Raw genomic sequence first — 113740 nt, forward strand, 5'->3', positions numbered from 1 at the left:
ATATTGGCTGTATGCCGCCGTCGATCCTGAGACAAACGAATTGCTCCATACAAAGCTTGAACCGACCACCACAAAGGTCCTCGCTCATTCGTTTCTGACGGAACTCTCCGAGAAACACGACGTCTCCGACGCCGTGTTTCTCGTCGATGGATCGCACTCGTTACAAGACGCGTGTCAACGCCACGGCTTCGATTTCAGATACGAGAAACATGGAAATCGGAACGCTGTTGAACGTGTCTTCAGAGAGATAAAACGTCGAACTATCTGTTTCTCAAACTGTTTCAGCAACGCCGAAGCAGAAACCGCCGACGACTGGCTCAGATCGTTCAGCTTCGCATGGAATCAGCTTATCTGAACACTACCGTCCTTGACGCCGTAGAAGTGCTGCTTGATAACGTGAAAGGGAAAGTCGCCGTTACAGCGGATCATGGCAACGCAGTTGGTGAGTGGGGCGTCTACGGCCATCCCGCGTATGTGCCAGTACCAGCTGTCAAAAGGGTGCCTTGGGCTGTAACATCAGCAGATGGTCACGGATCGTATACTGTTGATCAGGAGTACAGGAACGAAACTGCAGATGCTGATAGAGATGAGTTCTTAGAAGCATTAGGATATAAGTAGAATTGCTAGTCCAGAACCGGCGTGCGAGACATTGACGGGTTCTGCTAATGGATCGAACAGAATTGGCAACGAGTGATTGAGGGGCTTGCCCAAGCGTAATTACAGCGAACTGAGCACAACATCGACGGTATCGGTGGTGGTATCGGCGCAATTACTGATGCTGCCGAACGACACCACCTCGCCAATGTCGACTTCTGGTCGTCGAAGATACTGAAAGTCGACCGACATGATCGCGCGGTCCCCGATGTTGTCCGGATCGTGCTTCAGCGCCTTCGCGATTTCCAGGGGGCCATCCGTATTACCCGGGAGGGGCTCTTTGATCACGATAGGCGTCTCGACGATCTCGAACATATCCTCGGCAGGCCAATCCTTCAGCTCGCAACACGTATCGAGTTTCATGCCGCTGATCGCGCCCGTCTCTGAATTGAATCGCTTCCAGTAGCCTGATCGTCAACCGTCTTGCTCGGCGGGCGGATCGACGGCTCCGTGAGTTCGACGTCCTTGTTCTCATACGAGAGCTGGAGCGATGCCCCGTATCTCTTGGACTCCGGATTGTCGTCGAGCAAGAGCGCGATCGCCTCTGCCAACTTGCACCCCTACCAGCACGGGATATGGTACTGCTCGCCGCACAGCATTGTCCGCTCTTTCGGAGCAGCCCGAACACGATAATCGCGTCCGATCCTGCTTGCTTTTGAATGAATGGTGGTTCCCCCAATTGCGGTCGCACTCATAGGGCGTCGCACCGTCTGTAGAGTCTCGATTCAAACGACGACCGCGATCCGAATCAGATTCGCGGTCGACGAGGCAGTGATCCGGAGCAATAATGAACGCCATCGACTGTACGCCGCCGTTGATCCGGAGACCAACGAATTCCTCCATTTCAGCTTTTCAGACTAGAACCATGCAGCTCGCCGTGCTGTTTCTCCGTGAACTCCGCGAGAAACAGCAGGTCAAGCAAGAGACCTTCCTCGTCGATGAAGCACACTATCTCAAAGCCGCGCTAGAGCGACATGGGCTCCGATTTCAGATTACTCGCCACAGAAATCGAAACGCTGTCGAGCGTGTCTATTGTGTGGTAAAACGCAGAAATTCTCCCTTTCCAAATACGATTAGTATAGTGGAGCCACCGACGGCAGAATCGTGACTCCAAGCCTTCGCCGTCTGGCGGAATCGATACTAAAGATAATACGACCGCTGACGGCGGTTGGTTACCCGTGGACTTCCGCGTTCCAATCGTAAGGGATCCGGTCGTCGTCGTACGGGATTCGCTCCTCATCGGGTTCCTCATAGTCGTAGAGCTTTGTCGGATAGTTGATGAGGAACGCGGGCTCGTCGCCGATGACCTTGAACCCGTGCCAGCAGTCCCCAGGAATGCGGATTAATTGCTGGTTGTGCTCACCGATGACAAACGTGTTGAGTTCTCCTTCTGTAGGGGAGTCATCTCGTTCGTCGTAGATGCCGACCGTGATCCGACCCTTTGGGCAGACGAAGTGGTCGATCTGCCCTTCGAGATGTCGGTGCCAGGCTCTGACGACGCCAGGATAAGTCATCGAATAATAGGACATCTCCGGGTCGATTTCATACTCCCCCCAGTCTTCGCGGAAGACCTCGACGAGATGACCTCGTTCGTCAGCGTTCACTTGGAGGTCTCTGATTGCGACTCCATCTATCATGTGTGTCGGCTCGCAGTAACGATGTATAAGTGTTGATTCTGCAAGCGAGGTCGATTCATCGACGAGGCAGTTTGGGTACTGGAAGAAGTGGGGATGGGTCACTGTCGTCCGTTTATGATTCGGGTGATCCTGTGAAGTCTTTAAGTACGGATATCGGATGGGGGCGGATATATCGATATAGTAACGTACTGAAGAGGAAATAGCAAAGAACTCCGGTCAAAATTCCTGCTAGTAATCCAACGATGTCCTCAGAGAGTGTGGCTTGAACAGCGATCGCCATTAGGCCAGAACTGATACATGGAATCACGGCTCTAGTAGCGTACTGGCTGTAACGAGCTGAGATGATACGCCGGCTCACGACGAGCCAGACGGGGATGGTTATTCCGATACCGAGTGTGATACTGATTGCCGCACCCGTTATCCCCATGTAGTTCGTGAGAGGCCAGATCGTCAAGAGGATCGTTATCGCTCGAAGCAAGTTCATTCTGAAGTCCCACTCAGGAGCCCCCGTGCCCCTAAAGATCGCTCCACCGGTAGTCGCAATTCCGCGGACGAAACCAGCCACGGCCATCACCTGTAGTGCCGGAACGATCGGTATCCATTCCTCGCCTAGTACAACGACGGTGAATTCGGGGGCGACAACCAGTATGCCGACAGCCATCGGTACGGTAAGATAAAATGTGATCTCGAGCGTATTAAGGTACGTTCTCCTGAGTCGTTGTTTCTGGTTCTGGAGGGCGGAATAGGTCGGAAACGCGACTTTCGAAATAACTTTCGAGACCTCTGTAGCGGGCGCGTTTGAGAGGCGGAACGCCATCTGGTAGAAACCGAGGGCGTCCGCACCGAGCAGCCAGACGACGAATCCGTCGTCGCCCTGTGTCGAGACAAACGTTGTTATTCCGGACGCCCAGATCCACTTTCCGAATCCGAATAGCTCCTTTGCTTTCTCAGTATCCAATTCGAGAGATGGCCGAAACGGATCGATGCGGTACGATACGATGAGCTGTGTGAGATGTCTGGCGAGTATTCCAGCCACTAACGCCCAGACGTTCTGAAAAACGAAGCCGAATGCGATGGCGACGATCACATCGACGAAAACCGAAGAGAACCTGAGCGAGAAGAACTTATGGAAATCCAAGTTTTTCTCGAAGTAAACTGTGGCTGGATTCATGAACGCTCGAAACAGATACGTGATCCCGATTACCTGGAGAATGGGTCCTGCCTGCGGTTCTCCTAAGATGTTCGAAATAGCGGATGATGCCACATACAGGACGGAAATGATCAGAACAGCACGAACTATCTTCAGGCTCCAAGCAGTCGAGAGGTATTGGTCGATGTCGTCCTTCTCCTCTTGGATCAGTGCTTGGTCAACGCCGAGTTGAGAGAGTTGTTCCAGTGCCGCCAACGCGAGAAGTGCGATACCCATCAGACCGAAATCCGAGGGTGAAAGAAGCCGGGCGAGGACGATCAGCTTGAACGTCTCTAGAAGTCGGTTGAGGACGTTTAGAGAGCTAACCCAAGCCCCCCCGCTGAGGACTTTACTGGTGAGCCCGTCCCCGTCTTCATGTGCTGGAACCAGCGATCGTAGAAGATCCATACGGTAAGCGAATCACCGATCCGTCTTTTTAAAGACCATTATGTTCTTTGGAACGTGGTACAGGGAGTCGACAACGATCTCTTCTTTCAGTTCGTCCGTAGTTTGACGGTCGTACTCCATTCCGTGATCATTGAAGAGTCGTGTCCAGTATTCCGGCGGTTTCTCGTTAACGTGATGTGTACCGCCCTGTCCGGGAGGAGCAGCAGTTAATACGACGACATCACCGGATTTGGCCAGCGTGTTCACGAAGGTTCGGGCGTATCTCTCAGGGATGTGCTCCGCGACCTCGACGCTCAATACAAGATCGTAGTAGTCGTCCGGTTCGTACGGTTGACGAAGGTCGTGTTGTTCTAGACGATCGTTCGGGACCACGGCGTGACGGAAGGCCGCGGAATTTCCTTCGACGCCATGGATCGCCACACCGAGTTCCTCGAACCGTTCGAGGTACGTGCCGATCGCACATCCGAAGTCGATGACGCTACCGGGTTGGAACTGTTCCACCAGCGCATCTGCAATCTCATGTGATTCACTTCGAAATGGATCTTGTCTTCGCTTCGCATAGTATTCATCGGAGTAGATCTGGTCGGGTCCGAGGATTCCCAGCTGATCTCCTATTTCTTTCACACGAGTAGCGAGAGTTCTCACGAGCAACGAGGCTGATTTCGATAGCAACGCCAGGAATCCCTCCCTTTTCAAAACAGAGAGAGCCCTCCCGAAATGAAATACAGCTTTCTTCAAGAGCCCAGGATCGGGATCTGTTCTTACCGACATCCAGTACGGCCAGATTAATCCGAGTTTCCCGTCGGGACGATGCGGGTGGATGGCGAACTGAGGGGAGTCTCGCACCGAATGAGGGATCTGATTGTGTTCGAGGTCATGCTTCCACAACACGAACATTAGACTCAGTTGGTCCCGACTCGCACGCTCTGAAACTTCACGCCACCAGGACCACATTAACTCCTTGATCTCGGGTTCTTGATGGTGACGGAAGAGAATGCGATTCTCGGAGAGATCGCGATCATCGGGGAATCCGGCGTCGCGATAGTATTTCAACTGTTCGCGGACGGGACCTTCTTCCGCTTTGTTTTTTTCTATACATGCTTTCGCCTCCTCGAAGACACTGGTTCGCTTCGGATGCTTGTACAGCGCGAAGTCCGCGGTCGATAGATAATCCTCGACGAGGGGTTCGACTCGCTCCAATATCTGGATGTTTCCGTCGATGTAGACGCTGATATCGTATTCCTCCAGGTATTCGTGAGCGAGGATCTTGATGCGGCGATTGGAGAGCGCCGAATCAGTCATCGGTGTCACGTTTCTGATTTCCCAGACATCGGATGTGAGCGTTTCATCGTCGGTAAAACAAACGTAATCGACGCTGGACTCGGCCACTACCGGATCGATGAGTACGTCGTAATCTGCGAAGATGGCGGTATATACGACGATATTAGGGTCAGCGGAGTCCAAGGACATACCCGCATGTGTACACCTGCAGGTAAAAATCACGCGAGATGCGCTCAATCGCTCACACCGTCGAAAGCCTAGTTTTCGTTCGGATGAGATTCCGGTTTCCAAGCAACTCTGTTGAAATCTTCTATTGTTGATATATAGATGAGTCGGTTATCAACCCGATATTAGTCGATCCAGTGAGAAACTGGCTTCACAGCAAATCGAAAGACTACAAGAGAGTTTCAACAAAGCCAGATCTCCCAAAAGTACTGAACTTTGTCTTGTTTAGACACAGTGTAGATTATCCTCTCCGGCCGTTGTCAAAAATACCAATATCGCAGAGAGACACTCACATACCGATTTCGCTCTCCCAAAATAGACCCTACGCGACGTACTCAGGAGCGTCTAAACAAGGCCTTGACTTTTGAATCACATCTTATATTCGGAGATAGAAAGTTATCAAATCGAGAACCTGTCTATATAAATAATTCCTGACGATTCAGATATCATCTGCCGCCTGAATTACCGCTGGTAATATCACCTACACCATCTCTGCTCAGTGGATGCCACTACGATCCCGTTACTCAAATCAATAGACACTAGAGAGGACATCGTTCATGATGGGGGCGAGAGCATCGTAACTGTATTTTTCAACACATCGCTGCCTAGCCTTCTTCCCTAGTTCTTCACGGAGTTTTGGATCACGGTACAGGTCGATAATGGACTCTCGTAACTCTTCGACGTTCCCTGACTCGGTGATCCGACCACAGTCTTCTAAGATTACAGGCAAATCATTCACATCGCTCGCGATCACAGGTTTGGCCATCGCCATCGCGTCGAATACCTTCGACGGAAGCTGACCCCATGTCGCGGGGCTATCCTTCTGTGGGATCGAGATCACGTCCGCTGCGGCCACCCATCTGGGGATTTCATCGAAGGGTTGCATCCCCCTGATAATGAGCGATTCACCACCGATCCGGCGAATCTCGTCGACGTATTCCGATTCGTGGGCCCCGACGACAACAGCTCGAACGTCTTGGCGATCGATCATGGCGACTGCTCGTGCGAGGTCGTCGACTCCTTTGTGGGGTCGTGGTGTCCCCGAGAACATGACGAGAAAGTCATCAGCAGGCAAGTCCAACTCTTTCCGAACCTGACTCTGATCGAATCGGGATGGATCGAGTTTATCGGTATCTTTGGCGTGTGGAATAAGCGTTCCTCCAAATCGGTCCTGAAGAAACCGGTTCGACACAGTACGAGCATCCGCGAATCCAGAGATCGCTTCGAAGGTCCGTGTATAATAATATGAATTTGAATTAATCAATAGGGGGGCTCCTTTCAGATACGTTTTTATTTTGTTATTCTTGTGATGGAATCCAGATTCCCAGTCGTCTATATCAAGAATAAGTGGCCGATCACGGCCGATCGTTGCGAGTAATCCAAGACCGTAGCTCGTGGTTCGAGGTTTGGATGCGTAAACGACATCGCCCGAGATCTGGTCGAGGAGATCGGGTATCGAAAAAGGAAATCGATACATCCGTGTTTTCGTTGTAACACCACGATAATCATACTCGTCTTTGATCGGTTCCCAGATCTCGTCTTTGAATTGAGGACCGACGATCTCAACATCATGATTTCGCTCGATGAGTTGTGCGAGTACGTAGGCCCGTCCGAGGCAGTTATTCGATAGGTCAGGCGAAACGACCGAGACAAGCATTTCCTGTTCATCATAATGTGATAGACAAATATATGACTATCTCAAGCCTCCGTAGCTGTATTGTAATAGAAAATACATAATATTAATTCAGGCAGAATACCTTCTATTCACATATCTAAAATGATGATCCTCAAGAGAAAATTCTTTCCGCTCTTCGGGGAGTCGAGCGCACAGTTCGGGGGCGGATCGACCGCACTCTACGGGGGGGTTTGTTTCGATCTGGTGCCTCTGGAACCGTCGTATCAGTCCTAGCTCGGGCTATGCGTTCTGCGAACCGCGCGAGTTTTGTGTCGGCCGCCGGAAGAAGAGGCATGCGAATTCTTGTGACGGGAGGGGCAGGGTTTATCGGCGGTCACCTCGCCGAGTCGTTTCTCGCCGACGGCCACGAAGTGACGGTCCTCGACAACTTCGAACCCTTCTACGCGGAAGGGATCAAACGTCACACTCTCTCGGTCCACCGCGAGGTGGCTGAGGAGGCCGACGCCGAGTACCGGTTCATCGAGGGAGATGTGCGGGACGTCGAGACCGTCCAGAAGATCGTCGCCGACGCGGACGTAGTTGTCCACCAGGCAGCGCAGGCTGGCGTGCGCGAGAGCGTGAAAAATCCTCGAAAGGTAACCGACATCAACGTTGATGGGACTGTGAACCTTCTGGAGGCGGCGAAAGAAGCGAACGTGAAGCGGGTGATCCTCGCGAGTTCCTCGTCGGTGTACGGCAAGCCGCACTCGTTGCCCTACGAGGAGGACCACCCGACTGAGCCCGTGAGCCCCTACGGGGTGACGAAACTCACTCAAGAGCACATGGCGCGGGTATACACGGAGTTACATGGCCTACCGACGGTCTGCCTGCGATACTTCACTGTGTACGGCCCGCGGATGCGCCCCAACATGGCGATCTCCAACTTCGTCTCGCGGTGTGTAAACGGGGAGCAGCCAGTGATCTACGGGGACGGCCAACAGACGCGCGATTTCACCTATGTGGATGATGTGGTGGACGCCAATCGGACGCTGTTGGAGTCGGACGCGGTTGATGGCGAAGTGTTGAACATCGGGAGCTCGGACAATATCTCGATCCAAATGTTGGCCGAGACGGTGCGTGACCAGCTCGCGCCAGGGCTTGAGATCGTGTATGAATCTGCGCGGGAGGCTGACGCCGAGCACACCCACGCATCCGTGCAGAAGGCCGGAGAGTTGATCGGGTACGAGCCCTCTCGAACAATCGCGGAGGGCGTGGGCGAGTTCATCGAGTGGTACCAGGCGAACCGGGAGTGGTACGAGCCGTTGGTGCGAGCGTCATAGAAGCAAGGGCGCCGGTGAAACATAGCTGTGATCCTTCGAAATATTTTGGACATTTCGACAGAGTACTGTACATGTTGGAGGTCAATCTGGCCGCAGGGACGTTCCAAACGAAATACCTACGCTCTTTGATGAATATTTTTGAAAAGTATCTCAGGTACGAACCGTATTTGCAGGTCGGATAGCTGGAACAATAAAGACGTTTCTCGATCAGCGAATGAGATCGTAGACCGCCAGAAAAACAGCCTATCAACCACCACCAGACGAAATCACTAGACAAGAAACTGGATAACTGGGGTGCAATATTGATGGACACGGCTTTAACTTCCGGATGATCGAGACTCAGGCTGTCATGGGACGGAGTGATGATGATCACCGTTAGAGTTTGAGCTGGGAGTTTTCACCGACGACGAGCCGGTTCGCGTTGAGAAAATAATATAAAATTTCACAGGAAAATGGGCCGGTTATCATACCGATATTCCTGGTTTCGGTGAGAAGAATAGATCTTGATTATGGCAAACTTTATGTATCATAAACTAAATTATATTTTTGTGTTGTCTGATTTTGCCATCTGGGTGCCGAATATCGCCGTCGCTTAGATCTCGGCTTCCGAGTCTACCTCTGTTTCGTCGCTCAGTCGCTGCTCAGCCTCATCACGATCCTCGGGATAGCCGATATCCATTCGCCACCCATCTAGTGGGATCGCGTCGATGGTGCGCCCGCTTTCAAGTAATAGGCCGATCGCGTCGCTGATCTCGTACTCCCCGCGGCCGCTCGGCTGCACTAGGTGGCACGCGTGGAAGATAGCAGGCGTAAATGTGTAGAAGCCGGTCATCACGAGGTTCGACGGCGGGTCATCAGGCTTCTCGATCACATCGACGATCTCGCCGTATTTGTTCGTGTCACAGACGCCGTAGCGAGAGGCTTCCTCCATGGGGACCTCTTCAACAAGGAACGCGGCGTCTGCACGGTCCTCGGCCTGCCGGCGGACAACATCTTGCAGGTTCGCCTCGAAGACGTTGTCGCCGAGGATGAGCATGAAGTCGTCATCGATGTGATCTTCAACAGTCAGTAGCGCGTGCGCAAGCCCATTCTGCTCGCGCTGGTGAGCGTATGTGATGGGGATACCGTCGTACTCGTCGCCGTAGTGCTGGATGATCCGCTCTTTCATGTATCCGACTACGACGATGAGTTCGCTCGCCCCCAGTTCGACGAGGTTGTCGAAACAGTGCGTAAGGATCGGTGCTCCGTCCACCTCGACCATCCCTTTCGGTTTATCTTCAGTCAGCGGTCGGAGGCGCGTTCCCTCGCCAGCGGCGAGAACGACGGCTTGCATGTGGCGTCATTTTAACCACGAGTGTAAATACCTTCAGTGTCGACGCGTCGACGGGAACGCTGATATGAGTGCCACCGCTTCTCACCGACAATGCGAATAAACGTCGTCGGCTCCGGCTATGTCGGTACGACGCTCGCCGCCTCACTCGCCGACCTCGGTCACGAAGTAACCGCGATTGACATTGACGAAGAGATCGTTGCGACTCTCAACAACGGCAGCGCACCGATTCACGAGCCCGGACTCGATGAGCTGGTCGCTCAGCACGCGGGCGACCGGCTGCGAGCGACGACATCTTACGACGACGTATCGACAGCTGACGTGACGTTTCTGGCTATTCAAACACCCTCCCGCGAGGACGGGAGCATCGATACCGGAGCCCTCAGCGCAGCCGCCGAGATGACCGGCGAGGCCTTGGCAGGTAGCACTGACAGGCACTTGGTCGTAATCAAGAGCACGGTCGCGCCTCCGTCGCTCCCCTGCGTCGCCGACGCGCTTGCGACAGGACTCGACGAATCGCTTGTTGGTGACGGTGGGGACCGTGTCGCCTTCGGGGCGAACCCAGAGTTCCTGCGTGAGGGAACGGCTGTGTCAGATTTCCGTGAGCCCGATAAGCTCGTGTTCGGAACTGACGTTGAGTGGGCCGACGAGTTGCTCGACGACGTGTACGCGCCGCTGTTGGCCGAACACGATGCTTCCGTCGTCCGTACCGATCCCGCGACTGCGATGATGATCAAATACGCTAACAACGCGTTCCTCGCCGCGAAGGTGAGTCTGATCAACGACCTCGGGAACGTCTGCAAAGAGTTCGGCCTCGACACCTACGAGGTCGCTGAAGCCATCGGGCTTGACGATCGGATCGGCGAGCGCTTCCTTCGGAGTGGACTCGGGTGGGGTGGATCGTGTTTTCCCAAGGACACGAAGGCGCTCATCGCCGCTGCTGAGGGCGAGGGGTACTCCCCGGTGCTGTTGCGTGCGGCTGTTGAGGTGAATGACCACCAACCCGAGCGGCTCGTGGCACTGTTGGAAGAGGAGGTGGACCTTGAGGGGGCGCGGATCGCAGTGCTGGGCTTGGCGTTCAAGCCGGGAACTGACGACGTCCGCAACTCTAGGGCGATCCCAGTGATCGAGGCACTCCGCGAGCGCGGCGCGACCGTCGTCGCCTACGACCCTGTGGCAGGCGAGAACATGTCTGAGCGGTTTACAGAGTTGGAGTACGCCGACTCCGCTGCGGACGCGCTTGCTGGCGCCGAAGGCGCCGCCGTCGTCACCGGCTGGGACGAGTTTGCCGCGCTTGACTCGGAGTTCGACGCGATGGCCGACCCGGTCGTCGTTGATGGGCGTCGTGTGATTGAACGTCGGGAGGGGCTGGTCTACGAAGGGCTGACGTGGTGAGCGCGACTGATCCCTTGTGATCTACTTTCGGAATATTGTTCTCTATCTCAAGGAGTAGCTGGCGATGCACGCCGCCATCGAGCACCGAATCCACTCCGAGAATCTCTCCCGGCTCGTCCACGGCGACGAGATGTATTCGAAGGAACTCCAGGACGTGATTTGAAACGATGACAGCACGTTCCAAATCTCTCAATCGTGCCCCCCACTGCTGCTCGGTATTGAGTTCACCGTGACGTCCAACGATGCCGTCGTGCACCGGCCGCCGATTGTTCCTGCTAAGTTCCTCCTGACCAGGCCGCCGAGGTGTGGGTTTCCGTTGGTATCATCGTCGCGGCGCTTGTGGCATCAGTCGTCCTCACGTAGGCCAACGGGGCGGCGCTGTCGCAGTTCTCCAACTGGTTTCAACACCACAATTTGCGTCGACAGCTACGAGGCGATGCAGCGCCTCAACATGGCGTTCTTCGACGACAAATAGATCGGGCAGGTACTTGTTATCCTCAACGACGGTACGCAACCTCCGGATGTTCCTCGGGACAACCGTCTCGTCGGCGCTCCAGTTGGTCGGGACCGTGGGCGAGATCGCGATTGTGTTTTTCAGCCCGAACTAACCGCTGGCGCTCGTTATGGTGGTGTTCCTCCCGAGACTCGGCGTGTTCACTCTCTCCCTGGGACATGTGGACGATGCACCCCGTATTGGCGCTGCCTGAGCGATGTGTGTGACGAGAGTGTTCACTGGAGGTATGGTGCCTCAAGTCGGAACTGTTCACAGTCTCATCGGTATCTGACCACCGTGAATCCCGACGTTCGTACACACAGTGGTGTCGCTGTCCTCTGTTCTACAACTCAAGAACGCGAGTGACGCAGGACTCGACCCCGAGGTGGCTCACCGATAGTACTCGATGGTCGTTTCGAGTCCCTCTACAAAGTCTACGTCTGCGTCATATCCTAACAGATCCTGTGCCTTCGAGATGTCTGCGTGCGAGTGGCGAACGTCTCCCGGACGCGGGTCGTCGTGTATTGGGTCAATGTCGGTCCCGAGCTGCTCGTTGAGCACATTAACCAGTTCGTTGATCGTAACGCGGCCGCCACACCCGACGTTGAACGCCTCGCCGGTTACGTCGCCTTCCGCTGCGAGGATGTTCGCCTCGACCGCGTTGTCGATGTACGTGAAGTCGCGAGACTGTTCGCCGTCGCCGTAGATGACGGGTTGCTCGCCGGATATCAGTAGATCAATGAACTTCGGAATGACTGCCGCGTACTCGCCGTTGGGATCCTGGCGCGGACCGAAGATGTTGAAATACCGGAGTGCGGCGGTGTCGATGTCGTAGAGGTCGCTGGCTTGGAGGGTGAGTTTCTCCGTGTAGTACTTCGAGAGTGCGTACGGCGATTCGGGTTGTTCGGTCATCGACTCGACTTTTGGGAGTTGTTCTGTGGAGCCGTAGACCGACGAGGACGATGCGACGACGACGGTATCGACGCCGGCTTTGCGGGCGGCGTCGATGACGGTAGCCGTGCCGCTGCAGTTCGCATCCGTCGTTGTAACGGGGTCGTCAACGCTCCGCGGGACTGAGGGAACTGCGGCCTGGTGGAAAACGTGATCAGCACCATCGGTGACATCAGTCATCGCGTCTGTATCGCGGATGTCCGCCTCGTGGAACACGAAGTCGTCTTTCGGGTAGAGGTCCTCGAGGTTCTGTTTGCGCCCCGTGGTGAAATTGTCGACGCCGCGAACGTCGTAGCCGCGGTCGAGCAGGGAATCAGCGAGGTTTGACCCGATGAACCCAGCGACACCAGTGACGAGTGCAGTCGGCATACGTCGTAATTCCCACGAGGTGGGGTTAGTATATCGGAACGCGACAGCTATAGTCGAACAATATGGTCGTCGTCGCGGTGGCCCGTCGCGTTTCGAGTGTCGAACAGGAGCGTTGCCTCGTTAGCGAGCCGGTCAACGTCCAGTGAGGAGTGATCAGTGACGAGGATGACACAGTCTGCGGCGGTGAGGCTCTCGTCTGTCAGCGGGGCCGACTCGTACGTGGTTGTGCCGATATCGAGCTCGGGAACGTATGGATCGTGGTAGCTGACGTTCGCGTTCCACTCCTCGAGTTGCGTGAGAATGTCGATTGCAGGAGATTCGCGCGTATCCGAGACGTCCGGCTTGTATGCGGTGCCAATGACGAGCACGTCGGCGTTCGAGAGTGCCGTGCCGTGGTCGTTGAGTTGTTCGACGACGCGCTGGACGACGTGGGTGGGCATCTCGCGATTGACCGTGTCCGCGAGGTCGATGAAGCGCGTATCGACCCCCTGTTCATTGGCTTTCCAAGAGAGATAGAACGGGTCGATGGGTATACAGTGGCCGCCAAGGCCGGGACCCGGGTAGAAGGGCATGAAGCCGAACGGCTTCGTCTCTGCAGCTTTGATGGCGTTCCAGATATCGACATCGAGCTCGTGGGCAATCTGGGCGAGTTCATTGATGAGCCCGATATTAACCGCACGGAACGTGTTCTCGAGGAGCTTGACCAGCTCTGCTTCCGTTGCGGAGTCGACGCGAACGACCTCATCGAAGACGGGTTCGTACAACGCTTCCGCACGGTCGCCGCACTCCTCGGTGACGCCACCGAGAACCTTCGGGATATCTGTCGGTCCGTACTCCTCGTTGCCGGGATCGATGCGCTCCGGAGAGAATGCGAGATACATGTCTTCTCCCACCGTTGTGCCGTTCTCTGCCAGGATGTCGCTGACGGCGTCTTCGGTTGCGCCAGGATAGACGGTGCTCTCAAGGACGACCGTACAACCATCATTGACAACCGGGGCAAGACGTTCGGCGGCGTCTAAGACGTAGGAGAGATCCGGTGTGTCGGTCTTTCGGAGTGGTGTCGGCACACAGATCGAGACCCCATCCGCGTTCGCGAGCTGGTCGTAGTCGGTCGTGAACGTGAGTCCCTCCTGAACGGCGGTAGTGACTTCCTCGTTGGTGACGTCGTTGACCGTGGAGTCGCCGCCGCGGAGGCGTTCGACCTTTCGGTCGTCGATGTCGACGCCGACGACGTCGTAACCCGCGTCGTGCATCGCAAGCGCCAGTGGCAGGCCGACGTATCCGAGGCCGACGACGCCGACGCGTGTTCCGTCGGTATCCATGTAGATTGAGGGATACGTCTCAGCCGTTTTAGGGTGTCGCTACCAGTGTGGCGAATCCTGGACCGACGTGGAAAACGAGCCTTAAGTCACCGAGACGTGTCGCCGAACGTGTGACAGTCGATGACCGGTGAACGCCCGCGCGTCTTCCATCTGATCACGCGATTGCTCAAGGGCGGTGCCGAAGCCAAGACGCTGGCGACCGTCCGCGGCCTCGACGACGAGTACGAGTTCACCCTCGGCTACGGTGCCGAGTACGACCAAGAACAGGTCGACCTGCTGGAACACGAGGGCATCGCGACCCAACACTTCCCGCTGATCCGCCACTACAATCCTGTGACGACGGTCCCAGCAGTGCTTTCGCTGGCGTGGTACCTCCGCCGAGAGGACTTCGACATCGTACACACGCACAGCACGGAAGCGGGTATCATCGGCCGTTTTGCGGCGGCGCTGGCGGGTGTGCCACACGTGGTCCACACGGTTCATGGAGTGCCATTCGCCGACGACCGGAACGACGTACTGAATCGATTCGTGCTCGCGTGTGAGCGGCAGGCGGCCCGGTACACAGACCGTATCGTCGCGAACGCCGACGTGATCGCCGAGGAGTACCTGGAGCTGGGGATTGGACAGCCGGAACAGTACACGACCGTCTACAGCGGCGTGGACCTGGACGCGTTCGCGGATGCCGAGCCCGCGATGGACCTCCCGGGGGAGCGTCCGCGCCTGGTGATGGTCGGGCGGCTCGCCGACGGGAAGGGTCACGGCGTGTTGTTGGATGCGGTGACGTCGATGGACGACTGGGAGGGGTCAGTCTGTATCGTCGGCGACGGCCCGCTGTACGACTCGCTCGAGGCGTCGATCGAGGCGCGCGGGCTGTCCGAGCAGGTGTTCTTGACAGGCTTCCGGGACGACGTACCGCGGATCCTTGCGGCGAGTGACGTGCTCGTGTTGCCGTCGTTCCGCGAGGGGACGCCGCGAGTGATCACGGAGGCGATGGCGAGTGGGCTGCCCGTGGTGGCGACCGATATTGCGGGGATTCCGGAGCAAGTGGAGGATGAGGAGAACGGGTATCTGGTTTCGACTGGGGATGCGGCGGCGTTGGCAGCGCGGATGGGGGAGTTGGTGGGGGATTCGGAGCTTCGGGAGCGTATGGGGGAGTGTGGGTTGGAGTATGTAGAGCGGTTTTCGGTGGAGTCGATGGTGGAGGAATTGGACGGAGTGTATCGGAAACTACTAGAGCAGTAGTAACCGTCATTCACAGTACTGGTGGCTTGAACGGGAAAACCACTCATCCGAACGAGGAACACAGACGCTTTGTCTGTTGGATGGTGAGAAGGAGGAAATGACGACGGTTGTACTCGGGCTGGACGGGGGTTGTTTTGAGCTGATTCAGCCCTGGATCGACGATGGAGCGCTCCCCACATTCTCGAATCTGGCTGAGGACGGCGTAACCTCTGATATGCAGAGCTGTCTGCCGCCAGTCACGTGCCCGAACTGGCAATCTTACGCGACAGGAACGAATCCGGGGAAACTGGGTGTGTTCTGGTGGGAAGCCGTCGATAGAGAAGAGCGAACCATCGAAAACCGGAGTACTGCGGGAGACTTCGACGGTACGCACTACTGGCGGTTTCTGGATGGAGAAACAGCTGTCGTGAACCTTCCAACGTCGTACCCACCTTCGGAGGTAGACGGAGTCCACATTGCCGGTGGCCCTGGCGCAGAACAGGCGGGGTACACCTACCCCGAGTCGCTAGAACCGGAGCTCGAAGAGCGGTACGACTATGCGGTCCATCCCGAGAAGATGTCGCTGCTGTCCGGTGACGATCCCGACAACGAGTGTGTTCCGGAGATCTACGACCTAATCGACATACGGTTCGACGTACTGGAAGACGAACTCAAACAGGGGGAGTACGAGCTAGTCCACCTGACGGTGTTCTACCTGAACGTGCTCCAGCACTTCTACTGGGACATGGATGTCGTGAAGCGTGCGTGGGAGCGCATCGACGAGCGCGTCGACCAGGTGCTGGAGATGGAAGAGTTGGAGAACTTCTTCGTGATGTCCGATCACGGATCGAACGGGATCGAGACCACGTTCCGCGTCAACACCTGGCTCGAACAGCACGGCTACCTTCAGACTGAATCGAGCATCAGCGATTACCTCCACAGGGCAGGCATTACGCAGGAGCGTGTTCGCCCGATTCTGGCAAAACTGGGTGTGGAGTGGTGGGCACGACGGCTCCTTCCGGAGCGCGTACAGATGCTCCTCCCCGACGAAGAGGGGTCTGTCGACAAGAGCGGGAAAGCCGACGTAATAGATTGGGAGAACTCGCGGGCGGTCGCCAGCGGACAAGGCCCTGTGTACGTACTCACCGACGATCCCGCCGAGCGCGAGCGCATCGTCGACGAACTGATTGCCGATCTCGAAGGACTCACCGACGAGGCCGGAAACCCAGTGTTCGATCAGGTGTTGCGCGGCAAGGACGTGTACAGCGGCCCGCACGTAGATCGCGGTCCGGATGTGGTTCTCGATCAGGCTGCTGGCGTCCACATCGAGGGGAAGATCGGGAACGCCGAGGTGTTCGGCGCGCCGAGCAAGTGGCACGGCGAGAACAAGGACACGGGGATGTTCATCGGATACGGACCGACTGTCGACGAGACGGCGCCGTTACCGGACATGCACATCCTCGACATCGCGCCGACGCTGCTCCACCTGCACGGCGAGGACGTCCCGGAGCGGATGGACGGCGAGGTTCGCCGTGACCTCTTCGAGGCGGGGTCCGAGCCCGCGAACCGCGACGTCTCCCGCGTCGACGTTGGGGACGTGGGCAGCACGGATTCACGAACGGCCGAGCGCGACGTGACCGATCGGCTGGAGGATCTCGGGTACATGGAGTAGTATGAGTGGCGACAAGGGCGTGTTCACGATCTCGCTGGACACCGAACTCGCGTGGGGGACCTTCGACCAGGGGAACGTGGAGCGCTACGAGGAGGCGTACCGAAACACCCCCGAAGTGATCGACCGGCTCTGCGACCTCTTCGACGAGTACGAGATTCCGGCGACCTGGGCGGTCGTCTCCCACTTGCTCGAAGATTGTGGTGGGGACCATTCTGATCGCACGTCGCCAGACTTCGATTGGGCCGACGACTGGTTCGGCGAACTGCCGTGCGCGAGTGGCATGGACGAGGACCTGTGGTACGCACCGTGGTTGCTCGACCGGTTACAGGACTGCGAGACGGACCAGGAGATCGGGCTGCACGGCTCCACACACATGCAGCTCGGTGCAGACGGTTGTTCGCGGCGGCACGCCGAGGAAGAAATCGGTGCTGGCGTCGACACGCTACGCGCGCACGGCGTGGAACCGAAGACCTTCGTATTCCCGCGGAACGACATCGGGCACGTGGACGTGCTCCGCGAGCACGGAATCGAAGCCTATCGCGGCGTCGATGCACGCTGGTACGAGGGAAGTAGCCTTCCAAGTAAGGTGAAGCCACTGCTTCGATTCGTAGACGAATCGTTACGTCGAGCGCCGGGGGTCGCCGAGCTAATAGACCGTGACGGTATCATCGAAATCCCTGGGTCGCAGGCGTTCCGTCCGTCGCGTGGTGGGTGGCAGTACACGCCCGGGGACAGTAGTGTTGCTCGCGCGAAGAAGGGGCTAGAGCGTGCAGCGCGAACTGGTGGAGCGTTCCACATATGGCTCCACCCGTTCAACCTCGGGCACGCAGTAGATCGGGATCTGGGGAGACTGGAACGCGTACTGGAGGCCGCGAGAGAGTTAGCCGATGACGGAGAGCTGGAGTGTCGTTCGATGAGGGACGTGTCGTCCTGAGAGCGTCAACGGCGGTAGCGACGGCTCACTTGTACCCGAGTGCCCGAAGACGCTCCTCAACGCCTTCGTCGTCGTCGACATCCGGGACTTCGACATCCTCGGAAGTTTCCTCGATCTTCTCGAATCGGTCGTTCAGTCGCTTCCGGAAGCGCTCGATAGTTCCCGGATGCTGGTCCGCGACGTCGTCCGTTTCTCCAGGGTCCTCAGCGAGGTCGAAGAGGGACTGTTCGTCGGTTTTTCCGTCGTAGAGGTACTTCCAGCGGTCGGTACGGAACCCGATTCGCAGGTAGTCCTCGCCTCGAACCTCTTTCTCAGTGACGATGGCGTCGTAATCCGGGCTCGCTCCGTCGATGACGGGGAGAAGTGATTCGCCTTCGAGGCGTTCGGTCATCTCGTAGGAGTAGTCGGCGTCGGCGAGATCGAGAAGTGTCGGGAGGATATCCAGGGTTCGAACCATGGTGTCGAGGGTCGTCGGCTGGTCGACAGGAGCCGAATCCGGGAATCGAATCAGCAGCGGAACCCTCGTGAGTTCGTCGTACGGGAGGTTCTTGTGTCCGTAGAGACCGTGTTCGTCGAACTCGTCGCCGTGGTCGCCGACGACGACGACGGTAGTGTCTTCCAGCTCGCCGCGTTCATCCAGTTGATCGAGAAAATCCCCGATCTCCTGATCAAGATACTCGACTTCCTTCCGGTAGTTCGTCCAGAGTTCCTCGTGTTCCGCGGGCGTGATTTCGTCGGGCGCGTTCACGGCCGCTTTTCGCCAGAGTCGCTCGGCGCGGAACTTGTTCCGATAGCCGAAATCGCCGCCGGGGAGATACGGACCGTGGACGTCCATGTACTGCGTCCAGAGGAACCACGGGTCGTCGGTCGACGTGATCCACTCTGCGAGGTTTCGGTTCACCTTCTCAGCTGGTAGGTACGGAGTGCGTCGGAGGATTCGCGCGGCTTTGTTCGCGAACGTGAGGAGTTTGTCGGGTGCGTTTTCGACGACCCCGTCCGGATCGTAGGGAAAGATGTTCTCCTCGAACGTGTCGAACCCGCGATCGAAGTTCCGGAGTCGGGAGACGTTCGGGTTCGAGTGAATCGCGCCCGTGGTGTAGCCGTTCCGTTGGAACTGTTCGGCCATCGTCGGCTGTTCTTTTTCGAGGTACCAGTGTCCGCCGTAGTCGAGTGGGTAGCGGCCGGTGAGCATCGCAGTCATCGACGGCGCGGTGCTGATACCCTGGGCAAAACACCGCGTGAACGAGATTCCGTCCTCGGCGAGCTCGTCGAGGGTCGGCGTGTCGAACTCGTCGTCGGCGACGGCGTCGTAGCGTAAGGAATCGACGACGAGAAAGAGGACGTTGGTCATGTGGAGTCGTCTAGCTAGACTGCAGTAAAATGGCTTGTGTCATCGTGTCGGCCACCGAACGTCGAATTCGACGTTCGAGAGTCCGACGACGGTGAGGAGGAGAAGGATCGGGATGAACTGGATCCGTCGGCGCACGGCAGCACCGTAATTCATCTCGATGATCGAGTACGTGACGACGCCAGTCAGGAAGTAGGAGAGAAGAAGTCCGAGGTAGTAGGGCCTGTCTTGGAGTATCGCGATTCCCCGTCGGACGAACAGGGTCGCAACGAGAAGTGCAAGAGCACTCATGCCGACGAACAGCTCTGTGACGCTCTGGATATGCCACGGGAAGGGCGTGTACAGGAAGTACAGAACCTTCATCGGTGCGTAAAGGATTACGTCCAGCCAAGTGTCGTAGTGGAGTCCCATCAGGTACACGGCGTCACCATGAGCACGGCCGTACGCGAACGATTCGAGCGCCGCAGGGGAGAGCGTGGATCCGTGGCCGGTGAACGTCTCGAAATTGAGGGCGAAGAACGCGAGGAACGGGGCGGACAGGAGTGTGAGCCCCGCGAGGTAGTAGGGCTTATCGCGAGTCTTGACGAGACTGACGAACCCGACCATCGCCGCGATCAAGAACAGGTTCTCCTTGCGGAGTGCGAACGTAAATGCGGTGGCGAGAAGCGCGATTGCGAGGGTCGGTAGTGTGACAGAGTCGAGCCACTGGGCGGCGGCCCAGAGGAACGTCAGCATCGCGACGACGAGGACGACCTCTCGCTGAATGACGACCGACCGGTAGACGATAGTCGGCCAGAAGAGCACGACGGTGGCCGCGAGTACTGACGTTCGGTAATCGACGACGTGGCGCGCGAGTTTGAAGACGAGGTAGCCGACGAAGAGGCTGAAAAATGCGATGCCGATACGGCCAGCGACTGACGAGTGACCGAGGACGACGTAGAACGGCGCGAGCAAGTGCGCCATCACGACGCGCATCGTCGTAACGTCGCCGAGGACGCCGACGAGGTGGCCGTTCGACCACGCGGTTGCGAGATCGATTGCACGCCGATTGTGGCCTGTGGAGATCGGTACAGTCGGGAGGAATCCGACGACTGAATCGACCACGACGAACGCAATCCGGAACAAGAACGCTCCGGAGAGCGCGGTCAGGAGGTAGTTACGAAATTGGTACGCGGCGACGCCGACGGTGATAGTAAGGGCGGCGACAAACAGAACCGCGATTTCAACTGGGAGTAGTACGAGGAGGGCGAGTGTACAGACTACTGGGACGGCGAGCGGGGCGAACTGGCGGAATTCTCGGGTTCGATGTACACTACTCATCTACGAGTTCCCGGTAGAGGTCTACGTACTCTTCGACCGTACGCTCAATTGAGAAGTTTTCGGTGACACGCTTATAGCCTCGTGAACCAAGCTCACGTCTCCGTACCGGATCATCAAGTAGTTGGATAATTGCGTCTGCAAGTGCAGCCTCATCCTTCGGTTCCACAAGAATTCCAGCATCGTTAACAACTTCTCTAAACGGTGGGATGTCAGTGCCAATTATCGGACAACGAGCCGCCATCGCTTCAGCAGGTGCGAGTGGCAGCCCTTCCCAGAGTGAAGGAAATACAGCAACATCGAACGCTGGGAGATACGGGAATACGTTCGATAGCAGCCCAGTAAAAACAATATCATCTTGATAATCTGTAGATTTCGCCTCGCTCTTTAATTCAGTCATCAAATCCCCTCCGCCAATTAACAGAAGTTGTGCATCAGGCCGATGCTGTTTGATTTCGGGAAACGCACGGATCAGGTATTTGTACCCTTTGGCTTCGGTGAACCGTCCAACAGTCCCGATTACAGGTTGTTCCCTCGAAATCTGTAGATTGGAGAGGACGTCGTCTGTTTTCGAGAATTCCTGCTCGATAGCCTTCACATCAACTCCATTCTGGATTGTCCGAATTTTCGTCTCGTCCGTGAGAAGTCGTCGTTCCCAGGGCCGGAGAGAATTAACAACCGCATCACTCACGCCGACGATAGCAGTTGAAAGGGGGAGTGTGATGCCATTAGCAATGCGGTTTGATAGCGGGTAGCTGGTATGCACGCTATGCTCGATGCTTACTACGCGGGACATACCACTGAGACGGCCAGCTATTCGCCCCCATACTCCAGATATCGGAGAATTTGTCTGTAGTACGTCGTGGTCGGAGGTACGTAAATGACGAACGAGTCTCACGAAAGCGGCTAAGTCATAATTCGATGATGCCCCAATGTTGACCACGGACGCATCGTGTCGCTCAAATTCGTCCGTATAAGTCCCCTCACCGAACATATAGTAGATCGTCGTATCGAATTCTGAAGACGGCAGATGACGGCAGATGTCGAAGAGAAGTTGTTGTGCGCCCCCATGCTCTTTGTTCAAATTACCTATTAGATAAGATATATTGATTTTCTGATTTCTCATGTTGTGTCCCTGCATTTAGTTTGCAAAACACTATTTAAGAGCCCTGATTAAGGATTCGTCTTCCGCATCAACTCCTAATAGTATAGTTAGTAGTATAAACGTAGCAAGTCCAATCGCCCCGGCGATTAGAGCAGTTCGTAAGGAGTTCCCCAGAATATCTCTGAGTAGGAACATAGCAATTATTGCACTGACCGAAGAGGCAGCTCCTTTCCAATAAGAACGTGAAAATGGATGGATTCCAATGAAATACTTTACTTGAATAATTCGGAGAGTATTCACAACGACGATTGTGGATGCAGTAGCTACGGCAGCTCCAATCACCCCATAACGAGCTATAAGGATAAAATTCAAGATTATATTAAGTAGTGCAGAAATTGTGGAGTTTATAAACTCTGACCGCTCGTACCCAGCCATTATCAAAAAGGGGCCACCCAGACCAAATCCTACAGCAAATAACTGTCCAATTACCAGTACCCGTAACCCGCGTTCCAATCCAGTAAAACCGCTTCCAAAGATCGAAAGAACTGGGCCAGAGTACAAATATAGAAACCCCCCACCAGCGACACCCAACCAAATTAAATATTTTGTCATTCCGGTGTAAATATTTGATAGTGGAGATTTATTGGAATTATGATAATAGTCAGATGCGTAGCTAGGGAATATCGCGTTTGCAGATTGTTGTAAGAGCATCAATGTAGCAGAAGTTTGGAAAATAGCCTGATACTGGCCAACAGCATAGTTATTTTCCAGAATATTTAGCATTAAAATATCTGTCCAAGAAAGGGCTTGATTCACCACCGCAACAAAGAGAACCGGAACAGAATACCCCACCAGCTCTTTGATATCGACATTCAATTCAAATGAGGGTTTGTATTCTACCAACCTAACTAGGAATATTATTGAAAGTGCGGCCCCGAGAGCAGTGGATATCACGTAAACAACAGCCAGGAGCTTGATCGAGTGTAGCGTAATTGTAACGAGTATTACACCAGCCAAGGCAGTAATTGACTGGCCAAAATCACGAATATACACTGCGTATTTTGTTTCTTTAAATCCGCGGGTAGCTGCCATTCCAACGGTCATCACACTGTACGGCGCGATGCCTAGAAGAAATATCTTCAAGACATCCCCAGTATCCGACTGGAGAATGGAAAACTGTTTCAGACTAAGATACCCGATCCCGCTAATCAACAGACTCAAACTAAAGGATGAAATCAAACAAATAGAAATAATACTGAACGTTTTTTCTTTATTTTCATCACTATTATAGATAGGTATGTACTTTTGTGCAGTGTTGTCCAAACCGAATCTTCCAACAACACTACCAATACTCAACAAAACGACGCCTGTGGTGAATACCCCCAATGCTTCAGGGCCGAAAAAACGCCCAATAAGAACATTAGTTAGATATCTGATAGATTTGCCGATTAAGGCTCCGACCAAAGCAATCGAAAATAGCCGTAGAATGTTACTCATCTACCTATAGGCCTCTAACAACACCAATTAGTACACCTGTTTCTTCACTACAATCCCCACTGTCCTTGCGATAAAATCCATACGGAGTCTGTGCTCTGGAGTCTTCTATTCGTTGGGGATTTTGCACTACCTTCTGTTGTATGTATGTATCAATTGCGCTGTCTTCAAAGACGTCATTAAGTAATCTCTCAAAGGAACGGGCATCATAGCTATTGACATGAGGATAGTCCTTGAGTTGTTCTTTGGTATCCATTCTCGATAGATCTTGGTTATTAGGGACAGAGACTATGATACACCCATCATCACTAACAACTCTGCGCAATTCGTTTAGGAGTTTTTTATCGTCATTAACATGTTCCAGGGTTTCAAAACAACTAACGCTGTCCCTGGAATTCTCCTTCAACGGCAAATGGGCTGCATTACCCCTAACATAGTTTGCTTCATTGCCATAATGTGCATTTGCGTAATTAATTGCGGCAGAGTCAATCTCTACGCCGAGGTAATTGGTGCCTGGCCGAAGAGTCCTGAAAATTTTGTTTGCATAGCCAACACCACATGCTACATCTAAATGCTCCGGTCCAACATCATATTTATCAAATAGATCTATTGCAAATAGATATCTAGAAATGTGGTTTGCTTTTACGGTATCTTTCACCATAGGAGGGGTTGGGTTAAATGGCGGATCAAGTAACGCATCGACTCGATCCAACGGTTTTCCAAGAGGCAACACAAGCATTGCCTCAGAAAAACTGCGACCAGTGGCAAACAACGAGATCAGAGCGACGGGAGCGTACAAGTAACTTTTCAAAAATTTGAGAAATTTAGAAAGGAAGGGTGTTAACCCCTCTTCCCTCAATATTCTAATCCCATATCGAACTAACCTTCGCATAGAATCCACCAAGATTCTGAGTTACCTTAATCTATCGAATATCCCTACTGTGGCATCGATATTACTTTCGCCCGATGCCCTACAATTTAATCCTGTAAAAATATGTAAAAGGCGTCCGCACCCACTTTCCACACCTGCCTCACGATCAACTTCAGGTCGTACCAGAACGACTGCTTCTTCACGTACTGAAGGTCGTAGCGGATTTTCGTTTGCGGGTCAGCGCCCGTGACCCCCCTCACTTGCGCGACGCCGGTCAATCCCGGCTTGACGAACCAGCGTTTCCGCCAGTCGATGACGCCGGACTGGATGTCGAAGTCGAATGCTGGACGCTCCGGACGCGGGCCAACGACACTCATGTCGCCCCACAGCACCGCCCAGAGCTGCGGAATTTCGTCGAGGTGCGTCTGTCGGAGTACGCGTCCGACTCGCGTTACCCTGGGATCAACGCCACCTTCATCTTCGGCACTGATCTTCACGCCTGTGGTCGCCTCGGCGTTCTCGACCATCGACCGGAACTTGTACACGTCGAACCTCTCTCCAAACACCGCCGTCCGCTCCTGCTTGTAGAGCACCGACCCACCGTCATCTACCTTAATCGCCACACAGATGCCCAGGATCACCGGTAACAACACCACCAACCCTACTCCGGAGAACGCCACGTCGAACGCCCGCTTCAGCATGTAGTCCTGGATATCCCACGGCTCAATTTGAACGTCCACCAACCGCCCCACATCTTCCCCAGACGTCAACACCGTATCCGAATGATCGCGATGCACCTTCGCGTCGACGCCGTGCTCGTAACAGGCATCTAACGCCCCGAAGAACTCCGCCCTGTCCGCGTGCTCGAACGCCAGCACGACCGTGTCGACGTCGTACTCCACGAGCACGTCCTCGATGCGCGAGAGCCCGCCCAGTCGGGCCAACCCCTCCACGTGCACGCCGCCGTCGGCGATCGCCTGCGCGCCGAGTTCCGCCTGCACGCCGACGGCGTTCGTCGGGCACAGATACCCCAGCGGCTCCTCGTCGACCTGTCCGATCACGTCTGCGATCACGTCGGGGTCGTCGCCGACGACGATTGTCCGGTCCCCGTCGCCGTTCGGCCGCTGGCGGATCCACACGAACCACGCGGGCAGGGCGACGAACAGCACCGGCGCGACCAACAGCACCGTGAGCCGCGGAAGCGCGTACGTGTAGTCGAAGTAGCCGATCGTCGCGACGGCGAAGACGGCGACGATCACCCGCTTGTGCGTGAGCGCAACTGTGTCGAGGACGCGGCGCGGCCGCGGCCGGTACAAGGGGAAGAACGCCCCCGTGAACACCACGACGGTCAGCAGGACCTCGATCGCGAACTCCGGGCCGTCGGGCGAGCCCGCGGGAAGCCGCCGTAACAGCGGTAGCGTCGCCACGGCTGACTGGACCACGCCGTGGTTCGCAATGGCGACCGCTAGCGTCGATAGGAGGATCACGCCCCCGACGCTGGCCAGTCGATATCGCCACCCTCGCTCCATTTAAGTCGTGTTGTCATGGGAACAGGGTTAAGTGCTACGTACGACGCCCGACATTCGGTAGCGGAGCACCCCGACGCAGGCTGCTAGTTTAGTCAGAATATGTCGGACGAACACAATATCACGTCCGGTACCCACGATGAGGAAGCGAAATGGGCGTACATTCGGCGTCGACGCAAACGACGCCGTCGACCGGGACCCCGACGAGTCACTGGGGGCGGCGTTGGCGACCGTCGAACGGGGAATTCGATGACGGCCGCCCCGTCGGCTGCGAACCGGTTCCTCCGGCACTCGACCGTCGTGAGCGGCGTCGTCGCCGTCATCCTCGGTGCCGTCGCTGTGGGACTAATCGCCGAGACGACGCTCCAGCGACAGTTCCTGATGGGGGCGCTCATCGGCGTGAGCACGTTCGGCCTCGGCGGCCGGTTGTGGCACCGGTGGCGTGGTGCCGTCGGCCTCGGTCTGGTGGTGTGCGGGTGTCTGGTCGTCACCGCCGCGGCAGGCAACGCCGTCACGCAACCTCCACGGATCATCCATCGGCTCGAACTGTTACCCGGGATACTGGGGCTGTGGACGCTCGCCGCGGCGCTCGTGCCGATAGGGTTCCGCTGGAGTCGACTCTTGATCGCCGTCGGGTCCGGACTGCTGTTCGTCGCGGTGCTTACGAGCGGCGTCGTCCGCGGGGCGTCCACGACGGCGCTCGTGGTCGCGGCAGCAGCGACGATCCTCGCGTGGGACGCCGCCGAGAACGCGGTGTCGCTGGGAGTGCAAGTCGGTGCCCACCCGGAGACAGTCACCGTCCGAGGGGAACTCGCTCACGTGATGCTCAGCGGCGGTCTCGCCGCGGGCGCCGTCGTGGCCGTCCTCGGGGTGACCCATCTCGGCGTCGACAGCCTCCCATTCGAGGCCCTCGTCGCGCTGCTGGTCGCCGGTGTCGTCCTGCTGTTGGCATCCCACCGGTGAACGGTGTTTCCGGTTTCGAATCAGTGAACCCAATTCCGGCGAGGCGACGCTGTTCCGGAACCGAGCGAGAACTGCTAGCCCGCATCGAACGCGTCGACTCAGGTGTTCAACTGCGGAACGGGAACGTCCGAGAGGATCGCTGAGACGACATCCGTCGTCGCGACGCCGTCGACGCGAGCGTCGGGGGTTACGACGATTCGGTGAGAGAGGACCGGCAGCGCCATTGCCTTGACGTCGTCAGGCGTCGCGTAGTCTCGACCCTCGAGTGCGGCGTGGGCACGAACGGCCTCGAAGAACTTCTGGATACCTCGCGGTGACACGCCCGTGCGGACGCCTTCATGTTCTCGGGTCGCGCGGGCGACGTCGACGAGGTACTCGCGAACGGCGTACTCCACGCGGACGACCTCGGGCGCCTCCCGCAGTTGGTCGAGACGCTCCGGGGTGCAGACCCGTTCGACCGACGCCGACTTCGACCGGCGCGACGCCCGGCGCTCGATCAGTTCGAGTTCACCCGAGCGATCGGGATACCCCAGCGTGGTCTTGACCGCGAACCGGTCCTTCTGAGCGACCGGGAGCTCGAACGTGCCGTCCATCTCGACGGGGTTCTGTGTGGCGATGACGACGAACGGGTCGGGAAGCGCATACGCGTCGCCGTCGACGGTGACTTGCCCTTCCTCCATCGCTTCCAGCAGCGCCGCCTGGGTCTTCGGCGGCGCCCGGTTGATCTCGTCGGCCAGCATGACGTTCGCGAAGACTGGCCCAGGGGGGGAACTCGAACTCCCGCGTCGCTTCGTCGAAGACGTTCGAGCCGATGACGTCCGAGGGCAGCAGGTCGGGCGTGAACTGCACGCGCGAGAACGACACGCCGAGCGCGTCCGCGAACGATCGTGCAGTCAGCGTCTTTCCCGTCCCCGGAACGTCCTCGAGCAGGACGTGTCCGTCCGCGAGGATCCCCACGAGGATCGTCTCCAGCGTCGACCGCTCGGTGACGACGGCGCTTGCGATCTCATCGAGGAGTTCATCACACTGGCGGCGTACCGCCTCCGGTTCCATGGCGACTGCTGGGCTATCGGCGGGATTGTTATCCTCTCGATACTGGAAATAAATGACTAAGCGATCTGGGGGATCTGCGAGCCCCGCTTACTGCAGCGTCCCTTCGCGGTGGACGTCGTCGTCCGCGAACATCGCGTACCCGACATCCGCGGGTGTGTAGTCGGTGTCGGCGGGTATCTCCCGGGTCGGGTCGATCATCACTACGTAGTCGTCAGCGCTGAGCCGAGATGAAATGACGCCGATATCGAGAGCAGTCGGGTCAACAGTTCACTACCCCTATGCCAGCACCGCTATTCATCGAGCAGACGGTGGTGAAGCGGGGTGCTACACTACCACAGTGATCACGAGCTGTCGACGCTCGCCCCGCGGTGTTGCATCTACTAGCTCGGCGTCAAACCGATCGAAGATACGGAGGATGCGAGACGGGCCACGGTCACGTCGCAGTGTCGTCTCGACTGTCCACCCCACATGAGTGTCGACGCCGGGTGCAATCACATCTACTCCGATGACACACTCACACGCCGCGAGGGTGTTCGCGAGATTGTGTGCCTGGGTTCGGCGTTGTGCGAGACAACTCACTGTCTCACCTCAGTGCCCTTGAAGCAGCTCACACAGAGACTGATGTCATTCTGTCCGCGGATCATTGCTGACCCACATCTTCCACATTGGACACCGTACACCCTCATCGGAGACTCCACTCATTGACGATACAACTTTCAGGCTGGTTTGAATCTACTACCATGGCTTCTGGTTGCTAGAGAAGCTAGTCCACCTGTTCACGCAGGCGGGCGCTCGTTCTTTTCAAGCACCTATCGAGACTGACTTCTCATTACCACGTAACAACCTATGGAGCATAAAACCTTGCCTCAAAACAACTGATCTGTTCTACTGCACAGGATGGCTCCCTAGAGTGGCCACGCGAGAGGTTGAGGCCAAGCGTTCTCTGCTGTTTCTATTTCTGCTCTACCTGTTAGAGCTCCGATTCGGCGTATGCTTGCCTGCCCTCTGTAGTGAGCCACCAAACCCGAGATCGCGAGCCAGACTTCTTGCTCATTACTAACCCGCGTTCCTCAAGGTCGTTGAGCTTACTGTATGCCGCTTGCTGAGAGACGCCTGCATCTTTAGCTACCTCGGAGGATGTAACGACCGGATCTGGAGACATGTAGAGGGCCCGGAGATATTTGATATCACTGTCTCGAAGTCCCGGATTCGTCATCAACTATCTGCTATTCGTGCCGCGGCAAAGACCCACCGAACCAATGAACGTATCTATGTGTGGGTTTCCACGAAACAACTAAGTGGTCCCTCTTGTTAGAACACAATGAGCGACTCCATACGCACCCGCCGCCCACAGACGTGGCGGCTGACGCCTCACCGTCACCCGCCGTGTGGGGTCGCAAGCAAGCGACATGATCGATTCGCACACGCGCCGGCATCAACGTGCCGGCACCGAACCAGTTGCAACACCCACCAACCAATGAGTGAGCTCGCCTGGGGGGACTTACCGGCCCTCCAACGGGACCTCCTCCTCACAGTCGTCAGACTGGACCGCGATGGCACCCGAGCCACCAGAGAAGCACTCACCGAGGAACTCGGTCACTCGACGAGCATCGGCCCGGCGCTTGAGGATCTCACCGGCAGCGCCATCGCGATCGACACCTCCTCGCCGCCGACGTACACGCTCACGCCGACGGGTAACAGACTACTCACCCAGCACCACGCTCGCGTTTCGAGTGTCCTCAGCGCACGCACGTCTCCTGGGACTGTGGCCGTTCCGTACTGTCCACACTGCGACGCGGCGATTACTCTCCTATCGCCGCTTGGAGACTCGACTGTCCGAGCCACACCCTGTGGCTGTCATCTCGAGGTCAGTGACGACGACTCCCTGTACAAAACCCTCACAAACGCACTCAACCTCACAGCCGACACCGACGCACGCACACACCTCCGGCAGGCACTCCAACTTGCCATCGCGCGGGGTGAGCAATGACGTACGACCCGCTTTCCCCAGAGATGGTGATCGAAGGACACGTCATGACGTGGGACGGGCGCAGTGACCCAGTGACCGTCGTTGATCAAGGCGACGAAACGCTGCTCGTTGAGACCGATAGAGGCGAGCAGTTCCAACTCGCAGGTACGTCTGCTGGACTCATAATCGAGGAAACCGGCGAGCACCTCGAGAACGCGCGCGTGATCGGTATGAACTCATGGCGGATGACGAATGAACTCACCAGCTACTTCGAAGAGACACTTGAGAAGTACGCCAGCACAACAATCTCTGCTGTCGAGTTCACCGAGCAAAACGATCTGAGCATCGATGAGATGAATTATCAACTGTCCACGCTTCTGGGGGACGCTCGATCCACGATTACTGCCCTGCGCAGTGGGAATGATACGTGGATCATCTGTGATTCGGGCTTCTATGGCCGGGGATCACAGTCAGAACTCGCTGACGCACTCTCGCATCGAGAACATGTCGAGGCGGTCGCCGAGGAGGACAACGTACTCGTTGTCACGTTCGATGGAGAGACGACAGCTGTCCCCCTGTTGGTTGCTCATCTCGTCTATCATGCCGGATGGGCGATCGTCTCGGTCACGAACCCGTATGGTGAGGACCCGCTCACGATGACACTCACTGACCGGCCGGAGGCGACTACACGATAGGACGCGTCGCCCCGCCTCGCTCGCTCGCCACCCACACCACCAGCCACAGCTCTCGCAACCCATATGTCACACACATCATCGACCGCACACGCACTGCCGACGACCGACCAGGATGTCGACCAACTCGTCGCACTCGTTCACGAACAGAAGTCGACGATCGCTGACCTCACTGAGACCATCGGAGACCAGGCAGAGCGCATCGATGCACAACAGGAGCAACTAGAGACAGTCTGTACCCGTCTGAACGCACTCGAAGACGACGAGACCACCGACGACACTCTACAGTCAGCCGAACTCACAGAGCGGCTCGACACCCTCGAGCGCACGGTGACGATCAAACACGACCGGCACCTCTCGTGGCTCGATGGGATCATTGTCGGCGACGAGAGCGGCTACATCACCGACGAACAGGAAGCACTGCTCGAAGCACACGACTCACTTATCGACGCCCTCGATACGACGGCACAGTCTGACACCTCACATGAAGCCAATGCAGAGCCGACCCGTCTCCGTCGCATCGTCGACGCGATCGCCGACAAGGTGGACCTCGACACGACAGCGGCACTTGGTGGCGCAACTGAGGACACACTCACGCGCCTGCTCAAACACGGGCCAAGCGACATCACCGACCGCGTCTATGCGGTTCATCACCGGGCTCGTGACCTGTTGAGCCACATTGGCGAGTGGGGAACGACAACCAACGACGCCTACGGACGGAGAATTACCATTTCAGCACCAGTCGTGAAGGAGAATCTGAGTCTCAAGCGGGATGAACACCTCTCCTCGACAGAGGTCCGCCGCATCTTCGAGAAACTCGAAGCACTCGCTGCAGACTCACCGCGAGAGGTCACGGCCGACATCGGCGGTAGATCACAGAATCGACTCACGATCGCGCTTCCGGAGCCCTGACAGCTGGTGATAGCCCGCCCACACGAGTTGGGGTGACACCATCCCGCCATAGACGCCACTACCTCACCTCGGACAGCTGTCCCAGATACCGCCCGCGCCGCGATTGTCCATGGGCACTCACACGTTGTGTGGGTGGGTAGCTGCGGGTGTGTCTCGAAGAGCGGTTGTCGGCGGTGGTCACGGCCTCACGCAGGCTCGATTGTCCACTACCACCAGCTGTCAGGGTCGTGTTGAGCCACGTGGAGTCTGGCAGCCAGGCCCGGACTTGCCGATAACACATGCTGTACGACTGCAAATTCCCGTTACATATCGGGAAAGTAGTATATAATTCTTTGCCCATTTGAAGCGGTTTCAGCTCCTTGAGACCGCTTCAAACGAGAAGGCCGCGATCAAATGGAGGCCTACACCAAGCTAGGTTCTCCAAGCGCATCCCGTAGGTGCTTCATCGTGAAGACCTCGGTCAACCCTGCACAGTCGATCGCGTCGTTCACGTCGCGCATCGGCGTCCGGTCACTGTAGGACTCGTCAATCCGTGGCTTCCCGTCAGCAGGCTCAGACAGCGGCCCGATGATCGCGCGGTGTGCGGCTTTCCGTGAGACGGCTGCCCACAGCACTTCCGACGCATCCAACTCACTCATCTTATCGAAGTCACGAGGGGCCGCCTCACTAGCGTCGTGGTTCTTGCATTCCCCCTCGCCAACGACGACGACGTTTCGGTCTGCATCCAAGCCGGCGACGTCGACGCGAAAGTCTATGCCGGGCGGCTCATAATACGGGATCACTCGATCGACAGGCGAGTCATCACTGCGTTTGTACTCCCGAACGATGTAGCGACGCAACGCCTCAACTAACGCCCTGTGCGTCGCCGTCTCATCGAGATCACCATACCCGTTACCGTGGTCGACACCCTCGCGATTGTGCTCGTTCAACAGCGAGCGCCCGTCAGCAGTCACCGTATATAGCGTCTCACGTAACCCATCATCCCGCTTCAACAGGCCTTCTTCGAGCAACTCATCTACCGCACCGCGTGACATCCCACAGTAGTTGCGCAACTGCACCATCGAGTTGTGCACGATATCGAACTCAACGGGGGAGTACACCATCCGCGTCGCGTTGAGCACGACCTGCAAGAACAGCAGTTGTTGCACCGAGACGTGCGTTGCCGCGATTTCTTCAGCAGACAACTTCAGCGAAGCGTAAATCGCCGGAATCGACTCGATCGACACGTCGGCGACTGAATGATGGCATCGAATCGCCGCACGCAGTCCTTCGTAGGTCGGGTCATACACTTGCGAACACGAGGGGTGCCCACATGCGATCGCATCGCGGTCTGCAACATATGACACACAGTCTGGCAAGACCGGCGTCACCGGCAGTGTTGTCCCCGCTTGCACGAGTTCAGGAGCCGATGAGGAGACTGTATCGGACTCATCAGTCGTCACGTGCTCGTAGGCTGTCGGGTGGATACCGATCTCGTTACTGGTTCGCGCGACCAATGCGTCCAGTGCTTGGTCCAACCCCGAACGCTCGGCATCTGAAAGCGGTCGGTCACTCTCCGGATAGCCCGGCGGAAGCGGTGCCGACCGCATCGGCACCGTCGAGGCTGAGCGACCGTCGAACTCCACCGGTGGTGCACGAAACAACCACTGGCCTGGAGAAAGCGCACTGAGTACCTGTTGAGTCTCTGCAGGCGAGGAGCTTCGCACCGACAACTGCTTTGCCAATACGGGGTCATCCGGAACCTGCCCAGAAACGAAGGCGTGTGACTCAGCTACTAACTCGTGATAGAGTCGGTCAGGTGCGTGACTGTCGTGTTTAGCCTGCCCCGGGAACTGCATCGAAGAGACAATCGACAAGCCGTATCCACGCCCCTCTGAGAGCATCGTCGACAGCAGCGGCGTCAGTGCGATGTTTGCGACCTCCTCAATATGGAGGAACACATGTCCCGGGTCCACATCCAACGCAAGCTGCCTGCTTCGGCGTTTTAGTGCGAACCATAACTCGGCCAGCAAGACAGTGGCGAGCCCACGCTGTGTCTCTCGGGCGACATCACCGAGATCGAACAACAGTGTTGCATCCGTGTCGAGGATCTGGTCGAACCGAAACTGTGGTGTCGACTCGTCAGTCGCAAGATGATTGAATACCGTTGCTAAGTCGACACGGCCGGTGACCTGCTCGAGGACAGTAATCACACCGGTCATCACTGCCTCCCGCACATCTTCATCCAGTTGCGCAAGATCCTCGAGAATCCGAGCGGCCCTGTCGCTCGAGACAGACGGGGGCGCTCCGCCATGCTGGATCGCCCGCGCTTCCTCGAACAAGTCTCGATGCCGAAACGCATTGTCGCCGTAGGCTGGGTCGAACTGCGCTCGAATCAACGCCCGAATGGTCGGCGCTGTTCGCTTCCCGAACGACACATCACTGCTCAAATACCGGACGACCTCGAGATATCGGTCAGCACGGTTTTCGATCGCCCGTGAGCGACCAAGGCCTGCCGCAAGATCAGCGCTGATGTCGAAAAACGGGATCGCCGGGAGTACCTCCGCAACTGGGATATACACCACCGAACCAAGCGGCGCACCACTTGCATAGACAGCACGGATAATCCGCTCACTCATCCCGTCACCTTTCCCGTCGATAAGGATTCGAGGCCCCTCCATCGACTTGTGTGCCGAGGTGAACATCGTCTCCCCAAGCACTGATTTTCCCGTATTCGTCTTGCCAGTGATCAGTGTGTGAAACGGAAGCGCCGTACGCGGAATCTCAATCGCCTGCCTCCTCGTGACATCGTCCGGTGTGGTGTCGCCAATTCGTAGTCCCATTAGTCTCTGTGAATGCGTGGTTCGCCGTTTTAGCGGCGATCGGTTCGACAGCGCCGCTAGTCGTCTCCGCCGAGGAAGCCGCTGTCTAAGTCGTCGGGACCAGTCGGGAACTGTGACTCCCCACCAGTATCCCCGAGTCCCCCGGTATCTTTGTCAGTTTCCGAGGGAAGGAAGTCGACTACCGCTTCCTTCAAGATGACCGGCGTCCGCTTCCCGTTCAATCGCTTGATCGTTGGGCGGTGGTCATCCCAGACTGCGTTCGGGTGCAGTTGTTCAGGTGGCGACTCAGTCAGGGAAGCCACATCTGTCGAGTCGATGTGAGACTTCGCCGACACGCCCGGCGTCTGGTTGAAGTACGACTTCGCGTCCTGCAGAAGTGTCTTCACCGTCGCTCTCGCAGACACTCCGACAGCAACTGCAACGACAGTCACGGCGAACTGTCCGCCGTCATTGCGACAGTCTGCGAGGATCTCTCTGGTTACACCGTTGTCCGAACGCTTGCGCCAGGCACCGATCCGCTTGTTCGACAGATCGATGGGCGCGAACCGTGCTTCGAACCCTGCAAGAGGTGCCTGTGACTCTCGTAGCGTCCGCGTGACTCGCTCACCGACCACCTCGTTGGAGTTGTCTTGCTTGTTCCCGGGTTTCATCACGACATTGCCTTGTTCATCAGGGGCGATCGTCACAGCGCCGACAACGACCTGTTCACTTTCGGGACGCTCTGCACTGGCACGCTGTAGTCCCGTCAGAAGATCCGGAGCGCTCGCCTCGGTGGTACTGATCGATCGACCCATCGATGAGTTCAACAACTGCGTGACCGGGGCCGACTCATCAGTTCCGACCGTTGTTTCGACCTCACCGTTGGTCGCGAGTCCACTGATCCGACTCGTGGATGTCCGCGTCCACCCCCGACGAAGCATCGGACCGGCGGCGAGCGCTGGGATAACTGCGACACTGCCCGCCATCACAGCGACTGGGCCGCCGTACAGCGTTGGGACGCCAGGAGCGAGCTTCGCAGAGAGAACGATAGTGTAGAGTGTCTCATGATCAACCACCAGGTACCGAAGAAGTGACAGCATCCACTCTTCCACCCACGCAGTAGCGACGACACTCACCGCCAGAGCGGTGGGCACTGCCGCGACACCGATCACTGTAGCCCTGCACAAGTAGTTGAACCACCGGTCACGTGCCCGTTCCCTGTACTCAGCTCCGATCGACTGTTCCCATCGCTTCACAGTCTGCCATCTCGTCGTCTCGTGGAGGCCATCTGCGAATTTCCGCGCAGCTACCTCGCCACTACTGCGGTCGAATCTCGTGACCCGCCGCACTCGATCGCCTTTCACCTCACTTCACCGCCGACTGTGTTCGTACGTTTAAACACGGATCCAATCCCAATAACCAGAGTATATAAATCTATGCCCATTTTCTCACGATCCGTTACATTTTAGCGCGATCGAGATTTGAATCTATACTATATCTCCTGTTGTAATCGATATTACTATCAATAGATGAACGTATGTGGCTTATTTAGCAAATATTGTGTGTATTAGCGGCGTCACTTCCCAGCGCGCTACGCGCTGGCGTACGCCGCAGAACCAATCATCGTCCTCACGAAGGACAACGATGGAAAGCACTCAGCGCTCAACCACGGACTCAGACATACGGACACCGACCACATCGTCACCGTCGATGCCGACTCTGTCATCAAGCAAGATGCTCTCTCGGAACTCGTTTGATCACTGAAAGCGAACCCCAACGCCGGCGCCGTCGCAGGGAATGTCAAGGTAGCCAACCGGGATTCGTTCATCACGCGCCTCCAAGCACTCGAGGCATCGGCGGGGTCACCACGTTCAGACGTACGGTCGGCCTGCTGGGCTTGTTCATCCTGCTACAACTGTTGCTCTCGCTAGTAGCGATCCACATCGAAAAACGATGATCTGTGGCTCGGACGATACGCACCGCTGTCAATTGTCGACTACAAGCAGTTCCTCGATACCGTCTTGCTCAAGCGTGTCGCCGACGGCTTCACGTACGACGATCTTGCGTGGACCGGTCCCGAGCCGATCCGCCAACGGTAGTAGACGAGTGCCCCGATGACTGATCTCGTGACAACTCTCCATTGTGTGGCTCACTGACCCCGTAATGGGACCGCAGAACACATAGTCTGGGCACCCGCACGCTCGCTCGTGTCTACTGGATGTCTCACGGACCGACGAATTCTCGTGACCGGTGGAGCGGGCTTCATCGGCAGTCATCTCTCGGATGCGCTTGTTGACGACAACGATGTTCGGGTCATTGACAATCTCACGAGTGGCGAGCGATCAACCCTCCCGGACGACGTGACGTTCGTCCACGGAGACATTCGCGACGAGGACACGCTTTCACAGCTCGTGGCCGACGTCGACGTTGTCTTTCATGAAGCCGCTCTCGTGAGCGTCCAGCACTCCATCGAAGATCCGGTTGAAAGCCACGAGACCAATACACGGGCGACCCTCGGATTGCTTGAGGCTGCCCGAGCGAACGACGTGCGAGTCGTCCTTGCATCGAGTGCGGCGATCTACGGCCATCCCGAATCCGTCCCGATTTCGGAGACCGCTCGGAAAGAGCCAACCTCGCCCTACGGGCTCGACAAACTCGCCATCGATCACTACGCGCGGTTGTATGCCAACCTGTACGACGTGGAGACCATCCCGCTCCGGTATTTCAACGTCTATGGTCCCGGACAGGTCGCGGGCGACTACAGCGGCGTCATCAGCGTGTTCATCGAGCAGGCGCTCTCCGGTGAGAACATCACCGTCCACGGGGACGGCGACCAGACACGCGATTTCGTCTACATCGACGACGTTGTCCGGGCGAACTGCGCGGCCGCAACTACTGACGTGGTTGGGCAAGCGTATAACGTCGGCACTGGGGAATCCATCTCAGTCCGCGAGTTAGCTGAGGAGATTCAAGACATTACGGATACGTGCTCAGACATCGTTCATACCGACGCCCGCTCGGGAGATATTGCTCACTCGCAAGCGGACATCTCACGGATGCGTGACCAACTTGGGGTTGAGCCGACGGTTTCCCTCCGAGAAGGCCTTGAGTATACGGTCGAGTGGTACCGAGAATCACGACTGTGACCGCGGTACCTCTTTGACCCCTAGTGTAGTGCTCGTAAGAATCACCGAGACAGCTCTGTGAGGCCTACAGCGGTAGTGGGGGCATCAAGTTACTGAGGGGCTCAGGAGTCGTCGCCAGAGCTGGGTACTCGGCATAGCCGCCCGGGATGGAGGCACCACACTGAAGCGAACGCCGGGACTGCAATCTCTGCTCGCGAACTGAGTGAAAGCGACGAGCGACTGTCCGGATCAACGGCCGTCGCCCGTCGCTGGCATGGTGGCGCCCGGAAGTGGGAGCACGAAGGTGTATGTCCAGATCCCGGACGGGTTCAGACTGATGTCGAATCATCATAAAAGCGTTACTCGCGATGATCGCTGGGTGATACTAGACGGGAGCAACTCAATTCAGATGGCCCACGCTACGGACTACGTCCGATCGAATACCCGCGGCGGGTCCATGTCAGACGCTTTTGTCGCCTATCTCCCGCCGCGGACACACGGGTCCACAGCCGCTATGAGCATTGTTAGTACGGGTGTAGCCGCGGCGGTGTAGCCAGTACGCTACCAGCTGGCTGCAGCCAAACACCAGATTTCCCATGCTTGAAACACTCCAGTCGCACGCACTGGTAGTCGCATCGCTCGTCAGTCTCGTCGCGCTCGTATTGTTCGTCCGCGCGCTCCAGGGTCCGCGGGCGCGTCGGCTGCTCGGTCCCGCTGCGGACTGGCGGGAGTCGCTCCGACGCGGGTTACTCCCGCTCGTTGACCGCGTCGCTCGGGCGCGACTGTCCCGCGATCACTACGCATATCTACCTAACGGCTGTTTCAGTTGGAGATTTATCGTAATAATGGATCTTCAACAGAATCACCGTGACCCAATTGGTACGAACCAGGCGACACGTAGCTCGATTGCGACCGACCACGTGAGGTCGGCTGTTGGTAGTGGGAAAACCAGCAAGTGATCCGCTCATCGAGGCTCGATATCGGTGGTGCGCAGGCTTCATGCTCTGCGCGTGTTCCAGCAGTCTCGGAGTCAACCAGCTGCCGGAGTGAATGCGCAGGTCTCACTGCGGTCTCTATCTCCCGAATAATCCGTTGGGGACCCTCATGAGTAGGCAACTACCGACTCATTGTACTGTGAAAATACTGTTATTATGGTCTCGGTCGAATACGTTCCTGCTGGGACCAGCGTTGGTTCCGACTGGATACGGCAATGGGTGTGTCACACTCTGACGGAGTAGATCTGAGAGGCCATATCCAGTTCCGGCGGTGAGCTCAAAATTCCGCGTTTGTGAGAGAGATCCACCGCCACAAACTGCTGTATGCCTGATTCCATCAGAAACGAACAGGTTCGGTTGTCTGTAGATTCAGGTATCGCGATCAATGGCCAGACTGCATGTGGGATCCGACCACTGCGCCACACCCCCTCATTTCAACTCCAATTCCACAGTCGCCGGTAAGTCGATTCTGGGGAGTACTGCCTATGAAGCCGGGGATATCTCACTCCACAGGTACAGTACTGCTCCGCAAGAGAAGATCATAGAGAGAGGCAAACGTACACCACCCAACTACCATTTTGCGCCATTCAGGGCGACCGCCCGCGCGGCCGGCCGCGACCCAGTGGGTGCGGCGTCGCGACGCCAGGAGTGAGCACTTGTCGGTAGCGTCGAGATGGCGATTCAGCGGTGTCATCATCAATCTGGACGACGGCCCGTTGAGTAACGCGGGCACACTACTGATGGCTGCTCTTGTGGCACGCCGACCCACTATGGAGAACTACGTGATAGCACTGATGCGCGATAGAGTACGCTGGCCGAGTTCACACACTCAAATTCGTCGCAATTAGCACCGCTGTCGCGATCGAGGCTCGGTAGCGGTGCCGTTTGCGGACTAGAACTGTTCGGTTAATCTGCTGCAGTAATCTGCTGCAGTAATCTGCTGCAGTAGTCGGCTGCAGCAGTTGCACACAGATATCCAGACACAGCATATCCAGAACTATCACAATACCTGCTGGTCGTGAAGGGGTGATCCGAGTAATCTCCATTCAGGCACGCTTGTCAGTTTCTACACACGGCCGCGTACCCTTGTCACGGACTGTCGATACAGTGGGCGTCGCCGCGTCGACGCTCGCGACTGTGTGCCCGCGTGCACACCCTGCCCGACGGGGAGTCGGGTTCGTCGCCTTCTGTTTGTTCGGTGTTTCTTCACTCTCTCCTGTTTCCCCCTCTTGCGGTGTGGTTGCGTAAGCGTGACCCGGCTGTTTCTGAGCGACTGTCAGGTACGACAATCGATCGCTACATTACCTCGTTGTGAATACCCACTCTGCGGTTTGGCTGCGTAATATTTGATGAGTTGACTGTTGGCCAGACAATCGAGTAGAGGGCCTCCACAGACAGAATTCGCTTGTGGAGAGCATCCCATACGTCTGTGGAACACCACTGTTCAGACCACTGAATCTACTCGAGGGCGAACTTCGAAATACGTCGGTTGCCACCAGGGAGACTACCGTAAAAAGCTCTATGGAGTGGAGCAGTCACACTTCTAAATGAGACAGTATATACGGGAAAAGAGATAGCCAACCCACAAGGCACGAACGAATGAGTAGAGAATCAGTTGCGATCCTTCACGATCGGTTCCCGACTATTGGCGGGAGCGAGACGTTCGCGATTGAGGCTGCCAGAGTTCTCGATGCTCCGATCTACACCATGTATGTCGACAGTGGGGTCGATGTTCCTTCCGACGTAGAGGTCCGACCTATCCGGCAAGATAAGTATTCTCGCGGGCTCTCCGGGCGTCTGCTCGACTGGAAGAACAATGGAATGAACCCCTTCGAATCTGCCAGCGTTGCGATCGATATGACTCAGGGCTGTGACGAACTCGCCGAATACGACGTGATCCTCGAAAGCGGTCCGCTCTCGAAGTTCTACGTACCCGAAACTCACCAGCGGATCGTCCACTACCCGCACAGCCCACCACGCTGGCTGTATGACCTGTTCCGAGACCGGATGAAACGCATAGACTATCCGATCATCGCCTTCGGTGCACGCACATACGCCAAGATCTGGCGGACGCTCGATAAGGAGGCAGTAGATTACGTTGATACCTTCGTCGGAAACAGCGAACTGATTCGCGACCGGATCAGACGATTCTATGATCGTGATGCAGAGGTCGTCTACCCTCCAGTCACTGGCGACTGGCGAAACGAAGGCGACGACGGGTACTTCGTCACCTGGTCACGATTGGACCCGGAAAAGCGAATCGACCTCATCGTCGAGGCGTTTCAGGGGTTGGACGAGCAACTGGTTGTAGCTGGCGACGGTGAGGAGCGAGAGAACCTCGAGCAGTTGGCTACGGGTCACGACAATATCGAGATCCGTGGCTTCGTTGAGGACATTGAATCGCTAACCGCGCGCGCAACGGCAGTGGTATACGGTCCTCGAAAAGAGGACTTCGGTCTGGTTGCTGCAGAAGCGTTGTGTGCCGGAAAACCGGTGATCGGCGTCAACGAAGGCTTCACGAAAGACCAAGTTGAGGAAGGATTGACCGGTCTCACATTTGAGCCAACTGTTAAATCGCTTCAGAACACGATCCGAACGTTCGATCCCGCTGATTTCGACACTCACCGGATTCAGGAGTTCGCCGAACAGTATCGATATGAGGTGTTTGAGGAGGGGTTACGCGAAGTGGTCTTTGAGAACGAGGACCGATTCAAAAGCGAGTGAGCGGTACCGAACCGACATTGATAAAGTATCGATACGCGCTATCGCATGCGTGCACCTGACTCAGGTCGCCCCGTATGTCACGTTTCCACCGCGCATGGGTGGTGACCATCGGACTCACGGCCTAGTCAAGGAGTTTCCTGCCGAAGGTCATACTGTCTCCAGATATTGTCAGGGTGGGTCCCCTGCGATGTACAAATCGTTCGACCTCCGTCGGCACGTCGAAATCGACGAGGGATACGACGAGTACCGCCATCTCAATCCTCTCCACGAAGTCAGTAAGTCCCTGATGCTGCTTGGGTATCCGAACCTTCTTGCCCACCAGACACTCCGCGTTGCAAGCGACGGCCTGGACAGATTGATCAAAGGCGCTGACGCGGTTTTAACCCGCGAGCCCTGGCAGATGCCGTACGTCCTTGACAACGCTCCTGCGGATACGCCGGTCATCTTTTCGAGCCACAACGTCGAAACCGAGCGGTTCGCTGACATCGAACAACCCCTGTTCGCAAACAGCGTCCAACGAAAAATTGACCAACTCGAACGTCGCTCCGTGGAGGAGACCGACGCCATCGTCTGTACAAGTCAAACTGACGCGGCGGTCTATCGGGAACGATACGACCCTGGTGGTCCAGTTCTGGTCGCACCAAACGGGACCTATGTGGATAGCCTCCGAAAACACCGTCCCGAGAGTCAGAGAGCAGGTCACATTCGATCACTGTACGGCATCACTACCGAAGAGACCGTCTGCCTGTTTATGGGCAGCAACTACAAGCCGAACGTAGAGGCAGCTCGAGAACTAGTCGGAATCGCTCGAGAAATGAACAGCGGTGAAGAACGCGCGCACTTCATCATCATGGGATCGGTTGGGAACGCTCTGAACGAGAAGTCGCTTCCCTCCAATGTAACTACGACCGGGTATGTTGAGGATCGATTTGAGGCCCATTTCGATGCCGCTGATATCGCTCTCAATCCAATGATATCTGGAGGTGGTACGAACATCAAACTCATCGACTATTTCGCTCGAAGCCTCCCGGTCGTCTCTACGCCGTTCGGCGCCAGAGGGTTCGACGCAGAGCATGGGGAAGTGATGCTCGTCTCCGAACTCGCTGAATTCCCTCGGGTCATTACTTCCCTTGGCAGTGATCACGACCGGAGGCAGGCCCTCGGCGACCGCGCACGACGACTTGCCAAACGAGAATACACGTGGGAGGCGTCCTCGCGAGCACTCATCAACTTCATCGAAACCGAGTTTGACCTAACCTAAGTCTCTTCCCGGATTTGGCGTGACAAGCGGATCTTCGCTGGACGGCTCCTCTGGGGCGTATTCGGTCGAATCACAATAGCTCTCCAGATAACACAGCCTCAGCACCACTAAGGAGCCGAAGAGTAACACGAAGTCACCTGCAGGGCAGACGGCTCAGTTTCCAACCGTACCGGAGAAGGATCCACCGGGTTACCTACTTGGGTCGAAAGATACAGTAATGTACTCACCCACACTCGGGCATGTCAATTGGTTCTGCGGTTGTCCTTGCGGCCGGCGAGGGCCGACGACTCAGACCACTTACGAAGTATCGTCCGAAGCCGATGCTTCCCGCGGCAAATCGCCCCATCCTTGAGTACGTCTTCGACGCGCTCGTCGATGCCGGCATCGACGACCTCCACGTCGTCGTCGGCTACGAGGGTGACCGCGTGCAGGACCACTTCGGCCCCACCTACCGAACCCGGACGATAACCTACCACAGACAGGACAAGCAACTCGGTAGCGGCCACGCCCTCCTGCAGGCCCGCGAGGCCCTCGACGGCGACTTCCTCGTGGTCAACGGCGACGAGGTCGTCGACACCGACCTGATCGAAGCGGTCATCGACGGCCACTCGGCCCAAAACGTCTGTACGCTCGCGGTCGTCGAATCCACTGAGGCACCGATGTACGGGGCGGTCACGCTCGACGGCGACACCGTCACCGACCTCATCGAGAAACCCGGTAGCGGCTCATATCGCCTGCTCAACGCGGGCGTCTACGCGTTCGGCCCGTCGTTCTTCTCGGCGGTCGAGAACGTCGAACGCGAGGAGGGCGAACTCGCTCTCACCGACGGCATCGCCGACGTGATCGACCGCGGTGGTCACGTGCGCGGCGTCAGAGCGAACGGGATGCACTCGGAGGTGACCTACCCGTGGGACCTGACCGAACTCGCGCGAACACTGCTCGCGGACGGGCGCGTGAACGAACCGGAGCGAGAGCCAGGGGTCCACGTCGCCGACTCGGCCTCGATCGCCGACGAGGCGACGCTGTACGCGCCGGTCGTGGTCGGGGCGGACGTGGCGATCGAACCCGGGGCGATCGTCGGTCCCGATACCGCAGTCGGGCGCAGCTCGACGGTCGAGGCGGGCGCGGTCGTCCGTCACTCGGTGATCGATAGCGACACGCGCGTCGGCACGAACGCGACGGTCGAGGACTCGATCACGGGTCAGGGCGTCGAGATCGGCGTCGGGTCGACCGCGCCGGGCGGCCCCGCGGACGTCCGCGTCGGCGACCGCGTTCACGAGGGCGAGCGCCTCGGCTGCGTGCTCGCCGACCGGGCGCGACTCGGCGGCGGCGCGACCGTTACGCCCGGACTGCTCGTCGGTCCGGGCGCCGACATCGCCGCGGGCGTGACGCTCCGTCGAAACGTCGACGAGGACACGGAGGTGCAGGGCTGATGTGCGGGATCATCGGCTGTGTCGGCCACGACGACGACACCCTCGACGTGATCCTCGACGGCCTTGAGACGCTGGAGTACCGCGGCTACGACTCCGCGGGCGTCGCGCTCGCGGGCGACACCATTGACGTGGAGAAGAAGGAGGGCCGCCTTGACGTCCTCCGCGAGTCGATCGACAACGGCGACGCGACGCCCAGTGGCCCGATCGGCATCGGGCACACCCGCTGGAGCACGCACGGCCCGCCGACGGACGCCAACGCCCACCCGCACACCGACGAATCGGATCGGGTCGCAGTCGTCCACAACGGCATCATCGAGAACTACCAGGCCCTCCGGGACGAACTCGAAGCCGACGGCGTCACCTTCACCAGCGACACCGACACGGAGGTCGTTCCGCACCTCTTCGGCGCGTTCCTCGACGCCGGGATGGAGGCGGAAGCGGCGTTCCGTCGGACGCTTGACCGGATCGAAGGAAGCTACGCCATCGCCGCCGTCGTCGCCGGCGACGACCGGATCTTCGCGACGCGCAACGACTCGCCGCTCGTCCTCGGCGTCGGCGACGGCACGTACTACCTCGCCAGCGACGTGCCCGCGTTCCTCGAACAGACGCGGGACGTCGTTTACCTCGATGACGGCGAGGTGGCGGTCATCGACGCCGACGGCTGGCGCGTTGCCGACCGCGACGGCGACGCCGTCGACAAGGAGGTGTCCACCGTGACCTGGAGCGCCGAGCAGACCGGCAAGAGCGGGTACGACCACTACATGCTCAAGGAAATCCACGAGCAGCCGACCGCGCTCCGACAGGGGCTCAGCGGCCGCCTCGACGAGCTCTCCGGGCGGGTCACCGTCGAGGAGTTGGACGACGTGGGGACGCCGGAGACCGTCCACTTCGTCGCCTGTGGCACCTCATATCACGCCGCCCTCTACGGGGTCGAACTGTTCCGCGAGGCGGGCATACCCGCGCAGGCGTTCATCGCGAGCGAGTACGCGACCGGGCCCGCACCCGTGCCCGAGAACGGCCTCGTCATCGGCGTCACACAGAGCGGGGAGACGGCCGACACGCTCGCTGCGCTCCGGGAGGCGGCGGGGCGCGGCGCGGAGACGCTCGCGCTCACCAACGTCGTCGGGAGCACCGTCGCGCGCGAGTGTGATCACGTCATGTACATCCGGTCGGGGCCGGAGATCGGCGTCGCCGCGAGCAAGACGTTCTCCTCGCAGCTCACGTCGTTGAACCTCCTCGTCGAGTCGCTCGCGGGCGGGGCGACCGGGGACTCGCGGGAGCTAGTGAGCGCGCTTCGGGACCTCCCGGGCGACATCCAGCAGGTGCTCGACGAGACGACCGCCGAGGCCGTCGTCGACGAGTACCTCGGCGACGACGCGTTCTTCTTCATCGGCCGGGGGCAGAACTTCCCGGTCGCCCTGGAGGGGGCGCTGAAGTTCAAGGAGATCACCTACGAGCACGCGGAGGGCTTCGCCGCGGGCGAACTGAAACACGGGCCGCTCGCGCTCGTCACCGCGCGCACGCCGGTGTTCGCGGTCGTCACCGGAAACGACGAGCGCGCCCGCAAGACCATCGGGAACGTGAAGGAGGTCGAAGCGCGCGATGCCCCGGTCGTCGCCGTGACCGACGGCCAGTCCGACGTGGAACGATACGCCGATCACGTCCTGTCCATCCCGGAGACGCACCCCCGGACGGCGCCGATGCTGGCGAACGTCCAACTCCAGCTCGTCTCGTATCACATGGCCGACCGACTGGGTCGCTCGATCGACAAACCGCGGAACCTCGCGAAGAGCGTCACCGTCGAGTAGTCGCGACCGGACCGCAATCGGTCGGTTCCGGGATTCTCTCAGTTCTCGGACGCAGTCGACACCAGCGCCCGCGCTTCCGAGAGGAGTTCCGTAGTTCGTTCCTCCGATCGCGCCTCGGCGGTGAGGCGGACGAGCGGCTGGGTCCCGCTCGCGCGGACGAGGATCCAGCCGTCGGGGAACGAGACTCGAACGCCGTCGAGCGTCTCGATCCGGTCGGCGTCGTAGCGCTCGCGCACCAGCGTCTCCACCCGGGCCAGCACCGCGCCGTTGTCGTCGGACTCGACGTTCTCGCGTCGGATCGGGTAGGTATCGATCCCGTCGACGAGTGCCGACAGCGCCCCCTCGTCGTCGACCAGCGCGGCGAGTTTCGCGGCCGCGAGCGGCCCGTCCGGACACAGCGTCTCCGCGGGCCAGATCCACGCCCCGCTCGGCTCGCCGCCGAAGGTGACGTCCTCGGCCGTGGCCGCCTCGGCGACGAACACGTCGCCGACGCGGGTCCGCGTCACCGTCACGTCCATCGGGGCGAGCGCGTCGTCGACTGCCAGACTCGTGTCGACGGGCGCGGCGACGCTGTCGCCCGCCTCGACGCTCCGCTGTGCCAACAGCGCGAGCAGGACGTCGCCGGAGACGAACCGCCCGGTCTCGTCGACCGCCAACATGCGGTCGGCGTCGCCGTCGTGGGCAATGCCGAGGTCGGCGTCGGTGTTCGCGACGGTCGCACGGAGGACGTCACAGTGATCGGCTGTGGGTTCGCTCGGCCGGGCGGGAAACGAGCCGTCGGGCCGGGCGTTGAGCGTCTGCACGTCGCATCCGAGCGCCGTGAGGGCGTCCGCGCTCACGCCACCGGCGCCGGTTCCACTGTCGACGACGACCGAGCAGTCGAGGGGGCCGCCGACCGACGCTCGGATCGCCTCTATGTGTGCGCGGTCAGCGCGGTCGTCGGTGGTCGTCTCGCCGATTCCGTCCCAGGCGGCGAACGCGAAGTCCGCCTCGCGAACCCGGTCTGCGATCCGCTCGCGTCGCTCGGTGTCGAACGCCTGTCCGGTGGGCGTCCACAGTTTCAGTCCGTTGTCCGGCGCGGGGTTGTGGGAGGCGGTGATCGCCACGCCCGCGTCGGCAGCGTGGCGGCCGACGCTGCGTGCGACGGTCGGCGTAGCCGCCATTCCCAGGTCGACCACGTCGCTGCCGCCCTCCTCCAGTCCAGCGACGACGGCCTTCCGGAGCATCCGGCCGCTGTCTCTCGGGTCGCGGCCGACGACGACCCGGTCGTATCCGTCGGCTGCGAGCGCCCGGCCCACAGAGAGGGCCGTCGCCGCGGTAACTTCCTCGCCGATCCGACCCCGGATCCCACTGGTCCCGAACACGGAGACCGGTGGTCGTGCCGGTCGCTTCAGTGTTCGCTTCACTCGCGGACCGCCGGGGGCGGTCCCGGGCGGAGAAACGCACAGAAGGAGGCAACGCGGTCGGCAGTCGGAACGGATTTGGGCGTCCCGGGAGTTCCGACTCGCGTGCAAACCGTCATTCTCGCCGCCGGGCAGGGGACCCGGATGCGGCCGCTCACCGACCGGCGGCCCAAACCAATGCTCCCCGTCGCCGGGAAGCCGCTCGTGGCCCACACCGCGGAGACGGCCGTCGCGGCCGGCGCGTCCCGGCTGGTGATCGTCGTCGGATACGAGTCCACCGACGTTCGCGCCTACTTCGGCGACGAGTACGCCGGCGTGCCGGTCGAGTTCGCCGAACAGGCCGACCAGCGCGGCACGGCAGACGCGGTCCGTGCCGGCGCGGACGCCCTCGACGACGGCCCCTTCGCGGTGCTCAACGGCGACGCGCTGTACGACGAGGCGTCGTTGACGGCGCTGTACGACCGCGCCCCTTCGGTCGGCTCCTACCGCGTCGACAACCCCAGCGCCTACGGCGTCCTCCACACGTCGGAGTCAGAGGGCGAGACGCGCGTTACCGGCGTGACCGAGAAACCTGCGGACCCTCCCTCGAACCGCATCAACACGGGCGCGTACGTCTTCCCCGCGGCCGCACACGACTGGCTGGACGTCGGCGAGAGCGAACGCGGCGAACTCGAACTCACCGACGTGCTGGAGCGGGCGTGTCGCGAGCGGGACGTGCGGGCGGTGCCGTTCGACCGCTGGCTCGACGTGGGTCGTCCGTGGGAACTGCTCGCGGCGAACGAGTGGAAACTCGACGAGTTGGAGCGCCGTCTCGACGGCCAGATCCACGAGAACGCCGAGGTCCGCGGCGACGTCGTCGTCGAGGAGGGCGCCGAGGTCGACGCCGGCGTCGTCGTCGAGGGGCCGGCGCTGATCCGGTCGGGGGCGACTGTCGGCCCCAACGCGTACGTGCGCGGGCGAACACTACTCGGAGCGGACGCGTCTGTCGGCCACAGCGTCGAGGTGAAAAACAGCGTGCTCATGGCGGGCGCGACGGTGGGGCACCTCTCGTACGTCGGCGACAGCGTGCTCGGGCGCGACGTGAACTTTGGCGCGGGGACGACGGTCGCGAACCTCCGGCACGACGACGAGGACGTTCGGGTGCTGGTGAAGGGGGAAGTCGTCTCGACCGGGCGCCGGAAGTTCGGCGTCGTCTGCGGCGACGGCGTGAAAACCGGGATCCAGACAAGTCTGAACGCGGGGGTGAAGCTCTCGACAGATGCGCGAACTGGTCCCGCGGAGCAGGTCGTTCGCGATCGGAGCGGTGAGTGGTGAACCGCGCAGGGGCACGGCTGACCGTTCGGCGTTGCTCCTCGTCCATGAGAGTGATCACTACCGATCAGAGAACACTACCGCAGTGTCGACTCGTGCAGCAGTGCGCGCAAAATATATTCACTCAGTTTCTACGCTGATGATAGTCAGATCTCTAACTGTTTCCCACAAAATACTTATCGGCGATTTTGGGAAGCGGGCTTCTACCCCCCAAATTCGGGTGTGTGAAGCGTTGACTTGGGTTCCGATTTACCACAAGAGATTTATAAGGTCCGATGTTGGTTACGCCCGTACCCCTACCCATGGTGACAGCAGAGAGTATCCCTCGCCGAGTCTGCATCGCGGGCGTTCTGGAGCAGGCGTGGGCGAACGATGTTGTCGCCGGTTGCAGTGCGACTACAGCAAACCATGACAGAAACTAACAACAAGATCCGCGCGCTGTTCCTGACAGCGCTGATGGTGTTCAGCGTCTTCGCTGGCACTGTCGCGTTCACAGGAGCTGCCGCTGCGGCAAACGCATCTGGAGCCCCTGACGTGCGTAAGGCTACGCACTACGTCGATTCCGACGACGGGGCCATCATCGAGATCGCGTTCAACGAAGATGTAACGAACACAAGCAACGCCACGGTTGAGGTTGGCTTTGAGGACGGCTCTACCGCCACCCTCGCCGACGCTGCTCTATCGGTCAATACTACCGCATCCGGCGGTGCACGCTTCGTCGTTGACACGGACGAAGTCTACAGCAATGTCCAGAACGTCACTGTCGCTGGTCTTGAAGATCAGGACGGTAACGTAATGGACCAGCAAACTGTGGACGTCAGGTTCGCGCCGACCACCGTGAGTGGATTCGGTAACAACAACGTGGCCAACACGACCGGATACTCCGGTGCAAACGTGGCACTGGAGGGCGAGTCGCTCCAGTCGATGTTCACTATCGATGGCCCGAGCACTGACGTGACTCGTGGATCGGGCGTCGGTAGCCAGGTCTACGTCCTGAACACGGACGGCTTCGAGACCGGCACGTACGAAGTCGGCTCGAACTCCACCACCGAGAACCTCGTCCTGAAGGACCTCGGTCTGGGAATCTCGGTCGATCAGACCTCCTTCACTACGGAGGAGAACATCACGGGCACCGTCACGTCCGGTGACATCAACCGCCCGGTCGATGTTGAACTCGTCAACAGCGACGACGAGGTCGTCGACTCGACGCAAGTCACCGTCGACTCTGACGGTGAGGTCGCATTCGACCTCGGCACCTACGACACGTCTGGTGAGTACACTGTCCGCGCGACGGACGTGAACACCGGCGTCACCGCCACGACGACCACCAACGTCACTCAGGCGGCCGACAACATGGCCTCCTTCGGCCAGTCCGGTAGCTACGAGGTCGACCAGGGTGACATCGCGAGCATCACGGTCAACCTGGAGGGTACCCAGACTGGGACGGTCGTTATCGGTAACGCCGACCAGTCCGGTTACCAGGCGAACCTCACGGTGACCGACGGTGAGGACGACGGTCAGTCCGTCACCATCCAGTTCAACACCTACACGGCGGGTAACAACAGCCTTGGTACCGTCGTGTCGGTTGCGGACTCGGACGACTCGGTTACCTTCAACAACCCCACCAGCCCCGAGGCGAACGTCGGTTCGCTCCTCGACACTGGCGACTACAGCCTCTACGCCTCTGCCGGCAACGTGCAGCCCGGCACCGTAGTCAACGCCGCCGACGCGCTCGGCACGCTGTTCATCCAGGAGCGGCAGACCACGGGCCAGCAGCTCTGGACCGCGCCTGCCGGCACCTCCTTCAGCAACGCCGACGCCTCGACGGTCACCACGCTCGTCGAGAACACGGAGCTGACGCAGGACAGCGCGATCGTCAAGGGCGACTACATCGTCCACCAGCTCAGCGCCTCCGGTCTTGAGGGCCTCGCGGCCTCTCAGAACGGCCTCGCGAACGCCATCCTCAACGGGAACGTGTCGGTGTCGGTCGTCCAGACCAACCCGATCTCGAACCGCGAGCCGCTCGAGCTGAACGTCACGGAGTCCGCAAGCTCTCTGACGATCATCTCGGACGCTGAGAACGACACCTACTACATCGCGTACCAGCCGAGCGCTGTCGCCTTCGAGCGCCAGGGTAGCGACACGAACGTCGCGCTCAGCGCGGGCAACAACTTCAACGCGACCATCACCGTGGACGACGAGCGTCTCCTCGATGATGGCGACACCAGCACGGACGCTGCGCAGTCCGTCTCCTCCGAGTTCGAGATTGTCGACGGGACGGTCTCGTACAACATGGACCCGGTCAACGTGACCGCGTCCTCGGGCCAGATGATCTCCGGTACGAGCACCTACGCGCCTGGTACGAACTTCACGGTTCGTGTCCAGTCCGCGCAGGACAGCCAGCCGGCGTTCATCAAGAGCCAGAGCGTCGAAGTCTCCGCCAGCGGTACGTGGTCGGCGAGCTTCGACTTCACGACGCCTGACGGCCTCAACGCTGGTGACGCGTTCAAGGTCAGCAACACGCTGACTAGCTCAACCGTCGACGGCAACATCGTCGAGAGCACGGCCACCCCGACGGCCACCGCGACGGCCACTGAGGGCACGCAGACGGCAACCGCGACGGCGACGGCAACCGCCACCGCCACCGCCACCGCGACGGCCACTGCGACGGCCACCGCGACGCCGGCTGACGGCGGCGGCGACACGGCAACGCCGACCGAGACGTCCACCTCGACGCCCGGCTTCGGCGCTGTCCTCGCAGTCATCGCCCTCATCGGCGCTGCGCTGCTGGCAGTCCGCCGTGAGAACTAACTGAGTTCTCACGTGCTCCCGGCTTTCGCCGGGAACGCCGCGACAACTAAAGATACGACTGACCGGGCGTAACCCGGTCACTTTCCGCTTCACGCGGACCCTTTCTTTCGACACGCTACACCCTCCAGCGACAGCGCCATCGATTCGCAGGCCGGCGCGGCTTCGCGTCCACGATACACGAGACGACAAGGGCTTTACCTCACAGCGCCGACCATACGACGAATGGCGAGTCTCTTCACCGACCTGCTCGGGTGGGTGGTGATCGCGACGTTCCTCGCCGGGGCGGGCGTCGAGTACGTCCGCCGCCACCGCGTCGGCGGCGAGGCGGGCGCGCTTGCGACCCTCCGCCGTCGCCTCGACGGGTTCGAGACGCCCCCCGAGCGCACGCTCGCGACCGCCGGCTGGGTGCTGTTCGCCGCCTTCTGGCTGGCGCTGTTCCCGCACTTCGCGTTCACACAGAAGAGCTACGTCGAGGGCGTGCTCTCGCTGCTGGCGGTCCCCGCGAGCCTGTACGCCGGGTGGCTGCTGTGGACCGGCCGCGACTCGCTGCTGGTGCTCTCGCGCGCCGTCGCCGCGATGGGGATCGTCTACTTCCCGTTCGAGTCGGTCGAGCCGCTCAAGCGGGGCCTCGTCCTCGTCGTCACCGAGCAGACCGGCTGGGCGATGGCGCAGTTGGGGTACCACCCGACGCGTGTCACCGGCCCGATCCTCGGGTATCACAACGCCTACCGGTTCGTCACCGCCGAGGGGCACGGCCTCGTCTTCGAGATCGTGCTCGCGTGCACCGGGCTGGGAAGCATGGCCATCTTCGCCGGGCTCATCGCCGCGGTTCGCGCCCCGCTCGGCCGCAAGCTCCGCGGGCTGGCCGTCTCCATCCCGACGATCTGGCTGCTCAACATCGTTCGAACCACCTTCATCGGGATCGCCTTCGGGAACCAGTACCTCCAGCTGTTCGTCGACGAGGTGCTGTTCCTGTTCGGCTCGTCGGACCCGTACATGGTGTCCTTTTTTCTCTCGGACCGCGTCATCTCGCAGGTGCTCGCGGTCGTCGCGCTCGTGGGGATCACCTACCTCGTCGTCCGCGAGCTTCCCGAGCTCGTCACCGTCATCGAGGACGTGCTGTACATGGTCACGAACGAGGAGTACGACCTGCTGGAGTCGCTTGACCTCCCGCGGGAGCCGGTGCGGGCGGATGGTGGCGGCAGCGACGCCGACGAACGGTAACGGGTTCGGCTACAAACCGGACTGTCTCAGCCGATGCCTCGCGTCACTCGAACGAGGGCAACACGTCCCGCGGACACCCCGCCAACGTCGCGAGCGCTTCGGCCTCCAGGTGGTGCAACTCCCCCGGGATCACGAGCATGTGCAGCGGCTCGCCGAACTCGCGCTCGCCCAGCACCCCCAGCGCGTCCGCGGCGACGACCGGCTCCGGGCTGCCAGCCCGCGCGACCGCGACGCCCACCGCGTCCTCGTCCCAGTCGCGCGCGAGCGCCGCGGCGGCGTGGTCGGCGGTCATGTACTCGTCTGACTCCCCCTCGGCAGGCCCGGCGGGCGAGGACCCGGCGACCTTGATGTCGAGGTAGACGAGGGTGTGGAGGCCGCGCTCGCGGTTCGCCTCGATCCCGTCAATGACGCTTTGCGGGGTTCCCTCGGCACCGTGGGCGTACTCGAATGGGAGGGTCACCGCCTTGCCGAAGCGGTAGTTCTGGAGCCCCGTCAACGAGGAGGCGGCCGACTGGGCGGTGACGCCGTGGATCACGCGGGTGTCGATGCTGCGCTCGGCCGCGCGCACGCGGAGGTCGACGTGCGTCGTCGAGATCATCGTGTCGCCGGCGGTACAAAAGGCGATCTCCCCGTCTTCGGCGGCGTCGAGGATCGCCGACGGGTCCTGCTCGACGCCGGCGCGGTCGCGCACCTCGATGTCGGCGCCGTGGTGCGCTTCGAGTGCCTCGACGGTGGTGCCCGCGAGCCGACTCGTGTAGAACTCCGCGAACACGCGGTCGGCCACCCGCAGCGCCTCGCGGCCCTCGACGGTGACCGAGCGCTCGTTCCAGAGGCCGAGTCCGATGAAGGTGAGCATGGCGGGAGGACGCCCGCCCGGCGCTTCCCGGTTTCGCTCCGGGCTCGGTGTCGTCGCCGCTCCCGCTTCGTGTCGCCCCGACAGGGCTTCCGTACTCCTGTCACCGATCGACGTGTCCGCATCGGGATCCACGCTCGCGGCACCGCCGCTCCGCCTCGGGCTGGACCGGTTGACGGTAGGCTGACAATTGTGCCGCTCCTCGCCGTGCGCCGATGTGGCTAACAAAGGGCTTCGATCGCCTCGATTCCAGTTGGTATGCGCTCTATCACTGGCGGCGCGGTCGTCGCCCAGATCACGGTACCGGACTGGCTTCAGGAAGTTGTCGCGCAGACGGTAGCCTTCCTGCCGCGGTTGCTCGGCGCGCTGGTGATCCTCCTGATCGGCTGGGTGGTCGGGGACGGCGCCTCCCGGGTGATCCGCGTGCTCGCCGACCGCGTCGAAGTCGACCGAGCGGTGTTGGCGACGCCGCTAGAGACGATCCTCGGCGGAACGGAGTCGGCCGTCTCGAGGGCGTTCGGCACGCTCGGCAAGTGGTTCGTGTACGCGCTGGCGGTGCTGGCGGCCGCGAACGTGCTCGCGATCCCGCTGCTGTCGGAGTGGATCCAGGCCGCGGTGTCGTACCTCCCGGCGTTCGTCGGTGGACTGCTCGTGATCGTGTTCGGGTTCGTCGTCGCGGACTTCATCGGCGACGCGATCACCCGGACTGAGGCGGCGACGCAGACGGAGTACACCACCTGGTTCGCTACGGGGACGAGGCTGTTCCTCTACTTCACCGCCGTCGTGATCGGGCTGTCGACGATGGGCGTCGACACCAGCATCCTCACCGTGTTCGCGCAGGCGATCGCGTGGGGGATCGCCGCAGCCATCGCCATCGGCGTCGGCGTCGCCGTCAGCTGGGGCGGCTACACCTACGTCCAGGACAACATCGCGCGGTGGGCAGGCCGGGTGTCGTCAGCGACCCCCCGGCCGCGACACGAGCGCATGGAAGGCGAGGGGGCGCCCGCTGCGGACGACGACTGACCGACGGGTCGCCACCGGCAAGCGGATCGCCACCGGCTGGCTGGAACTGATGTGAAGAGCGGTGGAAAGTCGGTGGAGAGGAGTGCGAACCACGCCCGGAGGAGCGAAGCGAGTCCGGTCTAATTCAAATTCCTATCCACCTTTCGCTGTTCACGTTCGTTCGCAGCAGGAAAGCCGGTGGAGGGATTTGAACCCTCGGCCTATTCCTTACGAAGGAATCGCTCTGCCAGCTGAGCTACACCGGCGCGTGCAATCAGTCGTACTGCCATGACGGGAATAAGGGTTGCGAATGTGCGTCGGCGTGGCTCGGACTCGCACGCGGCTACGGACGCCGAATCCGCACGTCCAGACAGACGTTCACCTCGTGGGGCGCGTACGACCGCACCTCCCGACGCGTGAGCACCTCCACCTCGTAGCCCGCGGGCTCCGCGACCGCTCGAACCGCTCGCTCCCCGGGGCCGAACGGGTCGTCCTCGTGGGTGATGTCGTACAGGTGGATCACGCAGTCGTCGCCAGCGAGCCGCACGGCGGTGTCGAGGAACCCGTCGGCGCTGTGGGGGAGATTCATCACGATCCGGTCGGCCCAGCCGTTGTAGTCGGCGGTCGTCTCGCGCACGTCGCCCTCCAGCACGGTGACCGCGTCGGCGACGCCGTTGCGCGCGGCGTTCTCCCGGAGGGACGCGACCGCCGCGGGGTTCACGTCGCACGCGAGCACCGCGGCGCCGCGGGCGGCCATCGGCACCGCGAAGGGGCCGACGCCCGCGAACATGTCGACAATGCGTTCGTCCGCTTCGACCTGCGCTGTGACGCGGTGGCGCTCGGTCGCGAGGCGGGGCGAGAAGTACACCTCGGCGATGTCGATGGCGAACTCATGGCCGTACTCGCGGTGGACCGTCTCGGTCCCGTCGCCGTAGAGCACGTCCCACTCGCGGACGCGGTACTCGCCGGCGACCTTCGAGGCGCGGTTGACGACCGCCTCGCAGGGCACGTCCGACTCGACGATTGCGTCGGCGATCCGCCGCGCGCGCTCGGGGTGGTCCTCGTCGAGGATGACGATGTCGCCGAGGCGCTCGTAGGAGGGTTCAAACCCGAGAAGCTCCGCGGGCGGCGTCGGGCCGTCTCGCTCGGCTGTCTCGCGGTTGACGACCTCGTACCCCGCCTCGCGGGCGGCGGCCGCGTCGACGACGGGGAGAAAGATGTCGCCGTCCTCGACGGCGATCTCGCGGTCGCCGTCGAGCAGGTCGCGCTCGGCGAGCGCAGCCCTCGTCGGCTCGCCCTCAGAGACGGAGACGCGGACGCAGGGCGTGGTCATACCCGGCCTCGGCCGGCCGCGCGAAAAGGGCTACCGGTCCGCCCCGACTACGGACCCGACTCGGCGTCGTGAGCCGCCGCGTCGCCGAACAGCGCCTCACAGTCGAGGGCGGCGACGAGGTCGGCGGCCGCCTCGTACGGGGAGCCCGCGGCGGCGGTCCCCGCGGGACGCTCGCGCCCCGCGCGCTCGAAGACGGCGTCGACGAACGCCTCGCGGACGGGCCGGGCGGCGAACACGTCGTGGAGGTACGTCCCGACCACGTCGCCGAGGGCCGCGCTCCCCGGCTCCAGCGGGGTCTCGACGGCGTCCGAGTCGATCGGCTCCGTCCGGCCCATGTGGATCTCGTACCCCGATACGGTCCCGTCGGCGGCCGCAAACGGGCCGGTGCCGTCGACGGAGACCGTCGTCTGCCGGACGCGCTTGTCAGTCGAGAAGCGCGTCTCGACCGGGAGCAGCCCCAGCCCGTCGACCTCGTCGGCGTCGCCGGTGCCCTCGACCGCGGCGTTCGTGATGCGCTCGCCGAGGATCTGGTAGCCGCCGCAGACGCCGACGACGGGGCCGTCGAACGCCCGGAGCCGGTCGCCGACGCCCGCCGCGCGCAGCGCCAGCAGGTCGTCGACCGTGTTCTTGGTGCCCGGGAGCACTACCGCGTCGGCGTCCGCGAGGTCGGCGTCGAGCGGGACGTACGCGACCCGGACGCCGGGCGTGCGCGCCAGCGGCTCGAAGTCGGTGAAGTTCGAGACGCGCGGGAGGCGCGCCACCGCGACCGTCACCGCACCCGCGTCGGCGACGCCGTCGTCGGTGCCGACGACCGCGCGCTCGCCGGCGGCCGGCAGCGACACGCTGTCCTCCTCCGGGAGCCCTGGGTCGTCGTACGGGAGCACGCCGAGGACGGGGACCCCGGTCCGCTCTTCGAGGTCGTCGAGCCCCGGTTCGAGGATCGCGGGGTCGCCGCGGAACTTCGTGATCGTCGTCCCGACGACGCGTTCGCGCAGATCCGCAGGCATGAGTTCGAGCGTCCCGTAGAGGCTCGCGAACACGCCCCCGCGCTCGATGTCGCCCAGCAGCAGGATCGACGCGTCGGCAAAGCGGGCGACCTCGACGTTCGCCAGGTCGCGATCGTGGAGGTTGATCTCGGCGATGGAGCCGGCGCCCTCGGCGACGATCACGTCGTGGTCGGCCGCGAGCCGCTCGTACGCCCCGCGGGCGGCCGACCGCGCCCGCTCCCAGTGCTCGTCGTAGTAGGCGCCGGCTTCGACGTGCCCGACGGCCTCGCCGTCGATCACGAGCTGGCTCTCGCCGTCGCCGCGGGGCTTCAAGAGCACGGGGTTCGCGTCCGTCGTCGGCTCCACTCGCGCGGCGCGCGCCTGCACGAACTGCGAGACGCCGACCTCCCCCCACTCGCCGGCGGGCGTGAGCGCCGCCCGAGCGTTGTTGCTCATGTTCTGGGCCTTGAACGGCGCGACCGACACGCCGGCGTCGGCGAGGCGGCGACACAGGCCCGCGACGACCGTGCTCTTGCCGACGTGGCTCGCCGTGCCCGCGACGAGCAGCGTCGCGGCGTCGGCGTCGCCCTCGCGGTCTCCGGCTCCGGCCACGGCCCCGGGTTCGGACTCTCCCCCGCGCATCAGTACTCGGTGCCCTTGCGGGCGCGGTGGCCGTCGTCGAACGGGTGTTTTCCCTTGCGGACGTTGGTGATCAGATCCGAGGCCTCGCGCAGGTACTCGGGTTCCTCGTGGCCACCGGTGAGCACGAGTTCGAGGGCGTCGGGCTTCGAGTCGATCAGGTCGAGCAGGTCCTCGGGGTCGACCAGTCCGCGGTTGGCCGCGTACACCACCTCGTCGAGCACGAGCATGTGCGCGCCGTCCGCGGGGTCGCCGTCGAGGGGGAGCGGTTCCGTCAGGTCGAGATCGGCCCACCCGTCGACCAGTTCGCGGGCGCGCTCGAACCCCGCGGCCGCGCGGGCGGTGTGGTCGTCTTCGTCGGTGCCGTCGGCCATCGCGTGCCAGCCGTAGTGACCGGAGTTCTCATAGCTGATCCCCGGAAGCGCCGCGATGGCGTTGTACTCGCCGCGGACGTCCTCGACGCTGTCCGCGCCGCCCTTCATGAACTGGAGGAGGTGGACGCGGTAGCCGTGGCCGGCCGCCCGGAACGCCATCCCCAGCGCGGCGGTCGTCTTCCCCTTCCCGTCGCCCCACCACGTCTGCACCAGCCCGAACGCCTCGGGCGCGGCGGGCTCGATGTTGCGGGCGGACGGGGTGACGCCCCTCCCGGGCGTTCGCGCGCGGGGGTTCTCGGCGTGGTCGTCGGATCGGCTGTCCTCGTCGGATAGGCCGTTCTCGTCCGGGCGGTCGTCGTCGTCGGATCGGTCGGCTTCGGTGTCTGGGTCGGTGTCGGTCATAGGTAGCTCCTACTGGCTGGATCGGCAAACGATTCCGGGTCGGTCGTCGTCGCGCCGCGCCACACTGGGTCGGTCACGCCCGCCTCACCTCCGTCTCGCGGTCGGTGACGACGCCGTGTTCCGCGTCGGCGACGCTGGCCGGAACGCTCGCGTCGCCGGCGGCGTACCGCGAGTCGAGGCTCGCGCGGACGGCGTCGCGGACGCACGCTCGCGCGGCGCTCCCGACGGGCGTCGCGCTCCCCGAGAACGTCGCTGGCTCGCCGTCGCGGGCGCTGCCGACGACCACCGCGTCGGTCGTCGTCCCGGGGACCCCCGTCGCAGACAGCAGCGTCGCCGCCTTCGCCTCGGCGGCGACCGCGACCAAGTTCGCGAGCGCGCCGTCGTCGAGACGGCGGTCGGTTCCGACGAGGATGTTCACCGTCCCGCGGCCGGGGCGGTCAGGGGCGTCGCCGGCGGTCGACTCGTCGTCGGCGGCGACGGGCTCGCCTTCCGCGGCCGGCCCCCCGCCGCCCACCGGCAGCGCCGCGGGGTTCGAGACGCCCGCGGTGGCGACCGCGAGGACGGACCCCGACCGCGCGACCCGCGCGTGGCGCATGTCGACGCCGGTGAGCAGCGCCGGCGAGGACGGCGGGCGCTCGGCGCGGGCGACTCCGTCTTCGCCGCTCACACCGTCGCCGTCGTCCTCGCTGAAGTCGTCGCGAAAGCCGGCATCAGCGAGCCGCCGTGCGACGTACGCGTCGAGATCGGTCCGGTCCCACCCCTCGGGCACGGAGACGTTGTACCCGGCCGGGGCGTCGGCGAAGCCGCCGGCCCACCCAGTCGAGAGCCAGCGGGTGTCGGGTCGCCGGAGGCGGAGCACGCCCGCGGCGACGGCGGTCTCAAAGCCCACGCAGCACCTCCAGCAGGCGGTCGTTCTCGTCGGCGGTCCGGACCGCGACCCGGACGTGGGAGTCGAGCCCGCGGAACGTCCGCGCGTCGCGGACCGCGATCCCCGCCTCGGCGGCGCCATCGAGGACGGCGTCGACCCCGCGGTCGCCCGCATCGAGCACGAGGAACGGCGCGTCGGAGGGGTGGACCCCGTACCCCGCGTCCGTCAGCGCCGCCCGCATCCGCTCGCGCTCGCTCGCGACCCGCTCGCGCGTCTCGGCGACGAACGCCCCCCGTCGCATGCAGTGGGCGCCAACGGCGAGCGCGGGCGCGCCGAGGTTCCAGGTGCGCCGGGCGTTTGCGAGCGCCTCGCCCCACGCGCCGGTCGCGACGGCGAAGCCCGCGCGGATCCCCGGCAGGCCGAACAGCTTCGTCAGCGACCGGGCGACGACGACGCCCGGCTCGCCCGCGAGCGAAGGCCGGTCGGTGAACCCGAGGAACGCCTCGTCGACGAGCAGGGGCGTCCCGGCGTCGCGACACCGCGCGGCCAGCGCCCGGAGGTCGTCGTCCGGATACGCGTTCCCGGTCGGGTTGTTCGGATTACAGACGATCGCGAGCGCGTGCTCGGCCGGGTCCACGTCAGCGATCGCCGCCTGCGGAACGAACGTCGGTTCGCCGCCCTGCAGGCGCACCTCACGGGCGTACTCTCCGAAGCTCGGGTACGGCACCGCGACGGTGTCGCCGGGGTCGACGGCGAGGTCGATCGTCAGCCGAATCGCGGCGAGACCGCCGGGCGTCGGGGTCACCGCCTCGGGCGCACAGTCCACGTAGTCGGCGGCCGCGTGGCGATACGCCGCGGGCGGCTCTGCGGGGTACGTCCGCGCCGCCTCGAACGCGCCGCGGTAGGCCGCCTCGGTGCCGTCGGGAACGCGCGGGTTCGTGTTCGCGCTGAAGTCGAGCACGTCGGTGTCGTCGCTGCTGCCGTGGGGCGTGCGCGGTGTGTCGCGCGCGGTGTCGAAGTTCATGGGCTGGTGTCGGTGGAGTTCGACTGCTCGGTCGGTCCGCGGGGGTCGTCGCTCGCGTCGCGCCCCCGCTCGCGACGCAGCAGCGCCTCGGCGACGCGGCAGTCGCGCGGGCGGTTCGCGTTCACCGCGAGGGGCTCGGTGTCGAGGACGAGCGAGGCGTCGGTCGGTCCGTCGCCGCTGCCGTCGTCGGCACCGACGACGTTCAGGCCCGTCGGCGCCACGGGGCGACCGTCGACCGTCGTCGTGGTCTCGGGGTCGACGCTGACGCCGAGGCCGCGTTTCAGGTCGACGGGGACGTAGACGGCGAGCGAGGCGTCGGCGGCGCCGGCCCGGTCGCCCGCGGCGCCGAGCACCCGGTCGATCGCCGCGGCCGACAGGAGCGGGAGGTCCGCGACGACCGTGAGGACCGGCCGGTCGACCCGCTCCAGCGCGTACCCGAGGTCGGCGACGTAGCCGTCGCCGGGGGCGTCGACGACGGCGAGGGAGTCGCCGGTGCCGCCGTGGCCGGCCGCGCCCGTAGCCCGCGTCCGGAGGTGTTCGCGCGTCGCGGGCGCCTGCGGCGAGACGACGGCGTGAGCGCGGTCCGCGCGGCTGGCCGCGAGCGCGTCGAGCACGCGGTTGACCATCGGCTCGCCGCCGACCTTGACCAGCGGCTTCTCTGCGGCCTCGCCGACCGCCCCAAGGCGGGTGCCGCGCCCCCCGCACATCACGAGAGCGTCCACGCGATCACCCCCACGTGGAGCCCGGCGACGCGGGCGGTCTCGCTCGTCGCACCGAGCACGTCGCCGCTGACGCCGCCGAGGCGGGTCCTCGCCCACCACAGCGCCGCGGCGGCGACGACCGTCGCGGTGAGGAGAACGGCGAGACCGGGGGCGAGCGCGGGCCAGCCGACGAGCGCGGCGGGCGCGGCGACGACGCCCACTCCGGGCAGCGAGCGCGGGCCGGACTCGGCAGTCAGCGCCGACCCGAGTCCCTCGTGAGCGGCGTCGCCGAGGCACACCAGCGCCGCGGTCGCGGCCTTCCCGCCGACCTCGGCGGCGACGACGATGCCGACGGCGGCCGCCGGCGCGGTCCGCGCGAGGGCCGCGAGCAGCGCCGCCGCGGCCGCGAGGCCGAGGACGACGAGCGCGAGCGCGAGCGCGCCCCCGACGCCGACGGCGCTGTCTTTCAGCACCTCGCGGCGGCGCTCGGCGTCGCCGTGGACGACCGCCGCGTCGCCCAGGTCGGCGACGCCGTCGAGGTGGGTGATCCCGGTGACCGCGTACGCCCAGCCGACGAACAGCGGCGCGACCGTCTCGGTCGGGAGCGCGGCGGCGCTGCCGGGCACGACCGCCACCGCCGCGAACGGGAGCGCCAGCAGCGCGCCGATCGGGTAGCCGACGGCGGGGATCGCCGCGGGCGTCCGACGGAACGCCTCCCACCGCTGTTCGCCGTGCCCGACGGGGATGCGCGAGAGGAAGCCGAGCGCGCCGACGACGGCCGCGAGCGGCCTCACGGCCACGTCGTCACCTCCGCGACCCCTGCGGGCAGGACTGCGACCCCCGCGAGCAGGAACGCCAGCGCCCCGGCGAGCGCGACCGCTCGGACGCCGGCTCGCGACTCGGCGAGCGAGGGGAGGTCGGCGTCCGGGTTGAGCGTGTACGCGCCCGATTTCGCGAGCCGCACGTCGAGCGCGGCCGCCGCGGTCGCCATCGGCCACCCCGAGTTCGGCGAGGCGGGGACGCGGGCCCATCGCCGGGCGGCGAGCAGCGATCCGGGCGACCCGGCGGCGACGGCGAGCAACACGGCCGACACGCGGGCGGGCACCCACATAACCGCGTCGTCGAGGCGGGCGCTGGCGGTGCCGACCGGTCTGTCCGGGTAGCCGAGCATCGAGTCGAGCGTATTCACGCCCTTCACCCACGCGGCGGCGGCGACGCCGAGCACGAGCGACGCCTGCGCGCCGAGCGCGAACGCCAACAGGGGCGCGACGAGCCCGTCGGCGAGGTTCTCTGCGGCGCTCTCGACGGCCGCGCTCCGGATCCCCGCGGCCGACAGCGCCGACGTGTCCCGGCCGACCAGCGCGATCGCCGACTCCCGGGCAGCGCCGGCGTCGCGCCCGGCCGCCTTGACCACCTCGCTCGCGACGGCGACGAGCATCCGCAGGCTTGTGAGCGAGAACAGCGCGAGCCCCGCGACGACCGCGGTGGCGACGGGGACGACGAGCGCGACGGAGGTCCCGGTCCACGCGACGCTCGCGGCGACGACGCTTCCGGCGCCCGCGACGACGCCCCACGCGACCGCCGCGAACGCCAGCGGGAGAACGACCGCGGCGACGACGCCGACGGCCCGCGGTCGGGGCCACTCGCGGTCGACCGCGCCGACGACCCGGCCGAACAGGGCGATCGGGTGCACGCGACCCGGCGGCTCCGCGAACGCCGCGTCGAGCGCCGCCGCCAGCCCGACGGCGGCGAGGGCGGTCAGCCCCATCGCTCCGCGACGACCGACGGCAGTTCCGGAAGCGACGCCTCGCCGACCTCGACGAACTGTGCGCCAGCGTCGGCGGCCCCGCCGTCGGTCTCCGGGTCGTCGCCGACGTGGAGCAGTCGCTCGGCCGGGACGCCGAGGTCGGCGGCGACCGCCTCGAACGCCCGCGTGTCGGGCTTGCGCCACCCGCACTCGACGCTGGGGACCACGGCGTCGAGGTCCCCGGCGTCGACGGCCGACCGCTCCAGCGTCCGTTCGACGAGTCCGGGAACGCTGCAGTTCGACAGCACGCCCACGGGCCGCTTCTCGGCCAGCGCCGCGACCGTCTCGGCGGCGCCGGATCTGGTCTCGACCGGCCGATCGAACGCCGCGCGGACGGCCACCGCGGTGTCGTCGACGAACGTGCGCGCCTCGCGCTCGGACGCCCGGCTCGCGAGCGCCGCCGCGACGTGGTGGTGTAGGGGGTGCTCGACTCCCTTCTCATACTCCAGGTGTGGCTCGGCGTACGCGTCGGTCCAGTCGTCGGGGACGACGACGCCCCGCTCGCGGAGCTCGGCGGCGACGGCCGCGGCGGGGTCGTCCGGCGCGTCCGCGTCGACGAGGGTGTCGAACAGGTCGAACGAGACGGCGGCGACGCCGTCGTCGGATCTCTCCTCTGTCCCGGCGTCGACGGCGCCGCCGGATCCCATCTCAGATCGCCTCCAGGAACGCGTCGAACGCGCCGCTCTCGGGGTGAACGTGCGCGTAGGTGCCGAGCGTCCGGTGTTCGGTCAGGCCGTCCAGCCCGTCGGCGATGCCGTCGCCGCGCTCCACCTCGAAGGCGAAGCGGGCGTCGTCGGCCACCTCGGCCGAGGAGTAATGGAACTCGTGACCCCGACGGATCTCGCCAGCCCGGGCGGTGAGCGTGTCTCCGCGTGCGCGAAGCTCGACGTGATCGAGCGCCTGATACCGGTCGTGCATTCGCACGTCCGCCGGGAGGACGCCCGCCATCTCGTGGGTGTCGCCGTCGGCGGTCGTCAGCGTCTCCGCGAGCGCCATCAGCCCGCCGCACTCCCCGAGCACGGGGAGCCCCTCGGCGGCCCGGTCGGCGAGGTCGTCGAGGGCGTCGCTGTCGGCGAGTGCGGGCGCGTGGAGTTCGGGGTAGCCCCCGGGAAGGTAGACGGCGTCGCAGTCGGGCAGCGCGTCGCCGCGGGTCGGCGCGAACGTCGCCACCTCGGCGCGCTCCCGGAGGCACTCCAGCGTCGCCGGATACGAGAAGGCGAAGGCGGCGTCGTCGGCGACGGCGACGCGCTTCCCGGTCGGCGGTCGCGGGTCGCGCTCGGGCGGTCGCGGCGGCTCGCGCGCAAGACCGGCCAGCGCCTCGGCGTCGAGGTGGTCGGCCGCGGCGTCGAGCGCCTCGATCGGGAGCGGCGACTCATCGCCCATGTGGAGGCCGAGGTGGCGGTCGGGGATCTCCAGGTCCGGGTCCGGCGGGATCCGACCGAGGTAGGCCATCCCCTCGGGCAGCGCCTCGCAAATGCCCCGTTCGTGGCGCCCGCCGTGGGCGCGCTGGGCGATCACGCCCGCGACCTCGATGTCGCGGTCCGCGTGGGCGGCGTACTCGCGGAAGCCCAGCGCGGTCGCGGCGACGCTCTCCATCCCCGCCTTCGCGTCGACGACGAGCACGACCGGCAGGTCGAGCGCCTCGGCGACCATGGCGGTGCTGGAGCCGTCGCCGTCGTACAGGCCCATCACCCCCTCGACTACGCACAGGTCCCCCTCGCCGCGGCGGTAGTTCCGACGGAGCCCGTCTTCACCCTGTAGCCACGCGTCGAGCGTCCGGGAGGGAGTTCCGGCGACGGCCTCGTGGTGGCTCGGGTCGATGAAGTCCGGGCCGGCCTTCGCCGGCTGGACCGCGTAGCCGGCGGCGTCGAGCGCCCGGATCGCTGCCAGCGCCGCGACCGTCTTGCCGACCCCGGAGGCGGTGCCGCCGAGGACGAGCCCCCTCATCGACCGCTCTCGGCCGCGTTCGACGCCTCGGTGGTCGACCCGCTCAGCGCGGGGTGATCGCGCCCCGCGAGCAGGCGGTCGTACACGTCGACGATCCGCTCGCGGAGCTCGACCATCGACGCGGACGACTCCTCGACGAGGCTGAGCGCGCCGCCCATGCCGACGCCCTCTTTCGCCTCGCCGGCGACGTACGCGTCCATCGCGGGGTGATCGACCGCCTCGAACTCGGGGTCGGTGACGACCAACTCGACGTCGAGCGAGTCGGCGAGGCCGGCGATTTCTGCGGAGTCGTCGGCGGCGACGAACGACGTGGTCGCGAGCGTCAGGGGGGCGTCGACGCCCGCGTGTCGGACGAGCGCTGCGGCGGCCGCGAGCTGCGTCCCGCCCGCGAGCGTCACTCGGGTGCCCGACTCGACGGCACCCGCGGTCAGGCCGGCGACCGCCGCGAGCACGGGGTCGCCGACGGCCGCGACCGCCCGCACCGGGTCGCCGGCGGCGTCGCCCGGCGCGAGCCCGCTTTCGTCCAGCCCCTCGGCGACGACCTCCCGCTTCAGCTCCAGGGGGTTCTCCGGCAGCGACGACGACACCGACGGCTCCTCGCCCAGCGCCCGGAGGACGCCGAGCGCAGTCGTCGTCCCGCCCGGAATCGTCTCGCCGATCACGAGCCGGTCGTCGGGGAGCGCGGCGCCCAACTCCCGCGCCCGTTCGTACGTCTCCTCGGCCCCCGGGACCGCCGCCCGCTCTCGCACGTCCGCACCCGGTGCGTCGCCGACGGCGAGCGCGGGCGCGCCGGTGCGGCCGGCGATCCCGGCGTCGACGCACACCGCGTCGAACCCGAGCAGCTCCCGGGCGGCCCGGGTGACGACCGCTGGCGTCGGGCAGCCGCTCGGGCTCACGGGGACGACCGGCGCGAGGACCAACTCGCCGTGGGCCACGATGTCCAGGTCCGCGCCGGGGGTGTGACGCATCAGCTCCGGGTCGGCGCCGGCGGCGCTGATGCCCGGCACCTCGGCGGTCTCGGTCGTCCCGGCGACGAGGACGACCCTCACGCGCGACCCCCCGTCGGTCCGGGGTTCACCATCGACACCGTCGAGCGGGCTCCGCGATGGATCGCGGGCGACTGTTGCATGTCTCTACGAGACACGGCGCCCGGTATAACAATTATGAGTGCGCTAGGACAATTCTGTTTGAACTGGGTCGGTATCGGCCACGCGTCGCTGCGCTTGGCGCCCGTTCACTCCTCCTCGCGCAGCGCTGTCACCATCGGCGAGCCGACCGCGGGGTCGTCGTTGACGGCGGCGCGGACGCCGAACGCCTCGGCGAGCGCGTCGTCCGAGAGCACCTCGCGGGGGGTTCCCTCCGCGCGGACCTCGCCGCCCGCCAGGAGGACGAGTCGGTCGCAGACGCGCGCCGCGAGGTTCAGGTCGTGGATCGCCGCGAGGGCGGCTTTCCCCTCGTCGACGACCGCGCGGACGAGTTCGAGCGTCCGGATCTGGTGGTTGATGTCGAGGCTCGCGGTCGGTTCGTCGAGCAGGAGGCCGGGCGTCTCGGCGGCCAGCGCGCGGGCGAACAGCACGCGCTGGCGCTCGCCCCCCGACAGCGTTGTCACCGAGCGGTCGGCGAACTCCAGCACCTCAGCGCGCTCCATCGCCCGGCGGATCGCCTCGCGGTCGGCCTCGGTCGTCGTGCCGAACCGGGAGACGTAGGCGGTGCGTCCCATCTCCACGACCGACTCGACGGGGAACTCGAACGCCGTGTTCGTCTCCTGGGGAACGGTGGCGACGCGGCGGGCCACCTCGCGCTGGGACAGCGCTCGGCGGTCGGTGCCGTCGAGTTCGACGGCGCCGCCGTCGATCCCGAGCGTGCCGTTCACGGCGGCGATGAGCGTGGTCTTGCCGGCGCCGTTCGGGCCGACGAGCCCCACGAGTTCGCCCCGGTCCACGGAGAGGGAAACACCGTCGAGGACACGCTCGCCGCCCCGGGCGACGACGAGGTCGCGGACGGCGATCAGCGGCGGCTCGTCGGCGTCGTCGGTGTCGGCGGCGTCGTCACTGTCGCCGATTCCGTCGGGGGCGGCCGCGCGGTCGTCGCCGCCGCCCGGGTCGCCGTGCTCGCTCACAGGTCGTACACCTCCCGAGTGCGAAGCAGGTACAAGAAGAAGGGCGCACCGGCGGCGGCGGTCACGATGCCGACCGGAAGTTCGGCGACGCCCGAGCGCGCGAACGTGTCGGCGGCGACGAGGAAGCTCCCGCCTGCGAGCGCGCTCGTCGGGAGGAGCACCCGGTGGTCGGGGCCGACAAGCAGGCGGACGCCGTGGGGGACGATGAGCCCGACGAAGCCGATGACGCCGGAGACGGCGACGGCGGCGCCGGTCAGCACAGACGAGACGGCAAGCAGCACGCGCTTGCTCCGCTCGGCGTCGACGCCGAGCGCGACGGCGTCGGTCTCCCCGAGCAGCAGGACGTTCAGGTCGCGGGCGTACGCGAACAGCACGAGCGTCAAGACGGGGACCACCACGGCGGCGGCCGTCACCTCGGACCAGCTCGCGCCGCTGAGGTGGCCCATCAGCCAGTACGTCACCCGGCGGATCGACTCGCCCGAGTGGAGCAGTAGATACGAGACCACCGCCCCGAGGAACGTCTGGACCGCGACCCCCGCGAGCAGCAGCGTCGCCACGGGCGTGCGCCCGTCGCGGCTGGCGATCAGGTAGACGCCGAACCCCGCCGCCAGCGCGCCGCAGAAGGCGGCGATCTGGAGGCCGGCGCCATCGGCGAGCAGCGGGCGGAGCGGTCCCAGGACCGCGAGCACCGACGCGGGAGCGACGATCCACGAGACGGCGCCCACGGCCGCCCCCGAGGAGACGCCGATGATGCCCGGGTCGGCCATCGGGTTGCGGAAGAAGCCCTGCATCACCGTGCCGGCGGTGGCGAGGCCGACGCCGACGAACGCCGCCAGCAGGATGCGCGGCAGGCGGACCCGCATCACGATCGCGCGGTGCGTCTCCGAGACCGGAAACGCGAACGGGTGCGCGAACTCGACTCGAAGGGGGAGGCCGGCGGTCAGCGGGCCGGCGCCGGCGCCCGCGATCGCGGCCCACTCGACGCCCACCGGCACCGCGACGGCGTTGGCGACGGCGGCCACCACCGTTCCGGCGGGGATCCGAACTGGCCCCACGCCGGCGCTCACCGTCACGACCGCGACGAGGAGCGCGAACAGGGCCGCCGAGTAGCCGGCGGTGCGGCGCCACACGCGTGTCACGAACGCAAAGCCGCTTTGGTTAGGTAAATATTTATTGTAATACCGGGTTCGTCGCCGTGTGAACAGAGGACGGACACGGACACTTGCGATAGCACTGCTCGTCGTACTCGCGGGCGTCGTTCCGGCGGTCGGCGCCGTCGGCGCCGTCGGCGCCACCGCGAGCCCGACGCATGCGGGAGCGACAGCGACCGACGCGGCCGCCGCCATCGGGAGCGACGCCGTCGCGGCCTCGCGGACCGTACAGGCCGACTGCGGCTTCCCGTACTCGGCTACGGACGCGACCGGGACCGAGGTGACGATCGAGGAGCGCCCCGAGCGGGTGACGACGCTGAACCCCAGTGCGGCCCAGACGATGTGGGAGATCGGCGGGAAAGACCAGGTCGTCGGACTCTCGCAGTTCGCGCTGTACCTCGACGGCGCCGACTCGCGCACGAACGTCTCCGCGTCGGGCTTCGGCGTCAGCGTCGAGAAGGTCGTCGGCACGAACCCCGACCTGGTGCTCGCGCCGAACGCGACCTCCGTCGAGACCGTCCAGTCCCTGCGCGACGCGGGGCTGACGGTGTTCCACTTCTCGGGGGCGACGACGATCGCGGACGTGCGCGAGAAGACGACGCTTATCGGTCGCCTCACGGGCAACTGCGAGGGGGCCGCCGAGGCGAACGCGTGGATGACTGCGAACGTCGAGACGGCGATCGAGGCGACCGCCGGCGCCGAGGACGTGCGCGTGCTGTACCCGCTCGGCGGCGGCTACATCGCCGGCACCGAGACGTTCATCTCGGCGATGATCCGAGCGGCCGGCGGGGCGAACGTCGCCGCCGAGCGCAACCTCACCGGCTACCCGCAGATCAACGACGAGGTCGTGCTCGAACTCGCGCCCGACTACCTCGTCGTCACGGGCTACTCCTCGTACCTCCTCGGACAGGAGCCGTACGCGAGCACGCCCGCGGTGGAGAACAACAACACGGTGCGCGTGAACCGCAACTGGATGAATCAGCCCGCCCCGCGCTCGGTCGTCATGGCCGTGCGGACGCTGACCGAGGGCTTCCACCCCGAGGCGGCCGCCGCCGCCGACTTCGAGACGCGCGAGGAGGCCGTCGCCGCGATGGAGACTGCGACGGCGACCGAGAGCCAGTCGGCCACCGACACGCCCGCGACAACGACCGCGACCGTCGACGACACGCCCGCCGACACCGAGACCTCCGGGCCCGGCTTCGGCGTCGCGCTCGCGGTGCTGGCGGTGCTCGGCTCCGCGCTGCTGGCGCGTCGCGAGCGGTAGGTCACGGGCGCGACGCGCCGACCGACCGAGTCGCGCGGTTTTATTTTCGCCACGAGCGATCGCCCGAGCATGAGCGCGAGCCCCGCACAGCGCCTCCGCGAGAACCTCACCGGTGTCGTGAGCACGGCCGTCACCGGGATCTGGCTGGCGGCCATGTTCACCGGACAGGACTGGTGGCTCGCGGCGCTGCTGTTCGGCTACGTCGTCGTCGTGCCGGTCACGGCGATGCTGTTCGGCGACGAGGATGACGTCGAGGAGTGGTGGGACGGCGCCGACGAACACGCCGAACAGTCCCGAGCGGGGCCGGAGGACGAGGACACCACCGACGCGCTCGACACCCTCCGCGACCGCTACGCCCGCGGCGACCTCACCGACGAGCAGTTCGAACGCAAGCTGGAGCGGCTGCTGGAGTCGGAGTCGCTGGAGGACGTGGCGGACCGCGCCGCGCGCGAGCGCCGGGCGGCCGACCACGAGCACGACTCGCGCGAGGCCGAGCGGGAGTGACGCGACCGCGCGGGCGACGGGCGGAGTCGGGTCCGGCCGCCCGCCGATGGCACCCTTTTTCCGCGCGGGCGCCGCCCCTCCGGTATGGTCGAGAACGTCCTCTACCCCGCGTACTTCGACGCGGCGCGCACCCGTTCCGAGGGGCGACGCGTCCCCGGGGACCTCGCGGTGTCGGAGCCGACGGTCGACGAGATCGCAAAGGCCGTCCAGCAGGTCGGCTACGACGCGAGGATCGAACGCGACACGACGTACAGCCGGGAGTACGAGCCCCGCGGGTCCGTGATCGTCACGGGCACCGACGAGACCGCCAAGAACGACCTCGTGCAGGCAGTCGGCGCCTACCTCGGCGTCATCCGCGGGGACTGAGACGGTGACTGACGCGGTGACGGACCAATGAAGCGCGTCGGCGAGGTAGTCCGGACGGCGCAGGGGCTCGCGGTCGTGCGCGTCCCCGAGGGCGCCGACCCCGCGCGCGTCGGCAGCGAGGTCGTGGACGAGTCGCTCTCGACGGTCGGGCGCGTCGTCGACGTGTTCGGCCCGGTCGAGCGCCCCTACGTCGCGGTGTCGCCGACGGACCGCTCGCGGTTGACTGCGCTGCTCGGCGCGAAGCTGTACGCGCGGTAGGGCGCCGTCCTCGTCGTCGGCCCCGCCCCCCCATGACCGTCCCGTCAGGCTTTACCTCCGGGGTCGCAAACCCCGGTTCAACGATGGCACGAGCAGCCGAACGGGCCGAGTTGGTGCCCGTCATCGGGCTGGAGGTCCACGTCCAGCTCGAGACGGACACCAAGATCTTCTGCGGGTGTTCCACCGAGCCCGCCGACGACGAGGAGCCCAACACGCGCGTCTGCCCCACCTGTCTCGGGCTCCCGGGAGCCCTCCCGGTGTGCAACGAGGCGGCCGTCGAGGCCGCTGTCAAGGTGGGGAAGGCGCTCGACGCCGACATCCCCGAGGAGACGCGGTTCCATCGGAAGAACTACTACTACCCCGACCTCCCAAAGAACTTTCAGATCACCCAGTACGACGCGCCGCTGTGTGCTGACGGCGAACTCGAGTTCTCCCACGAGGGCACTCGGCGGACGGTGAACGTCCGCCGGGCGCACTTGGAGGAGGACCCCGGCAGCCTCCGACACGTCCGCGAGGGGCCGGCGGACCTGGACGTGCGTACCACCTCGGTCGACCGCGCGGACTACTCGCTGATCGACTACAACCGCGCCGGCACGCCGCTGATGGAGGTGGTGACGGAGCCGGACTTCCGTGACCCCAGGGAGGTACGCGCGTTCCTGGAGAAGCTCGAGGAGGTGCTGGAGTACCTCGGCGTGTTCGACGCCGGTCGCGACGGCAGCCTCCGCATCGACGCGAACCTCTCGATGATCGAGGCCGGCGAGGTCGGCGACGACGGCGCCATCGACGAGGACGTTCTGGAGTCCGCCAACCGCACGGAGGTCAAGAACATCTCCAGCCACAAGGGCGCCGAGCAGGCGCTGAGCTACGAGCGAAACCGTCAGGAGAACCTCATCAAGCGCGGGAAGGCCGTCGAACAGGAGACGCGCCACTTCAACGAGACGCACGGCAACACCGTCTCGATGCGCTCGAAGGAAGAGGAGAAGGACTACCGCTACTTCGGGGAGGCCGACCTTCCAGCCCTGCAGGTGTCCGACTGGAAGGAGCGCATCGCCATCCCGGAGCTGCCGGACGCTCGCCGCGAGCGCTTCCGCGGAGCGTACGGGCTCGACGCGGAGGCCGCCTCGAAGCTGACCTCCCGGAAGGCGGTCGCCGACTTCTACGAGCAGGTCGCCGAGGAGTTCGATCCCGACCTCGCCGCGGCGTGGGTCGCGGACACCCTGCTCGGGGAACTCAACTACCGCGACATGGCCGTCGAGGACGTGACCGACCGCCTCGACGAGTTCACCCGCCTGATCGAGCTGGTTGCGACCGAGGAGGTCACCACGAAGAACGCCGAGGAGGTCGTCCTCCGGACGATGCTCGACGAGGGGCTGACCCCCGACGAGGTCATCGAGCGGGAGGGACTGGGCACCGCCGCCGCCGACGAGGTCGCGGCGGCGGTCGCGGAGGCCATCGACGAGAACCCCGACGCGGTCGAGGACTACCACGCCGGCGAGGGCGGCGCGATCAACTTCCTCGTCGGGCAGGTGATGCAGAAGACGGGCGGCTCCGCGGACCCCGGCGACGTGAACGCGATGCTTCGCGAGCGACTGGACGGGTAGGCGGCGGTGTCCCCGCCGACCGCGCCGCCCGACGCGGGATGCAAAGGGTGATGCGGAACGCGCCCGGCGCGGCGGTCCTCCGGGAGGAGTAGCCCTCCCGACTACATCCCGCCGCCGTCGTCGTCGCGGGTCGTCATGACGATCCCGCTGAACAGCATCAGCGCCGCGAGCGCGACCATGCCGAGGTCCCAGCCCGTACCCGCCGTCGCGGTCGAGCCCATGCCGCCCGTGGAGCCCATCCCGCCGCCCATGCCGTCGGTCATCCCCGTTCCACCCGTCATTCCGGTCGCTCTGAGCGCCTGAAGCAGGAGCATCACGAGCGAGTAGGCGATCATCAACGGCCCGCTCGCGCTCCCGAGTCGATCTGCCGCCGGCGTCAGCAGCGCCGCGCCGTGAACCACGACGACGACGCCGATCGCGAGCATCGCCCAGCCGGCGACGCCGGTCCCGGTCCCCATCGCTCCGCCGGGTCCCATCGTCCCGCCCGACCCCGTCATCCCGCCGCCGACACTCGCGGACGCCAGCGAGTACACGCCGGAGGCGATCGCGATCGCCGCGCCGTACAGTCGCGTCGTCGACCCGTTCATGCCCTCCGGTTCGGGTGCCGCCCGCTTGGATACACCGGCTGCGGCGACGCGACCTCGGGTCAGTCGTCGGTCGTGGGGTCGCCCTCGCCGTCGTCGTTGAGCGCTGCGGGCGTCGACTCCGCGTCGCGGTCGGTATCTGTCGCTGCGTCGCGGTCGGCTCTCGGATCCCTCTCGTGCCCGACGACGCCCTCGGTCCACGTCCCGCGGAGGAACCACAGCGCCCCGACGATCAGCGACCCGACCGCGCCAAACGTCCACGCCCACCAGAGGCCCTCGGGGCCGAGGCCCAGTCCGGACACCGGACCGACCCCCGGAACGACGACGGTGAACGAGTACGCCAGCACGACCGCCGCGGGGATGCGCAGCCCCCACCGCGACAGCAGCGACAGCCCCATGGCGGTGCGGGTGTCGCCGGCGCCGCGGAACGCCCCCTGCAACACCATTAGCCCGCCAAACGCGGCCCACGCGGGCGCGGTGATCCGGAGAAAGGAGACGCCCTCCTCGACGACGGCGCTGTCGTTGACGAACACCCGGATCGCCATCGCCGGGACGAACCAAACGCCAGCGCCCGCGAGCGCGAGGACGGCCATCGTGCCGCCGGTGCCGGTCCACGCGACCCTGCTCGCCCGGTCGGGCGTGTCGGCGCCGAGGTTCTGTCCCACCCCGGACGCAGTCGCCTGCCCGACCGCGCCGGCGACGGTCCACGAGACGGACATCAGGCGGACGCCGACGCCGTAGGCGGCGGTCGCGGCCGGCCCGAACCGCGCGACGAGGGCGGCCATCGCCACCGCGGCGAACGAGCGGGCCCAGCCGTCGAGGGTGCCGGGATAGCCAACGTCGACCAGCCTGCGGAGCACCGCGAGATTCGGCCGGAGGTCACCGAGGTGGAGTTGGATCCCCCAGTCGCCCTTCACGAGCACGTACACCCCGGCGACCGCCGCCAGCGCCCGCGCGATGAACGTCGCGACCGCCGCCCCGCGGGTCCCCATGGCGGGGATCGGTCCGAACCCGAGGATGAACACCGGGTCGATGACGATGTTGACACCGGCGGAGGCGGCGACGAGCCACATCGCTGTCTTGGTGTCGCCCGCGCCCTGCAAGGAGGCGCGAAAAGCGAAGAAGAGGAACGTGAGCGGGAGGGTGAGAAAGATTACTTCGATGTACGCCAGCGCCTCCGTGAACACCACTCCCTCGGCACCGATCCAGTGCAGGAGGGGGCGGCGCGCGAGGAAGCCGGCGGCCGACAGCGCGACCGAGACGGCGATCGCCAGGATCGTCGTCTGCCCGACGACCTCGTCGGCGCGGCGGTCCTCGCCCGCGCCGACGTGCTGGGAGACGAGCGCGATCGTCGCGGCGGTGAGCCCCATCGCGGTCGAGACGAACAGCCACGAGAGGGGGAACATGAGCGACACCGCGGCGACGGCCTCGGGGCTGACGCGGCCGACCCAGAACACGTCAGCGAGGTTGTACAGCGTCTGGAGGAGGTTGCCGAGGACGAGCGGCCACGCCAGCGAGAACAGCCGCGGCGTCACCGCGCCCTCGGTCATGTCGACGCGCGCGTCGGTGTTGGCCATGCGGGTCTCGACCGTCCGGGCGGCGTGTCACGGCCTAAGGGTTGTGGAGACGGCCTCAGTGGCCGGAATCGATCCGTCGGTCCTGCGTCTTACGGCCGCACTCCCGGCACGCCGCGCCGCCGGCCAAACACCGAAGCCCCCGTGGCGCGCGAACGGACGTATGAGCGACGACACGGCCGACCCGGGCGCGCCCGCGAGCGCGGCCGACGCCGTCATTGACGAGCGCACCGACGGCTACCGCGAGTCGCTGTTCGACCTCCTTCGCCTGCGCACCGTCAGCGCGACGGGCGAGGGGATGGACGCCGGCGCCGACGCCGTCCGCGACCTGCTCGCAGAGCACGGCCTCGACGCCCGCCGCATCGAGACGGACCGCTACCCGCTGGTGTACGGCGAGCGCGTCGCCGGCGACTCGGAGGCGCCGACCGTGCTGTTCTACAGAGAAAACAAGGCGAGTGCCTCGGGGCTCGACCCCGAGGCAGTTCACCATCCGTTCCCGATGTCCTCGTTTAGCGCCTCCAGGATCCGCTCGGTCGTGTTGTCCACCACCTCGGCCATGAACTCAGGGTCGGAGTTCGTCGGGTCACCCATTCCCCCCAGCTCGGTCACGTCCGAGAAGTACGTCCACGAGCGGGTCTCCGGCGATTCTGCGGCCTCCTGAGGTTCCTTCCGGTCCGCCTTCACGAGGTCCTCGCGGACGAGTTCGACGAAGCTCGTCTCGTGATCGCCTGCGTGGCCCCACCCCTCGCCGAAGTGCTCCTCCAGCGCCTCGCGCCCGAAGTCCGTCCAGTGGACGAAGTGGGCCCCGATGTCGTGGTCGCGGTTCAGCCGGTCGCTCGCGAGCGCGAGCGCCTGCTTGTTGCCGCCGTGGCAGTTGAGAAAGACCACGCGTTCGGCGCCGTGCTCCGCGAGGGAGGCGCCCACGTCGATCAGGACCTGCTTGTACGTGTCCTGCGAGAGCGTGATCGTCCCGGGGAACGGCATGTGGTGCTCGCTGTCCCCGTACGGGATCGTCGGCGCGCGCAGCAGGTCGAGGCCGTGCTCGGGCGCCGCCTCGACCAGCGCCGCCGAAAGGTGCTCGGCGCGGAGGCTGTCGGTCGACAGTGGGAGGTGGACGGAGTGTTGCTCGGTGCTGCCTGTGGGGACGACGACCGCATCAGCGCTCAGAAACGCGTCGCCGGCGTCCTCCCACGTCATCGTCGCGAGGTCGTGTTCGGTCTCGGGCATACCCGCCCGCGCGGGAGCCTGAGAAATACGCCTTCGGGAAGCGGCACGTCGGGGGACCTTGGGAGACGCCCGGAGCGGTCGGACGCGGTCCCCACGGTTTGGGGTCGCATCGTCGCGACCGGCTCCCCGGCGTCAGCGTCGCCGACCGCCGTTCGACCGTGTGACTGCGACCCGCGAAAGGGTTACAAAGGGATTCGGCATACTCTGCGCCAACTGATGGAACTGATCGTCACCGAGAAGGACAACGCCGCGCGGCGTCTCTCGGAGATCCTCTCGAACGGTGACTTCGACACCGAGCGGCGCGCCGGCGTCAACGTCTACCGCTGGGGCGGCACCCGCTGCATCGGGCTGTCGGGGCACGTCGTCGCGGTGGACTTCCCGCCGGAGTACGACGACTGGCGGGATGTCGAGCCGGTCGAGCTCATCGACGCCCCCGTCCGCAAACGGCCGACGCAGGAGGGGATCGTCCGGGCGCTGCGGCTGCTGTCGCGGGACGCCGACCGCGTCGTCATCGCCACCGACTACGACCGCGAGGGGGAGCTGATCGGCAAGGAGGCCTACGAGCTGATCCGCGAGGTGAACGAGGAGGTGCCCGTCGACCGCGTGCGCTTCTCGTCGATCACCGAGAACGAGGTGCGCGAGGCGTTCGACGACCGCGACGAGATCGACTTCGACCTCGCCGCGGCGGGCGAGGCCCGCCAGATTATCGACCTCATCTGGGGGGCGTCGCTGACGCGGTTCCTCTCGCTGTCGGCCCGGCAACTCGGCGACGACTTCATCTCCGTGGGCCGGGTGCAGGGGCCGACCCTGAAGCTGATCGTCGACCGCGAGCGCGAGATCGAGGCGTTCGACCCCGAGGACTACTGGGAGCTGTTCGCCGACCTGCTCAAGCGCGAGGGCGCAGAGGCCGACCCGGAGGCGGACGCCTCCGACGGCCGTGACGCGCCGTCGGAATCCGCGCCCTTCGAGGCGCAGTACTTCTACGAGGACGACGACGGCACCGAGGCTGAGCGCGTGTGGGATGAGGCGACCGCAGAGGCGGTGTCCGAGCGCCTCGCCGGCGGCGAGGCCGCTGAGGTCTCGTCGGTGCGTCGCCGCCGGCGGATCGACGAGCCGCCCGCCCCGTTCAACACGACGCAGTTCATCCGCGCGGCCTCCTCGCAGGGCTACTCGGCCCAGCGGGCGATGAGCATCGCCGAGGACCTCTACACGGCCGGGTTCATCACCTATCCCCGGACCGACAACACGGTGTACCCGGAGGACCTCGACGAGCGCGAACTGCTCGAGGAGCTGTCGATGGGCCGCGAGTTCGGCGACGACGCCGAGTCGCTGCTCGACCTGGACGACATCGAGCCGACGGAGGGCGACGAGGAGACGACCGACCACCCGCCGATCCACCCGACGGGCGAGCTTCCGGCCCCCTCGGAGGTCTCCGACGACGAGTGGGAGGTGTACGAGCTGGTGGTGCGGCGGTTCCTCGCGACCTGTGCGTCCGACGCCGAGTGGGAGCACCTCCGCGTCGTCAGCGAGATCGCCGAGGGCGACGACGCCGTCGGCGTCGACGACGGGCCGCTGCGGCTCAAGTCCAACGGAAAGCGGCTCGTCGAGGAGGGGTACCACGCGGTGTACCCGTACCTCTCGACCAACGAGAGCTACGTCCCCGACGTCTCGGAGGGCGAGTCGCTGTCGGTCGTGGAGACGCGCTCGGCGGCCAAGCAGACCCAGCCGCCGCGGCGGTACGGCCAGTCGCGGCTCATCGAGACGATGGAGGACCTGGGGATCGGCACCAAGTCCACCCGCCACAACGTGATCCAGAAGCTGTACGACCGCGGCTACATCGAGAGCGACCCGCCGCGGCCGACCGGACTGGCGAAGGCGGTCGTCGAGGCCAGCGAGGAGTTCGCCGATCGGATCGTGAGCGACGAGATGACCGCTCACCTGGAGGCGGACATGCGGGCCATCGCCGCCGGTGAGAAGGACCTCGACGAGGTGGCTGACGAGTCCCGCGAGATGCTGGAGCGGGTGTTCGAGGAGCTGACCGACTCGCGCGAGGAGGTCGGCGACCAGCTTCAAACGTCGCTGAAGGCGGATAAACAGCTCGGACCGTGCCCCGAGTGCGGCGACACGCTGCTCGTCCGCAAGTCCCGCGCCGGGTCGTACTTCGTCGGCTGCGACGGCTACCCCGACTGCGAGTACACCCTCCCGCTGCCGTCGACCGGGAAGCCGCTCATCCTCGACGAGACCTGCGAGGAGCACGGGCTGAACCACGTGAAGATGCTCGCCGGGCGCAAGACGTTCGTCCACGGCTGCCCGCAGTGTCAGGCCGACGAGGCCGACGAGGAGGACGACGAGGTGATCGGCGTGTGCCCGGACTGTGGCGACGAGGAGGGCGGAGAGCTGGCGATTAAGCGCCTCCGCTCGGGCTCGCGGCTCGTCGGCTGTACCCGCTACCCCGACTGCGACTACTCGCTCCCGCTCCCGCGCCGCGGCGAGATCGAGGTGACCGACGAGCGCTGCGGGGAGCACGACCTCCCGCACCTCATCGTCCACTCGGGCGACGAGCCGTGGGAACTCGGCTGTCCCATCTGCAACTACCGCGAGTACCAGTCGCGGCAGGCGGGGTCGGAGCTGGAGACGATCGACGGGATCGGCGAGAAGACCGCTGAGAAGCTGAAAGACGCCGGCGTCGACGACGTGTCCTCGCTCAAGGAGATGGAGCCGGACGCGCTCGCCGAGCAGGTCGACGGCGTCGGAGCCGACACGGTACGCGACTGGCAGGCGAAGGCGAACTAGCCCACCGGTTGTCGTTCGAAGGGCGCTCCGGCCCGTTCGATCCTCGGCCCGCTCGTTCGGTTCGCTCACGCTCTGAAGAGTTCTCTCGCTCACGTTCCGCCTCTCGAACGGATGAAGCGGCGATCTGGCCAACGCTTATCGCCTCAGCCACACTCTGTCTATCGGAACGATGGGCGTTTTCGAACGGATAGGACGGCAGGTCGAACAGTTCAAACGGACCGTCAAGAAGGAGGCTGAGCGAACCGCTGACTACCGGTGTCGGACCTGCGAGGAGCAGTTCCAAACCGATCAAGACGAGTGTCCCGAGTGCGGGGCCGAAACGGTCGTCGCGACGGCGGACGAAGAGGAGTGACCGCTCGAAACCGTTCGCCTCGCGTACCGGCGAGCGGACACCGGTCCCCGGCCAGCAGCCGAACAATCAGTATATTTATGACAAGCTGAACGAGTGTTCAGCTGTGGCCCTCCAGACAGCCCTCCGGCGGACGCCGTCGACGCTCGTCCGCAACCCCGTCCTGTTCATGCCCGTGCTCGTGTTGTCGCTGTTGCAGGTCCCCCAGTTGCTCCTCCAGTCGAGCGCACCGATCCTCGCGAGCATCGTCTCGCTGGCGCTGTCGGCGCTGTACCTCGTGCTCGTCCCGTTTGTTCAGGCGGGGCTCATCGGCATGGCCGACGAGGCGCTCGACGGTCGCACGTCGGTCGCGACGTTCGTCGCCGCCGGGAAGGCGAACTTCGTATCGATGTTCGTGGTGTCCCTGATCCTCTTCGGCGTGAACATCGCTCTCGGCGCGATCGCGTTCGTCGCGGGGATCGTCGGGGTCGTGAGCTTCTACTCCGGCGGCGCGGTCGGCACCGGCGGCCCCAACACCGCGCTGCTGGCGGTCGTCGGGCTGGTCGTGCTCGCGGCCGTGCTCGCGTACCTCGTCGTCGCGTTCCTGATCCAGTTTTACGGACAGGCGATCGTGATCGACGGCTACGACGCGATCGACTCGGTCAAACGCAGCGTCGGCGTGGTTCGTCGCAATCTCGTGAGCGTGCTCGGGTACACCGTCCTCGTCGGCGTGCTCGCGGGCGCGCTCGGGGCGGCAGTCGGCATCGGGTCGGCGATTGCGACGCCGCAGTTCGGAGCGAGCGCGGGCGCGCCCCCGGACCCGTTCGCCGTCTCGCCGCCGTCGCTGGGCGCGATCGCCGCCGCGGCGCTCCTAGTCGTGCTCGGGACGCTGTTCGGCGGCTTCTTCGGCGTCCTCTCGGTGTCGTACTACCGCGAACTCACTCGGTGATGCCGCTGAGCCCCGACAGCGGGGTCGCGCCGGCGACGATCGCGCCGGTCGCGAGGATCGCGGCCGACAGCACGATGAAGTCGCCGCTGGGCGAGTAGCCCGCGAGGCCCGCGCCGACCTGTACGATGAACACCGTGATGAAGAAGCTCAGGATGGCGAACACCAGCAGGACGAGCGAAGCGATCACGCTACTGACTAACGCACCAACGGAGTCGAAGAATCCCATGTCGGCTGCGACGAGACGCGAACGACGGTTACAAAGAACTCCCGCGCTCAGAGGGATCACGCGTCGAGTTCAACGACGAGCTCGCGTTACAGTACTACCGTCTTGAGAAGAACGAGGAGGGAGGTATCAATCTCGGACCGTCCGACGACGGCGTCGCCTCCCCCAGCGAGACGGGAACCGGTTCCTCGGAAAATGAAGAGGTCGAACTCTCCAGCATCGTCGACCGGATAAACGAGGAACTCGGGACCGACTTCACCGATGCGGATCAGCTGTTCCTCGATCAGCTCAAGGAAGACGCGCTGGAGGACGACCACCTCCGACGCTCGGCGCAGGTGAACTCCCGCGAGAACTTCGCCCTAGAGTTCGACGACACGCTGACCGAGATGTTCATCGACCGGATGGAACAGAATCAGGACCTGTTCGCGAAGTTCATGGACAACGACGAGGTGCAGGAGGCGATCACCCGACACCTCAGGCGCGAGGTGTATCAAGCGAGTCAGAGTGCCGAGGGCTGATCCCCTCCTGTCTGATTCATACCGCTCGCATCCGCGCCCTTTTTAGCACTCTATGAACCATCCCCACCAACATGAGCGCGCCCTGGGAGGAGTGGGACCACATTCTGAAGATCGACCCGGACAAGGAGCTCTACGGCGACGAGACGTTCGCCGACGCCTGCAAGACCGGCACGGACGCCATCGAGATCGGCGGCACGCTCGACGTGACCTCCGAGAAGGCCACCCGCGTCATCGAGGCGTGCAAGGAGCACGGCGTCCCGCTGTATCAGGAGCCGTCGAACCCGGCGGTCGTCGTCGACGACGAGGCGCTCGACGGCTACCTCATTCCGACCGTGTTCAACGCCGACGACCCGTTCTGGATCACCGGCGCGCATAAGGAGTGGGTGCGCATCGCCGACGACCTCGACTGGGACCGCACCCACACCGAGGCGTACATCGTGCTCAACCCCGACGCCTCCGCCGCGGAGCTGACCGGCGCCGACTGCGACCTCACGCCCGAGGAGGTCGGCGCGTACGCCCGCGTCGCCGAGAAGATGTTCGGCCAGGACATCGTCTATGTCGAATACTCCGGCACCCTCGGCGACCGCGAGACCGTGAAGGCCGCTCACGACGCCTTGGAGGAGTCCACGCTCTTCTACGGCGGCGGCATCCACGACTACGACGACGCCCACGCGATGGGGAAGGTGGCCGACGCCGTCGTCGTCGGCGATCTGCTCCACGACGAGGGCGCCGACGCCGTGTGCGAGACCGTCGAGGGCGTCAAGGACGCCCACGCCGAGCTTGCCGACGCCTGATACCCTGACACGCGCCCGCCGACGTCCCGCGGCGCCTCCTCCCCGCCGCGTGACCCCCGCGTTGCCGGTCACCGACGTCCGGTCTCGTTTCCGTTCCCGTTCCCGTTCCGCTTCTGCCTCCCCGTCCCTTTCACCTTCCCGTTCTCGCCGACGCTCACGCCCGCCCGTCGTCGCCGGCGCCGTCGTCGTCCACCCGCGGGAACAGCAGCGTGACGACGCTCCCGCCGTCCTCGCGGTCCGCGACCGTGGTGGCGCCGCCGACGGCGTCGACGATCCAGTGCACCACCCATAGCCCCATCCCGGAACTGGATTCCAGGGCGTCCTCGCCGCCCTCCTCGAGGACGACCCGCTCGCGCTCGGGGAAGCCCGGGCCGTTGTCCGCCACCGTGACCTCGACGACGCCGGCGGTGGCGGCGGCGACCGTGACGCCGGCGCCACGGTCTGCTCTCCCGACGCCGTCGGTCCCCGGCGCGAGGTCGCTGTCGGGGCGCACCCGGACGGCCACCTCGACGGTCGGGTCCGCGCGCTCGGCGTGTTCGACGGCGTTCTCGACGACGTTGTGCAGCGCCGACTCCAGCAGGTCGTGGCCCGGAACGACCGCCCGCCGATCGCCGGAGTCGGTCCGGATCGACACCGACGCGTCGGGGAAGTCGCGACCGATCGTGGCGACGACGCGCTCGGCGACGAGGCCCAGATCGGTCGTCCCCTCGACGGTCTCGTCGCCCAGCACCGCGTCCTCCGCGAGCCTGGCGTGGTCGCTCAGGCGCTCGATCCGCTCGGCGCGGGCCTCGATCCCGTCGAGGTACTCGACGATGTCGGCGTCGCCCTCGCGGCGCGCTCGGTCGAGGTAGCCCGCGATCACCGTGAGGTCGTTGCGCACGTCGTGGCGAAGCACCCGATTGAGGACGGTCAGCACCTCGACGAGCCGCTCGTAGCGGGCGGTCGCCTCCTCGGCCTCGGCGGTCCGCATCCGGACGCGCACGTCGCCGATGCCGACGGCGGCGCCAAAGACGACCCCGCCGCAGGCCCAGCCGCCGGCCGCCGCCGGCGAGAACGAGTCGAGCGCCCCGACGGCGGCGCTGTACGCCTGCATCACCACCGCGCCCACGACCAGCGGGATCACCCCGACAACGAGCCAGCCGGCGAGGCGTGTGTGGTGCTCGCGGGGCAGGTCGACGCGGGCGACCCACGCGAGCACCGTCGCGTACGCCCACACCGCACACAGCGGTCCGACGAGGCCCAACACGATCGATCCCGGACTCCGCCCCGCCGAGGTGAACGCCAGCGCGGCGGTGCCGACGACGAGCGCGCCGGTGAACGCCCCGCTGGCGGCCAGCGCCCCGGAGAACCACGCCGGCCCGCCGGTGTCGTCGGCGTCGCCCGCGGGTGCGGCGTCGGGGCCGGTGTCGGCCCGCCGGTCGCCGGTCGCGCGGCTGTCGGCGCCGCTACGGTTCCCTTCGGAGTGGCCCGCATCCGTCACTGCGCGTGGATTCGAGTCCGGAGCTATAAGCGTACCTTCCCGGATATCACCGCGCGGAACGGCTCCGGCCCGCCCGTGTCGGCCGCCCCCGCGCCCGGCGTCGGCCGCCGGGCCCGCCGTGGTACGCCGTCGCGAGGCGTGACAACGGGGATCGACCGAGTTTAAACCCTCGCGCCGGAACCCATCCGTATGCACGGTCGAACCTACACGGCTGACGCGACCCCCGGCGAGGCGGTCACCGTCGCCGGGTGGATCCACGAGACCCGCGACCTGGGCGGTATCGCCTTCCTGATCCTCCGCGACAAGACCGGGAGGATCCAGGTTAAACTCGAGAAGGACGAGATGGACGAGGCGATGGTCGAGACCGGCCTTGACGCCCACCGCGAGTCCGTCCTGAGAGTCGAGGGCGACGTGAAGGAGGAGCCGCGCGCACCCACCGGCGTCGAGGTCGTCCCGACCGCCATCGAGGTCGTCGCGCCCGCCGACCCCGAACTCCCGCTGGACCCCTCGGGCAAGGTCGACGCCGAGCTCCCCACGCGGCTGGACAACCGCACGCTGGATCTCCGCAAGCCCGAGGTGCAGGCGGTCTTCGAGATCCGCGCGGAGCTGCTGCGCGCCGTCCGCGAGGCGTTCCGGAGCCACGACGCCACCGAGATCAACACGCCGAAGATCGTCGCCACCGGCACCGAGGGCGGCACGGAGCTGTTCCCCATCTCCTATTTCGGCGAGGAGGCGTTCATGAACCAGAGCCCCCAGCTGTTCAAGCAGCTCATGGCCGGCTCCAACCTCGAACGCGTCTTCGAGATCGGCCCGATCTTCCGCGCCGAGGAGCACAACACGCCGCGGCACCTCAACGAGGCCCACTCGATCGACTTCGAGGGCGCCTTCTGCGACCACACCGAGGCGATGGATGTCGCCGAGGCGGTCACGACGGCCGCCTACGAGGCCGTCGCCGAGCACTGTGCCGAGGAGCTCGAGACGCTCGGCCTCGCCGACGACTTTGCGGTCCCCTCCGGCGACTTCCCGCGTCTGAGCTATCAGGACGCCCTCGACCGCGTCAACGCGACCGGCGAACTCGACGAGCACCTCGTGTGGGGCGACGACCTCTCGACGGAGGCCGAACACGTGCTCGGGCAGGAGGTCGGTGAGCACTACTTCATCACCGACTGGCCCTCGGAGGTCAAGCCGTTCTACATCAAGGACCACGACGACGACGCCGAGACGTCCACCGGCTTCGACATGATGCACCCGCGCATGGAGCTCGTCTCCGGCGGGCAGCGCGAGCACCGCCACGACGAGCTCATCGCCGGCTTCGAGCAGCAGGGGCTCGACCCCGAGGAGTTCGAGTACTACACGAAGATGTTCCGCTATGGCATGCCGCCCCACGCCGGCTGGGGGATGGGCTGTGAGCGCCTCCTCATGACGATGCTCGGCCTCGACAACATCCGCGAGGCCGTGCTCTTCCCGCGCGACCGCCAGCGCCTCTCGCCCTGACCGGCCGCGACCCGTCCGCTCGCGGTCGCCGGCGTCCCGCGTTCGGGCCGCCGCCGCGACTCACCTGACCCGCTCGTTCTCCCCGTCGTCGCCGCGTCGCCACCGCGCAACCTCCGCGCCGCAGTCCCCACAGACGGTGATCAGCTCCGACTCGTCGTCCGAGGCGCGCTCGATCGACACCGCGACCTCGTCGCCGCAGGCGGGGCAGTCGTCGCGCTTCAGCTGCTCGCCGTACGCCAGCGGCGCGCCGAGTGCGAGCGCGGTCACCCGATCCTCGCCGAAGTTCCACCCGCGCTGGAACTGCCCCGGCGGGACCCGGATCGCCTCCATCGGCCCGACCCTGACCTCGCGGCGCTCCCCCGGCGCGCCGGGGTCGACCGGGTCGACCAGGTCCGCCGAGTCCTCCGAGCCCGCTGGTTCGGGACCGACGACCCACGTCGCCGTCCCCGAGAGGACGACGAACACCTCCTCCTGTACCTCGTGGTTGTGGTACGCGAACGCGAAGGAGTCGCCGGGCGCGAGCTCGTAGTAGTTGATCGCCAGGTCCGCGCAGCCGAGCGGATCGGTCAGGTGGCGCATCACCGCCGCGGGTTGCAGGGAGTTGTCGAGGTCGTCGACGACGACGTGGTCCATGCGTTGACGCGCCGCGCCGACGGACAAAAGGCCGCGGGTCCGGGTCGGGGTCCGCACGGGTCGGGCTCAAAAGCCTGCTGGCAGTCGATTTACACGCCCGGCGTGCCACGTGTCGGCCGATGAGCGACACCGACGCCGAAGCACACGACACCGAACTGCACGACGCGGTGCTCACGGAGGCCGGCACCCGCGGGCCGACGATGCGGATCCGCGATCTCGTCTCGATCGTCGAGCGGTCTCACCGCGACGGTCCCGGCGCGGCGGCGTCACTCGTCGAACGCTACATCGAGGCGGTCGGCGAGGCGGGTCCCGCCGAGGGCGACCGCCTGCGCGCGGCCCTCTCGGAGCAGCGCACGAGCGCGGTCTCGTGGGTCGATCCGGACGCGGTGTACGAGCTCGGCGACGACCGCGTGAGCGCCTTCCCCGGACGCTGGCACGACCGACTCGGCCCGGATGCCGACCTGCCCGCGTTCGTCGAGACCATCCGGAGCGACGTGGACGACACGAACGAGGCGTTCGAGGTCGGCGGCGCGGGCCACGGCGTTCCCAAGAGCGTCCTCGTGGAGGCGGTGGCCGTGATCGCCGGCGGCGACCCCGAGGAGACGGAGGCTGCGCTGGACGGCTTCCGCCGCGAGGGCGTGTTCAGGGTCGACGCGGACCAGCACCCGCACGCGCGAGTGCGGTTCACCGACGACGCGCGACCCGACTCGCTCGACCCCGAGGAACCGGCCGAGTGAGGCGCCCGCCCAACCCGGAACCGAAACCCATACTCTCGCGTCGCCGTTCTGGCGCGTATGGACGAGGCGACCGCCTTCGCGCCGGGCCACATCACCGCCTTCTTCGCGCCGTACCCCGACCGCGACCCGGTCCGCGCCGGCTCGCGCGGCGCCGGCCTCGCGCTCTCGGACGGCGTCGCGGTGACCGTCCGGCCCGTCGACGCCGACGCCGCGGACTCGGACGGGCACCGCGACGCGGGATCCCGTGCCGACGCGAGCGGCCTCGCGTCCCTCGACCTCGACGGCGTGCCCGCCGAGATGGCGCCCGTCGAGCGGGTGCTCGCAGAGCTGAACGTCGCCGCCGAGGTCGAGGTGGAAAGCAGCGTGCCCGTCGGCGCGGGGTTCGGCGTCTCGGGCGCCGCGGCGCTGGCGACCGCCCTCGCCGCGAACGCCGCCTTCGGAATCGGGCGCTCGGAGAACGACCTCGTGCGGGTCGCTCACGCCGCGGAGGCGGCGGCAGGCACCGGCCTCGGCGACGTGGTCGGGCAGTTCCGCGGCGGCCTCCCGGTCAGGCTGGAGCCCGGCGCGCCCGGCTACGGTCGGCTGGACGGCGTGCCAGCCCGGCCCCAGATCGAGTACGTCTCCTTCGGCGAGCTGTCGACCGAGCGGGTGCTCGGCGGCGACCTCGACCCCGTCCGCGAGGCGGGCGAGGCGGCGCTGACGCGGCTGATGCGCGCCCCCGACGACCTGGAGCTGCTCGCCGCGGGCCGGGAGTTCGCCGGCGAGGCCGGCCTGCTGGTTCCGGAAGTCGCCGAGGCCGTCGACGCCGTCGAGGCCGAGGGCGGGCTGGCGTCGATGGCGATGCTCGGCCGCACGGTGTACGCGCTCGGCACCGGACTCACCGACGCCGGCTACGACGCCGCGGCGTGTTCGGTTCACCCGACGGGCGCGACGCTGCGCCCCGAGGGGTAGCCCCGTCACCGCGGAGCGTTCCCGCTTCGCGTCGAGTGAACGCGCTTTTCGTCTCGTGTCGACGAGTCGGGAGTATGACCGAGGACGCCGGCGGCGATGCCGACGCCGAGACGGGTACCGGAACCGAGACGGACGCGACAGACGAGCGAACCGCCGACCCCGAGGTCCCAGCGGACCCCGAACACGAGTCGGCGATCCCCGAGGACCACCCTCGGTACCAGTCGCTGCTCACCCGCCACCGCATCGAGCACGGCGTCGACATCGGCATCACCTCGAAGCAGGGACTCATCGCGGAGGGTCGCGGCGAGGCGTTCGACTACCTGCTCGGCGAGGAGACGCTCCCGAGCGCGGACGCCGCCGCCCGCGCGGCCGCCGCGCACCTCCTGCTGGCCGAGCGCCCCGTCCTCTCGGTGAACGGCAACGTCGCGGCGCTGGTACCCGGCGAGATCGTCGATCTCGCCGAGGCCACGGGCGCCGACATCGAGGTGAACCTCTTCAACCGCACCGACGAGCGGATGGACGCCATCGCCGACCACCTCCGCGAGCACGGGGCCGGCGATGTGAAGGGACTGACCGCCGACGGCCGTATCCCGGGGTTGAGCCACGAACGCGCGAAGGTCGACGCCGACGGCATCGGCGCCGCCGACGTGGTCGTCGTCCCGCTGGAGGACGGCGACCGCGCTGAGGCGCTTGGCGCGATGGGGAAAACCGAGATCGTGATCGACCTCAACCCGATGAGCCGGTCGGCGCGGGTCGCCGCGGTGCCCATCGTCGACAACATCATCCGCGCGGTCCCCAACGTCACCCGCCACGCGGCGGACCTGCGCGGGGAAAGCGACGAGGAACTCCGCGATATCGTCGACTCGTTCGACCGCGAGGCCGCACTGCAGGAGGCCGAGCGCGCGATCAGGCAGGGCGACCTCGACTGACCTCGACCGACCGCGGCACGGTGTGAGGGAGGCGTTCGCCGGCGTCGCGGCCGCGGTCCCCGCGTCCCCCCCAGCGAGCGAACCGACACCGACTTTGACCGCTCGCGAGACAGCATCGGACCCATGACCGACATCCGCGGCGCCGTCCTCGGTGCGATCCGCCACCCTGACACCGGCGAGTACCTCGTGCAGCGCCTCTCGGGCACCGACGAGACTCACTTCCACCGGTTCGTCGGCGGCGGCATCGAACCCGGAGAGCCGAGCGACGAGGCGCTCGAACGTGAGTTCGCGGAGGAACTCGACGTCACCGTCGACGCGGGTTCCCCTGTCTGCACCGTCGAGAATCTGTTCGAGTTCGGCGGCGAGTCGCACCACGAGTTCGCGGTGGTGCGTGCGGCGACGTTCGCGGATCGATCGCTGTACGACCGGGAGACGTTCTCGGGCGTCGACAACGTCGACGGCGACGGGGAGCGGGTCGAGTACGAGGCGTACTGGCGCACGCTCGCCGACCTTCGCGACGACGACGCGCCGTTCTTCCCCGCAGGCGTCGCCGAGGCGGTCGAACGCGACGGGCACGCTCACGTCGTCAGTACGCCGGATGCCGACCGCGATGCGGTCGACGCCGACGGCAACGACGGCTAATCGAAGCCGGACACTAGCGTCACGAGCCACTGCATCGGGTCGCCGCGCTCGCGAACCTCCACCGACTCCACCCACTTCACCCACTGGAACCCCCGGCGACCGGGAGCGACCAGCCTCGCCGGCCCGCCGTGGCCGTGGCTCAAGCGACTCCCCCGAACGTGCGTCGCCAGCAACGCGTCGCGCGCCTCGTCGATCGGCAGCGACCAGCGGTAGCCCGTGACCGACGTGAATCGCACGTACCGGGCACGCTCGTCGGCGCCCGCCGCGTCGAGCAGGTCGCCGACGCGGACGCCGCCCCAGCGCTGGACGGTGTACCACCCCGAGGTGCAGTCGAGCGTCGCCTCCAGCTCCGCGGTCGGGGCGTCCCCACCGCCCACGTCGCCCGCGAGGTCGTCGTAGCCGAGATCCAGTTCCTCCCCGACGAGCCTGCGAACCGACAGCGTCCACGCCCCGCGGTCGACCGGGTCGGGGTCGTCGGCGACCCACGAGGTGACGGGAAAGCCCCCGCCCTCGGTTTCGGTGTCGTACAGGTCGCCGGTCGGTTTCGACCCCGTGAAGCGCCTGCTCGCGCCGCCGAGGACGCGGTCGGCCGTCTCGGTCGCCCGCCACGCGACCGTCCCGGCGACGAGCAGCGCGCCGACGCGGAGGGCGGACCGGCGGTCCGGGTCCACCTCGCGCGGCGAGTGGTAGCGCCCGCGAAGGTGCCACAGCACGAGCGGCACAAGGAGTACGCCGAGGCCGACGTGGAGGTTCAGCGTCGTCCACGCGAAGACCGGGACGTTGCCGCCGAGCACCCAGAAGACGCCAGTCGCCAGCGCCGCGAGCGCGACGACCGCCTGGAGGACGGAGACGGGGGTGAACCGGTCCCACGCCGCGGCGGTCGCGACGCGCCGGCGGACGCGCCACAGTTTGAAGCCGACGAGCGCGACGAGGGTGAGCCCGACCGACGAGTGAAGCCAGAACACCCACGCGCCGCTTGGAGCGCCCCGGGTGAACGAGTACAGCCCGGAGGCGACTTCCACGGCGACGCAGACGGCGATAGCCCAGTCGACGACGCGGGCCGGCGGCTCGACCGAGCGGATAGCGCCGGCGACGGTCCGACGGACACGGCCCATAGCCGTGTGGAGGGCCCGAACGGACATAGGTTCGTGGCCGACCGCCAGCGGTCGCCGCCGCGACACGAACGCCCAAGTTCCAGTCAGCCGTCGCTCCCACGATGACAGTCGCACTCGTCACCGGGTCGTCGCGGGGGATCGGCGCGGCCACCGCGGAGCGTTTCGCCGCCGCCGGCCACGACGTGGCCGTCAACTACCACACGTCCGAGGGCGCCGCCGAGGAGACCGCCGCCGCCGTCCGCGAGCACGGACAACACGCCACGGTCGTCGGCGCGGACGTGTCGAACCCCGAAGCTGCGAGTCGCTTCGTCGACACCGCGGTCGCGGAACTCGGGGGGGTGGACCACGTCGTCAACAACGCCGGCGTCGACCAGCACGTCTACACCGAGGACCTCTCGCCCGCCGACTTCGACCGCGTGATGGACGTGAACGTCAACTCCGTGTTCACCGTCACCAAGGCCGCCCTGCCGCACCTGCGCGAGAGCGACGCGCCCCCGACGCCGTCGATCACGAACGTCTCCTCGATCCTCGCGTTCACCGGCGCGCCGATCGAGGTCCACTACGCGGGCTCGAAGGGGGCGATCCTCTCGGTCACGAAGAGCCACGCGCGCGACTTCGCGCCCGACATCAGGGTGAACGCGGTCGCGCCGGGCCACGTCGAGACGGACATGACGAGCGACCGCACCGAGGCGGAGAAGCGGGAGGAACTGACCGACATCCCGATGGGCTCCTTCGGCGACCCCGCCGACATCGCCGAGGCGGTCGCGTACCTCCGCGACGCGCGGTTCGTCACCGGCGAGACGCTACACGTGAACGGCGGGGAGCTGCTGCGGTAGCCGGGCGGACAGGGTGTCGGGAGGGAGGCGACTTCTTAGTGTGATCTCACACTAGGTTTTTGACCGACCCCGGCGTACCGTGGTATATGAGCAATTCTGTCGCTGACGCCGAAAGCACCGTGTCGGGGAATCAGGCGAACATCCCGGCACGGATCCGGCGCAAACTGGACATTGACGACGGGGACCATCTCCGGTGGAAGATCCGGGACGACGGCACCCTCCACGTTGAGGTTGTCCAGCAGCGTGAGGGAACGTTCGCCGAGTTCGACGGCTACGAGGGTGCAGCAGACACGGACGCGGCAGTCGACCACGACGACTGGGGGGTCGAGTAGTGCCGCGCGCGCTCGTCGACACGTCGGTCCTCTTCGCGGCCGCCTACCGTCGGGACGCCGCCCACGAGGAAGGGCTCGCTATCGTCCGAGGAATCGACTCCGGTGCCCTCCCAGAGGGAGTCGTGCTGGAGTACGTTCTCGCCGAGACGCTCAACGGACTCGCGACCCACGCGGGACACGATCCGGCGGTTGACTTCCTCGACCGGTTGGAGGAGAACGCGAACTTCCACATCGAGCCCATCACGGGATCCGTCCACGCCTCCGCAAAATCCATGTTCCGTCGACATGCGCGGCTCTCGTTCGCCGACGCCGCCGTCGTCGCCCACATGCGGACCGCCGGACTCGGATACCTCTACGCCTTCGACGACGACTTCGACGGTATCGACGATGTCTATCGACTCGACTCCGCGACGGATCCGTACCGACCCGACTGAATCGACGCCTACAGCGCCGCCTCGATCCGGTCAAGTCCCTCCTCCAGCCGGTCCATCGAGTTTGCGAACGAGAGGCGAAGCTGCCCCGCGCCGGCCTCGCCGAAGCCGTCGCCGGGGGCGAGCACGACGCCCGCCTCGCGGCACAGGCGCTTCGCCACCGGGAGGCTCGCCTCGTCGGTGTCGGGGTCGAGGAAGGCGTAGAACGCACCCTCCGGCCGGGGCGCGGTCACACCGTCCATGTCGGCCAGGCGGTCGGCGACGTAGTCGCGGCGCTCGCGGAACGCCTCGTACATCTCCTCAACCGGCTCCTGCGGGCCGGTGAGCGCGGCGATGGCGGCGTGTTGGGCGACGCTCCCGGTGCAGGCGGTCGTCGACTCGCGGACCTTCGTCGCCTCGTCGACGACGGCCGAGTCGCCCGCGAGCCACCCGACGCGCCACCCCGTCATCGCGTACGTCTTCGAGCAGGAGCCGACCGTGAGCACGTGTTCAGGGTGGCCGGTCAGGGCGGCTGCGCCCGTGAGGTCGCGGTCGTAGGTTAGCTTCGCGTACACCTCGTCGGCGACGACGTACGCGTCGTGCTCGGCGGCGGCGTCGACGACCGCGCGCACCTCGTCGGGATCGGCGACGCGACCGGTGGGGTTCGACGGCGAGCAGAGGATCACCAGCGAGCTGTCTGCGCCCATCCGCTCGGTGACGCGCTCGGCGTCGAGGTCGTAGTCTGGCGCGGCCATCGGCACCTCGACGGGCGTCGCGTCGGCCAGCTTCGCCTGCGTCCAGTAGTTCGGCCACGACGGGGAAGGGATGAGCACCTCCGATCCGGGCTCGGCCGTCGCGAGCACCGCGAGGTGGAGCGCCTCCATCCCGCCGGTGGTGGTGAGGATCTCGTCGGGTGCGTGGCGCACGCCGTACTCGCGGTCGAGCGTGTCGGAGATGGCCCCGCGCAGCTCCGGGAGGCCGGCGTTGCTCGTGTAGTGGGTGTGGCCGCCGCGGGCGGCGGCGCAGGCGGCGTCGAGGACGTGCTCGGGCGTGTCAAAGTCGGGCTCGCCGACCTCGAGACGGACGAGGTCGCGCCCCTCGCGTTCCAGCTCCTGGGCGAGGTCGAACATCACGCGGATCCGCGAGCGGTCGCACGCGCGGACGCGGGCGGTGGGTTGGTGCATGGTCGTCGGTGGCCGCGGGGCGTGTTGAAACTACGCGTGGGGGCGAGGCGGGCGGTCGAGGGGTGCCGTCGGTGCCGCGGCCGCTAGACCGCGCCGTAGAGCCGTGGGTGGCGGCGCCCGCGGCACCGCCGCCCTCACCGCTCGGCGACCGCGTCGTCGAGCGTTCCGGGATCGATGAGTTCCCCCTCGCGCCAGTAGCGTTCGTGGGCCTCGGCGGCCCACTCGCGAACCGCGTCGTCGTCGGTGTCGACGGCGGCTCGGAGGAGTCCCTCGTCGTCGCGCAATAGCAGGTGCACCACGTCGTCGGTGATCGTCACCGCGAGCGGAACGGGCCCGTCATGGAGCCGGATCTCGACCCCCTCGGCCGCGATCAGCTCCCGGAGATCCGCCCCCAGCCCGGCGTCGCGCGCCACCGCGTCGAGGGCCGTCCGCGAGAATACCCCCTCGAACGTCAACTCGCCCGCGACGGCCCGCTCGCGGATGGCGTCGAGGCTCCCCTCATTGAACGCGTGGGAAACGATCCGGACCCGATCGGCGTCCCTCAGAAGATCGAGCACCCGGCCGACGGGCGCGCCCGGTCGGGTCCGGCTGGGGCGGGTGATACGCGCGTCTGCCAGCCGCCGAAGGTCGAATCCCAACGCCTCTGTCGGCAGCCACTCCACGACCTCACGGAGGCGTCGCTCGGTCTCGACGGTCTCGCGCAGGCTCGTGAACTCCGCTGCGACGAGGCGGCCGGTCGCCGTCGCACAGTACTCGCCTCCGTCGTCGTCCCTGATGATCCATCGACGGTCTGCGAAGTCGCGGAGGATCCGTCCGAGCGTCGGCTGGGAGGCTCCGGTCGCCTCGACGAGGTCGCGCCTCGTGTGGGGTCCGGCCGCGAGGCGTTCGAGCACCGTCACCCGATTGGCCGACAACGCGAGGAACTCGATCTCTTCGAGCGCCGAATCCATACCCCGGATCGCGGCCCCCGACGCATAGCTGTTTTCGTGGCGTGAAACCGTATTGCGGCGTGAAAAATATACAGATCCGGCAGCTCGTGCGCCCTACGAGGTGATTTCTGGACAGATACTCTACCCTCCGGAGCGTAGGCGGTGACGAGTGAGCCGGAACGATTCGACCGAGCGTCGGAGCAGGCGGCCGGCGGCCCGGCGGGGGCGGTGAGATGGGGCGCGGAGAGTATCGGCTGTTCGGGCTGTTCCTCGCGGCGAGCGTCTGCTTCGGCGGCACGTTCGTCGCGGCGAAAGCCGGGCTGGCGTACGTCCCGCCGCTGCTGTTCGTCGCGTTGCGGTTCGACCTGGGCGCGGTGCTCCTCTTGGGCTACGTCTTCTTCGCGTTCCCCCGCGGGCAGCGGCTCCCTCGGAGCCGCGGCGACCTCGCGGCCGTGGTCGCGGCCGGGGTGTTCGCGGTCGGTCTGACGAACGCGTTCATCTTCCTCGCCCAGCAGGACGTGAGCAGCGGGGTTGCGTCCGTCCTCTACAGCCTCAACCCGATCGTGACGCCCGTCCTCGCGGCGGTCCTGCTGTCAGACGAGCGGCTCTCGCGCGGAAAGACCGCCGGGATGCTCCTCGGGTTCGCCGGCGTGGCGATGGTCGTCGGCGTCGACCCCGACAGCCTGCTCGGGGGAGGGCTGGCCGCCAAGGCGCTGCTGCTGGCGGCCGCCGCCAGCGGCGCACTCGGGAGCGTCCTCGTGCGGCGGGCGTCGTCGTCGCTCCCGAACGCGGTGCGGACCGCGTGGGCGGTCCCCGTCGCCGCGACGGTGTGCCACGCGCTGAGCTTCGCGGCCGGGGAGACGCCGGCGGCGATCGCGTGGACGCCGACGGCACTGCTCGCGCTCGCGTACGTCGGGGCGTTCTCGACGGCGGTTGCGTTCGTCGCGTACTTCGGCCTACTCGATGCGGTCGGGGCCATCAGGGGGAACCTCGTCTTCTACGTCGTCCCCGTCGTGGCGACGCTCGGCGGGTGGGCGCTGCTGGGAGAGTCGGTGTCGGCGTCGACGATCGCGGGCTTCGCCGTCATCGCGGTCGGCTTCGGGGTCGTCGGCCACGAGGCGATCGGGACCGAACTGTCGCGACTGCGGGTCGCGCTCGGTCGCCGGAGCGAGTCCCCCCGCTCGCACTGACCCGCCCGGACGATCCGACCGCACCGACCCTGACTCCGGGTGTCGACGGCGGTGGTCGGGGTACCGACTCAGTTCGCCGTCGCGTCGGCGCCCAACTCCGCGGGCGGGCCGCCGGGCAGCTCGTCGCGGTCGTGTGCCTCGGCGAAGTCGATGTCCGGCCCGGTCGGCACGATCCGCTTGGGGTTCAGGCTCTCGTGGGAGCTGTAGTAGTGTCGGGTGATGTGGTCCAGGTTGACCGTTTCGGCGACGCCTGGCGTCTGGAACAGGTCCTTCGTGTACGCCCAGAGGTGGTCGTACTCGTGGACGCCGCGGCGGTTACACCGGAAGTGAGTGTGATACACGTGGTCGAAGCGGACGAGCGTCGCGAACATCGCCACGTCGGCCTCGGTGAGGCGGTCGCCCGCGAGGTAGCGCCGGTCTGCGAGCAGGTCGTCGTACTCGTCCAGCGCCTCGAACAGCTCCTCGACCGCCTCGTCGTACGCCGCCTGCGTGCTCGCGAAGCCGGCGCGGTAGACGCCGTTGTTGATCCGCGGGTAGATGTCGTCGATCAGGTCGTCGATCTCCTCGCGGGACCCCTCGGGGTAGAGGTCGACACCGTTCCCGAGGTCGTCGAAGGCGGTGTCGAGCATCCGCATGATATCCTCGCTCTCGTTGTTGACGACGGTCTCCGTCTCCTTGTCCCACAGCACCGGCACCGTCACCCGCCCGGTGTAGTCGTCGTCCGCGCGCTGGTAGATCTCCCGGAGGTAGTCGGCGCCGTACAGCGGGTCCGGCTGCTCCTCGGAGAACTCCCACCCCTCGTCGTAGCGCTCGGGCTGGGTGAGCGACAGCGAGATCGCGTCCTCCAGTCCCTTCAGCGCGCGCGTCATGGCGACGCGGTGGGCCCACGGGCACGCCCGGCAGATGTACACGTGGTAGCGGCCGGGCTCGACGGGGAACTCGGGGTTGTCGACGGGGTCGGCGCCGGGCTCCGGCACCGAGCCGTCGATCCAGTTCCGGAAGCTGGTCTCGCTGCGCTCGAACTCGCCGGAGTCGCCCGTGTCGCGGCGCACGCCGGTGCGCCACTCGCCGTCGACAAGCATGTTTGTCGCATCGCTCATTGGTCGTAGGAGTCGATGGGCGGCCACACGCTAAAGCCGTGTGGCGGCGGAAGCCGCCGGATTGGCCCGTGAGCCGATCGGGCGCCCGGATATATTCTCGATCGGATAAAATAAATTATGTCGATCAGAGCGGATCGATGCGCCATGGGACGGACGTGCCAGAACTGCGGGGGAACGGTGACGGAGCGCTACGCTCGGGTGTTCGCGCCCGATGCAACGGCCGGACCGCGGGTGTGCCCGAACTGTGAGGACCTCGTGCGCGACGGCGCGAGCGTCCGCGAGGCCCGAGCCAACCGCGGGTAGCGACGCGGCCGGGGCCCGCGCGGGAACGCGGTCTACTCGCGCTCGACGGTCCCCGCGCTCACCCGCGCGAATCCGCCGAGGAGCGTCCGGTACTCCGCGTCCGCGCACACCTCCCGGAGCGCCCGGTGCGCAGCGGCGACGCGCTCGTCCTGCACGGTCGCCGGCGACCGTCCCAGCGACTCCGCCGTCCCCGGCGGAGAACCGGCGCGAACGAACAGGTCGAACGCCGGGTTCAGCGCCTGCCATCCCGGTCGCGTCGTCCGCGCCAGGTCCAGCAGCGCGATCCGGCCGCACGGGCCGACGAGATCGGCCCACTCGCGGACGGCGGCCGCCGGGTCCGGGAGCATCCCGACGACGAACGCGCCGCAGCAGGCGTCGACCGCCTCGGCACGCAGCGGCGGGCGGGTCGCGTCGCCGCGGACGAGGTGTCCGACCCCGGCGTCCGCGCCGCCGGCTCCGGTTCCGGGCCCGTCTCCGTCTCCGGCGCCGTCCTCGCGTCTGCCCCTGCTCGCGTTCCGGTCTCGCTCGCGCGCGACGCGGAGCACGCCCGGCGAGAAGTCGACGCCGACGTACGTTCCGTCGCCCCCGAGGCGGCGCTCGACGTACGGTCTGTTCGCACCGGTTCCGCAGCCGAACTCGACGACGGTCGAGCCAGGGTCGGGGTCGAGCGCGTCCGCGAGCGCACGGCGGAGCGTCGCCACGACGGGGCCGCGCCTGGCGAGCGCGTCGTACGCGCGAGCGAGGCGGGTGTAGAACTCCGGGGCGGACGACCCCGCAAAATCGGACGACTGCGGGAGGGTCGTCGAGCGCATCGCTACCGGAGGTCCCGGACGACCCGCGCCACCGTCGGCGCGTCCGGGCCGAGCACGTACAGGACGGCCTCGACGCCGACGCCGCCGGTCTGGTACACCGCGAACACGTCTCCGAGAGCGTCGGCGGGGCCGTCCAGGCGGTCCGCCACCGCCGCGTGAACCGGGTCGTCTGGACCGCCGTCGGTCTCGCTGTGGTCGCGGGGCTCGAACTCGACGGCCTCGATCCCGGCGTCGGACAGCGCCGCCAGGAGGGACGGGTCGTAGCGGACGTTCACCGCCGCGCGGGCGTCGACGCCGGCGGCCCGCACCGACAGCAGCACGCCGGCGACGTGCTCGCTGACCCCGAACTCGGGGTCGCTCGGCACGCGCGCGGTCCCCTTCACGTCGAAGATGCGCCCCGGGACGGCCGCCACGTCGTCGATGGCGACGGCGTCGGGCACGCACTCCGCGAGGTTCGAGCCGACGTTGGGGATCAGCCCCGCGAACCCCGAGGTCGCGGTGAGCGTGCGGACGCCCCGCCGCAGCGACGCGAGCGTCCGCTCGCGGTCGCGAAGGCCGCTGTCGGGGTCGTGGACCGCGAAGTCGTACTCGGCGCCAGCCAGCTCGGGCATCGCCGCCTCGTGGAGGTCCGCCAGGAGGTCGCCGGCCTCCAGGCGTCGGATCAGCACCTCCACCTCGACGAGCGCGCCGACGCGGCTGAGGTCGCCCGACGCCAGCCCCGCGGCGACGCGCTCGACGGTCTCGCGGACGCGGTCGTCCGCGGCGACGCGGTCGTTCGTCGCCACGTCGCCGTGGGCGTACTTCGACACCGCAGACTGGCTGATGCCGAGCGCGTCGGCGACCTCCCGCTGTGTCAGGTCGCGCTCGCGCAGCGCCTCCGCCAGCATCGCGCGGACGGTGGGCAAGAACTCGTCGACGACGACCTCCTCGATGAACCTCATCGGTCGAGCTCCCCGGGGTCGGCCCCTCCGCCGTCGCCGTCGTCGCTCGCCTCGGGAGCGAATTCGGGGTCGTCGCCGATGCGCGACGCCTGCGGCCCCGACTGCCCCTGGTACTTCGATCCGCGCTCGACGCCGTACGGCCGCTCGGCGGGCGTCTTCAGCTCCGTGAAGATGAGCTGGGAGACGCGCATGCCCGGCGAAAGCGCCACCGGCGCCGCGCCGAGGTTCGACAGCTCGAGGGTGATCTGGCCGTCGTATCCGGGGTCGACGATCCCGGCGGTCGCGTGGATGACGACCGCGAGGCGACCCAGCGAGGAGCGGCCCTGCACGGTCGCGAGCAGGTCCGCCGGCACCTCCACGCGCTCTTTCGTCGTCCCGAGCACGAAGTCGCCGGGGTGGAGGATGAAGTCGTCGCCCTCGGGGACGTGCGTCTCCTCGACGTACTCGTCGACCTCGCGGGCGTCGTTCGGGTGGATGCAGGGGATGTTCGTCCGACGGAACTCCAGGAACTCCGAGCCCAGCCGGAGGTCGACGCTCGCGGGCTGGACCTGCGTGTCCACGTCGTCGAGCGGGTCGACGACGAGGTCGCCGTCCCGGAGCCGTGCGAGGATGTCGGTGTCCGAGAGTATCATTACCGGAGGGGCGGCCGCCGCGGGCCTAAAGCCCCCGCATCGAGGGCACGCCGCCGCCGTCTCGCGGGCGCCGACCCCCTCAGAACAACTCGAACACCAGCCCGAGCGCGGTGAGAGCGCCGACGACCGTCGCGGCGCTCCCAAGCGAGAGGTCGCACGCGTCCGCCAGTCCGTACGTCCGGATCACGCCCGCCCAGCCGGCGACCGCGAGCGTGTCGGCGAACGCGCCCTCGCCGTCGGCGAGCGCGCTCGCGGCGTGGAGGACGCCGCCCTGCACGAGCCAGAACACCGGGACGAGCACGACCGCCGCCGGCGGTGACGATCGTGACGAATGCGACGACTGCGGCCGCATGGGCGAACGGCGGGGAGCCGTCGTGGCGCTCGAAGTAGCTGTCCAGTCGGAGGAGGGGCGTGCGGGGACCTACCATCGTCGGCTGCTCTCCCGGCTCCGTGAAACGTCTTGTCCTCGCCGGTCGGTCGTCAGGTCGTCACGACGGATCGGCCGGCCTCAGGCCGTCACGACGGGTTGGTCGTCGCCGTGGTAGGCGTCGTGGAACCGGTCGAGCCGGCGGTAGAACTCCGGCAGCAGACGGTTGCGGAGGTGCAGCCGATCACCGTCGGACTCCGCACGGGTCCACGCGACCGCGTCGTCGATCGCCGCCTCGATGTCGTCGGGGGGTCGCTCGCCGGCCACGGCCGCGAACGACTCGCGGAAGGCGGCCGCCACCGTCGCCAGCAGGAGATCGTCGACGACCGCGGTCTCTTCGGGCGGGGTGCCGAGGCTCCTGACCGCGCCGGCGAGGAAGACGCGCCCGTCGCGGATCCCGTGGTCGGCGAACGATCCCGGCATCGGTCGGTCGTCGTCGTCGTCGTTTCTGATCCTCATACGTGCGTATAGGGCCGCTGGATGGTTGAACCCCCGCGGCCTGTGCGGGCCGGGCACATTCGAGGCGCCAGAGTATCCCCCGTGGCTGGGGCCGGCGCCGGTCGAGCGGGGCCCGCTGGCGATCATCGGTTCCAGCACCGAGTTCCCGTCCCCGACCGCGCTCCCGAAGCGCTTTCGGCGCCCCCCGCCCAGCGCGACGTATGAGCATGAAGCAGGCCCTCGTCGTCCGCACCGACCTGGGGATGGGGACGGGGAAGCTGGCCGCACAGGTCGCGCACGCGTCGCTGTCGGCGTACGAGGACACCGGCACCAAGACGCGCAAAGCGTGGAAGGGCGAGGGCCAGAAGAAGGTCGTCCTCAAGGCCGCCGGCGAGTCGCAGATCTTCGAGCTGGCGGACCGCGCCGAGCGCGAGGGGCTCCCGAACGCGGTCATCCGCGACGCGGGCCACACCCAACTCGACCCCGGGACGGTGACGACGCTGGCGGTCGGGCCGGGCGAGGAGTCGATCGTCGACAAGGTGACCGGCGACCTCTCGCTGTACTGATGCGCGAGGCCCACCCCCGCGAGCGAGCCACGGGCGTCGACCACTACGTCAGCGAGGCCGACGGCATCGGCGGCCGCCTCCGGGTCGCCCCCGAGGACTTCCGGGTCCGCGAGCGCGAGCGGATGGACCCCGAGCCGCTCGACGCCCACGCGGGGTCGTACCCGTGCGTCCTCCTGCGGGCGACCCTGCGCGGCTGGGACACCAACGACTTCGCGAGCGCGCTGTCGAACGCGATGGGCGCCAGCCGCGAGCGCGTCTCGTGGGCCGGCACGAAGGACAAACACGCCGTCACCACGCAACTGTTCACGATCCGCGACGCCGACCCCGACGATATCCCGGACCTCGACGGTGCCGAGGTCGAGGTGCTGGGTCGCGTCGGGCGCGACCTCTCGTTCGGCGACCTCGCGGGCAACGAGTTCGCGATCCGCGTGCGCGAGACCGACGGAGACCCCGATCCGATCACCCGCGACCTGCGCGCCTTCGCCGCCGGCGACGACCCCGACGAGGTCGCGGCGGCGGACGACGGCAACGCGGACGAGGTCGCGGTCCCAAACTACTTCGGCCACCAGCGCTTCGGAAGCCGCCGCCCGGTCACCCACGAGGTCGGCCTCGCGGCGATCCGCGGCGACTGGCGGGGCGCGGTGCTCGCGTACTGCGGGAACCCCTACGACACCGAACCCGAGGACTCCCAGCGCGCCCGCGAGGTGGTCGAGGACGAGGCCGGGAGCGGCAGCCCCGACTGGAGCGCCGCCCTCGACGCCATGCCGGGCCGCCTGCGCTACGAACGCTCGATGCTCCACCGACTCGACGAGGGGGCCGACTGGCGCGCGGCGCTGGAGGCGGTCCCGTCGAACCTCCAGCGGCTGTTCGTCAACGCCGCGCAGTCGTACGTGTTCAATCGGATCCTCTCGGAGCGCCTGCGCCGCGGGCTGCCGTTCGCGTGCCCCGTCGCGGGCGACGTGGTCGCGTTCGTCGAGCGCGAGGTGGCGTTCCCGAAGCCCGACATGGACCGCCTCCAGCGGGCGACCGGCGGGCGGGTCGACACGCTCGCGCGCCACTGCGAGCGCGGGAGGGCGTTCGTCACCGCGCCGCTGGTGGGCACAGAGACGGCCCTCGCGGGCGGCGAGCCCGGCGAGACCGAACGCGAGGTGCTCGCAGATCTCGACGTGGAGCCGGACGACTTCGAACTTCCGGGGGAGTTCGCCTCCAGCGGCACCCGTCGGGCGGTCCTGCTCCCGACGGATCTGACGGTCTCCGCGGAGGAGGGCGACCCCGTGTTCGAGTTCGCGCTGCCGTCGGGCTCGTACGCGACGGTGCTGTTGCGGGAGTACCTGAAGTGCGATCCGGACCGGCTCTGAGGGCGGGCACGGAGGTGGCGGTTTCCGGATTTCCCCCACCCGGACCTATTTCTCGCGGACTGGCGAACGACGCCCATGACGCGCTTACTCGACGCGCCGGAGGACCGGCGATGAACACCACGGCGATCGACCACTTCGTGCTCACCGTCTCGGACGTGAGCGCGAGCTGCGACTTCTACGAGTCGCTGGGCGCGGAGGTCGTGACGTTCGGCGACGACCGGAAGGCCGTCCGGTTCGGCGACCAGAAGATCAACCTCCACCCGACCGACGGCGACGTGACGCCCGTCGCGGCCAAGCCGACGGTCGGCGCCGGCGACTTCTGTCTGTTGACGGAGACGCCGGTCGAGATGGTCGAGGCCGAACTCCGCGAGCACGGGATCGAGATAGTCGAGGGACCGGTCGAGCGCACCGGCGCGGTAGCGCCGATCACGTCGGTGTACGTCCGCGACCCCGACGGGAACCTCGTCGAGATCGCGACGACCTGACCGGTCGCGCAAGCGCGAGCCAGCGAGCGAGGCTCGAACGAACGCGTTTATCCTCGCGCCGTCCCTTCCGACGGTAATGAACTGCCGGCGGTGCGGCTCGTCGCTCCGCAAGCCCGGGGACTACTGTCTCGCCTGCGACACCGCCAACTGCGAGAGCGTCGTGATCGATTTCGGGGCCGAGCGCGCGACGCTGACGATGGTCGGCTTCGAACCCGAGCACCCGCCCGACGACTTCAACCCCGAGTCGCTGGTGCTGGGCGAGACGACGATCACGACGGTCCCCGACGACGGCGAGCGCACCGCGCAGGTCCAACTTCGCAACTTCGCGGGTCGCGTCGCCGACGAGGTCCGTCGCAAGCGCCCCGAGACGGTGTACGCCGCCGGCGAACGCGAGCCGCTGCGGGAGACCCGCGCGCAGTTGCACTACGCGTTCTACCGCGTCCCCGACGACGACCCCGTCGGCGCCGTGCTCGCGCGCCGCGGAGAGCCGGCGCTGGAGGTGGTCGACGCGCCCCCGGAGGCGAAGATCGGCGGCTCGCACTCGACGCTCATCGGCGAGCGGACCGGGATGAAAGCGATCCTGACGGCCGCCGACCATCCACACGTCAAGAAGGTGATCCCCGGCCCCATCGACGCCGGCGGCTCGGGCTCGCGCACGGGGCTGCGGGCGAAGGTGACGCGCGCGGACGAACACGGGAACGTCCGGATGCTCCTGCGCGACGGGTCGAGCGTGCAGGAGAACCGCGTCGTCACGACCGCGGGCGACCGCGAGACCGGCGAGCGCGTGCGCGACGACCTGAACGAGGTGCTCTCGGAGTCGGGGTTCGGCGAAGGCGGGGGTATCTAGCCGTCAGACCGTCCCCTGGTCGCCGGCGAGGCCGTGCTCGTCGGCCTCGGCGTGGGGGTCGGCGCGCTCGTACAGCGCGTGGAGGGTGAACGAGACGTTCCGCTCGCGGCAGCTGTCGCGGTAGGCCGCCAGCGCTGCGCGGTCGGGGAACTGCACGCGGACGTTCCAGCCGGTGTGGTCGCCGCTCGCGGACACCGGACGAGCGCCGGTGTCGGCGAACACGTGGTAGGCGGTTCGCTGGGTCGTCTCGGGCGCGAGGGTAGCCCGGTAGAACCGGAAGTCCGGCCCCTCGCCGAGCACGCGCACGTCCTCGACGGACGCGTCGTTTCCGAGGGCGTCCTCGAAGCGGGTCAGGTCCTCGCCGCGGGCGAAGAACTCGATACGCGTGGTGTCTCCCTCGACCGTTCGCTCCAGGTCGGCCGTCACCTCGGGTGCGGCCGCGAGGGCGTCGCGGAGGACGGGCGTCGACAGCGTGAATTCGGCGATGAGCATTCCGGCGGTCTCCCGTGGCCATACGCGACCACGCACGAAAATAAAGCTGTGCCACGGACCCACGTCGGCGGCTGCGCGGAGGGTCCCCCCCGCGCTGTCGGCCCCTCGACGGCGACGGGTCGAATTCGCGGGGTTTTTGACGCCCAACGGCGAATCAGTCTCCATATGGCTGAACAGCAGAAGGCGCGGACGGTCGGCAGCGCTGGCCGCTTCGGCGCGCGATACGGTCGCGTCGCCCGCAAGCGCGTGTCGGACATCGAGGCAGAAATGGAGAACGCGACCGTCGACGGCGACTCGGTCAAGCGCATCGGCACGGGCGTCTGGGTCAACGAGGAGACCGGCGAGACGTTCACCGGCGGCGCCTACCGGCCGGAGACGCCGGGCGGGCGCTCGGTCCGTCGGAGCATCCGCGCGGCGCTCGAAGACGAGAGCGCCGAGGAGTAACCACCTCGACTCTCACACAGATGAGCTACAAGTGTTCCCGATGTAAGCGCGACGTCGAACTCGACGAGTACGGCGGCGTGCGCTGCCCGTACTGCGGGCACCGCGTGCTCCTCAAGGAGCGCGCCCCCGACGTGAAGGAAGTCAGCGTCAACTGAGCGGGCACCGCACCCGTGTCCGACGACTCCGACCACCGCGCGGTTCTTCGCTTTCCGTTTCCCGACGAGCGACGCGCCCGCGTCGTTCACGAGGCGATCGGGGTCGAGATCGGCGAGATTGTCGACGACCGATCGGCGGCCGAGGCGACTCGCGACGGCGCCGCGGTCGAAGTGACCGTCTGCGCGCGCGACCTCATCGCGCTCCGCGCGGGCGTGAACACCTGGACGCGCCTCGTCGAGACGGCCGAGACGGTGGCGACGACGGCCGAGCGGTAGCGACCACCTCGGTCACGGCCGGGGTCTCGGTCGCTCGCGTTCGCTCACTCCCGTCCGCCGCGCTCCCAATGACCGGGCTTTTCACCCCGAAGCCCAACCTCCCTGGTATGCAGGGTAATCTGCCGCCGGAAGCACAAGAGAAGATCGAGGAACTCCAGGACCTGCAGGAGCAGGCCCAGCAGCTCGCCGAGCAGAAACAGTCCACGCAGACCTCGCTGACCGAGGCGCAGGCCGCGCTGGACGCGATGGACGACATCGACGAGGACTCCACGATGTACCGCGAGGTCGGCGAGATCCTTGTCGAGACCGACTACGCGACCGCCTACGACGACCTCGAGGAGAAAGTCGACACGCTGGAGCTGCGCGCAGAGCGCTTCGACTCCCAGGAGGAGAAGGTCCAGCAGCAGTTCGAGGAGCTGCAAGAGGAGCTCCAGCAGATGCTGCAGGGCGGCGCGGGCGGCGGCCCGGCGGGCATGGGCCCCGGCGCGGGCGGCGCATAAGCCGTGAGCGACGACCGCCCCGAGCCGACCGACGAGGAGGTCGTCGAGACCGCCTCCGAGGCGGCCGAAGGGGTCGTGCTCGCGCGGTACCGGCAATCTGACCTCCGTGACTTCGACGTGACGGTGACGTTCGAGGAGGGCGTCCTCGACGTGGACGTGTACGTCAATCCGCCCGCGGACGCAGCGGCGGACGCCGACGAGGTGGCCGAGGAAGCGGTCAGCGCGGCTCGCGACGCCGTCGACGAACTGTTCGGACTGGCGTAACCCTCGGCCGATCCCGTCTCCGTTCTCTGACAGCAGAGTGATACGAACGGTTAAGCCGTATCGGGTGCTATGTCATGGCATGTCATCCAGGCGTGCCGCCGGCGCGACCGCACTCGACGCGTACCGCGACCGCCTGCGGGAGGAGCCCACCTGTCCCGAGTGCGGCTACACGGACGAGGGCGGCGACTGGCAGACGCGCTACCGCGAGCGGCGCCTCGTCTACCGACACATCTGTCGGCGGTGTGCCGCCGTCGACACGCGCGTGCTCCGGCTCGACGGCGCGGAGTGAGTGCGAACCGACCGCGGGCGGCCCCGAGCAAGCGGGTCGGTCGCTGGGGTCTTCCGGGGCGGTGTATACCGCTCCGTACGGTTCATAGCAACGCTTACCAGCCGCTCCCCCGACTGAGGATCGTGACTTCCGCAGGCGACTCCCGCTCGCGCGGCGTCTTCCTCATCACCGTCGACTCCCTGCGTGCCGACGCCCTCGGTCCGCACACGCCGACGCTGCGCGGCCTCGCTCGCCGCGGAACGACCTTCGAGACCGCCGTCGCCGGCGGCAACTGGACTCCCTTCTCGTTTCCCGACCTCCTGGGCGCCCGGCCCGTCTTCGCCGACGCGTCGACGCCGGGGCCGGCGGCCGACCCGACGCTCGCGGAGGCGCTGTCGGCCGCCGGCGTCCGGACCGCCGGGGTCAACGCCGGAAACGGCTTTCTCACGGAGTACTACGGCTACGACCGCGGTTTCGACGCGTTCGAATCGTTCCTCGACGGCGCCCGAACCCCGATCGGCCGCTTTCTCGCGACCCACCCGACGGTCAACGGTTGGGTGCAGTACCTCGGATGGCCGCTCGGGAGCGCCGCCGCGACGCTCCGCGGGCACCAGCGCCGCCACGCCGTCGACACGTCACACCTCCACGCGCTCGAACGCCGGGCGGTCGACGCCGTCGACGCCGTCGCCGCCGGCGACCCGGACCGGCGGTTCTTCCTGTGGCTCCACTACATGGATACCCACACGCCGTACGTCCCCGCACCGCGCCACGTCCGCGCGGTCACCGACGGCGCGGTCGGCTCCTCGCAGACGCTGCTGGGTCACCTCCGTGCCGGGCTCGGCCAGGGGGTCGACGAGGAGACGCTCCGCACGCTCCGGGCGCTGTACGACGCGGCCGCCCGACAGGTGGACGAGTCGGTCGAGCGCGTGCTCGGCGAGCTCTCGGCGGCCGGACTGCGTGCGGACACCGCCGTGATCCTCGCCGGCGACCACGGCGAGGAGTTCCTCGATCACGGCCACCTCGCGCACTACCCGAAGCTGTACGACGAGCTCGTTCGTGTGCCGCTGGTCGTCGACCTCCCCGGCGCCCCCGCGCGCCGCGAGCCCGCGCCCGTGCCCTTGCGCGACGTTCCGTCGACGGTCTGTGACGCCCTGGGGGTCGAGCCGCCGGCCGCCTTCGCCGGCGAGAGCCTCCTGCCGACGGTGACGACGGCGGTCGCCCCGGACCGCGCTCCGGTCACGTCGCTGGCGCTGCGGGGCGAGTCGGTGACGAGCCAGCCCATCCCCCGGCGCCTCGGCGACGGCGACCCCCTCGTCGCCGCCCGCACCGACCGCTGGACGTACATCCGCGGTCCCGTCGGCGACGGCGACCGTGGCGGTGCAGGCGGCGGGGCCGACAGGGCCGTCGAGGTTCGCGTGTTCGACCGCGAGCGCGACCCCAACGAGCACGAGCTTGTCGATCGCTCGGCGGTCCCGAAGGCGACCCTACGCGACCTCGAACGCGCGGCCGACGACCGGCTCGCGCTCCTCCCCGACACCCGCGCTGTGGACGGGAGCCGCCGTGGCGGCGGCGACCGCGACGGCGCCACGGGCCGGAACCTCCCCGACGAGATCGAGCGGCGCCTCGACGCGCTCGGCTATCGCTGACCGGCGGACGCCGCCGGTCGGCGCTCGACAACCGACGCGCCGTAGTTTTCACCGGCGGCGACCCGAACGTATTTGTAGGAACCCGAGCCAGCGAGAGTATGGTCGAAGCGTTCGCGGTGGCGAGCGGGAAAGGTGGCACCGGCAAGACCACCACCACGCTCGCGCTCGGGATGGCGCTCGCGCAACGGTACGACGTGACCGTCGTCGACGCCGACACGGGCATGGCGAATCTCCTGTTTCACGCCGGTCTCGCGGACGCGCCCGTCACCCTCCAGGACCTGCTCGCGCCCGACGCGCGCGGCCCCGACGGCGCCGCCGTCGACGTTGCTGACGCGACGTACGAGCGCCACGGCATGCGCGTCGTTCCCTGCGGCACCAGCCTCGCGGCGTTCGAGCGCTCGGACCCCTCGCGCCTGCGGGAGGTGGTCGCCGAACTCGCCGCCGACGCCGACGTGCTCCTCCTCGACTCGCCGGCGACGCTCGCCTCGAAGTCCGCCGTCCTCCCGATCGTGCTCGCCGACCGCGTCGTCGTCGTCACCCAGCCCACCATCCCCGCGCTCTCGGACGCGCTGAAGGTGCAGGAGTACGCCGCCTCCTACGGTACGGGGGTCGCGGGCGTCCTGTTCAACAAGGTCCGCGGCGACCTCGGCTCCGTGGGCGACCAGGCCGAGCGCTACTTCGAGGGACCGACGCTCGGGTCGATCCCCGACAGCGACGCCGCCCGCGCGGCCCGCGACGCGGGCGAGCCCCTGCTCGCGCACGCGCCCGACAGCGACGCCGCCGCGGCCTACCGGGCGGCCGCCGCCGGGATCGACCCCAAGCCGAAGGCCGCCGGCGACGTGGCCGACCGGTTCCGGAGCGCGGTCGTCCCCGAGCGGCCATGACCGAGGGACACTCGCCGGCGGCGACCGAGCCCGTCCGCGAGCGGCTCCCCCGCGGCGACCTGGTCGGCGCCGGCGTCGCCACCGACTTCGCCGCCCCGCTGGCGGCGTCGCTCGACGACGAACTCACCGGCTACCTCCGGCTCGAACCCGGGGACGCGCTGCTGGGCGGCGGCGGGAGCGAGGCCGTGATCACGCTCGCCGACGGCGTCCCCGTGCTCACGTACGACGCCGGCGGCGACGCCGACGGTCCGGCCGCGCTGGCGGCGCTGGCGGGTACGACGCCTGTTCGAGTGGAACGCTACCGGCTCCCGACGGAGGCGCTGGCGCCGCTGCACGACGCAGTCGCCGACGGGAGCGACCCGTTCCGCGTCGCCCCCGACGCGCCCGCCCGAGAGCTCGCGGACGACGACGAACTCGCCGATCGGAGCCGCCGGGCCGCGCCGCCGGAGCGACGCGACGCGACGGGCGACCACGACGCGTTGGCGGCGTTTCTCGCCGACGAGGAGCGCGTCGAATCGGTCCGCCGGGAGGCGCGAGCGGAGGCCCGCGCCCGCGCGGACGAGTGGGGACTAACCGACCAACTCGACGGGGACTGATACCGTCGGGCGTCCCCGCGTGAACTCGTTCGCCGCCCCGGGGCGGCGATGTTCGTGAACTGCGCACGCCCGACAGTACGAACCATAGACTACACGTCGGTCGGCGGCGAAGCCGACGGTATGGACCTGCGGACGCCCGAGCGGTCACGCCGGCTGTGGCTCGCGGCCGCCGTCGTCGCGGTCGGGGTGGTGGGTCTGTTCGTCTACTCGTTCGTGGGGACGCTCGTCTTCGGGCTGTTCGTCTACTACGGGGCCCGCCCGATCCGCCGGGCGGTCGAGCGCCGGGTGGACGACCGCTCGGTCGCGGCGACGCTGACGATGCTGGCGCTGGTTCTCCCGCTGCTCGTGCTGGTGGGGTACGCGGGCGTCGTCGCGTTCCGCGAGTTCGCGACGGTCGTGGGGCCGGACGCGGTGCAGGCGGTCCTCTCCCGGCTTCCGGGGGACCCGCGGTCGGTCTCGGCGGTGCTGCGCGACCCCCGGGCGTTCCTGCGGCGACTCGACCGACTGGGGGCGCTGCGCGAGCAGGCGCTTGCCGTCGTCCGCACCGCCGGTGCCGCCGCGGGGGCGGTGCTCCACCTCACCCTGTCGCTGTCGCTGGCGTTCTTCCTTCTGCGCGACGACGAGCGGGTCGCGGCGTGGGCGCGCGGGAACGTCGCCGGCGAGGAGTCCTCGGCGTACGCGCTGGCCCGGGCGGTCGACGCGGACCTCGAACGGGTGTACATCGGCAACGTCGCCACCGTGTTCGGCGTGACCGTCGCGGCGCTGGTCGTCTACAACGGGTACAACGCGCTCGTCGCGCCCGCCGTCGCGCTGCCGGTGCCGACGCTGCTCGCGCTGCTCACGGGGCTGGCGACGTTCGTCCCGATCGTCGTCGGGAAGCTGGTGTACGTCCCGGCGGGCGCGTACCTGCTCCGGGAGGCGGCCGTCTCGGATGCGGGGTTCGCCGCGCCGCTGGCGTTCCTCGTGGTCTCGTTCCTCCTGCTCGACGTGCTCCCGCAGACGGTGGTGCGGCCGCTGCTGTCCGGGCGGACGCTTCACGACGGGCTGATCCTCTTCGCGTACGTCCTCGGGGCGGCGCTGTTCGGCTGGTACGGTCTGTTTTTCGGCCCCCTGCTCGCGGTCGTCGTCGTCCAGGTGGCCGCACACGCGTTCCCCCACGTCATCACGGGCGAACCGGTCGACGCGGGAGGAGCCGATGTCGGCACGGACCCGACGACCGGGGACGGCGAGCGGGCCGCCGGAGACGGATCGGGGGCGGGAGGGGCCGACGCGGAGACGCCGGAGCGGTCGCCCAACGCCGACTCCTGACCGCGCGGCGGATTGTCGGCCGGCGGGCGGGTCGCCACGTGGTCTGTGACCGGGACAGCTACGGTCGGGCGTCACCTCCTCCCGCTGTGACCCTCCTGCGACTGCTGGCCGCCCGCGGGGTGGCGGACTTCGCCGAGTGGTACCGCGCGGGCGCCGAGTACACCGACCGCGTCGCCGACGGGATGGGCTTCGACCGCGGCGGCGCGGACGCGACGGGCGCCGATCCGCTCGCTGACCCGGCGGAGCCGGTCGCCGCGCTGCGCGAGGGGCGAACGGACGTGTCGCCGGCGACCGCGCGGGTCATCGCCGCGACGTACTCGGGGGACGCCGCGTTCTGCCGGCCGTTCCTGCGGTACACGCCGCGGTGGTACCGGCTCGCGCTCGCCGCGCCGGTCGCGCTGGCGGAGCGCCGCCTCCGGCGGGTCGCTGCGCCGTTCCGGGTGCGCGCCGGCGCGCCGTCGGCGGACGGCCCCACGTTCACGCCGCCGTCGGGGCTCGCCGTCGGCGCCGACGCGGTCGCCGCGGTCCGGGACGCGGGCGGGTTCGAGGCGTTCGAGCGCTCGTTCGTGCTCGCGGACGCCGTGTTGCACACGGAGTGGTTCGCCCACGTCGCCGCAGCGGCCGGGATCGCGGTCCCCGGAGACCTGCTCGACCGGACGATCCGCGAGTCGGCGGCGTACTACACCGGCGGTCGCGACGACCTCTCGCCGGCGGTGCGACGGTTTCAGCGGCTGCTGTTCGCCGACGACGCGTGGGTGAGGGACATCGATACGAGCTATCGGTTGAACTCGGTGCTGTTCGGGGTCTGGGAGCGGATCCTTCGCGAGGAGCGCCGTCGGCTCGAACGCGGAAGTCGGCGCTGACCGCGGCCGGGGACCGGAGCGCGCCGCGATCGCCGGTATCGCGCGGTCGGCTGGGCGACGCCCGATCAGCGGTCGGCAGCGCTGTCGCCGACTGCGTCGTCCGCGTCGCTCGCGTCGCTCGCGTGCCCGCGGCCGAGCACCAGCGCGGCCGCGTGGGCGGTGACCAGCCCGGCGAGGAGGAGGGGTCGGGCCGACGCGATGCCGGAGGCGAGCGCCGGGAGGTACGCCAGCGGGAGGAGGGCTGCAAGCCAGAAGGCGACGGTCTCGCCGATGCGGGCGGCCCCGTCGAACGCCGCGCTCGCGGAGGCGGCCGCTCGGTGAGCGAGCCGGGGTGCCGACATATCGTCGGCGTCGGGAACGGGAACGGAGGATGTTCGATCGGTCGTGGACATGGGTCGGGCGTACCTGGTACGTGCAACCGCGACCACCTATACCCGCCAGACCGTTGGCGGCGCTTCGCTCGGTTCACGGGCCGTTCACGACCGTTCGCGGCTCCGACCGGCTGCACCGCCGTGAGTTCACGACGCTTTCTGCGTGGTCGAGACCGTTTATTTCCGCCGCTCCGGTCGTCGATCTGATCGATAACCGGCCGTCGACGGCGCGGCCGCGGTCCGCACGACTCGTGGGGTCGAACCGCACGCTTTCCGGCGATCTCCGCCGCGAGCCGAGGACTTTGGTCGCCGGGAGTGTTTCGGTTCGTATGAACTTCCCCTCCGCACGTCGCCCCCGCATCGATCGCGAGACGGCGCTCGTCGGACTCGCGGCGGTCACGCGAGTCACCGCGGGGGCCCTCCTCGGCACGTCGCTGGCGGTCCACGTCGGACGCACCGGGTCGGCGCTCGAGGTGTCGCTGCTCGCGACCGCGTTCTCGCTCGGCATCATCCTGTTCGCGCCCGTCTGGGGCGCGCTCGCGGATGTGACCGGTCGTCGACGGGCCATCCTCGTCGGCACCGGACTCGGCGCGACACTCGCGCTGACGCCGCTGTTCGTGGTCGACGTCGTCGCGGGCGCCGCCTCGGATGCGCTCCCGATAGCCGTCGACCCTGTGTGGGTCCAAGTGCTCGTGCGGGGGCTGTACGCCGTCTTCATCGCCGGCTTCGGCCCGCTGATGTTGACGGTGGCCTCCGAGCGCGGCGGTCCCGGCGGCCGCGGGAAATCCGTCGGCTCGTACAACGCGTTCACCGCCGCCGGCGCCGGAACGGGACAGTTCGCCGCCGGCCTGGTGCTCGGGGCGCTCGTCCCCGGCGACGTGTACGTCGTCGTCGCGGCCGTCTCGCTGGTCGCGACCGTCGCCGTCGCGCTCGTCGATCCCGGCGACGCGACGCCCGACCCCGACGCGGAGTCGCTCCCACGGGAGGTCCACTCGCGACTGTTGCCCGCGGCGGGCGAACGCGGCCACCTCTCGACGAACGGGCTCGGCTGGCTCTACCTCGGCTTATCGGCCCGCCAGGCGACGGTGTCCGGCGTCGGCGCGCTCATGCCCGTCTACATCGTGACGACGCTCGGGCTCCCCGAGGCGTGGATGGGCGCGGTGCTGGCGTTCAACCCCGTCTCCCAGACCGCGCTGATGTACTACCTCGGGGGCGTCGTCGACGAGCGCGGCCGGAAGCCGATGATCACGCTGGGAATGGCCGGCTCGGCCGCCTTCGGCCTCGTCGCCGCCGCAGCGGTGTTCGCTCCCGGCGGGATCGCTGCGGCGGCGGTCGTCGCGCTCGGCTACGTCACGCTCGCGGTGGCGTTCTCCGCGATGTGGACCGGCTCGGTCGCGTTCGTCGGCGACGTGGCGCCCGAGAACCGCGAGTCGGAGCTGATGGGGTTGGCGTCGACCGCGCGGTCGGTCGGCGGCGTCGTCGGCCCGCTGGGGGTGGGCGCGGTCGCCACCGTCGCGGGCTACCCGACGGCCTTTGCGGCGGCGTCGGTGCTCGCGCTGGCGGCGGCGGCGGTCGTCTCGCTCCGGGTCGCCGAGAGCCGTCCGGCTGTCACCGGCGCGGGTGGACCGACCGGGGTCCCCGCGGACGACTGACGTGACCGTCGGGAGGAACCCTCGGCCCACGCGTCCGCGCGCCGCCGACCCACTTTTGCCCTCCGGGGTCGACCGCCCGTTTATGCGAGACATCGACGGCGACGCGGTCGCGATCACGGGCGCGAGTTCGGGCATCGGCGCGGCGACGGCGCGGACGCTCGCGGCGGCGGGCGTCGACCTCGCGCTGGGCGCCAGACGCGAGGACAAACTGGCCGACCTCGCGGCCGACCTGGAGGCCGAACACGGCGTGACCGTCGAGGCGACCGCCGTCGACGTGACCGAGCGCGAGCGGGTCGAGGCGTTCATCGAGGGCGCCGCCGAGGCGCTCGACGGGCTCGACGGCGTGGTCGCCAACGCGGGCGTCGGCCTCGACGGCGATCTCGACTCGATGTCGATCGACGACTACCGGACGATGATGGCCGTCAACGTCGACGGCGCCTTCCACACGGCGCGGGCGGCGCTCCCCCACCTCCGCGAGTCCGACGGGACGCTGGTGTTCGTCGCCAGCTTCGCCAGCGAGTACCCCCGTCCCGGCAACCCGGTGTACGCCGCGAGCAAGTGGTGGGTGCGCGGCTTCGCCCACAGCCTGGAGGGGAGCGTCGGCCCCGACGGCGTCGCCGTCAGCGTGATCAACCCCACCGAGGTGCGCACCGAGTTCGCCAGCGAGCAGGGGGCCTCGTTCGAGGAGCAGTTCGACTCCGCGGACGTGACGGACCCGGACGCCATCGCCGACGGGATCCGCTTTTGTCTCTCGCAGGCGGGCACCGACACCGTGAGCGAGTTGGATCTGTACCGCCGGGACAAGTTCGCCGGGTGGTAAACGCCGAGTCGTCACCGCCGGACGGTCGTCGGCTGGGCAGTCGAGACGGCCATCCGCGGGCGTTTCTTATTTAGGATATACGAGGGTACACGCATGAGCCACCGCGACGATGACACCCGGTTGTTCGAGTGTGACGACTGCGGGGCGCTGAGCGTCGGCTCCGGCGGAATCTCCTGCTGCGGGTCGGCGATGGCGCAGATCGACTCCGCCGGCGACGCCGGCTCCGGACGCGATCCCGCCGACGACCGCGACTCCGCCGCGGCGGAGCCGATTCCAGAGCCAGCCCTCGACGACCTCCTGCGCGTCGTGTTCGGCATGTCGCCGGCGGAGCTTGATGTCTGTCTGTGCGTGATGGAGGGAGGCACGCTTACGGTCGCGGAGCTGACCGACCGAGTCGACTACGACCGCAGCGTCGTCGCCCGGCATCTCAACCACCTCGCGAGCCTCGGCGTCGTGAAGAAACGTCGGCAGATCCTCGACCGCGGCGGCGACGTGTACGCCTACTCGCCGGAGCCGCCCGAGGCAGTCCGTCGTCGCTTCCACGAGGTGTTCCTCTCGTGGGCGGCGACGGCGACGGACAAGATCGACGAACTCAGCCGCGAGAAGGTGGAGGGGATCGCCGACGCAGACGCGGGATCGGCGACGCAGTGGACCGTGTTCAGAGAGCCGTAACGCGTTTGCCGCGGCTGGTCGGTGTGGGCTCGGCGTCCGCGCTCACAGCCGGCCGACCGTCGCGGCGTAGACTCCGCCGAGGCCGAGTCCGTACACCGCGTGCCACAGCAGCGACGGGGGCGCGAAGTTCGGAAGCGGCGGGTTCGCGGGCGAGCCGACAGCGCCGAGCCACACCGGCATCACCAGCGCCGCGAGCACCGCCCAGGTCACGACGCCCCAACCGAGACCGAGCCCGACGATCCGCGCGTCCGAGTCGACTCCGAGCGCAGCCACGATCCCCGCGAACACCACGCCGAGAACCGCACCGTGGGAGACGTGGACGACGAGCCCGACCCCCGGCGCCGGCGGCGGAGCCAGTCCGTACAGCGAGGGGATCGCGACCGCGAGCGTCGCCGCGTTCATCGCGAGCACCAGCGCGCCCATCGCGAGCCCCCCGACGATGCCACCGAGCGCGCCTGCCCGCCAGTTACCCGGAACCGATTCGGTCGAATGGTCTGCCGCTGTCGTCGTTGACATGCGAACGCTCGGTTCGCCGGCCCCGGGTATGACGGTCCGTCGGTTGTTCGGGGCACGCCCGAGACAGCGAAGCAATTATGTGGACTTCTCACTCGCCGGGAACTCCCCCCGACGACCGCGCCGACGGCGATAGCGTCCGATTACTTATTGTGTCGTGTTACCAAGCGTCACATATGGCGCTCGAATGTGCGATCTGGCGGGCCTGCACCGGAGGCGACGCCGTCGTCCGCGGGAGCGACGCGTCGCCGCCGCGGTCGTTCCGGAATCGACCGATCTGTCGGGCGTGTCTCGACGCGCTCGACGCCGACCCGACGGTCGATCTGGAGATCGCCGAACGGTTCTCGACGCAGGCGGCGTGAGTCGTTCGGACGGGTGGTCGGGGCAACTCGGGTAGTGGGCCCCTCAGGCGTCCGCGGCGTCGAGCAGCATCACCGCACACCCCATCAGCGCGACATTCTTCAGGAAGTTGATCTTGTTACCCTGTCGCTTGCCGCCCTCCTGGTTCCAGAAGTCGTGGATCACGGGGGTCGTGCTCGCGAAGAACACGAGCACTGCGCCTGCGGCGAGCCGCGGGAACCGCCACAGGAGGATCCCGACATTCGCGACCAACAGCATCCCGGTCGCGAACGGGACCATCACGTCCGGCACGGGGACATCCTTCTCCTCGGCGATCCCCACGCGTTTCTCGTTGTTCCGGAAGCCGTCGATCGCCATGTACGCGAGGATGCCGGCGTACATGAGCCGGCCGAGCCGGGAGGGCGCGTCGCTCTTCATCGTCAGATCGCCTCGATCCGGCTCACGTTCGTCGGCACGCGCCCGACGGTGTGGTACTTGCCGTCGTCGCCGCGGCGGATGATCCGCCCCTCCACGT

Annotated in this window: 113 protein-coding genes, 1 tRNA gene and 2 pseudogenes (1 of these 116 cut by a window edge); 60 read left to right on the forward strand and 56 right to left on the reverse strand. The window is 66.0% G+C overall.

Going from position 1 to position 113740, the window contains the following annotated elements; translation table 11 throughout:
• A pseudogene (locus BUE16_RS00005) lies at window positions 1–355 on the forward strand (DDE-type integrase/transposase/recombinase); the annotation flags it as partial.
• The gene (locus BUE16_RS16125) at window positions 337–618 is read left to right on the forward strand and encodes an alkaline phosphatase family protein (protein ID WP_143165319.1); all 282 of its coding nucleotides are present in this window, start codon (window positions 337–339) and stop codon (window positions 616–618) included. The pseudogene BUE16_RS00005 and the gene BUE16_RS16125, both read left to right, overlap by 19 nt.
• A gap of 99 nt (window positions 619–717) precedes the next feature.
• Here the strand turns inward: BUE16_RS16125 and BUE16_RS00010 are convergent, their stop codons facing one another.
• The 6 genes from BUE16_RS00010 to BUE16_RS00030 all read right to left on the reverse strand — a co-directional run bounded on the left by BUE16_RS00010 (window position 718) and on the right by BUE16_RS00030 (window position 7051).
• Window positions 718–1017: a hypothetical protein gene (locus BUE16_RS00010; RefSeq protein WP_073306268.1), complete on the reverse strand. Its 300-nt coding sequence runs from the start codon at window positions 1015–1017 to the stop codon at window positions 718–720.
• Window positions 1014–1205 (reverse strand): hypothetical protein, encoded by a 192-nt coding sequence (locus tag BUE16_RS16520; RefSeq protein WP_159435683.1) that lies wholly within the window; start codon window positions 1203–1205, stop codon window positions 1014–1016. Before BUE16_RS16520 ends, BUE16_RS00010 begins: the two co-directional genes overlap by 4 nt.
• A 621-nt stretch (window positions 1206–1826) precedes the next feature.
• Window positions 1827–2291 (reverse strand): dTDP-4-dehydrorhamnose 3,5-epimerase family protein, encoded by a 465-nt coding sequence (locus tag BUE16_RS00015; RefSeq protein ID WP_073306270.1) that lies wholly within the window; start codon window positions 2289–2291, stop codon window positions 1827–1829.
• A gap of 112 nt (window positions 2292–2403) precedes the next feature.
• Window positions 2404–3888: a lipopolysaccharide biosynthesis protein gene (locus BUE16_RS00020; protein ID WP_073306272.1), complete on the reverse strand. Its 1485-nt coding sequence runs from the start codon at window positions 3886–3888 to the stop codon at window positions 2404–2406.
• 12 nt (window positions 3889–3900) lie between these two features.
• Entirely contained in the window at window positions 3901–5358 is a 1458-nt protein-coding gene (locus BUE16_RS00025; protein WP_073306274.1) for a glycosyltransferase domain-containing protein, read from the reverse strand.
• A 565-nt stretch (window positions 5359–5923) separates the two neighbouring features.
• Complete coding sequence (locus BUE16_RS00030; RefSeq protein ID WP_073306277.1) at window positions 5924–7051, reverse strand: glycosyltransferase family 4 protein; 1128 nt, start codon at window positions 7049–7051, stop codon at window positions 5924–5926.
• A 311-nt stretch (window positions 7052–7362) separates the two neighbouring features.
• On the opposite strand from BUE16_RS00030, the gene BUE16_RS00035 reads away from it, so the two are divergent.
• Complete coding sequence (locus BUE16_RS00035) at window positions 7363–8349, forward strand: SDR family oxidoreductase (protein WP_073306279.1); 987 nt, start codon at window positions 7363–7365, stop codon at window positions 8347–8349.
• Window positions 8350–8941: 592 nt separating this feature from the next.
• Here the strand turns inward: BUE16_RS00035 and aglF are convergent.
• On the reverse strand, window positions 8942–9682 hold the full coding sequence (gene aglF / locus BUE16_RS00040) for a UTP--glucose-1-phosphate uridylyltransferase AglF (RefSeq protein WP_073306281.1): 741 nt from the start codon (window positions 9680–9682) through the stop codon (window positions 8942–8944).
• A gap of 90 nt (window positions 9683–9772) precedes the next feature.
• On the opposite strand from aglF, the gene aglM reads away from it, so the two are divergent.
• Window positions 9773–11074 (forward strand): UDP-glucose 6-dehydrogenase AglM, encoded by a 1302-nt coding sequence (gene aglM, locus BUE16_RS00045; RefSeq protein ID WP_073306284.1) that lies wholly within the window; start codon window positions 9773–9775, stop codon window positions 11072–11074.
• An 883-nt stretch (window positions 11075–11957) separates the two neighbouring features.
• Here aglM and BUE16_RS00050 read toward each other — a convergent pair.
• Together BUE16_RS00050 and BUE16_RS00055 are read right to left on the reverse strand one after the other, a co-directional pair.
• The gene (locus tag BUE16_RS00050; protein WP_073306286.1) at window positions 11958–12887 is read right to left on the reverse strand and encodes an NAD-dependent epimerase/dehydratase family protein; all 930 of its coding nucleotides are present in this window, start codon (window positions 12885–12887) and stop codon (window positions 11958–11960) included.
• 47 nt (window positions 12888–12934) lie between these two features.
• Window positions 12935–14209 carry a nucleotide sugar dehydrogenase gene (locus BUE16_RS00055; RefSeq protein WP_073306288.1) on the reverse strand — a complete coding sequence of 425 codons (1275 nt, stop codon included), beginning with the start codon at window positions 14207–14209 and terminating at the stop codon, window positions 12935–12937.
• A 120-nt stretch (window positions 14210–14329) separates the two neighbouring features.
• Between BUE16_RS00055 and BUE16_RS00060 the strand changes: the two genes are divergently transcribed.
• The 3 genes from BUE16_RS00060 to BUE16_RS00070 all read left to right on the forward strand — a co-directional run bounded on the left by BUE16_RS00060 (window position 14330) and on the right by BUE16_RS00070 (window position 18036).
• Window positions 14330–15451 carry a glycosyltransferase family 4 protein gene (locus tag BUE16_RS00060; protein ID WP_073306290.1) on the forward strand — a complete coding sequence of 374 codons (1122 nt, stop codon included), beginning with the start codon at window positions 14330–14332 and terminating at the stop codon, window positions 15449–15451.
• 76 nt (window positions 15452–15527) lie between these two features.
• On the forward strand, window positions 15528–17102 hold the full coding sequence (locus BUE16_RS00065) for an alkaline phosphatase family protein (RefSeq protein ID WP_143165321.1): 1575 nt from the start codon (window positions 15528–15530) through the stop codon (window positions 17100–17102).
• 1 nt (window position 17103) lies between these two features.
• Window positions 17104–18036 (forward strand): DUF2334 domain-containing protein, encoded by a 933-nt coding sequence (locus BUE16_RS00070; RefSeq protein WP_073306294.1) that lies wholly within the window; start codon window positions 17104–17106, stop codon window positions 18034–18036.
• A gap of 25 nt (window positions 18037–18061) precedes the next feature.
• On the opposite strand, the gene BUE16_RS00075 is transcribed toward BUE16_RS00070, so the two are convergent.
• From BUE16_RS00075 to BUE16_RS00100, 6 genes are all read right to left on the reverse strand, one after another.
• Window positions 18062–19387 (reverse strand): sulfatase family protein, encoded by a 1326-nt coding sequence (locus BUE16_RS00075; protein WP_073306296.1) that lies wholly within the window; start codon window positions 19385–19387, stop codon window positions 18062–18064.
• A gap of 39 nt (window positions 19388–19426) precedes the next feature.
• Window positions 19427–20704, reverse strand: a complete 1278-nt coding sequence (locus BUE16_RS00080) for a hypothetical protein (RefSeq protein WP_143165322.1) — start codon at window positions 20702–20704, stop codon at window positions 19427–19429.
• Window positions 20697–21842: a glycosyltransferase gene (locus tag BUE16_RS00085; protein ID WP_079991411.1), complete on the reverse strand. Its 1146-nt coding sequence runs from the start codon at window positions 21840–21842 to the stop codon at window positions 20697–20699. The genes BUE16_RS00080 and BUE16_RS00085 overlap by 8 nt, the downstream gene beginning before the upstream one ends.
• A 15-nt stretch (window positions 21843–21857) precedes the next feature.
• Entirely contained in the window at window positions 21858–23303 is a 1446-nt protein-coding gene (locus tag BUE16_RS00090) for an oligosaccharide flippase family protein (protein WP_073306303.1), read from the reverse strand.
• A gap of 4 nt (window positions 23304–23307) precedes the next feature.
• The gene (locus BUE16_RS00095; RefSeq protein ID WP_079991412.1) at window positions 23308–24192 is read right to left on the reverse strand and encodes a class I SAM-dependent methyltransferase; all 885 of its coding nucleotides are present in this window, start codon (window positions 24190–24192) and stop codon (window positions 23308–23310) included.
• Between the two features lie 86 nt (window positions 24193–24278).
• Complete coding sequence (locus BUE16_RS00100; protein ID WP_073306307.1) at window positions 24279–25700, reverse strand: sugar transferase; 1422 nt, start codon at window positions 25698–25700, stop codon at window positions 24279–24281.
• A 246-nt stretch (window positions 25701–25946) separates the two neighbouring features.
• Between BUE16_RS00100 and BUE16_RS15940 the strand changes: the two genes are divergently transcribed.
• On the forward strand, window positions 25947–26660 hold the full coding sequence (locus BUE16_RS15940) for a DUF7519 family protein (protein ID WP_079991413.1): 714 nt from the start codon (window positions 25947–25949) through the stop codon (window positions 26658–26660).
• A 98-nt stretch (window positions 26661–26758) separates the two neighbouring features.
• Here the strand turns inward: BUE16_RS15940 and BUE16_RS00110 are convergent.
• Both BUE16_RS00110 and BUE16_RS17445 read right to left on the reverse strand, forming a co-directional pair.
• Window positions 26759–27713: pseudogene (locus tag BUE16_RS00110) on the reverse strand (AAA family ATPase).
• Between the two features lie 970 nt (window positions 27714–28683).
• Window positions 28684–28929, reverse strand: a complete 246-nt coding sequence (locus tag BUE16_RS17445) for a helix-turn-helix domain-containing protein (protein ID WP_073306309.1) — start codon at window positions 28927–28929, stop codon at window positions 28684–28686.
• A 261-nt stretch (window positions 28930–29190) separates the two neighbouring features.
• On the opposite strand from BUE16_RS17445, the gene BUE16_RS16135 reads away from it, so the two are divergent.
• The 3 genes from BUE16_RS16135 to BUE16_RS00125 all read left to right on the forward strand — a co-directional run bounded on the left by BUE16_RS16135 (window position 29191) and on the right by BUE16_RS00125 (window position 31286).
• Window positions 29191–29703 carry a hypothetical protein gene (locus BUE16_RS16135; RefSeq protein WP_143165324.1) on the forward strand — a complete coding sequence of 171 codons (513 nt, stop codon included), beginning with the start codon at window positions 29191–29193 and terminating at the stop codon, window positions 29701–29703.
• On the forward strand, window positions 29700–30377 hold the full coding sequence (locus tag BUE16_RS00120) for a hypothetical protein (RefSeq protein ID WP_143165325.1): 678 nt from the start codon (window positions 29700–29702) through the stop codon (window positions 30375–30377). Before BUE16_RS16135 ends, BUE16_RS00120 begins: the two co-directional genes overlap by 4 nt.
• A 63-nt stretch (window positions 30378–30440) precedes the next feature.
• A complete protein-coding gene (locus tag BUE16_RS00125; RefSeq protein WP_073306313.1) occupies window positions 30441–31286 on the forward strand; it encodes a hypothetical protein in 846 nt (281 codons plus the stop codon).
• Window positions 31287–31687: 401 nt separating this feature from the next.
• Here the strand turns inward: BUE16_RS00125 and BUE16_RS16140 are convergent, their stop codons facing one another.
• Window positions 31688–34108 carry a type IV secretory system conjugative DNA transfer family protein gene (locus BUE16_RS16140; RefSeq protein ID WP_143165326.1) on the reverse strand — a complete coding sequence of 807 codons (2421 nt, stop codon included), beginning with the start codon at window positions 34106–34108 and terminating at the stop codon, window positions 31688–31690.
• A 56-nt stretch (window positions 34109–34164) separates the two neighbouring features.
• Entirely contained in the window at window positions 34165–35343 is a 1179-nt protein-coding gene (locus BUE16_RS16145; protein WP_234972294.1) for a hypothetical protein, read from the reverse strand.
• Window positions 35344–35685: 342 nt separating this feature from the next.
• Here BUE16_RS16145 and BUE16_RS17450 point away from each other — a divergent pair, with 342 nt between their 5' ends.
• The 6 genes from BUE16_RS17450 to glmS all read left to right on the forward strand — a co-directional run bounded on the left by BUE16_RS17450 (window position 35686) and on the right by glmS (window position 45433).
• Window positions 35686–35844, forward strand: a complete 159-nt coding sequence (locus tag BUE16_RS17450) for a glycosyltransferase (protein ID WP_079991466.1) — start codon at window positions 35686–35688, stop codon at window positions 35842–35844.
• 450 nt (window positions 35845–36294) lie between these two features.
• The gene (locus BUE16_RS00145) at window positions 36295–37233 is read left to right on the forward strand and encodes an NAD-dependent epimerase/dehydratase family protein (protein WP_073306319.1); all 939 of its coding nucleotides are present in this window, start codon (window positions 36295–36297) and stop codon (window positions 37231–37233) included.
• Window positions 37234–39806: 2573 nt separating this feature from the next.
• Complete coding sequence (locus BUE16_RS00150) at window positions 39807–40931, forward strand: glycosyltransferase (RefSeq protein WP_200778335.1); 1125 nt, start codon at window positions 39807–39809, stop codon at window positions 40929–40931.
• Between the two features lie 94 nt (window positions 40932–41025).
• Window positions 41026–42192: a glycosyltransferase gene (locus BUE16_RS00155; protein ID WP_200778354.1), complete on the forward strand. Its 1167-nt coding sequence runs from the start codon at window positions 41026–41028 to the stop codon at window positions 42190–42192.
• A 239-nt stretch (window positions 42193–42431) separates the two neighbouring features.
• Window positions 42432–43625 (forward strand): sugar phosphate nucleotidyltransferase, encoded by a 1194-nt coding sequence (locus BUE16_RS00160; protein WP_073306323.1) that lies wholly within the window; start codon window positions 42432–42434, stop codon window positions 43623–43625.
• The gene (gene glmS, locus BUE16_RS00165) at window positions 43625–45433 is read left to right on the forward strand and encodes a glutamine--fructose-6-phosphate transaminase (isomerizing) (RefSeq protein WP_073306325.1); all 1809 of its coding nucleotides are present in this window, start codon (window positions 43625–43627) and stop codon (window positions 45431–45433) included. Before BUE16_RS00160 ends, glmS begins: the two co-directional genes overlap by 1 nt.
• A 38-nt stretch (window positions 45434–45471) precedes the next feature.
• Here the strand turns inward: glmS and glmM are convergent, their stop codons facing one another.
• Window positions 45472–46797, reverse strand: coding sequence for a phosphoglucosamine mutase (glmM, locus tag BUE16_RS00170; protein ID WP_073306327.1), 1326 nt, complete (start codon window positions 46795–46797; stop codon window positions 45472–45474).
• Window positions 46798–46941: 144 nt separating this feature from the next.
• On the opposite strand from glmM, the gene glmU reads away from it, so the two are divergent.
• The 3 genes from glmU to artA all read left to right on the forward strand — a co-directional run bounded on the left by glmU (window position 46942) and on the right by artA (window position 52182).
• Entirely contained in the window at window positions 46942–48150 is a 1209-nt protein-coding gene (glmU, locus tag BUE16_RS00175) for a bifunctional sugar-1-phosphate nucleotidylyltransferase/acetyltransferase (RefSeq protein WP_073306329.1), read from the forward strand.
• Between the two features lie 405 nt (window positions 48151–48555).
• Window positions 48556–50958, forward strand: a complete 2403-nt coding sequence (locus BUE16_RS00180) for a DUF7827 domain-containing protein (RefSeq protein WP_073306331.1) — start codon at window positions 48556–48558, stop codon at window positions 50956–50958.
• 222 nt (window positions 50959–51180) lie between these two features.
• Window positions 51181–52182, forward strand: coding sequence for an archaeosortase A (gene artA, locus BUE16_RS00185; protein ID WP_073306333.1), 1002 nt, complete (start codon window positions 51181–51183; stop codon window positions 52180–52182).
• 43 nt (window positions 52183–52225) lie between these two features.
• On the opposite strand, the gene dph5 is transcribed toward artA, so the two are convergent.
• Entirely contained in the window at window positions 52226–53038 is an 813-nt protein-coding gene (gene dph5 / locus BUE16_RS00190; protein ID WP_073306335.1) for a diphthine synthase, read from the reverse strand.
• A gap of 255 nt (window positions 53039–53293) precedes the next feature.
• Here dph5 and BUE16_RS00195 point away from each other — a divergent pair, with 255 nt between their 5' ends.
• Window positions 53294–54058 (forward strand): mechanosensitive ion channel family protein, encoded by a 765-nt coding sequence (locus BUE16_RS00195; RefSeq protein WP_073306337.1) that lies wholly within the window; start codon window positions 53294–53296, stop codon window positions 54056–54058.
• 172 nt (window positions 54059–54230) lie between these two features.
• Here the strand turns inward: BUE16_RS00195 and BUE16_RS00200 are convergent.
• The 14 genes from BUE16_RS00200 to btuC form a co-directional block, all read right to left on the reverse strand.
• Window positions 54231–54303: transfer RNA gene (locus BUE16_RS00200), tRNA-Thr, on the reverse strand.
• 77 nt (window positions 54304–54380) lie between these two features.
• Window positions 54381–55370, reverse strand: a complete 990-nt coding sequence (locus BUE16_RS00205; protein WP_073306339.1) for a class I SAM-dependent methyltransferase — start codon at window positions 55368–55370, stop codon at window positions 54381–54383.
• A 47-nt stretch (window positions 55371–55417) separates the two neighbouring features.
• Window positions 55418–56998 (reverse strand): cobyric acid synthase, encoded by a 1581-nt coding sequence (locus tag BUE16_RS00210; protein ID WP_079991415.1) that lies wholly within the window; start codon window positions 56996–56998, stop codon window positions 55418–55420.
• Window positions 56998–57771, reverse strand: a complete 774-nt coding sequence (locus tag BUE16_RS00215) for a cob(I)yrinic acid a,c-diamide adenosyltransferase (RefSeq protein ID WP_073306341.1) — start codon at window positions 57769–57771, stop codon at window positions 56998–57000. Before BUE16_RS00215 ends, BUE16_RS00210 begins: the two co-directional genes overlap by 1 nt.
• 73 nt (window positions 57772–57844) lie before the next feature.
• Window positions 57845–58660, reverse strand: a complete 816-nt coding sequence (locus tag BUE16_RS00220) for an adenosylcobinamide amidohydrolase (protein ID WP_073306344.1) — start codon at window positions 58658–58660, stop codon at window positions 57845–57847.
• Window positions 58650–59663 (reverse strand): threonine-phosphate decarboxylase, encoded by a 1014-nt coding sequence (locus BUE16_RS00225; protein ID WP_073306346.1) that lies wholly within the window; start codon window positions 59661–59663, stop codon window positions 58650–58652. Before BUE16_RS00225 ends, BUE16_RS00220 begins: the two co-directional genes overlap by 11 nt.
• Window positions 59660–60385 carry an NTP transferase domain-containing protein gene (locus tag BUE16_RS00230; RefSeq protein WP_234972295.1) on the reverse strand — a complete coding sequence of 242 codons (726 nt, stop codon included), beginning with the start codon at window positions 60383–60385 and terminating at the stop codon, window positions 59660–59662. Before BUE16_RS00230 ends, BUE16_RS00225 begins: the two co-directional genes overlap by 4 nt.
• Window positions 60370–61164, reverse strand: a complete 795-nt coding sequence (locus tag BUE16_RS00235) for an adenosylcobinamide-GDP ribazoletransferase (protein WP_234972296.1) — start codon at window positions 61162–61164, stop codon at window positions 60370–60372. The genes BUE16_RS00230 and BUE16_RS00235 overlap by 16 nt, the downstream gene beginning before the upstream one ends.
• A complete protein-coding gene (locus tag BUE16_RS17085; protein ID WP_073306348.1) occupies window positions 61155–62132 on the reverse strand; it encodes a CobD/CbiB family cobalamin biosynthesis protein in 978 nt (325 codons plus the stop codon). The genes BUE16_RS00235 and BUE16_RS17085 overlap by 10 nt, the downstream gene beginning before the upstream one ends.
• Window positions 62123–62818, reverse strand: coding sequence for an HAD family hydrolase (locus tag BUE16_RS00245; protein WP_073306350.1), 696 nt, complete (start codon window positions 62816–62818; stop codon window positions 62123–62125). Before BUE16_RS00245 ends, BUE16_RS17085 begins: the two co-directional genes overlap by 10 nt.
• A 1-nt stretch (window position 62819) precedes the next feature.
• On the reverse strand, window positions 62820–64118 hold the full coding sequence (locus BUE16_RS00250) for a cobyrinic acid a,c-diamide synthase (protein ID WP_073306352.1): 1299 nt from the start codon (window positions 64116–64118) through the stop codon (window positions 62820–62822).
• Entirely contained in the window at window positions 64115–65167 is a 1053-nt protein-coding gene (gene cobT, locus BUE16_RS00255) for a nicotinate mononucleotide-dependent phosphoribosyltransferase CobT (RefSeq protein ID WP_073306354.1), read from the reverse strand. Before cobT ends, BUE16_RS00250 begins: the two co-directional genes overlap by 4 nt.
• Window positions 65168–65352: 185 nt before the next feature.
• Window positions 65353–66237: an ABC transporter ATP-binding protein gene (locus BUE16_RS00260; protein WP_234972297.1), complete on the reverse strand. Its 885-nt coding sequence runs from the start codon at window positions 66235–66237 to the stop codon at window positions 65353–65355.
• Complete coding sequence (btuC, locus tag BUE16_RS00265; RefSeq protein ID WP_073306356.1) at window positions 66234–67376, reverse strand: vitamin B12 ABC transporter permease BtuC; 1143 nt, start codon at window positions 67374–67376, stop codon at window positions 66234–66236. Before btuC ends, BUE16_RS00260 begins: the two co-directional genes overlap by 4 nt.
• A gap of 58 nt (window positions 67377–67434) precedes the next feature.
• Between btuC and BUE16_RS00270 the strand changes: the two genes are divergently transcribed.
• The 5 genes from BUE16_RS00270 to gatB all read left to right on the forward strand — a co-directional run bounded on the left by BUE16_RS00270 (window position 67435) and on the right by gatB (window position 71381).
• Window positions 67435–68652 (forward strand): PGF-CTERM-anchored ABC transporter substrate-binding protein, encoded by a 1218-nt coding sequence (locus tag BUE16_RS00270; RefSeq protein ID WP_073306358.1) that lies wholly within the window; start codon window positions 67435–67437, stop codon window positions 68650–68652.
• A 69-nt stretch (window positions 68653–68721) separates the two neighbouring features.
• Window positions 68722–69156 (forward strand): SHOCT domain-containing protein, encoded by a 435-nt coding sequence (locus BUE16_RS00275; RefSeq protein ID WP_073306360.1) that lies wholly within the window; start codon window positions 68722–68724, stop codon window positions 69154–69156.
• Window positions 69157–69240: 84 nt separating this feature from the next.
• A complete protein-coding gene (gene srp19 / locus BUE16_RS00280) occupies window positions 69241–69522 on the forward strand; it encodes a signal recognition particle subunit SRP19 (protein WP_073306362.1) in 282 nt (93 codons plus the stop codon).
• 27 nt (window positions 69523–69549) lie between these two features.
• Window positions 69550–69780: an H/ACA ribonucleoprotein complex subunit GAR1 gene (locus tag BUE16_RS00285; protein ID WP_073306363.1), complete on the forward strand. Its 231-nt coding sequence runs from the start codon at window positions 69550–69552 to the stop codon at window positions 69778–69780.
• Between the two features lie 83 nt (window positions 69781–69863).
• Window positions 69864–71381: an Asp-tRNA(Asn)/Glu-tRNA(Gln) amidotransferase subunit GatB gene (gene gatB, locus BUE16_RS00290; RefSeq protein WP_073306365.1), complete on the forward strand. Its 1518-nt coding sequence runs from the start codon at window positions 69864–69866 to the stop codon at window positions 71379–71381.
• Between the two features lie 101 nt (window positions 71382–71482).
• Here gatB and BUE16_RS00295 read toward each other — a convergent pair whose 3' ends face one another.
• The 3 genes from BUE16_RS00295 to BUE16_RS00310 all read right to left on the reverse strand — a co-directional run bounded on the left by BUE16_RS00295 (window position 71483) and on the right by BUE16_RS00310 (window position 74766).
• Complete coding sequence (locus BUE16_RS00295; RefSeq protein WP_073306367.1) at window positions 71483–71968, reverse strand: hypothetical protein; 486 nt, start codon at window positions 71966–71968, stop codon at window positions 71483–71485.
• Window positions 71969–72027: 59 nt separating this feature from the next.
• On the reverse strand, window positions 72028–73542 hold the full coding sequence (locus BUE16_RS00300; protein WP_073306369.1) for an MATE family efflux transporter: 1515 nt from the start codon (window positions 73540–73542) through the stop codon (window positions 72028–72030).
• Between the two features lie 480 nt (window positions 73543–74022).
• A complete protein-coding gene (locus tag BUE16_RS00310) occupies window positions 74023–74766 on the reverse strand; it encodes a creatininase family protein (protein ID WP_073306374.1) in 744 nt (247 codons plus the stop codon).
• 216 nt (window positions 74767–74982) lie between these two features.
• On the opposite strand from BUE16_RS00310, the gene BUE16_RS00315 reads away from it, so the two are divergent.
• From BUE16_RS00315 to BUE16_RS00325, 3 genes are all read left to right on the forward strand, one after another.
• Window positions 74983–77559 (forward strand): DNA topoisomerase I, encoded by a 2577-nt coding sequence (locus tag BUE16_RS00315; protein ID WP_394327410.1) that lies wholly within the window; start codon window positions 74983–74985, stop codon window positions 77557–77559.
• Between the two features lie 169 nt (window positions 77560–77728).
• A complete protein-coding gene (locus BUE16_RS00320; protein ID WP_073306376.1) occupies window positions 77729–77911 on the forward strand; it encodes a hypothetical protein in 183 nt (60 codons plus the stop codon).
• A gap of 103 nt (window positions 77912–78014) precedes the next feature.
• Window positions 78015–78836, forward strand: a complete 822-nt coding sequence (locus tag BUE16_RS00325) for a DUF7847 domain-containing protein (RefSeq protein WP_073306378.1) — start codon at window positions 78015–78017, stop codon at window positions 78834–78836.
• Here the strand turns inward: BUE16_RS00325 and BUE16_RS00330 are convergent.
• Window positions 78826–79062, reverse strand: coding sequence for a hypothetical protein (locus tag BUE16_RS00330; protein ID WP_073306380.1), 237 nt, complete (start codon window positions 79060–79062; stop codon window positions 78826–78828). The genes BUE16_RS00325 and BUE16_RS00330 overlap by 11 nt on opposite strands.
• 86 nt (window positions 79063–79148) lie before the next feature.
• Window positions 79149–79376 (reverse strand): hypothetical protein, encoded by a 228-nt coding sequence (locus BUE16_RS16770; protein ID WP_200778337.1) that lies wholly within the window; start codon window positions 79374–79376, stop codon window positions 79149–79151.
• 18 nt (window positions 79377–79394) lie between these two features.
• On the opposite strand from BUE16_RS16770, the gene BUE16_RS16775 reads away from it, so the two are divergent.
• Window positions 79395–79577: a hypothetical protein gene (locus tag BUE16_RS16775; RefSeq protein WP_200778338.1), complete on the forward strand. Its 183-nt coding sequence runs from the start codon at window positions 79395–79397 to the stop codon at window positions 79575–79577.
• Window positions 79578–79648: 71 nt separating this feature from the next.
• Complete coding sequence (locus BUE16_RS00340) at window positions 79649–80371, forward strand: phosphoglycerol geranylgeranyltransferase (RefSeq protein WP_073306382.1); 723 nt, start codon at window positions 79649–79651, stop codon at window positions 80369–80371.
• Window positions 80372–80525: 154 nt separating this feature from the next.
• Here the strand turns inward: BUE16_RS00340 and BUE16_RS00345 are convergent, their stop codons facing one another.
• On the reverse strand, window positions 80526–81851 hold the full coding sequence (locus BUE16_RS00345; protein ID WP_073306384.1) for a sensor histidine kinase: 1326 nt from the start codon (window positions 81849–81851) through the stop codon (window positions 80526–80528).
• A gap of 189 nt (window positions 81852–82040) precedes the next feature.
• Here BUE16_RS00345 and aspS point away from each other — a divergent pair, with 189 nt between their 5' ends.
• Window positions 82041–83345, forward strand: coding sequence for an aspartate--tRNA(Asn) ligase (gene aspS, locus BUE16_RS00350; protein ID WP_073306386.1), 1305 nt, complete (start codon window positions 82041–82043; stop codon window positions 83343–83345).
• A gap of 60 nt (window positions 83346–83405) precedes the next feature.
• Here aspS and BUE16_RS00355 read toward each other — a convergent pair whose 3' ends face one another.
• Window positions 83406–83978 (reverse strand): cupin domain-containing protein, encoded by a 573-nt coding sequence (locus tag BUE16_RS00355; RefSeq protein ID WP_073306388.1) that lies wholly within the window; start codon window positions 83976–83978, stop codon window positions 83406–83408.
• Between the two features lie 119 nt (window positions 83979–84097).
• On the opposite strand from BUE16_RS00355, the gene BUE16_RS00360 reads away from it, so the two are divergent.
• The 4 genes from BUE16_RS00360 to BUE16_RS00375 all read left to right on the forward strand — a co-directional run bounded on the left by BUE16_RS00360 (window position 84098) and on the right by BUE16_RS00375 (window position 87237).
• Window positions 84098–84715, forward strand: coding sequence for a hypothetical protein (locus BUE16_RS00360; protein ID WP_073306390.1), 618 nt, complete (start codon window positions 84098–84100; stop codon window positions 84713–84715).
• A 57-nt stretch (window positions 84716–84772) separates the two neighbouring features.
• A complete protein-coding gene (locus BUE16_RS00365) occupies window positions 84773–85666 on the forward strand; it encodes a pantoate kinase (RefSeq protein WP_073306392.1) in 894 nt (297 codons plus the stop codon).
• A gap of 74 nt (window positions 85667–85740) precedes the next feature.
• On the forward strand, window positions 85741–86595 hold the full coding sequence (locus BUE16_RS00370) for a 4-phosphopantoate--beta-alanine ligase (RefSeq protein WP_079991417.1): 855 nt from the start codon (window positions 85741–85743) through the stop codon (window positions 86593–86595).
• Window positions 86596–86718: 123 nt separating this feature from the next.
• On the forward strand, window positions 86719–87237 hold the full coding sequence (locus BUE16_RS00375; RefSeq protein ID WP_073306394.1) for an NUDIX domain-containing protein: 519 nt from the start codon (window positions 86719–86721) through the stop codon (window positions 87235–87237).
• Here the strand turns inward: BUE16_RS00375 and BUE16_RS00380 are convergent.
• A complete protein-coding gene (locus BUE16_RS00380) occupies window positions 87234–88352 on the reverse strand; it encodes a molybdopterin-dependent oxidoreductase (protein WP_073306397.1) in 1119 nt (372 codons plus the stop codon). The genes BUE16_RS00375 and BUE16_RS00380 overlap by 4 nt on opposite strands.
• A gap of 101 nt (window positions 88353–88453) precedes the next feature.
• On the opposite strand from BUE16_RS00380, the gene BUE16_RS00385 reads away from it, so the two are divergent.
• From BUE16_RS00385 to BUE16_RS00395, 3 genes are all read left to right on the forward strand, one after another.
• Window positions 88454–89188 (forward strand): SDR family NAD(P)-dependent oxidoreductase, encoded by a 735-nt coding sequence (locus tag BUE16_RS00385; protein ID WP_073306399.1) that lies wholly within the window; start codon window positions 88454–88456, stop codon window positions 89186–89188.
• Between the two features lie 86 nt (window positions 89189–89274).
• Window positions 89275–89520, forward strand: a complete 246-nt coding sequence (locus BUE16_RS00390; protein ID WP_073306401.1) for an AbrB/MazE/SpoVT family DNA-binding domain-containing protein — start codon at window positions 89275–89277, stop codon at window positions 89518–89520.
• The gene (locus BUE16_RS00395; RefSeq protein ID WP_073306403.1) at window positions 89520–89954 is read left to right on the forward strand and encodes a type II toxin-antitoxin system VapC family toxin; all 435 of its coding nucleotides are present in this window, start codon (window positions 89520–89522) and stop codon (window positions 89952–89954) included. Before BUE16_RS00390 ends, BUE16_RS00395 begins: the two co-directional genes overlap by 1 nt.
• An 8-nt stretch (window positions 89955–89962) precedes the next feature.
• Here the strand turns inward: BUE16_RS00395 and BUE16_RS00400 are convergent, their stop codons facing one another.
• Window positions 89963–91114 (reverse strand): pyridoxal phosphate-dependent aminotransferase, encoded by a 1152-nt coding sequence (locus BUE16_RS00400; protein WP_073306405.1) that lies wholly within the window; start codon window positions 91112–91114, stop codon window positions 89963–89965.
• A 134-nt stretch (window positions 91115–91248) separates the two neighbouring features.
• Window positions 91249–92064: a helix-turn-helix transcriptional regulator gene (locus BUE16_RS00405; protein WP_073306407.1), complete on the reverse strand. Its 816-nt coding sequence runs from the start codon at window positions 92062–92064 to the stop codon at window positions 91249–91251.
• Between the two features lie 212 nt (window positions 92065–92276).
• Here BUE16_RS00405 and BUE16_RS00410 point away from each other — a divergent pair, with 212 nt between their 5' ends.
• Window positions 92277–93233, forward strand: coding sequence for a DMT family transporter (locus BUE16_RS00410; RefSeq protein WP_073306409.1), 957 nt, complete (start codon window positions 92277–92279; stop codon window positions 93231–93233).
• Window positions 93234–93301: 68 nt separating this feature from the next.
• On the opposite strand, the gene BUE16_RS00415 is transcribed toward BUE16_RS00410, so the two are convergent.
• Window positions 93302–94333 carry a glutathione S-transferase family protein gene (locus BUE16_RS00415; RefSeq protein ID WP_303645202.1) on the reverse strand — a complete coding sequence of 344 codons (1032 nt, stop codon included), beginning with the start codon at window positions 94331–94333 and terminating at the stop codon, window positions 93302–93304.
• Between the two features lie 144 nt (window positions 94334–94477).
• Between BUE16_RS00415 and BUE16_RS16780 the strand changes: the two genes are divergently transcribed.
• Window positions 94478–94636, forward strand: a complete 159-nt coding sequence (locus BUE16_RS16780; protein ID WP_200778339.1) for a DUF7563 family protein — start codon at window positions 94478–94480, stop codon at window positions 94634–94636.
• 32 nt (window positions 94637–94668) lie between these two features.
• On the opposite strand, the gene BUE16_RS00420 is transcribed toward BUE16_RS16780, so the two are convergent.
• From BUE16_RS00420 to BUE16_RS00440, 5 genes are all read right to left on the reverse strand, one after another.
• Window positions 94669–95448 (reverse strand): class I SAM-dependent methyltransferase, encoded by a 780-nt coding sequence (locus tag BUE16_RS00420; RefSeq protein WP_073306411.1) that lies wholly within the window; start codon window positions 95446–95448, stop codon window positions 94669–94671.
• Window positions 95449–95450: 2 nt separating this feature from the next.
• On the reverse strand, window positions 95451–96389 hold the full coding sequence (locus BUE16_RS00425) for a thiamine-phosphate synthase family protein (protein WP_073306413.1): 939 nt from the start codon (window positions 96387–96389) through the stop codon (window positions 95451–95453).
• Window positions 96386–97021 carry a dCTP deaminase gene (gene dcd, locus BUE16_RS00430; RefSeq protein WP_073306415.1) on the reverse strand — a complete coding sequence of 212 codons (636 nt, stop codon included), beginning with the start codon at window positions 97019–97021 and terminating at the stop codon, window positions 96386–96388. The genes BUE16_RS00425 and dcd overlap by 4 nt, the downstream gene beginning before the upstream one ends.
• A gap of 79 nt (window positions 97022–97100) precedes the next feature.
• The gene (locus BUE16_RS00435; protein WP_073306417.1) at window positions 97101–97322 is read right to left on the reverse strand and encodes a hypothetical protein; all 222 of its coding nucleotides are present in this window, start codon (window positions 97320–97322) and stop codon (window positions 97101–97103) included.
• A gap of 207 nt (window positions 97323–97529) precedes the next feature.
• On the reverse strand, window positions 97530–97907 hold the full coding sequence (locus BUE16_RS00440; protein WP_073306419.1) for a hypothetical protein: 378 nt from the start codon (window positions 97905–97907) through the stop codon (window positions 97530–97532).
• A gap of 206 nt (window positions 97908–98113) precedes the next feature.
• Here BUE16_RS00440 and pth2 point away from each other — a divergent pair, with 206 nt between their 5' ends.
• The 4 genes from pth2 to BUE16_RS00460 all read left to right on the forward strand — a co-directional run bounded on the left by pth2 (window position 98114) and on the right by BUE16_RS00460 (window position 101142).
• A complete protein-coding gene (gene pth2 / locus BUE16_RS00445; RefSeq protein WP_073307013.1) occupies window positions 98114–98452 on the forward strand; it encodes a peptidyl-tRNA hydrolase Pth2 in 339 nt (112 codons plus the stop codon).
• The gene (truD, locus tag BUE16_RS00450; protein WP_073306421.1) at window positions 98452–99810 is read left to right on the forward strand and encodes a tRNA pseudouridine(13) synthase TruD; all 1359 of its coding nucleotides are present in this window, start codon (window positions 98452–98454) and stop codon (window positions 99808–99810) included. The genes pth2 and truD overlap by 1 nt, the downstream gene beginning before the upstream one ends.
• Before the next feature lie 110 nt (window positions 99811–99920).
• Window positions 99921–100295 (forward strand): VOC family protein, encoded by a 375-nt coding sequence (locus BUE16_RS00455; protein ID WP_073306423.1) that lies wholly within the window; start codon window positions 99921–99923, stop codon window positions 100293–100295.
• 76 nt (window positions 100296–100371) lie between these two features.
• On the forward strand, window positions 100372–101142 hold the full coding sequence (locus BUE16_RS00460) for a DUF2103 domain-containing protein (RefSeq protein WP_073306425.1): 771 nt from the start codon (window positions 100372–100374) through the stop codon (window positions 101140–101142).
• A 3-nt stretch (window positions 101143–101145) separates the two neighbouring features.
• Here BUE16_RS00460 and BUE16_RS00465 read toward each other — a convergent pair whose 3' ends face one another.
• Window positions 101146–101634 (reverse strand): bacterio-opsin activator domain-containing protein, encoded by a 489-nt coding sequence (locus tag BUE16_RS00465; RefSeq protein ID WP_073306427.1) that lies wholly within the window; start codon window positions 101632–101634, stop codon window positions 101146–101148.
• A gap of 165 nt (window positions 101635–101799) precedes the next feature.
• On the opposite strand from BUE16_RS00465, the gene BUE16_RS00470 reads away from it, so the two are divergent.
• The 11 genes from BUE16_RS00470 to BUE16_RS00520 all read left to right on the forward strand — a co-directional run bounded on the left by BUE16_RS00470 (window position 101800) and on the right by BUE16_RS00520 (window position 108838).
• Complete coding sequence (locus tag BUE16_RS00470; RefSeq protein WP_073306429.1) at window positions 101800–102078, forward strand: eL43 family ribosomal protein; 279 nt, start codon at window positions 101800–101802, stop codon at window positions 102076–102078.
• A gap of 20 nt (window positions 102079–102098) precedes the next feature.
• Window positions 102099–102233, forward strand: coding sequence for a DNA-directed RNA polymerase subunit P (locus BUE16_RS00475; RefSeq protein ID WP_073306431.1), 135 nt, complete (start codon window positions 102099–102101; stop codon window positions 102231–102233).
• A gap of 15 nt (window positions 102234–102248) precedes the next feature.
• Window positions 102249–102509, forward strand: coding sequence for a KEOPS complex subunit Pcc1 (locus BUE16_RS00480; RefSeq protein ID WP_073306433.1), 261 nt, complete (start codon window positions 102249–102251; stop codon window positions 102507–102509).
• Window positions 102510–102616: 107 nt separating this feature from the next.
• A complete protein-coding gene (locus tag BUE16_RS00485) occupies window positions 102617–103009 on the forward strand; it encodes a prefoldin subunit beta (RefSeq protein WP_073306435.1) in 393 nt (130 codons plus the stop codon).
• 3 nt (window positions 103010–103012) lie between these two features.
• Complete coding sequence (locus tag BUE16_RS00490; protein ID WP_073306436.1) at window positions 103013–103273, forward strand: DUF3194 domain-containing protein; 261 nt, start codon at window positions 103013–103015, stop codon at window positions 103271–103273.
• A 79-nt stretch (window positions 103274–103352) separates the two neighbouring features.
• Window positions 103353–103562 (forward strand): HVO_0649 family zinc finger protein, encoded by a 210-nt coding sequence (locus BUE16_RS00495; RefSeq protein ID WP_073306438.1) that lies wholly within the window; start codon window positions 103353–103355, stop codon window positions 103560–103562.
• Window positions 103563–103684: 122 nt separating this feature from the next.
• On the forward strand, window positions 103685–105187 hold the full coding sequence (locus tag BUE16_RS00500) for a sulfatase-like hydrolase/transferase (protein ID WP_143165328.1): 1503 nt from the start codon (window positions 103685–103687) through the stop codon (window positions 105185–105187).
• Between the two features lie 98 nt (window positions 105188–105285).
• Complete coding sequence (locus tag BUE16_RS00505) at window positions 105286–106071, forward strand: nucleotide-binding protein (protein WP_073306440.1); 786 nt, start codon at window positions 105286–105288, stop codon at window positions 106069–106071.
• Window positions 106068–106667, forward strand: coding sequence for a hypothetical protein (locus BUE16_RS00510; RefSeq protein ID WP_073306443.1), 600 nt, complete (start codon window positions 106068–106070; stop codon window positions 106665–106667). Before BUE16_RS00505 ends, BUE16_RS00510 begins: the two co-directional genes overlap by 4 nt.
• A 120-nt stretch (window positions 106668–106787) precedes the next feature.
• Window positions 106788–107975 (forward strand): AI-2E family transporter, encoded by a 1188-nt coding sequence (locus BUE16_RS00515; RefSeq protein WP_073306445.1) that lies wholly within the window; start codon window positions 106788–106790, stop codon window positions 107973–107975.
• 86 nt (window positions 107976–108061) lie between these two features.
• Window positions 108062–108838, forward strand: coding sequence for a hypothetical protein (locus tag BUE16_RS00520; protein ID WP_073306447.1), 777 nt, complete (start codon window positions 108062–108064; stop codon window positions 108836–108838).
• A gap of 65 nt (window positions 108839–108903) precedes the next feature.
• Here the strand turns inward: BUE16_RS00520 and BUE16_RS00525 are convergent, their stop codons facing one another.
• Complete coding sequence (locus BUE16_RS00525; protein ID WP_073307015.1) at window positions 108904–109179, reverse strand: hypothetical protein; 276 nt, start codon at window positions 109177–109179, stop codon at window positions 108904–108906.
• 359 nt (window positions 109180–109538) lie between these two features.
• Between BUE16_RS00525 and BUE16_RS00530 the strand changes: the two genes are divergently transcribed.
• The 3 genes from BUE16_RS00530 (at window position 109539) to BUE16_RS00540 (ending at window position 112353) form a co-directional block, all read left to right on the forward strand.
• Window positions 109539–110861 (forward strand): MFS transporter, encoded by a 1323-nt coding sequence (locus tag BUE16_RS00530; protein WP_073306449.1) that lies wholly within the window; start codon window positions 109539–109541, stop codon window positions 110859–110861.
• 82 nt (window positions 110862–110943) lie between these two features.
• Window positions 110944–111681: an SDR family oxidoreductase gene (locus tag BUE16_RS00535; RefSeq protein ID WP_073306451.1), complete on the forward strand. Its 738-nt coding sequence runs from the start codon at window positions 110944–110946 to the stop codon at window positions 111679–111681.
• 93 nt (window positions 111682–111774) lie between these two features.
• Window positions 111775–112353 (forward strand): MarR family transcriptional regulator, encoded by a 579-nt coding sequence (locus BUE16_RS00540; protein WP_073306453.1) that lies wholly within the window; start codon window positions 111775–111777, stop codon window positions 112351–112353.
• Between the two features lie 42 nt (window positions 112354–112395).
• Here BUE16_RS00540 and BUE16_RS00545 read toward each other — a convergent pair whose 3' ends face one another.
• Entirely contained in the window at window positions 112396–112869 is a 474-nt protein-coding gene (locus BUE16_RS00545) for a histidine kinase (RefSeq protein ID WP_073306455.1), read from the reverse strand.
• Between the two features lie 173 nt (window positions 112870–113042).
• Here BUE16_RS00545 and BUE16_RS00550 point away from each other — a divergent pair, with 173 nt between their 5' ends.
• The gene (locus BUE16_RS00550) at window positions 113043–113228 is read left to right on the forward strand and encodes a hypothetical protein (RefSeq protein ID WP_073306457.1); all 186 of its coding nucleotides are present in this window, start codon (window positions 113043–113045) and stop codon (window positions 113226–113228) included.
• A 43-nt stretch (window positions 113229–113271) separates the two neighbouring features.
• On the opposite strand, the gene BUE16_RS00555 is transcribed toward BUE16_RS00550, so the two are convergent.
• Entirely contained in the window at window positions 113272–113643 is a 372-nt protein-coding gene (locus tag BUE16_RS00555) for a DoxX family protein (RefSeq protein WP_073306459.1), read from the reverse strand.
• A gap of 2 nt (window positions 113644–113645) precedes the next feature.
• On the reverse strand, window positions 113646–113740 hold the final stretch of the coding sequence (locus tag BUE16_RS00560; protein WP_073306461.1) for a WD40/YVTN/BNR-like repeat-containing protein. Its footprint extends 952 nt past the window's final position; the window shows 95 of its 1047 coding nt (coding positions 953–1047); its start codon lies beyond the right edge, outside the window; its stop codon occupies window positions 113646–113648.

The organism is Halobaculum gomorrense (assembly GCF_900129775.1).
GTDB classification, from domain to species: domain Archaea; phylum Halobacteriota; class Halobacteria; order Halobacteriales; family Haloferacaceae; genus Halobaculum; species Halobaculum gomorrense.

Coding starts and splice junctions, on each gene's coding strand:
- BUE16_RS00150 (WP_200778335.1), top strand. CDS start 39,807: ATGAGTAGAGAATCAGTTGCGATCCTTCACGATCGGTTCCCGACTATT.
- BUE16_RS00545 (WP_073306455.1), bottom strand. CDS start 112,869: ATGTCAACGACGACAGCGGCAGACCATTCGACCGAATCGGTTCCGGGT.
- BUE16_RS00385 (WP_073306399.1), top strand. CDS start 88,454: ATGACAGTCGCACTCGTCACCGGGTCGTCGCGGGGGATCGGCGCGGCC.
- BUE16_RS00495 (WP_073306438.1), top strand. CDS start 103,353: ATGTCATCCAGGCGTGCCGCCGGCGCGACCGCACTCGACGCGTACCGC.
- BUE16_RS00410 (WP_073306409.1), top strand. CDS start 92,277: ATGGGGCGCGGAGAGTATCGGCTGTTCGGGCTGTTCCTCGCGGCGAGC.
- BUE16_RS16125 (WP_143165319.1), top strand. CDS start 337: ATGGAATCAGCTTATCTGAACACTACCGTCCTTGACGCCGTAGAAGTG.
- glmS (WP_073306325.1), top strand. CDS start 43,625: ATGTGCGGGATCATCGGCTGTGTCGGCCACGACGACGACACCCTCGAC.
- BUE16_RS00355 (WP_073306388.1), bottom strand. CDS start 83,978: ATGGACCACGTCGTCGTCGACGACCTCGACAACTCCCTGCAACCCGCG.
- BUE16_RS00060 (WP_073306290.1), top strand. CDS start 14,330: ATGACCGGTGAACGCCCGCGCGTCTTCCATCTGATCACGCGATTGCTC.
- BUE16_RS00310 (WP_073306374.1), bottom strand. CDS start 74,766: ATGCCCGAGACCGAACACGACCTCGCGACGATGACGTGGGAGGACGCC.
- gatB (WP_073306365.1), top strand. CDS start 69,864: ATGGCACGAGCAGCCGAACGGGCCGAGTTGGTGCCCGTCATCGGGCTG.
- BUE16_RS00460 (WP_073306425.1), top strand. CDS start 100,372: ATGAACTGCCGGCGGTGCGGCTCGTCGCTCCGCAAGCCCGGGGACTAC.
- BUE16_RS00160 (WP_073306323.1), top strand. CDS start 42,432: ATGTCAATTGGTTCTGCGGTTGTCCTTGCGGCCGGCGAGGGCCGACGA.
- aspS (WP_073306386.1), top strand. CDS start 82,041: ATGCACGGTCGAACCTACACGGCTGACGCGACCCCCGGCGAGGCGGTC.
- BUE16_RS00400 (WP_073306405.1), bottom strand. CDS start 91,114: ATGCACCAACCCACCGCCCGCGTCCGCGCGTGCGACCGCTCGCGGATC.
- dph5 (WP_073306335.1), bottom strand. CDS start 53,038: ATGCTCACCTTCATCGGACTCGGCCTCTGGAACGAGCGCTCGGTCACC.
- BUE16_RS00510 (WP_073306443.1), top strand. CDS start 106,068: ATGACCGAGGGACACTCGCCGGCGGCGACCGAGCCCGTCCGCGAGCGG.
- BUE16_RS00100 (WP_073306307.1), bottom strand. CDS start 25,700: ATGGAGCGAGGGTGGCGATATCGACTGGCCAGCGTCGGGGGCGTGATC.
- BUE16_RS00085 (WP_079991411.1), bottom strand. CDS start 21,842: ATGCAGGGACACAACATGAGAAATCAGAAAATCAATATATCTTATCTA.
- BUE16_RS00375 (WP_073306394.1), top strand. CDS start 86,719: ATGACCGACATCCGCGGCGCCGTCCTCGGTGCGATCCGCCACCCTGAC.
- BUE16_RS00365 (WP_073306392.1), top strand. CDS start 84,773: ATGGACGAGGCGACCGCCTTCGCGCCGGGCCACATCACCGCCTTCTTC.
- BUE16_RS15940 (WP_079991413.1), top strand. CDS start 25,947: ATGACGGCCGCCCCGTCGGCTGCGAACCGGTTCCTCCGGCACTCGACC.
- BUE16_RS00015 (WP_073306270.1), bottom strand. CDS start 2,291: ATGATAGATGGAGTCGCAATCAGAGACCTCCAAGTGAACGCTGACGAA.
- BUE16_RS00090 (WP_073306303.1), bottom strand. CDS start 23,303: ATGAGTAACATTCTACGGCTATTTTCGATTGCTTTGGTCGGAGCCTTA.
- BUE16_RS00415 (WP_303645202.1), bottom strand. CDS start 94,333: ATGAGCGATGCGACAAACATGCTTGTCGACGGCGAGTGGCGCACCGGC.
- srp19 (WP_073306362.1), top strand. CDS start 69,241: ATGGTCGAGAACGTCCTCTACCCCGCGTACTTCGACGCGGCGCGCACC.
- BUE16_RS00425 (WP_073306413.1), bottom strand. CDS start 96,389: ATGAGGTTCATCGAGGAGGTCGTCGTCGACGAGTTCTTGCCCACCGTC.
- BUE16_RS00055 (WP_073306288.1), bottom strand. CDS start 14,209: ATGGATACCGACGGAACACGCGTCGGCGTCGTCGGCCTCGGATACGTC.
- BUE16_RS00370 (WP_079991417.1), top strand. CDS start 85,741: ATGACCGAGGACGCCGGCGGCGATGCCGACGCCGAGACGGGTACCGGA.
- BUE16_RS16140 (WP_143165326.1), bottom strand. CDS start 34,108: ATGGGACTACGAATTGGCGACACCACACCGGACGATGTCACGAGGAGG.
- BUE16_RS00455 (WP_073306423.1), top strand. CDS start 99,921: ATGAACACCACGGCGATCGACCACTTCGTGCTCACCGTCTCGGACGTG.
- BUE16_RS00210 (WP_079991415.1), bottom strand. CDS start 56,998: ATGCGCGGGGGAGAGTCCGAACCCGGGGCCGTGGCCGGAGCCGGAGAC.
- BUE16_RS00225 (WP_073306346.1), bottom strand. CDS start 59,663: ATGAACTTCGACACCGCGCGCGACACACCGCGCACGCCCCACGGCAGC.
- BUE16_RS00390 (WP_073306401.1), top strand. CDS start 89,275: ATGAGCAATTCTGTCGCTGACGCCGAAAGCACCGTGTCGGGGAATCAG.
- BUE16_RS00125 (WP_073306313.1), top strand. CDS start 30,441: ATGTCACACACATCATCGACCGCACACGCACTGCCGACGACCGACCAG.
- BUE16_RS00340 (WP_073306382.1), top strand. CDS start 79,649: ATGAGCGCGCCCTGGGAGGAGTGGGACCACATTCTGAAGATCGACCCG.
- BUE16_RS00080 (WP_143165322.1), bottom strand. CDS start 20,704: ATGAGTAGTGTACATCGAACCCGAGAATTCCGCCAGTTCGCCCCGCTC.
- BUE16_RS00315 (WP_394327410.1), top strand. CDS start 74,983: ATGGAACTGATCGTCACCGAGAAGGACAACGCCGCGCGGCGTCTCTCG.
- artA (WP_073306333.1), top strand. CDS start 51,181: ATGGCGAGTCTCTTCACCGACCTGCTCGGGTGGGTGGTGATCGCGACG.
- BUE16_RS00320 (WP_073306376.1), top strand. CDS start 77,729: ATGGGCGTTTTCGAACGGATAGGACGGCAGGTCGAACAGTTCAAACGG.
- BUE16_RS00380 (WP_073306397.1), bottom strand. CDS start 88,352: ATGGGCCGTGTCCGTCGGACCGTCGCCGGCGCTATCCGCTCGGTCGAG.
- BUE16_RS00360 (WP_073306390.1), top strand. CDS start 84,098: ATGAGCGACACCGACGCCGAAGCACACGACACCGAACTGCACGACGCG.
- BUE16_RS16780 (WP_200778339.1), top strand. CDS start 94,478: ATGGGACGGACGTGCCAGAACTGCGGGGGAACGGTGACGGAGCGCTAC.
- BUE16_RS00245 (WP_073306350.1), bottom strand. CDS start 62,818: ATGGGATCCGGCGGCGCCGTCGACGCCGGGACAGAGGAGAGATCCGAC.
- dcd (WP_073306415.1), bottom strand. CDS start 97,021: ATGATACTCTCGGACACCGACATCCTCGCACGGCTCCGGGACGGCGAC.
- BUE16_RS00420 (WP_073306411.1), bottom strand. CDS start 95,448: ATGCGCTCGACGACCCTCCCGCAGTCGTCCGATTTTGCGGGGTCGTCC.
- BUE16_RS00470 (WP_073306429.1), top strand. CDS start 101,800: ATGGCTGAACAGCAGAAGGCGCGGACGGTCGGCAGCGCTGGCCGCTTC.
- BUE16_RS00285 (WP_073306363.1), top strand. CDS start 69,550: ATGAAGCGCGTCGGCGAGGTAGTCCGGACGGCGCAGGGGCTCGCGGTC.
- BUE16_RS00035 (WP_073306279.1), top strand. CDS start 7,363: ATGCGAATTCTTGTGACGGGAGGGGCAGGGTTTATCGGCGGTCACCTC.
- BUE16_RS00215 (WP_073306341.1), bottom strand. CDS start 57,771: ATGACCGACACCGACCCAGACACCGAAGCCGACCGATCCGACGACGAC.
- BUE16_RS00535 (WP_073306451.1), top strand. CDS start 110,944: ATGCGAGACATCGACGGCGACGCGGTCGCGATCACGGGCGCGAGTTCG.
- truD (WP_073306421.1), top strand. CDS start 98,452: ATGCGCGAGGCCCACCCCCGCGAGCGAGCCACGGGCGTCGACCACTAC.
- BUE16_RS00505 (WP_073306440.1), top strand. CDS start 105,286: ATGGTCGAAGCGTTCGCGGTGGCGAGCGGGAAAGGTGGCACCGGCAAG.
- BUE16_RS17085 (WP_073306348.1), bottom strand. CDS start 62,132: ATGGGGCTGACCGCCCTCGCCGCCGTCGGGCTGGCGGCGGCGCTCGAC.
- BUE16_RS00515 (WP_073306445.1), top strand. CDS start 106,788: ATGGACCTGCGGACGCCCGAGCGGTCACGCCGGCTGTGGCTCGCGGCC.
- pth2 (WP_073307013.1), top strand. CDS start 98,114: ATGAAGCAGGCCCTCGTCGTCCGCACCGACCTGGGGATGGGGACGGGG.
- BUE16_RS00195 (WP_073306337.1), top strand. CDS start 53,294: ATGCGCTCTATCACTGGCGGCGCGGTCGTCGCCCAGATCACGGTACCG.
- BUE16_RS00465 (WP_073306427.1), bottom strand. CDS start 101,634: ATGCTCATCGCCGAATTCACGCTGTCGACGCCCGTCCTCCGCGACGCC.
- BUE16_RS00070 (WP_073306294.1), top strand. CDS start 17,104: ATGAGTGGCGACAAGGGCGTGTTCACGATCTCGCTGGACACCGAACTC.
- BUE16_RS00525 (WP_073307015.1), bottom strand. CDS start 109,179: ATGTCGGCACCCCGGCTCGCTCACCGAGCGGCCGCCTCCGCGAGCGCG.
- BUE16_RS00250 (WP_073306352.1), bottom strand. CDS start 64,118: ATGAGGGGGCTCGTCCTCGGCGGCACCGCCTCCGGGGTCGGCAAGACG.
- BUE16_RS00205 (WP_073306339.1), bottom strand. CDS start 55,370: ATGACCACGCCCTGCGTCCGCGTCTCCGTCTCTGAGGGCGAGCCGACG.
- BUE16_RS17445 (WP_073306309.1), bottom strand. CDS start 28,929: ATGACGAATCCGGGACTTCGAGACAGTGATATCAAATATCTCCGGGCC.
- BUE16_RS00120 (WP_143165325.1), top strand. CDS start 29,700: ATGACGTACGACCCGCTTTCCCCAGAGATGGTGATCGAAGGACACGTC.
- BUE16_RS00300 (WP_073306369.1), bottom strand. CDS start 73,542: ATGGCCAACACCGACGCGCGCGTCGACATGACCGAGGGCGCGGTGACG.
- BUE16_RS00275 (WP_073306360.1), top strand. CDS start 68,722: ATGAGCGCGAGCCCCGCACAGCGCCTCCGCGAGAACCTCACCGGTGTC.
- BUE16_RS00440 (WP_073306419.1), bottom strand. CDS start 97,907: ATGAGGATCAGAAACGACGACGACGACGACCGACCGATGCCGGGATCG.
- BUE16_RS00330 (WP_073306380.1), bottom strand. CDS start 79,062: ATGGGATTCTTCGACTCCGTTGGTGCGTTAGTCAGTAGCGTGATCGCT.
- BUE16_RS00155 (WP_200778354.1), top strand. CDS start 41,026: ATGGGTGGTGACCATCGGACTCACGGCCTAGTCAAGGAGTTTCCTGCC.
- aglM (WP_073306284.1), top strand. CDS start 9,773: ATGCGAATAAACGTCGTCGGCTCCGGCTATGTCGGTACGACGCTCGCC.
- BUE16_RS00485 (WP_073306435.1), top strand. CDS start 102,617: ATGCAGGGTAATCTGCCGCCGGAAGCACAAGAGAAGATCGAGGAACTC.
- BUE16_RS00050 (WP_073306286.1), bottom strand. CDS start 12,887: ATGCCGACTGCACTCGTCACTGGTGTCGCTGGGTTCATCGGGTCAAAC.
- BUE16_RS00555 (WP_073306459.1), bottom strand. CDS start 113,643: ATGAAGAGCGACGCGCCCTCCCGGCTCGGCCGGCTCATGTACGCCGGC.
- BUE16_RS00075 (WP_073306296.1), bottom strand. CDS start 19,387: ATGACCAACGTCCTCTTTCTCGTCGTCGATTCCTTACGCTACGACGCC.
- BUE16_RS00540 (WP_073306453.1), top strand. CDS start 111,775: ATGAGCCACCGCGACGATGACACCCGGTTGTTCGAGTGTGACGACTGC.
- BUE16_RS00295 (WP_073306367.1), bottom strand. CDS start 71,968: ATGAACGGGTCGACGACGCGACTGTACGGCGCGGCGATCGCGATCGCC.
- BUE16_RS16135 (WP_143165324.1), top strand. CDS start 29,191: ATGAGTGAGCTCGCCTGGGGGGACTTACCGGCCCTCCAACGGGACCTC.
- BUE16_RS00010 (WP_073306268.1), bottom strand. CDS start 1,017: ATGAAACTCGATACGTGTTGCGAGCTGAAGGATTGGCCTGCCGAGGAT.
- BUE16_RS00030 (WP_073306277.1), bottom strand. CDS start 7,051: ATGCTTGTCTCGGTCGTTTCGCCTGACCTATCGAATAACTGCCTCGGA.
- BUE16_RS00180 (WP_073306331.1), top strand. CDS start 48,556: ATGACAGAAACTAACAACAAGATCCGCGCGCTGTTCCTGACAGCGCTG.
- BUE16_RS00550 (WP_073306457.1), top strand. CDS start 113,043: ATGGCGCTCGAATGTGCGATCTGGCGGGCCTGCACCGGAGGCGACGCC.
- BUE16_RS00475 (WP_073306431.1), top strand. CDS start 102,099: ATGAGCTACAAGTGTTCCCGATGTAAGCGCGACGTCGAACTCGACGAG.
- BUE16_RS00405 (WP_073306407.1), bottom strand. CDS start 92,064: ATGGATTCGGCGCTCGAAGAGATCGAGTTCCTCGCGTTGTCGGCCAAT.
- BUE16_RS00095 (WP_079991412.1), bottom strand. CDS start 24,192: ATGCGAAGGTTAGTTCGATATGGGATTAGAATATTGAGGGAAGAGGGG.
- BUE16_RS00025 (WP_073306274.1), bottom strand. CDS start 5,358: ATGTCCTTGGACTCCGCTGACCCTAATATCGTCGTATATACCGCCATC.
- BUE16_RS00020 (WP_073306272.1), bottom strand. CDS start 3,888: ATGGATCTTCTACGATCGCTGGTTCCAGCACATGAAGACGGGGACGGG.
- aglF (WP_073306281.1), bottom strand. CDS start 9,682: ATGCAAGCCGTCGTTCTCGCCGCTGGCGAGGGAACGCGCCTCCGACCG.
- BUE16_RS00530 (WP_073306449.1), top strand. CDS start 109,539: ATGAACTTCCCCTCCGCACGTCGCCCCCGCATCGATCGCGAGACGGCG.